The organism is Mycobacterium sp. NGS41, from assembly GCF_059812725.1.
This window is the reverse complement of record NZ_JCALDF010000002.1, coordinates 226,046-329,426: the sequence shown is the minus strand read 5'-3', so window position 1 is coordinate 329,426 and position 103,381 is coordinate 226,046. Positions and strand designations below refer to the sequence as shown.

The 103,381-nt window shown below is 65.1% G+C and carries 103 protein-coding genes, 1 other RNA gene and 2 pseudogenes (1 of these 106 only partly in view); 59 read left to right on the top strand and 47 right to left on the bottom strand.

What is annotated here, in order from left to right; all coding sequences use genetic code 11:
• Positions 1–210 precede the first annotated feature (210 nt).
• Positions 211–1,647 (top strand): SPFH domain-containing protein, encoded by a 1,437-nt coding sequence (locus tag AC5Y21_RS03800; protein ID WP_499909547.1) that lies wholly within the window; start codon positions 211–213, stop codon positions 1,645–1,647.
• 1 nt (position 1,648) lies between these two features.
• Here AC5Y21_RS03800 and AC5Y21_RS03795 read toward each other — a convergent pair whose 3' ends face one another.
• The gene (locus AC5Y21_RS03795) at positions 1,649–2,455 is read right to left on the bottom strand and encodes an enoyl-CoA hydratase-related protein (protein WP_499909545.1); all 807 of its coding nucleotides are present in this window, start codon (positions 2,453–2,455) and stop codon (positions 1,649–1,651) included.
• A 289-nt stretch (positions 2,456–2,744) separates the two neighbouring features.
• Between AC5Y21_RS03795 and AC5Y21_RS03790 the strand changes: the two genes are divergently transcribed.
• Complete coding sequence (locus tag AC5Y21_RS03790; RefSeq protein WP_499909543.1) at positions 2,745–3,506, top strand: M15 family metallopeptidase; 762 nt, start codon at positions 2,745–2,747, stop codon at positions 3,504–3,506.
• A 13-nt stretch (positions 3,507–3,519) separates the two neighbouring features.
• Here the strand turns inward: AC5Y21_RS03790 and AC5Y21_RS03785 are convergent, their stop codons facing one another.
• The gene (locus tag AC5Y21_RS03785; protein ID WP_499909595.1) at positions 3,520–5,055 is read right to left on the bottom strand and encodes a serine hydrolase domain-containing protein; all 1,536 of its coding nucleotides are present in this window, start codon (positions 5,053–5,055) and stop codon (positions 3,520–3,522) included.
• A gap of 308 nt (positions 5,056–5,363) precedes the next feature.
• On the opposite strand from AC5Y21_RS03785, the gene AC5Y21_RS03780 reads away from it, so the two are divergent.
• Positions 5,364–6,227 carry a phytanoyl-CoA dioxygenase family protein gene (locus tag AC5Y21_RS03780; RefSeq protein ID WP_499909541.1) on the top strand — a complete coding sequence of 288 codons (864 nt, stop codon included), beginning with the start codon at positions 5,364–5,366 and terminating at the stop codon, positions 6,225–6,227.
• Positions 6,228–6,251: 24 nt separating this feature from the next.
• On the opposite strand, the gene AC5Y21_RS03775 is transcribed toward AC5Y21_RS03780, so the two are convergent.
• A complete protein-coding gene (locus AC5Y21_RS03775) occupies positions 6,252–10,367 on the bottom strand; it encodes a serine/threonine-protein kinase (protein WP_499909539.1) in 4,116 nt (1,371 codons plus the stop codon).
• A 571-nt stretch (positions 10,368–10,938) separates the two neighbouring features.
• On the opposite strand from AC5Y21_RS03775, the gene AC5Y21_RS03770 reads away from it, so the two are divergent.
• On the top strand, positions 10,939–11,394 hold the full coding sequence (locus tag AC5Y21_RS03770; protein WP_499909593.1) for a DUF1942 domain-containing protein: 456 nt from the start codon (positions 10,939–10,941) through the stop codon (positions 11,392–11,394).
• 45 nt (positions 11,395–11,439) lie between these two features.
• Here AC5Y21_RS03770 and AC5Y21_RS03765 read toward each other — a convergent pair whose 3' ends face one another.
• A complete protein-coding gene (locus tag AC5Y21_RS03765) occupies positions 11,440–12,432 on the bottom strand; it encodes a nitrilase-related carbon-nitrogen hydrolase (RefSeq protein ID WP_499909537.1) in 993 nt (330 codons plus the stop codon).
• Positions 12,433–12,731: 299 nt separating this feature from the next.
• Here AC5Y21_RS03765 and AC5Y21_RS03760 point away from each other — a divergent pair.
• A pseudogene (locus AC5Y21_RS03760) lies at positions 12,732–12,818 on the top strand (DUF1942 domain-containing protein); the annotation flags it as partial.
• Between the two features lie 34 nt (positions 12,819–12,852).
• On the opposite strand, the gene AC5Y21_RS03755 reads toward AC5Y21_RS03760, so the two are convergent.
• The 3 genes from AC5Y21_RS03755 to AC5Y21_RS03745 are packed head-to-tail and all read right to left on the bottom strand — an operon-like array spanning position 12,853 to position 15,472.
• Positions 12,853–13,584, bottom strand: coding sequence for an SDR family NAD(P)-dependent oxidoreductase (locus tag AC5Y21_RS03755; RefSeq protein ID WP_499909534.1), 732 nt, complete (start codon positions 13,582–13,584; stop codon positions 12,853–12,855).
• Entirely contained in the window at positions 13,581–14,021 is a 441-nt protein-coding gene (locus AC5Y21_RS03750) for a VOC family protein (protein ID WP_499909532.1), read from the bottom strand. Before AC5Y21_RS03750 ends, AC5Y21_RS03755 begins: the two co-directional genes overlap by 4 nt.
• On the bottom strand, positions 14,015–15,472 hold the full coding sequence (locus tag AC5Y21_RS03745; RefSeq protein ID WP_499909530.1) for a flavin-containing monooxygenase: 1,458 nt from the start codon (positions 15,470–15,472) through the stop codon (positions 14,015–14,017). The genes AC5Y21_RS03750 and AC5Y21_RS03745 overlap by 7 nt, the downstream gene beginning before the upstream one ends.
• Before the next feature lie 449 nt (positions 15,473–15,921).
• Here AC5Y21_RS03745 and AC5Y21_RS03740 point away from each other — a divergent pair, with 449 nt between their 5' ends.
• Complete coding sequence (locus tag AC5Y21_RS03740; RefSeq protein ID WP_499909528.1) at positions 15,922–16,497, top strand: TetR/AcrR family transcriptional regulator; 576 nt, start codon at positions 15,922–15,924, stop codon at positions 16,495–16,497.
• Positions 16,498–16,526: 29 nt separating this feature from the next.
• On the opposite strand, the gene AC5Y21_RS03735 is transcribed toward AC5Y21_RS03740, so the two are convergent.
• Positions 16,527–17,186 (bottom strand): TetR/AcrR family transcriptional regulator, encoded by a 660-nt coding sequence (locus tag AC5Y21_RS03735; RefSeq protein ID WP_499909526.1) that lies wholly within the window; start codon positions 17,184–17,186, stop codon positions 16,527–16,529.
• 101 nt (positions 17,187–17,287) lie between these two features.
• On the opposite strand from AC5Y21_RS03735, the gene AC5Y21_RS03730 reads away from it, so the two are divergent.
• Positions 17,288–18,517, top strand: a complete 1,230-nt coding sequence (locus tag AC5Y21_RS03730; RefSeq protein WP_499909524.1) for an oxygenase MpaB family protein — start codon at positions 17,288–17,290, stop codon at positions 18,515–18,517.
• A 60-nt stretch (positions 18,518–18,577) separates the two neighbouring features.
• On the opposite strand, the gene AC5Y21_RS03725 is transcribed toward AC5Y21_RS03730, so the two are convergent.
• Positions 18,578–18,922 (bottom strand): hypothetical protein, encoded by a 345-nt coding sequence (locus AC5Y21_RS03725; RefSeq protein WP_499909522.1) that lies wholly within the window; start codon positions 18,920–18,922, stop codon positions 18,578–18,580.
• A gap of 165 nt (positions 18,923–19,087) precedes the next feature.
• Positions 19,088–19,885 (bottom strand): enoyl-CoA hydratase/isomerase family protein, encoded by a 798-nt coding sequence (locus AC5Y21_RS03720; protein ID WP_499909520.1) that lies wholly within the window; start codon positions 19,883–19,885, stop codon positions 19,088–19,090.
• 92 nt (positions 19,886–19,977) lie between these two features.
• Here AC5Y21_RS03720 and AC5Y21_RS03715 point away from each other — a divergent pair, with 92 nt between their 5' ends.
• Positions 19,978–20,898 carry a winged helix-turn-helix transcriptional regulator gene (locus AC5Y21_RS03715; protein ID WP_499909518.1) on the top strand — a complete coding sequence of 307 codons (921 nt, stop codon included), beginning with the start codon at positions 19,978–19,980 and terminating at the stop codon, positions 20,896–20,898.
• Between the two features lie 114 nt (positions 20,899–21,012).
• On the opposite strand, the gene AC5Y21_RS03710 is transcribed toward AC5Y21_RS03715, so the two are convergent.
• From AC5Y21_RS03710 to ssrA, 3 genes are all read right to left on the bottom strand, one after another.
• Positions 21,013–21,816, bottom strand: coding sequence for a crotonase/enoyl-CoA hydratase family protein (locus AC5Y21_RS03710; protein WP_499909516.1), 804 nt, complete (start codon positions 21,814–21,816; stop codon positions 21,013–21,015).
• 132 nt (positions 21,817–21,948) lie between these two features.
• Positions 21,949–22,719 (bottom strand): esterase, encoded by a 771-nt coding sequence (locus AC5Y21_RS03705; protein WP_499909514.1) that lies wholly within the window; start codon positions 22,717–22,719, stop codon positions 21,949–21,951.
• A 147-nt stretch (positions 22,720–22,866) separates the two neighbouring features.
• Positions 22,867–23,234: a transfer-messenger RNA gene (gene ssrA, locus AC5Y21_RS03700) on the bottom strand.
• A gap of 130 nt (positions 23,235–23,364) precedes the next feature.
• Between ssrA and AC5Y21_RS03695 the strand changes: the two genes are divergently transcribed.
• Both AC5Y21_RS03695 and AC5Y21_RS03690 read left to right on the top strand, forming a co-directional pair.
• Positions 23,365–24,033 carry a hypothetical protein gene (locus AC5Y21_RS03695; protein WP_499909512.1) on the top strand — a complete coding sequence of 223 codons (669 nt, stop codon included), beginning with the start codon at positions 23,365–23,367 and terminating at the stop codon, positions 24,031–24,033.
• A complete protein-coding gene (locus AC5Y21_RS03690; protein WP_499909510.1) occupies positions 24,030–25,214 on the top strand; it encodes a PrsW family intramembrane metalloprotease in 1,185 nt (394 codons plus the stop codon). The genes AC5Y21_RS03695 and AC5Y21_RS03690 overlap by 4 nt, the downstream gene beginning before the upstream one ends.
• Before the next feature lie 4 nt (positions 25,215–25,218).
• Here AC5Y21_RS03690 and AC5Y21_RS03685 read toward each other — a convergent pair whose 3' ends face one another.
• Genes AC5Y21_RS03685 through prfB form a run of 8 tightly spaced genes read right to left on the bottom strand, consistent with a single transcriptional unit; the run spans position 25,219 to position 31,629 of the window.
• Positions 25,219–26,064, bottom strand: coding sequence for a maleylpyruvate isomerase family mycothiol-dependent enzyme (locus AC5Y21_RS03685; protein WP_499909508.1), 846 nt, complete (start codon positions 26,062–26,064; stop codon positions 25,219–25,221).
• A 40-nt stretch (positions 26,065–26,104) separates the two neighbouring features.
• The gene (locus tag AC5Y21_RS03680) at positions 26,105–26,950 is read right to left on the bottom strand and encodes an EamA family transporter (protein WP_499909591.1); all 846 of its coding nucleotides are present in this window, start codon (positions 26,948–26,950) and stop codon (positions 26,105–26,107) included.
• Positions 26,947–27,438 (bottom strand): SsrA-binding protein SmpB, encoded by a 492-nt coding sequence (gene smpB / locus AC5Y21_RS03675; protein WP_499909506.1) that lies wholly within the window; start codon positions 27,436–27,438, stop codon positions 26,947–26,949. The genes AC5Y21_RS03680 and smpB overlap by 4 nt, the downstream gene beginning before the upstream one ends.
• Positions 27,439–27,442: 4 nt before the next feature.
• The gene (gene ftsX, locus AC5Y21_RS03670; protein WP_499909504.1) at positions 27,443–28,342 is read right to left on the bottom strand and encodes a permease-like cell division protein FtsX; all 900 of its coding nucleotides are present in this window, start codon (positions 28,340–28,342) and stop codon (positions 27,443–27,445) included.
• Positions 28,343–29,032: a cell division ATP-binding protein FtsE gene (gene ftsE, locus AC5Y21_RS03665; RefSeq protein ID WP_499909589.1), complete on the bottom strand. Its 690-nt coding sequence runs from the start codon at positions 29,030–29,032 to the stop codon at positions 28,343–28,345.
• A 44-nt stretch (positions 29,033–29,076) separates the two neighbouring features.
• Entirely contained in the window at positions 29,077–29,541 is a 465-nt protein-coding gene (locus AC5Y21_RS03660) for an Rv3103c family proline-rich protein (RefSeq protein WP_499909502.1), read from the bottom strand.
• A gap of 2 nt (positions 29,542–29,543) precedes the next feature.
• The gene (locus tag AC5Y21_RS03655; RefSeq protein WP_499909500.1) at positions 29,544–30,521 is read right to left on the bottom strand and encodes a mechanosensitive ion channel family protein; all 978 of its coding nucleotides are present in this window, start codon (positions 30,519–30,521) and stop codon (positions 29,544–29,546) included.
• Entirely contained in the window at positions 30,511–31,629 is a 1,119-nt protein-coding gene (gene prfB, locus AC5Y21_RS03650) for a peptide chain release factor 2 (RefSeq protein ID WP_499909498.1), read from the bottom strand. The genes AC5Y21_RS03655 and prfB overlap by 11 nt, the downstream gene beginning before the upstream one ends.
• Positions 31,630–31,781: 152 nt before the next feature.
• Between prfB and AC5Y21_RS03645 the strand changes: the two genes are divergently transcribed.
• Positions 31,782–33,143: an FAD-dependent oxidoreductase gene (locus AC5Y21_RS03645; protein WP_499909496.1), complete on the top strand. Its 1,362-nt coding sequence runs from the start codon at positions 31,782–31,784 to the stop codon at positions 33,141–33,143.
• A gap of 163 nt (positions 33,144–33,306) precedes the next feature.
• Here the strand turns inward: AC5Y21_RS03645 and AC5Y21_RS03640 are convergent, their stop codons facing one another.
• A complete protein-coding gene (locus tag AC5Y21_RS03640; protein ID WP_499909494.1) occupies positions 33,307–34,899 on the bottom strand; it encodes an FAD-binding oxidoreductase in 1,593 nt (530 codons plus the stop codon).
• A 9-nt stretch (positions 34,900–34,908) separates the two neighbouring features.
• Complete coding sequence (locus tag AC5Y21_RS03635) at positions 34,909–35,109, bottom strand: hypothetical protein (protein ID WP_499909492.1); 201 nt, start codon at positions 35,107–35,109, stop codon at positions 34,909–34,911.
• 335 nt (positions 35,110–35,444) lie between these two features.
• On the opposite strand from AC5Y21_RS03635, the gene AC5Y21_RS03630 reads away from it, so the two are divergent.
• A complete protein-coding gene (locus tag AC5Y21_RS03630) occupies positions 35,445–36,416 on the top strand; it encodes an Acg family FMN-binding oxidoreductase (RefSeq protein WP_499909587.1) in 972 nt (323 codons plus the stop codon).
• Positions 36,417–36,420: 4 nt separating this feature from the next.
• Positions 36,421–36,852: a pyridoxamine 5'-phosphate oxidase family protein gene (locus AC5Y21_RS03625; protein ID WP_499909490.1), complete on the top strand. Its 432-nt coding sequence runs from the start codon at positions 36,421–36,423 to the stop codon at positions 36,850–36,852.
• Positions 36,853–36,857: 5 nt separating this feature from the next.
• Here the strand turns inward: AC5Y21_RS03625 and AC5Y21_RS03620 are convergent, their stop codons facing one another.
• Together AC5Y21_RS03620 and AC5Y21_RS03615 are read right to left on the bottom strand one after the other, a co-directional pair.
• Positions 36,858–37,274, bottom strand: coding sequence for a group III truncated hemoglobin (locus AC5Y21_RS03620; RefSeq protein ID WP_499909488.1), 417 nt, complete (start codon positions 37,272–37,274; stop codon positions 36,858–36,860).
• A gap of 2 nt (positions 37,275–37,276) precedes the next feature.
• Positions 37,277–38,668 carry a WS/DGAT/MGAT family O-acyltransferase gene (locus AC5Y21_RS03615; protein WP_499909486.1) on the bottom strand — a complete coding sequence of 464 codons (1,392 nt, stop codon included), beginning with the start codon at positions 38,666–38,668 and terminating at the stop codon, positions 37,277–37,279.
• A gap of 204 nt (positions 38,669–38,872) precedes the next feature.
• On the opposite strand from AC5Y21_RS03615, the gene AC5Y21_RS03610 reads away from it, so the two are divergent.
• Positions 38,873–39,892 (top strand): Acg family FMN-binding oxidoreductase, encoded by a 1,020-nt coding sequence (locus tag AC5Y21_RS03610; protein WP_499909484.1) that lies wholly within the window; start codon positions 38,873–38,875, stop codon positions 39,890–39,892.
• Here the strand turns inward: AC5Y21_RS03610 and AC5Y21_RS03605 are convergent.
• The 3 genes from AC5Y21_RS03605 to AC5Y21_RS03595 are packed head-to-tail and all read right to left on the bottom strand — an operon-like array spanning position 39,872 to position 43,076.
• Entirely contained in the window at positions 39,872–41,608 is a 1,737-nt protein-coding gene (locus AC5Y21_RS03605; RefSeq protein ID WP_499909482.1) for a GAF domain-containing sensor histidine kinase, read from the bottom strand. The two genes, AC5Y21_RS03610 and AC5Y21_RS03605, sit on opposite strands and share 21 nt — an antisense overlap.
• A complete protein-coding gene (gene dosR / locus AC5Y21_RS03600; RefSeq protein ID WP_499909480.1) occupies positions 41,601–42,248 on the bottom strand; it encodes a hypoxia response regulator transcription factor DosR/DevR in 648 nt (215 codons plus the stop codon). The genes AC5Y21_RS03605 and dosR overlap by 8 nt, the downstream gene beginning before the upstream one ends.
• 21 nt (positions 42,249–42,269) lie before the next feature.
• Positions 42,270–43,076 (bottom strand): universal stress protein, encoded by an 807-nt coding sequence (locus tag AC5Y21_RS03595; protein WP_499909478.1) that lies wholly within the window; start codon positions 43,074–43,076, stop codon positions 42,270–42,272.
• Between the two features lie 335 nt (positions 43,077–43,411).
• Here AC5Y21_RS03595 and AC5Y21_RS03590 point away from each other — a divergent pair, with 335 nt between their 5' ends.
• Genes AC5Y21_RS03590 through AC5Y21_RS03580 form a run of 3 tightly spaced genes read left to right on the top strand, consistent with a single transcriptional unit; the run spans position 43,412 to position 47,085 of the window.
• Entirely contained in the window at positions 43,412–45,655 is a 2,244-nt protein-coding gene (locus tag AC5Y21_RS03590) for a nitric-oxide reductase large subunit (protein WP_499909585.1), read from the top strand.
• Positions 45,656–45,658: 3 nt separating this feature from the next.
• Positions 45,659–46,297 carry a hypothetical protein gene (locus AC5Y21_RS03585; RefSeq protein WP_499909476.1) on the top strand — a complete coding sequence of 213 codons (639 nt, stop codon included), beginning with the start codon at positions 45,659–45,661 and terminating at the stop codon, positions 46,295–46,297.
• A gap of 53 nt (positions 46,298–46,350) precedes the next feature.
• Positions 46,351–47,085 carry a slipin family protein gene (locus AC5Y21_RS03580; RefSeq protein ID WP_499909474.1) on the top strand — a complete coding sequence of 245 codons (735 nt, stop codon included), beginning with the start codon at positions 46,351–46,353 and terminating at the stop codon, positions 47,083–47,085.
• Between the two features lies 1 nt (position 47,086).
• Here the strand turns inward: AC5Y21_RS03580 and AC5Y21_RS03575 are convergent, their stop codons facing one another.
• Entirely contained in the window at positions 47,087–47,440 is a 354-nt protein-coding gene (locus AC5Y21_RS03575; protein WP_499909583.1) for a hypothetical protein, read from the bottom strand.
• Positions 47,441–47,488: 48 nt separating this feature from the next.
• On the opposite strand from AC5Y21_RS03575, the gene hisN reads away from it, so the two are divergent.
• From hisN to AC5Y21_RS03550, 5 genes are all read left to right on the top strand, one after another.
• Positions 47,489–48,277, top strand: coding sequence for a histidinol-phosphatase (gene hisN / locus AC5Y21_RS03570; RefSeq protein WP_499909472.1), 789 nt, complete (start codon positions 47,489–47,491; stop codon positions 48,275–48,277).
• Positions 48,278–48,358: 81 nt separating this feature from the next.
• A complete protein-coding gene (locus AC5Y21_RS03565; RefSeq protein ID WP_499909470.1) occupies positions 48,359–49,783 on the top strand; it encodes an acyl-CoA dehydrogenase family protein in 1,425 nt (474 codons plus the stop codon).
• 37 nt (positions 49,784–49,820) lie between these two features.
• Complete coding sequence (locus AC5Y21_RS03560; protein WP_499909468.1) at positions 49,821–51,023, top strand: acyl-CoA dehydrogenase family protein; 1,203 nt, start codon at positions 49,821–49,823, stop codon at positions 51,021–51,023.
• A gap of 122 nt (positions 51,024–51,145) precedes the next feature.
• Positions 51,146–51,352 (top strand): CopG family transcriptional regulator, encoded by a 207-nt coding sequence (locus AC5Y21_RS03555; protein WP_499909466.1) that lies wholly within the window; start codon positions 51,146–51,148, stop codon positions 51,350–51,352.
• Entirely contained in the window at positions 51,349–51,732 is a 384-nt protein-coding gene (locus AC5Y21_RS03550) for a type II toxin-antitoxin system death-on-curing family toxin (protein ID WP_499909464.1), read from the top strand. Before AC5Y21_RS03555 ends, AC5Y21_RS03550 begins: the two co-directional genes overlap by 4 nt.
• Before the next feature lie 51 nt (positions 51,733–51,783).
• Here AC5Y21_RS03550 and dmpG read toward each other — a convergent pair whose 3' ends face one another.
• Genes dmpG through AC5Y21_RS03530 form a run of 4 tightly spaced genes read right to left on the bottom strand, consistent with a single transcriptional unit; the run spans position 51,784 to position 55,212 of the window.
• Positions 51,784–52,812: a 4-hydroxy-2-oxovalerate aldolase gene (gene dmpG / locus AC5Y21_RS03545; protein WP_499909462.1), complete on the bottom strand. Its 1,029-nt coding sequence runs from the start codon at positions 52,810–52,812 to the stop codon at positions 51,784–51,786.
• Complete coding sequence (locus AC5Y21_RS03540; RefSeq protein WP_499909460.1) at positions 52,809–53,783, bottom strand: acetaldehyde dehydrogenase (acetylating); 975 nt, start codon at positions 53,781–53,783, stop codon at positions 52,809–52,811. The genes dmpG and AC5Y21_RS03540 overlap by 4 nt, the downstream gene beginning before the upstream one ends.
• An 8-nt stretch (positions 53,784–53,791) precedes the next feature.
• Positions 53,792–54,574: a 2-keto-4-pentenoate hydratase gene (locus AC5Y21_RS03535; protein ID WP_499909581.1), complete on the bottom strand. Its 783-nt coding sequence runs from the start codon at positions 54,572–54,574 to the stop codon at positions 53,792–53,794.
• Positions 54,574–55,212 carry a TetR/AcrR family transcriptional regulator gene (locus AC5Y21_RS03530; protein ID WP_499909458.1) on the bottom strand — a complete coding sequence of 213 codons (639 nt, stop codon included), beginning with the start codon at positions 55,210–55,212 and terminating at the stop codon, positions 54,574–54,576. The genes AC5Y21_RS03535 and AC5Y21_RS03530 overlap by 1 nt, the downstream gene beginning before the upstream one ends.
• A 102-nt stretch (positions 55,213–55,314) precedes the next feature.
• Between AC5Y21_RS03530 and AC5Y21_RS03525 the strand changes: the two genes are divergently transcribed.
• Genes AC5Y21_RS03525 through AC5Y21_RS03510 form a run of 4 tightly spaced genes read left to right on the top strand, consistent with a single transcriptional unit; the run spans position 55,315 to position 59,846 of the window.
• Positions 55,315–56,910, top strand: a complete 1,596-nt coding sequence (locus tag AC5Y21_RS03525; protein WP_499909456.1) for a bifunctional 3-(3-hydroxy-phenyl)propionate/3-hydroxycinnamic acid hydroxylase — start codon at positions 55,315–55,317, stop codon at positions 56,908–56,910.
• A complete protein-coding gene (locus AC5Y21_RS03520) occupies positions 56,907–57,779 on the top strand; it encodes an alpha/beta fold hydrolase (protein ID WP_499909454.1) in 873 nt (290 codons plus the stop codon). The genes AC5Y21_RS03525 and AC5Y21_RS03520 overlap by 4 nt, the downstream gene beginning before the upstream one ends.
• A complete protein-coding gene (locus AC5Y21_RS03515) occupies positions 57,776–58,801 on the top strand; it encodes a VOC family protein (RefSeq protein ID WP_499909452.1) in 1,026 nt (341 codons plus the stop codon). The genes AC5Y21_RS03520 and AC5Y21_RS03515 overlap by 4 nt, the downstream gene beginning before the upstream one ends.
• A gap of 13 nt (positions 58,802–58,814) precedes the next feature.
• Positions 58,815–59,846, top strand: coding sequence for an amidohydrolase family protein (locus AC5Y21_RS03510; protein ID WP_499909450.1), 1,032 nt, complete (start codon positions 58,815–58,817; stop codon positions 59,844–59,846).
• On the opposite strand, the gene AC5Y21_RS03505 is transcribed toward AC5Y21_RS03510, so the two are convergent.
• From AC5Y21_RS03505 to AC5Y21_RS03495, 3 genes are read right to left on the bottom strand one after another with little or no spacing between them, the layout of a single operon-like run.
• Positions 59,847–60,230: a type II toxin-antitoxin system VapC family toxin gene (locus tag AC5Y21_RS03505; RefSeq protein ID WP_499909448.1), complete on the bottom strand. Its 384-nt coding sequence runs from the start codon at positions 60,228–60,230 to the stop codon at positions 59,847–59,849.
• Entirely contained in the window at positions 60,227–60,457 is a 231-nt protein-coding gene (locus AC5Y21_RS03500; protein ID WP_499909446.1) for a type II toxin-antitoxin system Phd/YefM family antitoxin, read from the bottom strand. Before AC5Y21_RS03500 ends, AC5Y21_RS03505 begins: the two co-directional genes overlap by 4 nt.
• Before the next feature lie 52 nt (positions 60,458–60,509).
• Entirely contained in the window at positions 60,510–61,367 is an 858-nt protein-coding gene (locus AC5Y21_RS03495) for an oxidoreductase (RefSeq protein WP_499909444.1), read from the bottom strand.
• Positions 61,368–61,389: 22 nt separating this feature from the next.
• Here AC5Y21_RS03495 and AC5Y21_RS03490 point away from each other — a divergent pair.
• From AC5Y21_RS03490 to nuoN, 28 genes and pseudogenes are all read left to right on the top strand, one after another.
• A pseudogene (locus AC5Y21_RS03490) lies at positions 61,390–62,387 on the top strand (acrylyl-CoA reductase family protein).
• Positions 62,388–62,408: 21 nt separating this feature from the next.
• Entirely contained in the window at positions 62,409–63,386 is a 978-nt protein-coding gene (locus tag AC5Y21_RS03485; RefSeq protein ID WP_499909442.1) for an NADPH:quinone oxidoreductase family protein, read from the top strand.
• A 9-nt stretch (positions 63,387–63,395) separates the two neighbouring features.
• Positions 63,396–64,292 (top strand): alpha/beta hydrolase fold domain-containing protein, encoded by an 897-nt coding sequence (locus tag AC5Y21_RS03480; RefSeq protein ID WP_499909440.1) that lies wholly within the window; start codon positions 63,396–63,398, stop codon positions 64,290–64,292.
• Between the two features lie 129 nt (positions 64,293–64,421).
• Complete coding sequence (locus tag AC5Y21_RS03475) at positions 64,422–65,549, top strand: homogentisate 1,2-dioxygenase (RefSeq protein ID WP_499909438.1); 1,128 nt, start codon at positions 64,422–64,424, stop codon at positions 65,547–65,549.
• A 20-nt stretch (positions 65,550–65,569) separates the two neighbouring features.
• Positions 65,570–66,745, top strand: a complete 1,176-nt coding sequence (locus AC5Y21_RS03470; RefSeq protein ID WP_499909436.1) for an alpha/beta hydrolase — start codon at positions 65,570–65,572, stop codon at positions 66,743–66,745.
• The gene (locus AC5Y21_RS03465) at positions 66,742–67,959 is read left to right on the top strand and encodes a CaiB/BaiF CoA transferase family protein (RefSeq protein ID WP_499909434.1); all 1,218 of its coding nucleotides are present in this window, start codon (positions 66,742–66,744) and stop codon (positions 67,957–67,959) included. Before AC5Y21_RS03470 ends, AC5Y21_RS03465 begins: the two co-directional genes overlap by 4 nt.
• Positions 67,956–68,864: a hydroxymethylglutaryl-CoA lyase gene (locus AC5Y21_RS03460; RefSeq protein WP_499909432.1), complete on the top strand. Its 909-nt coding sequence runs from the start codon at positions 67,956–67,958 to the stop codon at positions 68,862–68,864. The genes AC5Y21_RS03465 and AC5Y21_RS03460 overlap by 4 nt, the downstream gene beginning before the upstream one ends.
• 7 nt (positions 68,865–68,871) lie before the next feature.
• On the top strand, positions 68,872–69,507 hold the full coding sequence (locus AC5Y21_RS03455; protein WP_499909579.1) for a TetR/AcrR family transcriptional regulator: 636 nt from the start codon (positions 68,872–68,874) through the stop codon (positions 69,505–69,507).
• Between the two features lie 40 nt (positions 69,508–69,547).
• Positions 69,548–70,795, top strand: a complete 1,248-nt coding sequence (locus AC5Y21_RS03450; RefSeq protein WP_499909430.1) for an acyl-CoA dehydrogenase family protein — start codon at positions 69,548–69,550, stop codon at positions 70,793–70,795.
• Positions 70,792–71,769 carry a phosphotransferase family protein gene (locus AC5Y21_RS03445; protein ID WP_499909428.1) on the top strand — a complete coding sequence of 326 codons (978 nt, stop codon included), beginning with the start codon at positions 70,792–70,794 and terminating at the stop codon, positions 71,767–71,769. Before AC5Y21_RS03450 ends, AC5Y21_RS03445 begins: the two co-directional genes overlap by 4 nt.
• Positions 71,766–72,104: a DUF6285 domain-containing protein gene (locus AC5Y21_RS03440; protein WP_499909426.1), complete on the top strand. Its 339-nt coding sequence runs from the start codon at positions 71,766–71,768 to the stop codon at positions 72,102–72,104. Before AC5Y21_RS03445 ends, AC5Y21_RS03440 begins: the two co-directional genes overlap by 4 nt.
• A 36-nt stretch (positions 72,105–72,140) precedes the next feature.
• Positions 72,141–72,563 carry a nuclear transport factor 2 family protein gene (locus AC5Y21_RS03435; RefSeq protein ID WP_499909424.1) on the top strand — a complete coding sequence of 141 codons (423 nt, stop codon included), beginning with the start codon at positions 72,141–72,143 and terminating at the stop codon, positions 72,561–72,563.
• Between the two features lie 37 nt (positions 72,564–72,600).
• Positions 72,601–73,137: a YceI family protein gene (locus AC5Y21_RS03430; RefSeq protein ID WP_499909422.1), complete on the top strand. Its 537-nt coding sequence runs from the start codon at positions 72,601–72,603 to the stop codon at positions 73,135–73,137.
• Positions 73,138–73,167: 30 nt separating this feature from the next.
• Entirely contained in the window at positions 73,168–73,569 is a 402-nt protein-coding gene (locus tag AC5Y21_RS03425; protein WP_499909420.1) for an Rv3143 family two-component system response regulator, read from the top strand.
• Positions 73,570–73,796: 227 nt separating this feature from the next.
• Complete coding sequence (locus AC5Y21_RS03420) at positions 73,797–74,183, top strand: NADH-quinone oxidoreductase subunit A (protein ID WP_499909418.1); 387 nt, start codon at positions 73,797–73,799, stop codon at positions 74,181–74,183.
• 8 nt (positions 74,184–74,191) lie between these two features.
• Entirely contained in the window at positions 74,192–74,746 is a 555-nt protein-coding gene (locus AC5Y21_RS03415) for a NuoB/complex I 20 kDa subunit family protein (RefSeq protein WP_499909416.1), read from the top strand.
• Positions 74,743–75,456: an NADH-quinone oxidoreductase subunit C gene (locus AC5Y21_RS03410; protein ID WP_499909414.1), complete on the top strand. Its 714-nt coding sequence runs from the start codon at positions 74,743–74,745 to the stop codon at positions 75,454–75,456. The genes AC5Y21_RS03415 and AC5Y21_RS03410 overlap by 4 nt, the downstream gene beginning before the upstream one ends.
• Positions 75,456–76,772, top strand: a complete 1,317-nt coding sequence (nuoD, locus tag AC5Y21_RS03405) for an NADH dehydrogenase (quinone) subunit D (protein ID WP_499909412.1) — start codon at positions 75,456–75,458, stop codon at positions 76,770–76,772. The genes AC5Y21_RS03410 and nuoD overlap by 1 nt, the downstream gene beginning before the upstream one ends.
• Positions 76,769–77,527 carry an NADH-quinone oxidoreductase subunit NuoE gene (nuoE, locus tag AC5Y21_RS03400; RefSeq protein WP_499909410.1) on the top strand — a complete coding sequence of 253 codons (759 nt, stop codon included), beginning with the start codon at positions 76,769–76,771 and terminating at the stop codon, positions 77,525–77,527. The genes nuoD and nuoE overlap by 4 nt, the downstream gene beginning before the upstream one ends.
• On the top strand, positions 77,524–78,852 hold the full coding sequence (nuoF, locus tag AC5Y21_RS03395; protein WP_499909408.1) for an NADH-quinone oxidoreductase subunit NuoF: 1,329 nt from the start codon (positions 77,524–77,526) through the stop codon (positions 78,850–78,852). Before nuoE ends, nuoF begins: the two co-directional genes overlap by 4 nt.
• 7 nt (positions 78,853–78,859) lie before the next feature.
• On the top strand, positions 78,860–81,286 hold the full coding sequence (locus AC5Y21_RS03390; protein WP_499909406.1) for an NADH-quinone oxidoreductase subunit G: 2,427 nt from the start codon (positions 78,860–78,862) through the stop codon (positions 81,284–81,286).
• Between the two features lie 55 nt (positions 81,287–81,341).
• Positions 81,342–82,601, top strand: coding sequence for an NADH-quinone oxidoreductase subunit NuoH (gene nuoH / locus AC5Y21_RS03385; RefSeq protein ID WP_499909404.1), 1,260 nt, complete (start codon positions 81,342–81,344; stop codon positions 82,599–82,601).
• Positions 82,594–83,151, top strand: coding sequence for an NADH-quinone oxidoreductase subunit NuoI (gene nuoI / locus AC5Y21_RS03380; RefSeq protein ID WP_499909402.1), 558 nt, complete (start codon positions 82,594–82,596; stop codon positions 83,149–83,151). Before nuoH ends, nuoI begins: the two co-directional genes overlap by 8 nt.
• Positions 83,148–83,969 (top strand): NADH-quinone oxidoreductase subunit J, encoded by an 822-nt coding sequence (locus AC5Y21_RS03375; RefSeq protein WP_499909400.1) that lies wholly within the window; start codon positions 83,148–83,150, stop codon positions 83,967–83,969. The genes nuoI and AC5Y21_RS03375 overlap by 4 nt, the downstream gene beginning before the upstream one ends.
• Positions 83,966–84,265, top strand: a complete 300-nt coding sequence (nuoK, locus tag AC5Y21_RS03370) for an NADH-quinone oxidoreductase subunit NuoK (protein ID WP_499909398.1) — start codon at positions 83,966–83,968, stop codon at positions 84,263–84,265. The genes AC5Y21_RS03375 and nuoK overlap by 4 nt, the downstream gene beginning before the upstream one ends.
• A gap of 11 nt (positions 84,266–84,276) precedes the next feature.
• Positions 84,277–86,166: an NADH-quinone oxidoreductase subunit L gene (gene nuoL / locus AC5Y21_RS03365; protein ID WP_499909396.1), complete on the top strand. Its 1,890-nt coding sequence runs from the start codon at positions 84,277–84,279 to the stop codon at positions 86,164–86,166.
• Positions 86,163–87,746 carry an NADH-quinone oxidoreductase subunit M gene (locus AC5Y21_RS03360; protein ID WP_499909394.1) on the top strand — a complete coding sequence of 528 codons (1,584 nt, stop codon included), beginning with the start codon at positions 86,163–86,165 and terminating at the stop codon, positions 87,744–87,746. The genes nuoL and AC5Y21_RS03360 overlap by 4 nt, the downstream gene beginning before the upstream one ends.
• Positions 87,743–89,344, top strand: coding sequence for an NADH-quinone oxidoreductase subunit NuoN (gene nuoN / locus AC5Y21_RS03355; RefSeq protein ID WP_499909392.1), 1,602 nt, complete (start codon positions 87,743–87,745; stop codon positions 89,342–89,344). Before AC5Y21_RS03360 ends, nuoN begins: the two co-directional genes overlap by 4 nt.
• Before the next feature lie 50 nt (positions 89,345–89,394).
• Here the strand turns inward: nuoN and AC5Y21_RS03350 are convergent, their stop codons facing one another.
• The 7 genes from AC5Y21_RS03350 to AC5Y21_RS03320 all read right to left on the bottom strand — a co-directional run bounded on the left by AC5Y21_RS03350 (position 89,395) and on the right by AC5Y21_RS03320 (position 95,197).
• Positions 89,395–89,844: a hypothetical protein gene (locus AC5Y21_RS03350; protein ID WP_499909390.1), complete on the bottom strand. Its 450-nt coding sequence runs from the start codon at positions 89,842–89,844 to the stop codon at positions 89,395–89,397.
• Between the two features lies 1 nt (position 89,845).
• Positions 89,846–91,135, bottom strand: a complete 1,290-nt coding sequence (locus AC5Y21_RS03345) for a DUF58 domain-containing protein (RefSeq protein WP_499909388.1) — start codon at positions 91,133–91,135, stop codon at positions 89,846–89,848.
• A gap of 19 nt (positions 91,136–91,154) precedes the next feature.
• Complete coding sequence (locus AC5Y21_RS03340; protein WP_499909386.1) at positions 91,155–92,123, bottom strand: AAA family ATPase; 969 nt, start codon at positions 92,121–92,123, stop codon at positions 91,155–91,157.
• 19 nt (positions 92,124–92,142) lie between these two features.
• Complete coding sequence (locus AC5Y21_RS03335) at positions 92,143–92,625, bottom strand: hypothetical protein (RefSeq protein ID WP_499909384.1); 483 nt, start codon at positions 92,623–92,625, stop codon at positions 92,143–92,145.
• Positions 92,622–93,530 carry a DUF4129 domain-containing protein gene (locus AC5Y21_RS03330; protein WP_499909577.1) on the bottom strand — a complete coding sequence of 303 codons (909 nt, stop codon included), beginning with the start codon at positions 93,528–93,530 and terminating at the stop codon, positions 92,622–92,624. Before AC5Y21_RS03330 ends, AC5Y21_RS03335 begins: the two co-directional genes overlap by 4 nt.
• Positions 93,531–93,719: 189 nt before the next feature.
• Complete coding sequence (locus AC5Y21_RS03325; RefSeq protein WP_499909382.1) at positions 93,720–94,598, bottom strand: SDR family NAD(P)-dependent oxidoreductase; 879 nt, start codon at positions 94,596–94,598, stop codon at positions 93,720–93,722.
• Positions 94,595–95,197: a TetR/AcrR family transcriptional regulator gene (locus tag AC5Y21_RS03320; protein WP_499909380.1), complete on the bottom strand. Its 603-nt coding sequence runs from the start codon at positions 95,195–95,197 to the stop codon at positions 94,595–94,597. Before AC5Y21_RS03320 ends, AC5Y21_RS03325 begins: the two co-directional genes overlap by 4 nt.
• 44 nt (positions 95,198–95,241) lie before the next feature.
• On the opposite strand from AC5Y21_RS03320, the gene AC5Y21_RS03315 reads away from it, so the two are divergent.
• Together AC5Y21_RS03315 and AC5Y21_RS03310 are read left to right on the top strand one after the other, a co-directional pair.
• A complete protein-coding gene (locus tag AC5Y21_RS03315) occupies positions 95,242–96,378 on the top strand; it encodes a phosphotransferase family protein (RefSeq protein WP_499909378.1) in 1,137 nt (378 codons plus the stop codon).
• Positions 96,378–97,493 (top strand): Rv3169 family protein, encoded by a 1,116-nt coding sequence (locus AC5Y21_RS03310; protein ID WP_499909376.1) that lies wholly within the window; start codon positions 96,378–96,380, stop codon positions 97,491–97,493. Before AC5Y21_RS03315 ends, AC5Y21_RS03310 begins: the two co-directional genes overlap by 1 nt.
• A 43-nt stretch (positions 97,494–97,536) precedes the next feature.
• On the opposite strand, the gene AC5Y21_RS03305 is transcribed toward AC5Y21_RS03310, so the two are convergent.
• Positions 97,537–98,574, bottom strand: coding sequence for a TIGR03617 family F420-dependent LLM class oxidoreductase (locus tag AC5Y21_RS03305; protein WP_499909374.1), 1,038 nt, complete (start codon positions 98,572–98,574; stop codon positions 97,537–97,539).
• A gap of 60 nt (positions 98,575–98,634) precedes the next feature.
• Between AC5Y21_RS03305 and AC5Y21_RS03300 the strand changes: the two genes are divergently transcribed.
• A complete protein-coding gene (locus AC5Y21_RS03300) occupies positions 98,635–99,981 on the top strand; it encodes a flavin monoamine oxidase family protein (RefSeq protein WP_499909372.1) in 1,347 nt (448 codons plus the stop codon).
• 6 nt (positions 99,982–99,987) lie between these two features.
• On the opposite strand, the gene AC5Y21_RS03295 is transcribed toward AC5Y21_RS03300, so the two are convergent.
• From AC5Y21_RS03295 to AC5Y21_RS03285, 3 genes are all read right to left on the bottom strand, one after another.
• On the bottom strand, positions 99,988–100,971 hold the full coding sequence (locus AC5Y21_RS03295; RefSeq protein ID WP_499909370.1) for an alpha/beta fold hydrolase: 984 nt from the start codon (positions 100,969–100,971) through the stop codon (positions 99,988–99,990).
• A gap of 181 nt (positions 100,972–101,152) precedes the next feature.
• Positions 101,153–101,587, bottom strand: a complete 435-nt coding sequence (locus AC5Y21_RS03290; protein ID WP_499909368.1) for an SRPBCC family protein — start codon at positions 101,585–101,587, stop codon at positions 101,153–101,155.
• Between the two features lie 73 nt (positions 101,588–101,660).
• Positions 101,661–102,008, bottom strand: coding sequence for a MerR family transcriptional regulator (locus AC5Y21_RS03285; RefSeq protein ID WP_499909366.1), 348 nt, complete (start codon positions 102,006–102,008; stop codon positions 101,661–101,663).
• Between the two features lie 140 nt (positions 102,009–102,148).
• Between AC5Y21_RS03285 and AC5Y21_RS03280 the strand changes: the two genes are divergently transcribed.
• Positions 102,149–102,598 (top strand): Hsp20/alpha crystallin family protein, encoded by a 450-nt coding sequence (locus AC5Y21_RS03280; RefSeq protein WP_499909364.1) that lies wholly within the window; start codon positions 102,149–102,151, stop codon positions 102,596–102,598.
• Between the two features lie 174 nt (positions 102,599–102,772).
• Positions 102,773–103,381 carry the 5' portion of a PAS and ANTAR domain-containing protein gene (locus tag AC5Y21_RS03275; protein WP_499909362.1) on the top strand. The gene runs 87 nt beyond the window's last position, so 609 of the gene's 696 nt are visible here — the first part of the coding sequence; its start codon is at positions 102,773–102,775; the stop codon falls past the right edge of the window.

Genomic DNA, 103,381 nt, shown 5'->3' with positions numbered 1-103,381 from the left:
AGGGGGGCTTCGAGTCAGCTTCATCCCACACATGGTTGTTGGGATCGGTAGCCGAAACGAACGCAAGAATTTCGCAAATGGCAGGCGATAACTTAGGCCCCCGTCGCTCATCGTCGAGCACTGGTGCGGCCCAACACACCTAGACCGCTTCGCCCGCGACGGCTAAAACGCCGTCGGCGGGGAGGCAATCACAAACAGAAGGAGAACAACATGCTCGGTTACCGAGTGCCGAATCCCGATCAGGCCATGCTGATTTCGGGTGGCAAGCAAAAGACCGAAGGCGCGCAGTTCAAGGTGGTGATCGGGCACGGCGCGTGGGTATTGCCGGGCTTCCGCAAGGTGAGATTTCTAGGACTCGACCTGCACAAGGTGGAGATCGAGGAGACGTGCCGCAGCACCGAAGGAATCCTGCTCAACCTCAAGGCGGTAGTGGCTTTCAAGGTCCAGTCCGACATTCCCGCGGTCAACGCGGCAGCTCAACGCTTTCTCGGTGAGCAGCGAAAGGGCGAGATGGAGGACATGACCCGCAACATCTTCGCCGGGCACCTCCGCTCCATCGTCGGGGCCATGAAGGTTGTCGACATCCACCGCAACCGCGACGCATTGGCTGAGGAGATTCTCAAGCAGTCACAGTTCGAGATGAGCAAACTCGGACTCACGGTGGACTCGCTGCAGATCGAGCACTTCGACGATGCCGGCTCGGGCTACCTCGACAACCTCGCTGCGCCTCACCTTGCCGAAGCTGCCAAGGAGGCTGCCATTGCTGCCGCTCGAGCAGATCAGGAATCAGCCCAGGCCCGGCAAGAAGCCGAGCGCAAGAAGAACGACCAGATCCGCGAGACCCAACTCAAGCAGGCCGCGATCAAAGCCGAGGTGGACAAGGCGAACGCCGAGGCCAACGCGGCAGGCCAGCTGGCCCAGGCCGACGTGGAGCGCCAGGTGCTGGAGCGCCGGCACGCGGTTGCCGACACCAATGCTGCGCTGCGTGAGCGTGAGTTGGTCGGCGAGCAGATCAAGCCCGCAGAGGCCGAAGCTCGGCGGGTGCGTATCGAAGCCGACGCCCAAACCAGTGCAGCCGAGGCGGCCGCCAAACGTGCCGGATTCGAGGCCGAAGCCGCCGCCACTCGCGAGGTCAAGCAGGCCCAGGCTGCGGCGGCCAAGGTCAAACTCGATGCTGAGGCCCAGCGTGACGCCGCATCCTTCAAGGCCGAGGCCACCCGCGCCGAGGGTGAGGCCAAAGCGGCTGCCCGTCGGGCCGAGGGTGAAGCTGAAGCCGCGGCAAAGCAGGCGTACGAACTGGCCGAGGCTGCCGGTGCGCTGAAGAAAGCAGAGGCGCTGGCGGCCAACAACAACGCCCAGATCGAGGCCAAGCGGGTCGAAGTCATGCCTGACATCGCGCGCGAGCTGGCCCAGGGTCTCGGCTTGCAGCACGCCAACCTCAATATCCTCAACGGCGGTTCGGGGCTGGCCGAGTTGATCGGTGCTCTCGGCCCGATTTATCAGATGGTCACGAGCATGTTCGGGCCCAAGCCGCCCGACTTCGCTGACAACGGGAAGCCGGCCAACGGCGCCGACATCTCGCAGGTGTGGCGCGATGTCGAGGACGGCGACAAGGCGTTTCAGCGCGACGGGGTGGCGAGCCAGTGACCTACTTTCCGGTGAATCGGGGATCGCGTTTGGCTGCGAACGCGGCCAAACCTTCCTTCGCATCTTGTGAGGTCATCACCTCGACGACGAAGCGTTGTTCGATCTTTCGGGCGTCAGCATCGTCCAGCCAACCGCTGGCCAGAATGGAAGCCTTCGCGTTTCGAACCGCCAGTGGGCCGTTAGCCGCGACGCGGGTAGCGATTTCACGGGCCTTCGCTAACGAATGCCCTTTCGGCACAACGTGTCCGACCAGCCCGAAGTGGTATGCCTCAGCCGCTGTCAATGGCTCGCCGGTCAAAAGCATCTCCATGGCCTTGGTGTAGGGGATCTGGCGCTTGAGCCGCACCGTGGAACCCGCGCCGGCAATGAGCCCGAACTTGGCTTCGGGCAATCCGAAGACCGCCTGCTCCTCGGCGATGCGAATATCGGTCTGCTGCAGCATTTCACACCCACCGCCCAGGCACGGGCCGTTGACGGCAGCGATGAGCGGTTTGCTCAGGCTGCGGGTTAGCAGCAGTCCGTCGGTGATGATCGTTCCGCGTGACTTCGGCGGAGTCTCGTCGCTGTCTTTAGCGCCCTTGGCGCGCTTCACCATCCACCCATCGGCGAGATCGCCGCCCACACAGTAGGAGTCGCCGGAACCGGTGAGGATGGCAACACGTATGCCGTCGTCGGCATCGATCTCATCCCACGCCTGAGCTATCAACGCGATCATTTCGGGGGTCAGTGCATTCTTGCGGCGTGGGTTGTTCATCGTCAGGACGACGACGTTGCCGTCGCGTTCGAAGGTGAGGTGCTGGTCGCTCATCTGCTACTCCTGACAGTCCTTTTCGGCCATGCCGGACCGCCGAGTCAGGCGGCCACCAAATCCATTCGCTGTTGGACGATTTCATCGTGGTTGACGCGTGCGCCACCGGCAGACGAAATCTATCAAGCCTGGACTAGCCGCGAGCCGCTTTGCTGCGGTCCCTTCTTCCGTAGCCATTGCGAGGAAATCTGTCTGCGGTAGCCTTGGCACCGGATTTTGTCCAGCGAAACCGCTTATCACAGCGGTCTTGTGGGGATGGAGAACATGCGGTGAGGACACATCTCAATTGATGTCCTTCGGGCGGCGGGTTGCCGTGCTGACGGAAGTGCTCGCAGCGGTCGCGCTGCTGGTGCAGTGCACCGCCGCGCCACCGCCACGTGCGGCCACACCCTCACCTTCCGTTACGCCGTCGACGCCGGCCGCGGCGTCGTCATCGGTCACCGCGTCGTCGTCGGTCACCCCGTCGTCGTCGCCTAGTGCGCCGCCGGCACCTGCGGCTGCGACGGTGGAGCCGGTCACCGCCGCCGAACTCGGCACGACCTGGCGGCCGGGTTGCCCCGTCGAGCCGGAGCACCTGCGACGGGTGGACGTGGACTACATCGGTTTCGACGGCCAGACCCACCGCGGCGAACTGGTCGTGCACGAGGAGCTGGTGCGGGATGTCATCGCAATCTTCGAGCAGCTTTACCGACTGCACTATCCCGTTGACAAGATCCGCACAGTCGAGCATTATTCGGACGCCGATGACGAGTTATCCATGGAGGACAACAACACTTCGGCGTTCAACTGCCGATACATTCCAGGAACCGACGAATGGTCTCCACACGCTTACGGCCGGGCTATCGACATCAATACGCTGCTCAACCCGTGCCTGTACGCCAGCGGATATTTCGAACCGCGGAACGCGGCGCCCTATCTGGACCGCAGCCGCACCGACCCAGGACTCTTACACAATGACGACCCGGCCGTGCGCGTCTTCACGGACCGTGGCTGGCAGTGGGGTGGCTATTGGGCGGTTTCCACCGACTACCAACATTTCGAGCGGCCCTGAGCATGCGCCGAATCTAAAGGCCCAGGGCACGGGCTGCGGCCGTCGCGACCTTGCCTCGTATATCCGAGATCGGTGGACTTCCTCGCGTGTGAATCGAATTCGTGAGCATTACTAGGTAGCTATCTGAGTCTGGGTCCAGCCAAATCGAGGTTCCGGTAAAGCCCGTGTGACCAAAGCTGCCGACGGGAAAGACCATTCCTCGCGGCATGGAGAGAGGCGTATCGATATCCCAGCCAAAGCCGCGAAGGTTTTGCCCCGCGATCGCCGGATAGTGCGGAGCGAGCAGCGTATCCGGTTTGTTCGGTCGCTTTGCGATGGCGTCTCGAGCGGCAGCGTTCGCTGCTTGAAGTTGCTGAGCTGAGTGGCCCGGCTGCTGGGGAGCCGTCATCAACTCAAGCGTGGCTTGCGTCAGCGGGAAATCGCTCGGACGGCCCGCAAGCCGGTCGAGCAAGGCCTGCGCAAAGACGCCGACGTCGTGTGCCGTTGAGAACAAACCAGCATGCCCGGCCACTCCACCCATGCGCCGCGCCGTCGTGTCGTGCACGGTGCCCCGAAGCAGGCGATCAAGATCGGGATTCTTGCCCGGATCGGCCCTGCCCTCTTCGTCACGAGCTGTCGGTGCGATGCGCGACAACAGACCGGTGCGCCACGTACCTGCAGGACAAGCCGCCGGCACGCCGTCTTTGGGCGCGGGAGCCCACGCGATCGCCACTCCCCTGACCGTGTGCGGGCCACATGCTTTCGCAGGGGGAAGGTAGCGGGTCTCTTCCATGCCCAGCGGCGCGAATATGTGTTGCTGAACATAAACGTCTAGAGCCTCGCCGCTGATTTTTTCGACCATTGCCCCGAGCAGAATGAAGTTGATGTCCGAGTAGCGGAAAACCTCACCAGGGCCCGATTCCAGCGGCGTCGTGAGCGCACGACGAAGACCTTCTTCTTTATCGGCTCCGTCGAGTCCCCACGGGTCTTTGAGTTCTACATCTCCGGTCTCGCCTGAAGTATGCGTAAGCAACATGCGAAGGGTCACCGAGGCACGGCGTGGATCGTTCTCCGTGTTGAAGTCGGGCAGATAGCCCTGCACAGGATCGTCGAACTGAACCTGGCCTTGTTCGTAAAGCTGCATGACGGCAGTCGCCGTTGCGAGGCTCTTGGTCAACGACGCCAAGTCGAAGATCGTGTCCTCGGTCATCGGCTCCGCAGGTGCAGGCGATCCGTCAAGCCCGGGTTCGCCGGCAAGCTTGCGCGAGCCGTAAGCCTGACGGAAGGAGACCTTGCCTCCGTGCCCGATCACCACCACAGCCCCTGGCAGCCTGTTTGCCGCAATCGCATCGTTGATCAGCTTGGAGACGGTAGCGAACTCAGGTGCGGTAACCGGCTCGGGCAGCTTCGAGGGTATTGCGGACTCCGTTGTGGGAGCCGCAGGTGGCGTCTGCGTGGTCTGTCCCCTTTCGATCGCTGGTGAGGTGTGGTCCGCGTGTTCTGCATAGCCACGCGAGCAAGCCGTCACGAGTGCAAGAAAGGCGGTTCCGGCGGCAATGCCTGTTCGCATCGGCTTACCCAAGGCAAACCTGCCAAGAGAGCCTGCCAAGAGAGCCGTTGTCGTTCACGTGATTTCCCGCCGCCGCGTTTCACGGAATTCCACAGGTATTCGTCCCGCCATGATGCTGGGTCCGGCGGGGGGCTTGTCAAGCACGAGCAAGCGCATGGCGCCACTTTCTGGCCGCCGTGTCCGGCGCGATTCGCATGTGGAAATGAGTCGAACTGAGCTTAGTGTGGTCAGAAGAAGACGATCCCACGAACCGTCGCTATGCGGTTACCAATGCTATTGATGTGGCAACGGGATAAGGACGGGTACCAATGAACATCGACGAGGAGTCCGTCACCACGCTGGAGGATCTCCGAGGCGATCTGGCGGGTCGGTACAAGTGGGCGCCAAGCGGCGGAAGCTCGGTCGACAGCGGGACTGTCGAGGCCGATATGGCGGCTCTCGACCGCGACGGCTACGTCATTTGGGAGAACCTGCTCAGTACCGAGCAGTGCCGGCAAATCCGTGAGGTCGTGCGCCCGTGGCTGGGCCACACCGGACGCAACACCTTCGAAGGCCGGCGCACCCAACGCATCTACAGCGTGCTGAGCAGGACGCGAGTGTGCGACCGGCTCGTCGACCATCCAAGGGTGCTGGCGGTGCTCGATCAATTGCTGATGCCCAATTACCTGCTTTCGGCCTTGCAGGCCATCAACATTCAGCCCGGAGAGACCGCGCAGCTGCCGCACCACGACGACGGGTTCTACCCGATTCCGCGTCCACGGGCGCCGTTGGCGGCGGCGACGATCTGGGCGATCGACGACTTCATTGAGGACAACGGCGCGACGGTGGTCATACCCGGCAGCCACCGCTGGGGCAAACGTCGGCCAGGCGCAGACGATCAAGCGATACCCGTGGTTATGCCGGCCGGCTCGTGCGTCTTCTTCGTGGGCACCCTGTGGCATGGCGGAGGCGCTAACACCACCACTGAGGAGCGCCTGGCCGTCACCGCCCAATACTGCCAACCGTGGCTGCGACCTATGGAGGCCTTCACCCTGTCGATCTCGCGTGACATCGCTCGAACGGTCTCCGACGACATTCGCCGGATGCTCGGCTACAGCATCCACCCGCCGTTCGTCGGCGCGGTCGACGGTCTGCACCCGCTGCGGCTGCTGGACCCCGGACAGGACTTGTAGCACTTTCTCAGTGGAGCTGAGCCGTCAACGACGACGCCACGACGCCGTCGACCGGAGAATGAGCCTGTTCCAGGTGGAGTTTCGGGACATTTTCGTCGAGATGGAAAGTATTCGGCTCGCGCCTGCCGCCGCGACGCGGACAGCCCACGAATCGACCATCGCCATGTGTCCCAGCCAACCAACCGACGTGGCCATCGCGCGGTATTGCTGCAGGAGCTGCCGGTGGGCGGCCTCGTCGCCGCGGGCGCCGGCCAGCAGCGCGCGTAGCCGCGTCAGCCAGATCGTGCGCAGCACCAACCCGTCGTCAAGCGGCGCGCTTGCTAACCGCTCGATCGCGGTCTCGGCTTCCTGCAGATCGGCCTTGCCGCCGCGAGCCAGCAGCGCCTCCACGAACACGGCGGTGGCCATGATGAACCAGCTGAGTTGACCTGCCTCGAACAGCTCGTCCACGGCCGCCCGCAATGCCGGGACGGCACCATCGAGGTCTCCACGCCTGGCCTGCTCCCATGCGGTATAGGTCTCGACGATCGGCAGCTCGGACAAGGTGAAGTGCCCGTGCAGGCACATGTCGCGCAGTTGGGCCAGCACATCGAGGCCGCGCTCACGGTCTGTCGCGGAGTCGCTGTGCATCAGCGCCAACCCCATCGCCAATCGGGCGTTGCCCAGCGCGAAATCGTCACCGGATCGTTCGGCGATCTGCAGCGCCTCATCGATCAGGTCCAGCGTGGCCTCGTTGACCAGCAGCGCCCCCGCGCATATCCCTATTCCGTAGGAGGCGATCACAATGGCGTACGTCGTCGGGTCCGTCTCGCGGGCCATGGGGACGGTGACCGCGAGGTCGGCCAGCCACTCGGATTTTGGGTGGCCCAGAACCCCTCGACTGAAAAAGCGCGTCTGATGCGCCATCGCCAACGGTGACCCGAGGATGAAGTTGCCTTTGGTGGGATCGCCGTCGGCCAACTCGATGACAGATTGCGACCAGCGCAGCACGTCGGCCCATTCCCCGGTCTCCATCTTGACGAGAACCGCGAAGAACGACAGCCCGATCGTCATGATCGGATCCGCGACCGCCTCGACCAGGGCCATGAGTTCGTCGGCCAGCGCCGACGCCTCCCGCGCTTGGCCATGCAGCCAGTGGTTCGCCACCTGCCCGGCCATGCCCGTCGCCAACGATGCTTTGTCGCCGGCGAGCGAGCTCAGTTCACGCAACTCCTCAAACGGCGCGGAGGAGCTGTCCGCATGGACTCGCCAGGCGGTGCCACATAGCTGGGTGCGCGGCGCGATACGCATCGCGGTGCGCTCCGGATCGTCGGGGGGCAACGCGTCGGCGATCTCGCGTGCGCGCTGCCAACTCAGCCGCGCCGCGGCCATGTCGCGGTGCGTCGACCATGCGCCGGCTCGCATGTGCCAGCCGTACGCGAGCTGCACATCGCCGGCTGCCTCCAGGTTCTCGGCGATCACCGACGCGTTCTTCTCGACCGATCCCGGGTCGCCGGCCTCGATGGCCGCGGCCAGGCGCCGGTGCAGCTTGGCACGCTCTGATTTGAGTTGTGATTCGTAGGCCACCGCCTGGATCAACGGATGCCGGAACGCGTACTCGGCGGGCGGGGTGAAACGCACCTGATCAATCAATTCCGCGTCGACCAGCGCCTCGAGGGCCGGATCGATTCCCAGGCTGGTCAGCAGATCCGGACTGAACTGTGATCCGATCACCGCTGCCGCGCTCAGCGTCTGTTTGGCCGCCGGTTCGAGACGGTCGATGCGCGCACCGATCACCGCCTCCACGGTGGCCGGCACGTGGACCTTGGCCACATCGGTGTGGCACCGGTAGCTACCGCGCTCGCCCTCCAGCACACCGCGTTCGGCAAGCTCGCGGACCATTTCCTCGGCGAAAAACGGGTTACCGGCGGTCGTTTCGGTGATCAGTGCCGCTACCGCGCCCACCGTGGGATCCGCGCCCAACAGCTCACCCACCAATGCTGAGACGTCCGCATCATCCAGTGGGTCCAGCGCCACCGTCTGCGCACCGGGCACCTGGGCGAGCACCCCGTGGTAGTGGGGGCGGTAGGTGATCAGCGCCATCGACGGTGTCTTCGGGATCACCTTCAAGAATTCGGCCAGCATGGATTCGCTGACCGCGTCGATCCAATGCACGTCTTCGAGGATGTAGAGCCTCGGCTCGGTACGCGCCAACGTCACCGCGTTGATCAGCGCGGTCAACCGGCGTCCCCGCGCGGCCGGGTCGATGGGCGGCAACGTCGCATCCGGGTCGCGGATGCCCAGCAGGTCATCCAGCAACACCAAATCCTGCGGGTCGACGCCGTCGGGAACCTGGCCGCGCACCCGCGCCCGCGCAGCCTCGCCGTCCAGATCGCTGATCCCCGCGATCGTTCGCAGCAGCCGCGCCACCACATGAAACGAGATGTCACCGGCATGAGACTCGCAACAGGTCGAGAACACTTCGACACCACGACGGCGCGCGATCGCCGCGGTCTCGTGAACCAGCCGACTCTTGCCGATGCCCGGCGGTCCCCCGATACACGCGACACCCCCGTGACCACCGGCCAATCGATCCAACATGCCTGTGACGACGGTCATTTCCCATTGGCGCCCCACCAACGTGGAGTCGAAACGAGCGGCCCCGCCCGCCTGCGCCGCTACCCCCAGCAGGCGACGCGCCGGCATCGGTGCGTGAGCGCCGTCGATCTGCACCAGCTGCGGCTTACCCAGCACTACGGCGTTTTCGACCAGTCGGGCGCTCGACGCGCTGAGCATGACCCCGCCGGGCGCCGCCACGGACTCCATGCGCTGCGCGATACCGGCCTGCTCTCCGACCAAACCCAGGGGCGAACCGACCCCACCCGCGATGACCCGGCCCGAATTGAGGCCGATGCGCAATCGCAGGTCCCCGCCGTCGCGGCGTTCGACCTCGTCAGCCAGCCCCCTGGCCTCCTGCTGGATTCCCAGGGCCGCCAAACAGGCGCGAAGCGCATGATCCTCCAACGCCGCCGGCGCGCCGAACACCGCCAAAATCCCTCCGCCGGTGGACTTCTCGACCATCCCGCCATAGCGCTGCACTACCACCGCGCAGCGGTTGACCAGGTCGGTCATCATCTCGTGAAACCGCTCCACACCGACGGCCGCGGCCAGATCGGTCGAATCGACCACACTGGCGGACAGCACCGTCACCTGCTTGAGCTCAGCAGTTGGTTTGATCGCTGTGGATGCGGGCGCGGCTGCCCGTCGCTTCTCAGTGCTTGTCGCGTCGGCCGGGTCCTCGATCCACGTCGGCGCGTGTGCTGGCCTGGCTTGTGCCGTGGTAAGCGCCCCACTGAGCGCTCGGCGGGCGGCGACGGCCAGCTGGCTGGCGGACTGGTAGCGCTGCCCGGGATCCTTGGCCATGCCGCGCGCGACCACGTCATCGAACCCGCGCGGGATTTCGGGGTCGAAAATGCTGGGTTTCGGGGGGTCTTTGGTGAGGTGCGCAGCGACCTGCTCCTCGATGCTGTTCCCCGGATAGGGCAGTTGCGCGGTCAGGCATTCATACAGGACACACGCCAACGAGTACACATCGGCGCGCGCGTCGCAGGTGCCGGTGCCATAGCGTTCGGGCGCCATGTATGACCATGTGCCCACCGTCAGGCCGGTACCTGTCAGCCTGGCAGCCGACGCGTCGTGGGCGATGCCGAAATCGATCAGATACACGAAATCCTGAGCGGTCACCAGCGCGTTCGACGGTTTGACATCGCGGTGCACCAAGTTCGCTTCATGCGCGGCATCCAGCGCCGCGGCCAGTTGCTCGATCACCACTACAGCGCGCTCCGTGGCCATCGGCCCGTCGCGAGTGAGCAGTGTTTGCAGGTCGGTGCCTTTGATGACCGGCATCACCAGATACAACTGGTCGTCGATTTCGCCGGCCTCGTGGATCGGGATGATGTGCGGCTCGGTCAATTTCGCCGCCGTGTAGGCCTCGCGACGGAACCTTTCGGCGTAGCCAGGCTTCGTGATGAGTTCGGGCGACAACAACTTGATCGCCACGTCGCGTTGCATCACGGTGTCGTGGGCCTTATAGACCTTGCCCATGCCGCCGCGGCCGATCAGCTCGATCAGCCGGTAGCGGCCCAACACCACCTCATCCATGGGCCACCCTTCCCAAGGTATGCAGGTGCCGTTGATGCTACCAACGCCGTCCTAACGCTTGTGTTTGCTCTGGTTTCCGTCGTGTCGGCGTCAGTTTGTGATGGAAGCGAATAGGGCCACCTAAGCCCTGACAGAAAATTGCGCACTTCTAGGTGACCACCCATCTCGCCAGATCAGCTGGGCCGTCACAAACTAACTCACTCGGGCTGTCGATAGAAAAAAGAAACTTGCCAGAGCGTGTGGCACCGACCAGTAAATTGCCAATGGGGCTTCCGGGACGAACCATACGTCGAAATCGCGCTGTACTGGCGAAACGTTGAAAGCAATTGCGAGAAACTCCGTGAAACGACGCCGGGTGATCTGCGGATATCGAGAGTGTTGACGGCATCAACAGCCACGCCACATGCCATTGATCGGACGCCGAGCAATCATCAACAAACAAAAACAGCTAGTCAACCCCCCATGACGGCGTGAGGTTTGAAACCAGCGAGTTTGGATACGCAGCAGAAGTGGTCGAGCAAGTAGCTACCACTTTTAAATCACAGGAACAGAGCGGAAGGAGTTCCACGTGATGTTCTCCAAGGTCGCCATGAAGGCGACAGCAGCTGCGGCTGGCATCGCGATGGCAGGGGTCCTGACGGCGACACCGGCGCTCGCCGACCCGCAAGTCGTAGCGTTCGGCCAATCGGCAGAGATTCCCAGCACGGGTGGGACCATCGACTACACCGTGGGCAGCCTACAACCCAGCGGCCACAACGATGGCATCTGGTTTTCCGAAGTGACGGCCAGGTCCGTAGCCGGCACCCCGACCCCGGTCATCGCCGACTTCAACGCGCGTGCGGTTAACAGTTCGACCTACGCGGTGATGAAGGGCAACGAGGTGGACGGCCTGCCCAACCAGCCGATCGCGCAGGGCAACCAAGCAACCGGGAGGCTTTACTTCGACGTTCGAGGTGGCACAGCACCCGACAGCGTTGTCTACCGGGATGCCGCCGGCGCCGACAAGGTCGTCTGGAAAGCTAGCTAGCCCAAACTGAATCTGCTACGTAGCCCTTGAACTGGGTTGCCGCGGTCACTGGCGCGGATACTCGCTCGCGAACTCCCGGGGTTGCTCGGCTGCCCGGGAGTCATCGTGCTCGGTGACGACAGTGGGCATCGGACGTTCGTTCACCGAGAGCTGGAAGATGTCAGGCCTGGCGTAATGCCCGACGACGTCGAGGTCGTATTTGCCTTCCGCGATCTGGCCGAGGTCGAGATCGGCTCGAACGATCGCTTCGCCTGAGAGCGCGGGTCCGGCGAGGATTTGGCCGAGGGGCGAAACGATCACGGACGCGCCGCGGCAGAGCACGCCGTCCGATTCGTGGTCGCCTTCGATTGGGTAATCCTCGGGATAATCGTCACGGCGCACGAACTGGTTGGCCGAGAGCACGAAGCAGCGACCCTCGCAGGCGATGTGCTGCATTGAGGCGATCCAGCTATCGCGGGGATCGGCGGTCGGGGCGCAATAGATCTGGATTCCTTTCGCGTACATCGCCGTCCGCAGCAGAGGCATGTAATTCTCCCAGCAGATCACGGCGCCGAGCCGGCCGATTGGCGTGTCGAACACCGGCATCGTGGAACCATCGCCGCTGCCCCAGACCATTCTCTCGGCCGCGGTTGGCACGAGCTTGCGATGCTTACCCGTGTACTCGCCGGAGCGCGAGAAGAACAGCACGGTGCAGTACAACGTGCCGCGGTCGCGCTCTATGACACCGATCACGAGCTGGACGGCGTTTTCGCCGGCGATGGCTGCGAGTCGGTCGACGGCTGGGCCGGGGACGTCGATCGACGATTCCCAATAGCGGCGGAACCAGGCCCGCCCTTCTGGTGTTCGCGATCCCATGGTTGCGCCGAACGTCAGCCCACGCGGATAGCACGACACAAACGCTTCCGGGAAGAGCACGAGATCCGCTCCACCCGCAGCACTCTCGGCCGTCAGGCGTTCAACCTTCGCCAGCGTCGCCTTGAGGTCAAACGCCACAGGCGCAGCTTGTACGACGGCAGCTCGCACGATCCTGGGTGCCATACCGCCACCCATGGACCCCGTCATCGCGTCTCCCGGTATTTATCGCTCGGAGCGCGAACGGCGCCCTCGATCAGGGAAGTTTGACGCTCGCGAGCGAGCGCCGCAAGTGGCCTCTCAGTCAGCACCGCTTGCAAGATCGCGAACCTCAATCGGCGCTGGTGCGCAAGGAAGAAGGGCCGGACAGAATCGTGCAATTTAATTGCTTCCTCCCACCTTGGCCCAAGACGGCGCGTTCGTGCAACGTTTCCGGCGAGAAGCAGAAGCAGCGGCGCAGGTGAATGAGCAACACGTCATTCCCATCCATAGTGACGGCCAGGTCCGTAGCCGGATCCCCGACCCCAGTGATCGCCGACTTCAACGCGCGTGCGGTTAACAGTTCGACCTTCTTTTCGCCGCCAACGCGGAGCGTGTCTACCGCTGTTAGCGCTTCTGCGTCATAACGCGGCGCATTTGCCCGTAGGCGTCGATGGGGCTGTGCAGCGCCAAACCGCCGTCGACAAACAGCGTCTGCCCAGTGACCCACGACATTTCGAGAACCGCAACGATGGCTTCGGCGATGTCGTCGGCCTCGCCGAGACGGCCGAGCGCGGTTCTTTCGGTGAGTCCGTCGACCCATCCGGGTAGCTTCTCGGGTTCGGCCAGCATCGGCGTGCGGGTCACACCCGGTCCGACAGCATTGACGCGGATATTGTGCGGACCCCACTCCGCCGCGGCGACCCGCACCAACATGTCGATCCCGGCCTTGGAAACGCAGTAGGCGCCCATGTCGCGGTCGCAGATCGTCCCGCTGATGCTGGAGACGGCGACCATCGACCCGCCCGATCCGTGGTCGACCATCACCTGCGCGACGGCGCGCATGGTCAGCCAGGTTCCTGTCAAGTTGATGTCGATGACCCGACGCCAGTCCGCGGGCGTTTGGTCGAGCAGTAGGCCCGATGCGCCGATTCCTGCGCATGCGACGAGTCGGCTGGGTACTCCATGCTCGGTGACCGTGCGTTCGATCGCGTCTGACACCGAATCGGGATCGCTGATGTCACAAGCGACGTCACTGCCCTTGACGTCCCACACCACGATGGGGTGGCCCGCGGCGCGAAGGCGGTCCACCACGGCGCGACCGATACCGGATCCGCCACCGGTGACGACGACGGTCACTGCGGTGGTCCGATCAGCTCGACGCGGACGCCATCGGGCGCGGTGATCACCGCCATCGCTACCTTCTTCCCATCGGGCGCAGGCATGTCGATCTGCCGTACGCCTTCATCGAAGCCGAGGTCTGCCAGCCTAGCCAGTGTGGTGTCGACCTCGCGCTGCAATGACAACAGGAAAAACCCGAACGCCGGAACGTCGATCGGCGGCGGCCCGGTCTCGACGTGTTGCAGCACAACCAGTTCCACGATGCCCGTGTCGGGGGTATCGGGATCGCCGAGGAAGATCGACCGGAGCTGATCAGCGGCCGCCCCGAACAACGTCGGCCAATCTCCGGTGAAGGTGTGGTCGAACAATTCGACGAAGCCCAGACCGTCGCGCCAGAATCGCAACGAGGCCCCGACATCGGCGGTCACTATCGCCGTGTGGTGGATTCCTAGCATGAAATCGGCTCCTTCCAGTCAAACTCGTCGAGTCCCACGCGAGCGAGCATCTCAGCGAACGTCGTTCCGCTGAAGGGAAACTGGGTAACGACCTTTCCGTTGGGATGACGGTAATAGCTGTTGCAGTTCGCCAGCCATACGGTGCCCTTCATTGCCTGTTGGATCTCGACGTTGTACCGGTCGTGAATCTCGCGTTTGATGTCGATGGCTCGCACCCGGGCCGCGGTCTTCTCATCAAGGATGCGACGGACGAACTCGGCCTGGGCCTCCAGGATGTAGATGATCGAGGTGACGCCATTCGTGTTGGGTCCGTACAAGGTGAACAGATTGGGATAACCCGGAACGACGGTGCCCAGGTAGGCCTCAGCGCCACAACGCCAGTCATCCCGCAGTCGCCGTCCACCGCTGCCCTGCACACCAAGGCTCAGTAGGTAGTCGGCGGCACGGAAGCCAGTTCCGTATATGACGGTGTCGACTTCGTGCTGCTTGCCGTCGGCGGTGCGCAGGCCATGTTCGGTGAACTCGACGATCGGCGAAGGCGCCAGTGTCACGTTCGGCCGCAGGAAAGTGGGTAACCAAGCGCGCGATTGCAATGGTCGTTTGCAGCCGACCGGATAGGACGGGGTGAGCTTGGCACGCAGCTCCGGGTCTGGGACTTTGCGAGCAAGATACTCGCGGGCTGTCTTGGTCAGTTCCTTCGTCATATCGGAATCTGCACCGAAGTCAGCGGCCTCGTATGCCTGGTATGCGGCGTCGCGGATCTTGAGCGCCTCTTCGGGATCGCGCTCGAAAAGCTCTTGCTGCTCGGGAGTGAACGGTTCGTCATAGCGTGGGCTGACCCAGATCGGAGTGCGCTGGAACACCGTCAGGTGGGCGGCGTCAGCCGCGATCTCAGGTACGTACTGAATGGCGCTCGCGCCGGTGCCGATCGATGCGATTCGTTCTCCCGCAGTCGGTTTGGTGTGATCCCATTGCGACGAATGAAATGTTCGGCCACGGAATCGGTTGGCGCCGGGGAAGTCAGGAATATAGGGCACGTCAAGCATTCCGACGGCGCTGATCACGACGTCGAAGTTATGGGTAGTGCCGTCGTCTGTGGTGACCGACCAGCGCAACGCTTCGTCATCCCAACACAACTGGCTCACACCCGTGTTGCCGACGAAATGCGCGTGCAATCCGTGCTCTGATGCGACGCGATCCAGATAGGCGAGGATTTCTGGCTGCGGAGCGAACGTCCTACTCCAGCGAGGATTCAACGCGAATGAAAACGAATAGAAGTGAGATGGGACATCGCAAGCCGCGCCAGGATATGTGTTGTGACGCCACGTACCACCGAAGCCGTCGGCGCGATCGAAGATCGTGAACCGGTAGCCGCCGCGGGCGAGGTGCACACCCATCGCGATACCGCCCGGGCCGGCACCGATGACTGCCACGGTCGGCTCGCCGCCCATCAGCCGTCCGTGCCTGGCGAGGAATGCGACGACGTTTCGGCATCGCGTCGCAGCTTGACCGACATGCCGCCTCCCGACGATCTCGTTTGCATGCTCAGCCGGAGCTCTCCGCGCGTCACCGGATTATGCGACACAAACAGACTATATGTAACACCCTGCAGCCCGTTGCGGCCGGGTGCGCCGGGGCGGTCCCGACCCGTTCTCGACGGTCATGTCATCGAGTGCCTCGCGCTGTGTCGGAGCGTGAATGCTCGTATGAAACAGCAGGTCTGAACCCCTCACCGGTCTCAACGACCGTTGTGCCCCAGAACTCCCCCCTGGACAGAGTCATGATAAGCGGCATATTCACTCGATGATCCGTCGGTACGACCACAAATGTAGATTGTCAGATTGCCGGATACCGTAAACTCAGGATTGATACGTCCCGCACGACCCTCAGGGAGGACACCATGCCGCCGGAAAGGCAGCAGCCCTCCCTGCGTAGGCGCATCCTCGATGCGACCATCGTTTTACTCACGCGCAGCGGACGGGAGAAACTCCAGCTGTCCGAAGTGGCAGCAGAGGCAGGGGTCTCCCGTCCAACCGTCTACCGCCACTTCGGATCTAAGAATGGACTCCTGGAAGCGTTAGGGCTCTACGAATTGGACAAGTTCAATGCTGGCGTCGCCGCGGCCACTGCGGGCTTGCGAGGCGCCGAACGGTTGGATACGGCATTGCGGTTCATAGTGGACTATCAGCACTCTTATCCACTGGCAGCGATCGTCATCATCGAGCCCGAATACTCGTTGGAGCAGATGTCCCACGTGCTGCCGATCATGCACAAACGACTTCGCCAGCTGATGCCCGACCGCGGCAGCGATGTGGCCGCTGCCGCCGTGGTCCGAATCGCGGTGTGTCACTACCTTGTTCGTGGTCACGACGATGCGAGTTTTCTTGCCGAACTCCGACATGCGGCAGGACTTGATACCCGCGGACGGCGTGGAGTGACGTCAAACTCCGCAGAGCCCGGACACGCGAAGCGCTAAGCGAGTCGTGCACCGCGCCGGTCACGATGTCAACCTTGGTTCTGGCTGGCCATTCGCGATTCGAGTTGGGTTCCGATATCCGCGGTGGTGAGGATCATCGCGACCATGAACTCGGCCATTTCGTTACGGCTGGCGTCGAGTTCACCACGCCACCATGACGCGGCGACTTCGATCAAGCCATTGACCACGGTGAGGGCTGCCATGCGGTAGCGAGAGTCAGTGGCGACGTGCTCGCCGATGACCAACTGCCCTTGGGTGAGCAGCATTTCGGCTAGCAAAGTGATCAGTTCATTGCGCCGCGCTCTGAGCGTCGGGCTGGATTGCGACTCCTCAAGCAGCCGTCGCCGACGCGGATCTTCGGCGCAGAAGTCGATTCCAACTTCGATGACGGTGCGGATCCTCGACGTGAGCTGCTCGCTTGCGGTGTCGCTCAGCATCGACATCAACTGGTTGACTAGCGTGGCTGCCTGGTCCTCGAAGACCGCCAAGAGCAGTTGATCGCAGTCGGAAAAGCTCTCGTAGAAGTAGCGGTCATTCAGCCCTGCCCGCACACACACGGCGCGCACCCGAAGCGCCGATATGCCTTGCGAGCCGGCGATGTCTAAGGCGGCATCCAGTAGGCGTCGGCGTCGTTCCAGACGCCGCTCGTCGGCAGTCCGCCCTGCGTACCTGCCATTGGATAACTCCATACTCTCTCGCCTCTTGCCAACACTGCGCTTCTGGTGAAGACTATCACCAAACGCGTCTGGTGACACCTATCACCAGACGCCGGGTTCGAAGGAGAACACCGATGACAGCGACGATTCCAACCCGCCATCCCGCCGAACCTCTCGATGTCCCCGTGCTCGGACTGCTGGCGACCGCGCTGGGCGTCCAGAAGCCCTCGGCGGCCCAATGGCAGGCGATGGGCGAAGCCTTAATGATCGGGGATCCGCCGATGGATCAACTGCTCGACTGGATGTATGCGGAAGGGATCAGCGCCACGCGGCCACTGTTCGATCAGGCACGCCTTCACGGAATCACGAGTGTTCCCGATGCACCCGAACCATTGCGCGCCTTCTTCAATCATTGCGAGACGCCGCCGTCGTGGGTCGACCAGAACACACTGCGAATCGGTGAACGTGCCATGCGACTGAGTGGGATCGACGCAATGTACGCCGCTCGTGATGTTCCGTTCCTCAGCGGGTATGCGGTGTCTGCCATCAACCAGACGCTGGTCAGAACCAAGAACGGGCAGAACGGCCAAACCGGCACAGCCCAACGTTTCGCCGAAACCATGCGATGGGCGCTGGACATCATCGACGACCATGGCATGGCGCCGGCCGGGCCGGGATACCGCGCCACCTTGCACGTTCGCCTCATCCACGGGTTTGTTCGCCGTCACATCGGGGGGCTCCCGGAATGGAGTGCTACGCAATGGGGTGTCCCGGTCAACCAACTCGACATGGCCGCAACCATGCTGGGCGCACTCATCACTCCCGTTATCGTGTGCATGCCCATGGGCGTCGTACTCACTCCGAAGGAACTGGAAGCCGTCGCGCACGTTGCTCGATATACGGGCTGGCTCATGGGAATTGACGGACGCTGGCTTTCCAATGGGTTTCGCGACTCCGTTCGCGTCCTTTATCACTGCCTGACCACGCTCTATCAGCCCGACGACAGCACCCGGCGGTTGGCGGCACCCATGGCCGCCGATCCACTGTCGTGGCACTACCCGCGCGCACAGTACCTCCGCCGCCGAATCGCTTGGGCAGCACACCTATCGCTCACCAGTGCCTTCAACGGACCACGGGGAATGCGCCGCCTGGGACTGCCTGCATACATGCCGCCCTGGTATCCACTACTCCGAATTCCGATCAACGCCACCCGCACCGGACTGATCCGCGCTCTACCTGGCGGCATCGACCGCGCCGCACGCATCGGCTATCACCAGCAGAAGGCATTCATGAACACCCTGATCGGGGACACTGGGGACGCTGCAATCGGAACCTCGGCCAACTACTTCGGCCACGCCGCATAACTAGATGAGACCGCCTCAGAACTAAAAGAACTGAGACTTCAGCCCGTCAAGAGCGGTCAGCTAAGAGGACCACCCTCCACCACCGATCCACAGCGGCGGCTCCTGGTCGTTGTACATGCTCTGGGGCCGCCATCGCTGTCTCCGCAAAAGTCGACCGGCGTGGTGCTCGGCCACGTCCTTCAGATACTCGACATCGTCGCTTGTCCACGGGTGCTGGCCGGTCCCGTCCAGCCACCACCTCGGTTGGCCGTCTTGCTCGTAGCGGGTTATCCGGTAACGCCAGGCGACGTGCCTACCCTTGGCGTCAACCTGCCAGTCCAGCAACCGTGGGCGAAGAGCCTCGGGTGTCGACTGGGCAAATTCCCGGGGGTCGGTGATCCGGATCTCGATAAACTCGCGACCCATAAATTAACCCTACCAGCTGTTGGTTCACGAAAGTGCTTCTACCTGCGAAGATGGAGCGTCTGCTCCATCTTCGGGCGGGTGCTTGTCCGGAGCAATCCCCGCCCGCAGAAGTTCGTCTCAGAAACTTGACGGATTGATGTATTGCCGTCGGGGCTTGGTGTTGGGCTAGCGGTCTTGCCAGAAGTTCTTGGAGCGGTGGCGGCGGCCCTCACGTGCGCGCTTGTCCGTGAAATCTTGAATGCCTTGTCTCTCAAGGGGAAACGGCATGATCGGGACCTCGAATGCGAGCGCACCAGAGATGTGGATATCGGCACCGCGGTTGAGGATGAACTTCGTTCGCCGTGTCGTGACCGGATGCTTGGTGAGAATCACCTCGGTCAGCGCAGTGACTTCGCCTTCGAGGTCGTCGGGTGCGCAGGTCCGATTCACCAGGTCGTAGCGTTCGGCGGTCGCCGCGTTGAAAAGTGCGCCCAGCAGGTTCCACTCTTTGGCTTTACGACGACCGGCTACCCGCGCCAACCGCGACGTGCCGCCCCACCCCGGCGTGATGTCCCAGTCGATTTCGGGCATGCCCCATCGCGAACGTTCAGTAGCAATCACGAAGTCGCACACCAGCGTCAGTTCAAGACCGCCGCCGGTGCAGACCCCATCGACAGCGGCGACGGTGATGGGTGTGAGGTCCTCGATGATCTGGACGGTCTCCTGGTACTTGCGCACCTGCCAGTACGGGTCCTCCGGGGTCCAGGTGTTGAACTCGGTGATGTCGTCGCCCGCGCAGAACGTATCGCCGGCACCGCGCAGGATCAGCACCCGGCATTCGCGGTCGTCACGCACCTGGCGCACCGCTCGGTTGAGTTCATCGGAGAGTGCTCGGTCCAGCGCGTTGTGCACCTCAGGCCGGTTCAGCGTGATCGTGGTAACCGATTCGTGCCTGTCGAAGATTAGATTCTTGTAGTCGGTCATGATTTAGGTCCTGTCCGCCGAGAGCGCAGCTTGCATAGCGAGACTCAACCATGGTTAGTCTCGTTATGCAAGCGTTTCGGTAGGATGCATCTGTGCAGAGGGCACAGTTGGAGCGGGACTGCTCGGTATTCCGGGCCGTCGCCGCGGTCGGTGACGCCTGGTCGTGGATGGTGTTGCGGGAGGCGATCTTCGACGACGTATCCCGCTTCGACGAGTTTCAGCAACGACTAGGCATTGCCCGCTCGACACTGACGGCCCGGCTCAACCAACTAGTCACCTCGCGGTTGCTGGAACGTCGGGGCCCCGACTACGTCCTGACACCTAGCGGCGAGGACTTCATCGGCTGCATGCTGACGGCCATGCATTGGGGCGACCGATGGTGCGCCCGGGGAGAGCCGCAAGCTGTCGGGACAACCCATCGCGGCTGTGGCCACCTAATGCAGGCACAAATGGCGTGTACGCACTGCGAAAAACCCGTACTTGCGCGCGATGTGATGTTCGATCGCGCGCCCGACCCGGTACGTCGTCTCGACGGGTCATTGCGCCGCAACCGGATGCCCGGCCTCGATCTGCTCGAACGTAACCGCCCATGCTCGATCGCCCGGACCCTACAGGTCATCGGCGATCTGTGGAGCGCGCTAATCATCCAAGAGTGCTTTTTCGGCACCGACCGCTTCGATGACTTCCAGCAGCGACTCTCGATCGCGTCGAACATCCTGTCCCAGCGGCTATCCCGGCTGACCGCACTGGGAGTGCTGGCCCGGACCATCAGTGTCGGCGCCCGCCACACCTACCAGCTCACCGAAAAGGGTCTCGATCTCTATCCAGTCCCCCTGGCCATGCTCACATGGGGAGACCGGTGGCTCGCTGGTGGTGACGCTCCGGTCAAGCTGACCCACGAAATCTGCGGACGGCGACTGCACGCCGTGGTGACCTGCTCCCACTGCGCCTGTCCGATTTCTCGCGCCGATGTCGAAACCACGGGAACACGTCACCAGTCAACTGCGAAATGACATCGATTGTGATTCAAGAGAATTGACCTCGGTCGACACTGACTTCTTCGTTTCCCGCATTGCGATGCGAGCGTGGGAGCCGTTCAAGCGCTCTGGGATCCGAAGATCATCCCGCTAAGCGGGGTCAGCGAAGACCGGCCGCTCCCCAGACATTCCAGCGGTCACCGCAGCGATCTGGTTCGGCGTGCCGATCAGCCCGGTTTGCAGAACTGATTCGAGCGCAAGAGCAGCCGCGGGGTCGTTGCTGATCCGGGTTTCGTTGTACAGGCGCTTGGCGGCACGGATGGCATCCGGCGACTTCAGTGCGATCTCGCCCGCGAGCGCCAGCGCCGCTGACAGCGGATCCGCGGCCGTCCGAGTGATCAAGCCGAGCTCGGAACCCTCGCTGCCGGAAACGATGCGGCCAGTGAACGTCAACTCTTTCGCGACGTCGATCGGCAGCAGTCTCGGCAGTGTCTGCGTGATGCCCATGTCGGGAACGAGTCCCCACTTGATCTCCATGACGCTCAGCTTCGCGTCCGGCGCGGCGATCCGGATGTCTGCGCCGAGCGCGATCTGCAAACCGCCGCCGAAGCAGTTGCCGTAAATCGCGGCGATGACTGGCACCGGTACCAATGACCAGTCATAGCTCACGCGCTGGGCGAGGTTCGCCGGGCGGTCCTCGTCTCGAGTCAACAGAACGCCCGTGCCACGTTCGCCGCCCATGAAACTTGCGACGTCCAAACCAGAGCAGAAGCTCTTGCCCTCACCGTGCAGAACGACTGCGCGGACCGATGTATCCCCTGCCAGCTGCTCCGCGGCATCCACCAAGGCTTCGAACATTGCTTGGTCGAGCGCGTTGTGCTTGTCGGCGCGCACCATCGTTGCCGTTGCCACGCCGTTGTCGGCGATCCGCACACGGACTCTGTCTTCGCTCATGAAGTAGCAATCTATCGCGCGGTGATCTGCTCGAATGTTCTGGCAGCGCCAAGCAACCTGGCATCTACTTCCGTCTCCCCTCGCGAAGCGGCGGAGGTGGTCTTCGGTTTTACCCGCTTAGGTGTGGGACTTTTACGCGAGCATTGGGTCGATTGCCGACCGGGGAACCAGGACCTGCAACGCCCCGAATGAGTCGGGCAGCAGCACTCCTTGGTCGAAGAAGAAGATCACTCCGTCGTTGACTACCGCGAAATTCTGGTAGTTGGCTGGGTTGTTCAGCGCCGGTTGTGCGATCGGCAATGACGCCGCGGGAGTCGGCGTGGCAGCAGCCGGCTGTCCCGGTTGTGCAGGCGGCGGCTGCGGGGCCAGTTGCTTCTGCAGCTCGGCCTGCACGATCGGCGCGACCGTCTTCAGGGGATCATCCACCCGCCACAACGGCGTATGTTCTTTGTCGTCCGACGCGGCCGTATAGGTGATGGCTTTGCGATAGGTCTGGTCCCAGTTGAACGCCTTGAACGTCGTCTGCGGATGCGCGCCGCCGACGTTTTGGAAGACCTTGAACACCACGGCCTGCGTGCCGCGCGGGGGAATCGCCGAGTTGTATTCCGTCGGCTTTATGGTCAGCTCATACGGTGTACCACGGGGCGCGCCCGACTTGGCGACGTTGAGGAACCCGTCGCGCGTTTGGGAGATGTAGTCCGCGACCGACTTCTGGTCGGGATAATCCAGCGGAATGCTGATGTCGACCCGGTACGCGGGATCGGAGAGCTGGATCTCACACGTCTTACCGGTATTGCCACCCTTGAGGTCGGCGCAGTAATCCTTCGGTGCGGCCACCGCGACACCGATTGAGCCGACGATGGCGGCTGCCGCAACGAGCACGGCCACTTTGACGATTCGCATGTCCAAATCCCTCCGAGCGACTGCGGCACGGCGCCGCGCACGCGAGATTAGCGTGCATCGTTCCTGTGAAGCGCGCCAGGCGGAGATACCCGGACATCAATCCAACTCGTGCGACTGCTTCAAAACATGCTCTAAACTGCGGAAATATGGTGGAGCTGCCGGGAATCGAACCCGGGTCCTACGGCATTCCCTCAAGGCTTCTCCGTGCGCAGTTCGCTATGCCTCTGCTCGGATCTCCTGGTCCCACGAACTAGCCAGGATGACGATCCCAGTCGCTGTGATTGTCCCGATGAGTCCCGCGACCGAACTCATCGGTGGATCCCTCTAGCTGATGCCGGGGTCCGGGTCGAGGGCGTTCCCGGTCCGACAGACTAGCTGTCGCTTAGGCAGCGAGAGCGTAGTCGCGCTGATGTGAATCGGCGCTTATATGGTTGCAACGACGCTTACGGTGGTCTCTTGCCTGCACCGGCACGCTTCCCTTGATTCGATGCGCGAAGTCGAAACCGTTCAGCCCCGTGCATCCCCGCCGATTTTCGGCAGGACAATTCATGGTACGCCGTTACCAACAAGCGGCAACGCAATAAATTTCCCGATCAGATCACGAAAGCTCGACGCCAGCCGCAGCGGGCAGGAGGATTGGTCAGCATGCCGGATTCCGAAGGCGCGATTCACCCCGCGAGCGAAGCGTCGCGGCTGGAACCCGACGGCTGGGTGCCGCCTGACGTGCGGTTCTTCGGCTTGGACCGCCGCACCATCGCGCCGACGCTGGCGGTGTTCGCGCTGGCCATCGTGATGTCGGCGGTGTTGCCTCTCGTCAACGCGGCGGTGCCCTATCACGACATTGTCCGAGCGGGCGACGTGATCCAGCTCGAAGGCGACGTGACGTTCGTGCCGGAGGCCGGCTGGGGTATCACGTCCGGCATCCGCGCCGGGGATGCGCCATTGTCCGGCGCGTACCCTGCGACCGCGGTCGTCGAACACGGAGCGCTGCGATTCCGGGTTCACACGGGACCGTTCGACGGGGACGCGCACAAACTGCTCGACCAGATCGAAGCGACCTCCGAGGCGCTCAACCGTGGTCGCGGCGTCCGCGTAACCTCCGCCCAGAAGACCATCGTTACCGATCACGGTCGCCAGGGTGCGGTAGCGCGCGTCACCGGACCACACGCCGGTGGCGTCCTCGTCGCCTTCGTCTTCGATGGTCGCGGAGTGGAAGCCGTGGCCACTGGACCGACGGACATCGGCGCGGAGGAGGCAGCCGGGGTAATCCGGATGATCCGCAGTATCAGCGGCCCCGGGGAGCCGAAGCGGTGACGACGACGCTCGACGACCTCGATCGCGACCGCGACGACGCACTCGACCTCTCCGGCTGGGGTCGGCGGTTCAGCTTCTACCAGCCACGCAACCTCGCCTTCTGGGGATATCTGATCCTGGTCGGCATCGGTGTCTTGACCTTCTTCGCCATCCTGGCCAGCCAGTTCGACGCCTACGGCCCGGCCATCGGTTTGGCGGTGACGTCCTTCGGCATCTACGCGGCGCTGTTCTGGTGGTTCACCCAACACATCGACCATTACGCAAAGCTGCCCGTCAAGCTCATGGTCGCCGCGTTTCTCTGGGGCGGCTTCGCAGCCACCGGGACAATGGCGGCCAATGCCAACAGCGCGATCCTGGCGCTCTATGCGAAGGTCTTCGGCCAGGTCTGGGCGCTGAACTGGGGCGCTGGACTGGTAGCCCCGTTCACCGAGGAATGGGCCAAGGGAGCGGGGCTACTGCTGCTCATCGCGCTGGCGCCACGGCAGGTGCGCACCGCATTCGACGGGCTCATCCTGGGCGCGTTCATCGGTCTGGGATTCCAGATCATCGAGGACATCCTCTATGCGATGACGTCTGCGGGCACCCAGTTCGGTGCCAATCAAATCGGGGCGTCCATCGGCACCATCGTGATCCGAATGGTCAGCGGGGTTGCCGCGCACATCCTCTACAGCGCGGTCTTCTGCGCTGGTGTGGTCTATCTCCTCGGCCGGCCCGCCGAACCCCGCAAGGTCGGGCGGGGTCTGTTGCTGATCGTGACGCCGATGCTGTTGCACGGGGCGTGGGACTCGGTGGCCACCGTTGCGGGCGCGCACGCGCTGCTGCTGATAGGACTGCTCGTCGCGGTGGTCGTCGTAGCGCTCGTCATCGGCGTGGGCGTTTACCGGTTGACAGCGAAGCGGGAACGGGAATTCGTACGCGCCGTCATGGCGCCGGAAGCGGCCCGCAACATGATCACCGTCGCCGAACTCGACGCGGTGGCTGGTAACCGCAAGGCCCGCAAGGCTTTCCGCAAGACCGGCCGCAGCCGTCGGGAACGCAGGCAGGCCCGCTACGTCCTCAACGCCGTGTACAGCCTCGCCGACGAACTCGCGGCCGCGCGCGGCGCGGAAACGGACCGGGTGCGGTTTGCCCGGATCGAAGTCGGCAGAATCCGGGCCGGAATCCCGCCTCCCCCGCGCTGAGAGCTCAGATCACGAAGTTCAGCCGCTCGACGATCTGGGCGGCGACGTCCTGATCGCCCCCGAGTTCGACGTCCTGGCTGCGGGCCGGGCACATCGGGCGGCCGCCCGCGAGCCGGGTGAATTGCAGCGCATCGAGCCGGATGGTCGCCGTCGGGTCCTGCCCGCCGAAGTCTTCGACCACCTGGGCACGGCCATCGACGCTGACGCGAATACTGCGCGCCAGCGGACCGGTCAGGTCGAACAGGACACGGGAGCTCTCGGGAGCTTTGGCGAGTTTGCCAACGACGAAGCCCATGGTGCCCGCGATCTCGTCGAGGGACAGCCGTGACGCGGGTCCTTCGAGCTCGGCATCGGATGACGGCCGCTGCAAACCCACCCGGATGTCTTGCTCATGCATCCAGCAGTCGAAGACCCGGATCCGCATGAACCGCCCGTAGCTTTCCGGGCCCGCCGGCGTCATCGTCGGCGCGTTCCAGTCGTCGTCGGACATCGCCCGAAGAGCGTTGCGGCGGCGCTTGGCCACCGAGCGGAACCGCTCCAGCACGTCGGCGCCCGACTCGCCGCTGAGATGGCGCACCCAGCACTCGTTCATCGCTCCGATGTCGTTGCGCACGTGCTCCAGCGACTTGACATCCACGTCTGGTTGGGGCGGGGCGATACCGGTCAGAAACGACTCTGTCCCGATGATGTGGGACACCACCGCCTTCACGTCCCAGGCGGGTAACGCGCTCGGCACCTGCCAGTCCGGCTCTGGCAGGCCGTTCAGCAGCGCATCGATGTCGTCCCAAACGGTGAAGAGGCCAGACAGCACGTCGGACTTGTCAAGTTTGGTGAGGGGTCGGTCGGCCATGGTCGGATAGTAGGCCTCCGGCATCCCCGCGTCACAGCCTTTAGCCTGCGGCGATCAACGCCACCGATCCCATGGCCAGCAGCATGCCGAACCCCTGCCAGCGGGTCACCCGCTCGCGTAGCACCACCATCGCCAGCACGACGGTCGCCGCGGGATACAGCGAGATGAGGATGCTGGCCAACGAGAGCAGCCAGGTGTGCAGCGCAAGCAGCATCGTCACGTTGGCGACGATGTCCAGCAGCGCGGCGGCCAACGCCAGCTTCAACGGCTTCCCGCGCGGCAGTCGCAGGTTACGGCTCATCGCGGCCATCGCGATCACCACCACCGTGGCCGACATCCGGGCAAACACCAGCGGCCAGAGCCGGCACGCGTGCGGGGCCTGATGCAGGAACACCAAGTCCAGCCCGAACGCCGCGCCCGCCACGATCGTCAGCAAAGCCACTTTCGTGGTGAACCTATACGGCGTGTCGGCGCTTTCGGACGCCTCACGGCTGACGAGCAGCACCGCGACGATCGCCAGCACGACGCCCACCGACGCCGCCGGCCCAGGACGCTCACCGAGTGCGACGCCGACCGCGACGGGGACTGCCCCATTGAGCACTGCCGCCAGCGGGGAGACCACCGAGATCGGGCCGGTACCCAGCGCCGCGAAGAACGCCCACATGCCGAACGCCTGGCTGACGCCGTACAGGCAACCCCAGAAGACCGCGCCGGACTGAATCGGCCCGCCGGCGAAGATGGCCATTGCGCCCAGCAGCACCATCTCGAGCGGGTAAGCCGCCAGCATCACGCGCAGCGCGGCGACGCGGCGGGAGGCCACACCGCCCACGAAATCGCTGACGCCGTAAGTCACGGCCGACAGCTGCGCGTATGCGGCGCCTATCAGTTCATGCCCTTGGCTCGGCGACCCATTTCCCGGACCACCTCGCGCTGGGCGTCGCGGCGTGCCATGTCCTGGCGTTTGTCGTACGCTCGCTTGCCGCGCGCCAGCGCGAGCTCGACTTTGACTTTCCCTTCCGAGAAATACAGAGACAAAGGCACCAGCGCGAGGTTACCATCGCGAATCTTGCCGATCAGGGTGTCGATCTGGCGTCGGTGCAACAGCAATTTGCGGCTACGACGGGGATCGTGGTTGGTCCAGCTACCGTGCTGATACTCCGGAATGTGCAGGTTGCGCAGCCAAACTTCGCCGTCGTCGACCGTCGCGAACGCGTCGGCCAGCGAAGCCTGCCCCTCCCGCAGGCTCTTCACCTCGGTGCCCTGCAACGCCACCCCGGCCTCGAATAGCTCGACGATCGCGTAGTTGTGCCGGGCCTTGCGATTGGTGGCAATGATCTGTTTGCCATCGCGCTTGCCGGACGGGGTCTTGGCCACGGCCTTACCGCCGCAGGTATATGCGCAATGTCACATACGCCGTGAGCCCGGACATCGCCACGCCCAGGAGTAGGAGCCACGGAGCGACGTAGTAGAAGATGTCGGCGTAGTCGACCTTCGCGATCAGACCGGCTTGATAGAACTGGCTCAGCGCGCTGTCCAGGAACCACGCCCGCACCACGACCAGCCCGAGGATGGCGATACCCACGCCGAGAAGGGCCGCCAGCACCGCCTCCACCAGGAAGGGCAACTGGGTGTACCAGCGGCTGGCACCCACCAGGCGCATGATCCCGATCTCCGTTCGCCGGGTGTAGGCCGCGACCTGGACCATGTTGGCTATCAACAAGATGGCCCCGATGGCCTGGACCAGAGCGACGGCGAACGCGACATTGCTCAGGCCGTTCAGGATGGCGAACAACCGATCGATCAGGTCTTTCTGGTTGAGGATGCTGCGAACTCCGGGTTGGCCACGCAAGGCGTCATCGAAATCCGCGTGCTGCTCGGGGTTATACAGCTTGACGATGAACGAGGCCGGGAACGCATCTTTGGTAGCCACTTCTTTGTACGCCGGCATTTTGCGCATGGCGTCTTCGTAGGTCTGCTGCTGGTTGATGAAACGCACGGACTTGACGTCGTTTTTGCGGGCTTCGATCTTTTCGCGCACCGCCTTGCACGGGTCGCTGCTGCAGTCCGGGTCGTTGGCAGAGATGTCTTCGCTGAGGAACACCTGCGACTCGACCCGATCAAGGTAGATCTGCCGCGATTGATCCGCCAGCCGGACGACCAGCAGGCCGCCACCGACCAAGCCGACCGAGATCGCGGTGGTCAGAATCATCGCGACGGTCATGGTGACGTTGCGACGAAGGCCGGTCAGAACCTCGTTGAGCAGGAAGCCGAAGCGCACTTAACGATCCATTCCGTATACGCCACGCTGTTCGTCACGAATCAGCCTGCCCAGTGAGAGTTCGACCACACGCTGCCGCATCGAGTCGACGATGTGGTGGTCGTGGGTGGCCATCACCACCGTCGTTCCGGTGCGATTGATCCGCTCCAGCAAGTCCATGATGTCCTTGCTGGTATCCGGGTCGAGGTTGCCGGTGGGTTCGTCGGCCAACAGCACCAGCGGACGGTTGACGAATGCCCGTGCGATCGCAACCCGCTGTTGCTCGCCACCCGACAGCTCGTCCGGCAACCGGTTCGCTTTGCCGGACAGGCCGACCGTCTCCAGCACGTCGGGCACCACCCGGTTGATCGTGTCGGCGCGTTTGCCGATCACCTCAAGCGCGAAGGCGACGTTGTCGAACACCGTCTTTTGCTGCAGCAACCGGAAGTCCTGGAACACGCAGCCGATCACCTGACGCAGCTTCGGTATGTGCCGGCCGCGCAGCTTGTTCACATGAAACTTCGACACCCGCACATCGCCGGTCGTGGGTACCTCCGCGGCCAGCAGGAGCCGCATGAACGTCGACTTGCCCGAGCCCGACGGGCCGATCAGGAAGACGAACTCACCCTTGTCGATCTTGACGTTGACATCATCCAGCGCCGGACGCGCCGAGGATTTGTACTGCTTGCTGACATGGTCCAGCGTGATCATCACGGCTCGCCAGTGTAGCGGTGATTTTCGCTGAGTCGCGACGGTCAGCTGGCCGGCGGCGCCGTGGTGGGCGTCGGACCGGGGCCGGGCTGAGGTAGCTGCGAGGGCGATGTGGTCGGTAATGGGGTCGTGGTGGGCGTCGTGCTCGAGGGACAAAGCTGCGGCAACAGGCAAGGCAATTGGAACGGTGACGAGGTGGTCGGCGTGGTAGTCGTCGGGCTCGGTGTCGGTGTCTCCGTGGTGGTCGGTGTCGGTGTGTAAGTGACGGTGCGAGGCGGCGCCGACGGCTGCGGAACCGGAACAAACACCGTTTGCGTGGTCTGGTTCTTACCGGGCGGTTTGTCAGGATTTTCAGAGCGGTAGGTGCTGTACACCCACCACACCGCCAGGAACGCGACGATCAACGCCAGGGTTGAAGTGCGGATCCGGCCGCCGAACATGTAGCCAGGCCAGTGCCGATCCGACTCGTCGTCGCTGTTCTTCTCCAGGATCTTGAACGTGAACTTCACCACTAGCGCACCGGACCCGACGTCTTCTCGTCGGTAGCCTCGGCGGCCTCGGCGGCGGGCACCGCGGGATCCTCAACGAGGCCCACGGTCGCGTCGGCCGCGGTCACGATGCCGACGCGGGCGAGTGCCCTGATGACCAGGACGCGCAGCTGGCGGCCGGCCTCGAACTGCTTGCCGGGCAACGTGCGAGCCACCAGACGCAGAGTGACGGTGTCGACTTCGATACTTTCCACGCCCATCACGGTGGGCTCGTCCAGCAGCAGCTCACCCAACACCGGGTTATCCAAAGCACGCTCACATTCCTGGTGCAGGACCTCGTTGACCTGGTTGAGGTCGGAACTGGTCGACACCGGAATGTCCACCACCGCGCGCGCCCAATCCTTGGACAGGTTCACCGCCTTGACGATCTGGCCATTCGGAATGGTCAACACCTCGCCGTTCGGTGAACGCAGCCGGGTAACCCGCAACGTCACGTTCTCGACGGTGCCGCTGGCTTCCGTTGCGGAAACGATGGTGAGGGTGACCAGGTCGCCGAAGCCATACTGCTTCTCGACGATAATGAAAAAGCCGGACAGCAGGTCTCTGACCAGCTGCTGAGCACCGAAACCCAGCGCCGCACCCAGCACGGTGGCCGGCGCGACCAGACCGTGAACGGAAAAATTCAGCACGTCGCTGATCTGCATGAGCGCCCAGATGCCGATGATCACCACCGACACCCACTGGATCACCGACGCGACCGCCTGGCGGTGCTTGGTCGCCTCGGAGCGCACCAGCGCGTCGCTCTCGGTGAAACCGACGTCAAGCTGCCGGGTCACCTGCTGAGCCACCCACGTGACGAAACGAGCCGCCAGCACCGCCGCAATGAGCAGCATGACGATCCGCAGTCCCCGATTGATGATCCACTCGCCGATGTCGCTGCGCCAGAAGTCGTGCCAGCGAGCCGTCGCCGATACAGCAAGCACAGTGGTGTTAGTCGTCATCTTTTCGATTGCGCCACCGGATTCCCGCTTCCAGGAATCCGTCGATGTCTCCGTCCAGGACGGCGGCCGGATTGCCCACCTCGTATTCGGTTCGCAGATCCTTGACCATCTGGTAGGGATGCAATACGTAGGAGCGCATCTGGTTGCCCCAGGAGCTGCCGCCTTCTCCTTTCAACGCGTCCAGCTCGGCACGTTCTTCTAAACGCTTGCGCTCCAACAGTTTTGCTTGAAGCACTCGCATTGCGGAAACCTTGTTCTGCAGTTGCGACTTTTCGTTCTGACAAGTCACGACGATACCCGTTGGGATATGGGTCAACCGCACCGCGGAGTCGGTGGTGTTCACCGACTGACCACCCGGCCCGCTGGAGCGGTACACGTCCACCCGCACATCGCCTTCCGGTATGTCGATGTGATCGGTGGTTTCCACCACCGGCAGCACCTCGACTTCGGCGAACGACGTCTGCCGCCGGCTCTGGTTGTCGAACGGGCTGATCCGGACCAACCGGTGGGTGCCCTGTTCGACCGACAAGTTGCCGTAGGCGAACGGCGCATGCACGGCGAAGGTGGCGCTTTTGATGCCGGCTTCTTCCGCATAGGAGGTGTCGAACACCTCGACCGGGTACTTGTGTTGTTCGGCCCAGCGGATATACATGCGCATCAACATCTCGGCCCAGTCGGCGGCGTCCACGCCGCCGGCACCCGAACGGATATTGATCAGCGCCTCACGTTCGTCGTACTCACCCGAGAGCAGGGTGCGCACCTCGGCGGCTTCGATCTCGGCGTGCAGCGCCTTGAGCTCAGCGTCGGCCTCGGCCAGCGCCTGCGCACCGGACGGGCCTTCACCCTCCTCTGCTGCGAGCTCGTAGAGCACCGGCAGGTCGTCAAGACGTTGCCGCAACTCCTCGATCCGGCGCAGCTCACCCTGGGTGTGGGATAACTCACTCGTCACCTTTTGCGCCCGAGCCTGGTCGTCCCACAATTTGGGATCGGAAGCCTCCACTTCAAGCTTCTCGATGCGCGCGCGCAGACCGTCCACGTCAAGCACCCGCTCCACCGTGGTCAGGGTGGAGTCGAGGGCGGCGATGTCGGCTTGACGGTCGGGTTCCACAGCCGACCACGTTACCGGCGCCCCTGTTCACGCCGCGACCAGCGGCACAGCGTTTAGCATCAAGTGGCAATCGTGTGCACCGCGCGACTGCGACGCCCAGCCCCCGCTCAGCCCCATGGCGTCGCAGCCGGACACAAACAGAAGGTTGACTCATGCGTCCATATCACGTCGCGATCGTTGGATCGGGGCCGTCGGGATTCTTTGCTGCGGCATCGTTGCTGAAGGCCGCCGACGCGTCCGATGAGATCGACGTCGCCGTCGACATGCTGGAGATGCTGCCGACGCCCTGGGGCCTGGTGCGCTCCGGCGTCGCGCCCGACCATCCCAAGATCAAGTCGATCAGCAAACAGTTCGAAAAGACTGCCACCGATCCCCGCTTCCGGTTCTTCGGCAACGTCGTCGTCGGCGAGCACGTCGAGTCCGCCGAACTCGCCGATCACTACGACGCCGTCGTCTATGCCGTGGGAGCACAGTCCGATCGCGCGCTGAACATTCCCGGTGAGGATCTGCCCGGCAGCATCGCCGCCGTCGACTTCGTGGGCTGGTACAACGCACACCCGAACTTCGAGCAGATGGCGCCGGACCTGTCGGGCGCCCGTGCCGTTGTGATCGGCAACGGCAACGTCGCACTCGACGTGGCGCGCATCCTGATCACCGACCCGGAAGTCTTGGCGGGTACCGACATCGCCGATCACGCGCTGGAATCGCTGCGGCCGCGCGGTGTGGAAGAAGTGGTGATCATCGGCCGGCGCGGGCCGCTACAAACCGCGTTCACCACGCTGGAGTTGCGCGAGCTCGCGGACCTCGAAGGCGTCGACGTGGTGGTCGATCCGGCGCAGCTGGAGGGCATTACCGACGAAGACGCGGCCGCGGTGGGCAAGGTCTGCAAGCAGAACATTGCCGCGCTACGCGGCTACGCGGATCGCGAACCACGCCCCGGGAATCGACGGATGGTGTTCCGGTTCTTAACCTCTCCGATCGAGATCAAAGGCGAGGGCAAGGTGGAAAGCATCGTGCTCGGCCGCAACGAACTGGTCACCGACGACAGCGGGCGGGTCTCGGCGAGAGACACCGGCGAGCGCGAAGAGCTGCCGGTTCAGCTGGTCGTGCGGTCGGTGGGCTATCGCGGCGTGCCCACCCCCGGGCTGCCGTTCGACGACAAGAACGCGACCATTCCCAACACCGCCGGCCGCGTGGAGGGCAGCCGCAACGAATACGTCGTCGGGTGGATCAAGCGCGGGCCCACCGGTGTGATCGGGACCAACAAGAAGGACTCCCAGGACACCGTCGATACGTTGCTGGCCGATCTGGCCGGGGCGAACGGCCTGGCGGACTTCCCCGACGACCACGCCGACAAGCTGGTTGACTGGCTGGCCGCACGCCAGCCGAAACTGATCACGTCGGCTCATTGGGATCTCATCGACCGCTTTGAGCGGGCCGCCGGAGAACCGCAGGGCCGTCCGCGGGTCAAGCTGCCGAACCTGGCCGAGCTGCTGCGGATCGGCCACAGCTGATCACCTTCGCGGTCGCAAGCGCGGCGGAGCCGGGCGCAGCGGGCCGCGACAATCTACTGATCGGCGGTCGCAAGCGCGGCGGAGCCGGGCGCAGCGGGCCGCGACAATCTACTGATCGGCGGTCGCAAGCGCGGCGGAGCCGGGCGCAGCGGGCCGCGACCATTCACGGATCGAGAAGTACTCCTGGGTTGAGGATGCCGGCCGGGTCGAGCGCGGACTTGGCCGCCCGCAGGGCCGCAGCGAACGGGTCCGGGCGCTGCCGGTCATACCATGGCCGGTGGTCGCGACCGACCGCGTGGTGGTGAGTGATGGTGCCGCCGTTTGTGCTGATCGCCTCGGACACAGCGGCTTTGATTTCGTCCCACTGCGCCTCGAGTGAGCCCCAGCGTCCCGCGGCATAGATGCCGTAGTACGGCGCCGGGCCGTCAGGGTAGACGTGGGTGAACCGGCATGTCACCACCCCGGCTCCACAGACCCGCTCGATCGCGGTGCGGGCGGCTTCGCTCACCGCGGCGTGCAGTGCGTCGAATCCGTACCAGGTGCAGGCGGTTTCGAATGTCTCAGCGATGACGCCGCGCCGGGCGAGCGCGTCCCGTTGGTAGGGCATCCGCAGAAATGCCGAGCGCCAGGTCTTAGCGGCATCGGTCGCATCGTCTGCTGTTGTATCCCTTGAGGTTTCGCGGCCCCGCCGCGCGATGACAGTGCCGCGGTAGCCGGCCGCGATCTCGATGGCCCGGTCCAGCCACGGGTCAATCGGGTGGTCGGCCGACTCGAAAGCGAGCACCAGCAGCCCCCCGCCGACCGTCGTGCCCGCGTTCAGAAACGCCTCGGCGGGGTCCAGTAGCCGGCAGTTCGCCGGGTACAGCCCGGCCTGCGCAATCGTGCGGGTCGCGGCCACTGCGGCGGTCCAGTCGTCGAACGACACCGAGGCCGTGACTTGCCAGCGGGGCCGGTCTTGCAACCGCATCCAGGCCTCGGTGATGATGCCGAGCGCACCCTCGGAGCCGAGGAACAACCGGTCCGAAGACGGCCCCGCACCGGATCCGGGCAGTCGCCTTGATTCGCTGACTCCGGACGGAGTGACGACTCGCAACGATTCGGTCAGGTCGTCGATATGGGTGTACAGCGTGGCGAAGTGCCCGCCGGCGCGGGTGGCCAGCCACCCACCGAGGCTGGAGAAACCGAAGGACTGCGGAAAGTGCCGCAGCGTCAGGTCATGTGGGCGCAGCTGTTGCTCGATCCACGGCCCGAGCGCTCCGGCCTGAATGCGCGCGGCGCGGCTGACCTGGTCCACCTCCAGCACTGAGCTCATGACGGAGACGTCCACCGTGACCGCCGGCCCGTCGAAGCGCGGCTCGACACCGCCGACCACCGAACTGCCACCGCCGTAAGGAATCGCGGGAATCCCCTCGCGCGTGCACCAATCCAGCACGTCGACCACGTCCTGTTCGCGGCGCGGCCTGATGATCAGGTCGGGAACGCGGTCGAGGCGGCCCTCCAGGTTGCGCGCGACGTCACGAAACGCCTTGCCGCGCGCATGCCCGGCCCGGTCCACGGCGTCGGCCGAGCACAGGCTGGCCAGCGACGGCGGCGGGGCGATCCGCGGCGCTGCCAACCCGAGCTCGTCCGGGTTCGGGGGAGGGTGGTCGGTCAGGTCATGGCCGGGCAACAACGCGGCGACCCGTGCCTCCATCGCCCGCGTCTCCTGCTCGGACAGCGCGTCCTCGACTGTGCCCCAACCCCACCACGAACGCATGCCGGCAGGTCAGTGTTTGACGACGACGAATGCCCCGCCGGCGACCAGCAGCACCAGGGCCAAGGCGATACCCCAACCGGCGCCCGCGAAAATCCAGGTGACGGCCACCAGCGCGATTAGCGGCGACGCCGCGAACAGCACCAGCCCGGGGTGCTGTCGTATCACTTCGAGCGCACTTGTCGCCCGAACTCGATCAATTTCCTTGCCCATAGGTCTCAGAATGCCAGACAAAGCGACTGTCGCCATTTTTTGTTTGTGGGTAGCTGCCCATGGTAGAGGCTGGCGATCTCGTCCCACCTGCCACTCGGCTACCAGAAAGCGGGCCATGGTGCGGTCTTCAATGCGATATCGCGGGTGATATCACGTTGCGGAACCACGTGGCCGAGCCTCGTAGGGACAGAGGTGGCTGATGTGCCTGATGTTTATCCAGTCGCGTCGTCCACAAGACACTGAAACCGCAGTGTCACAAGTGATCTAGCTGAGATGACCAATGGCCCTATTGACCCCCATCAAGTCCTTCTAGCGTCGATCTTGTGGACATCGAGGTGCTCAAGGACGCAGTCCGACTGGCCTGCCGTGCGCCGTCGGTGCACAATAGCCAGCCCTGGCATTGGGTGGTCGAAAACGACGTTGTTGATTTGTTCGTCGATCACCACCAAACCGTCCCGGCCACAGACCATTCCGGCCGGGAGGCGATCCTCAGCTGCGGCGCCGTACTCGATCACTTTCGTATCGCGATGACGGCTGCGCATTGGCGAGCGTCTATCACGCGTTTCCCCAACCCGAATAACCCTTCGCATTTGGCCACAGTCGAATTCAGCCGACTGGACCATGTCACGGCCGCGCAGCGAAACCGTGCCGAGGCGATCCTGCACCGGCGAACGGATCGGCTCCCGTTCGACTCCGCCACCTACTGGCAACTCTTCGAACCTGTGCTACGAAGCGCAGTCGACGAGGGCGAGGTGATGCTCGACGTCCTCGACGACTACCAGCGGCCACGATTGGTGGAGGCATCAGAGCTAAGCGCGGCCCTTCGGCGCGACGATTCGTCCTATCACGCCGAACTGCAGTGGTGGACTTCGTCATTCGCTTTGGCACAAGGCGTGCCGCCGAGTGCGCTGGCATCGGACACCGAACGGCTCAGGGTCGACGTGAGGCGGGATTTCCCGATCCGGGGCCACCAGGATCGTCGCCCCGAGATCGTCGCAGACCAGTCGAAACTCCTTGTGTTGTCCACGCCTGAGGACACCCGGCTCGACGTGCTGCGGTGCGGCGAAGCACTGTCGACGGTGTTACTCGAATGCACCATGGCCGGCATGGCGACCTGCCCGTTGACCCATCTGATCGAATCGAGTGACAGTCGCGATATCGTGCGGGGCCTGATCGGCCGACGCGGCGAACCACAGGCCGTGATCCGGGTGGGCGTTACACCGCCGATGGAAGATCTTCCCGCCCCGACACCGCGGCGGCCATTGGACAGTGTGCTAGAGATTCGCTATACGCCCGAGAAAGGTTGAGTACATGGCCGACGAACCGGTTAACGTCCTGTCCGAAGACGAGAGTTGGCGCAGGTTGGGCGGCGCCGCGCTGGGCCGACTGGTTACCCAATTTGCCGGTGAGCCCGAGATCTTTCCGGTCAACTATGTCGTGCAACACCGGACCGTGCTGTTTCGAACCGCGGAGGGCACCAAATTGTTTTCCGCCGTGGCGAACAGCAGCGTGCTCTTCGAAGCCGACGACCACAACGCCGCCGAAGGCTGGAGTGTGATCGTCAGGGGGCGGGCAAAGCTGCTGCGTACCGACAGCGAGATTCAGGAAGCCGAGCGCGCGCAGTTGTTCCCGTGGACCGCCATGCCCAAGATTCACTACGTGCGGGTAACTCCGTCCGAGATCACCGGCCGCCACTTCAAGTTCGGTCCGGAGCCAGACCCCAACGCAAGCTTTGCCTCTTAAGCGCTTCAGCGCGCGAGCAGCGCGTCGAGTTCGCGCGCATCGACACCCGTGAGCCGGCGATGCATCGCCCAGGCGATCCTGGTGGCCTGGACTTTGGCGCGCTCGGCAGCCGGTCCGCGATACATCTCGTCGACCGTGTCGCGCCAGATCGTCAGCCAACGGACAAAGTGTTCGCCAGACAACGTAGTCCGGTCGTGCACAACCCGGTGGGCGACTAGCGCGCTGCCCCGGTAGCGGCCGGCGCGGAACAACACCGTCTCCCAGAAGTCGCACATCGTCGGAATATGCGCACCCAGGCCCTTGGCGCGCAGGTCGGCGAACGGCTCGGCGAGGACTTCATCACCGAATACTCGCCCGTAAAAGCGCCACAGCAGCGCCTCGACATCCCCGCGGTCGACGAGATCCTTCGCTGGTGCAGTCATCGTCACACAACGAGGGACAGTGGTCCGCGACTGCGAGAGGCGTTGCGCCGCTTGCTGATCGCCACCAGACGCGCTATTGCGGCCTCGATCCCCCGGGCCAGCTGGTCGGCGTCGGCCACTACGTCGTAGTCGGCGAGAATGCCAAAGAACAAGTCGTCGGCGTAGCTGAGCATGGCAACGCCGGTGCGCAGGTGCATCGCGAGCGGCGGGACCGGGAACACCCCAAGCACCCGCCTACCCATCACCCGCAGCGGACGACGCGGACCCGGCACGTTCGTCGCAACGGTCACGACACCGCGCTGGGGTAGCCGCATCAACAACCCCGCCGCCCAGGCGCTGAACGCGAACGGGATGCGATTCGCCAGAGACACGAACACATTTCCGGCCTGACGCTGGCCGCCGGCCTTCGTTCTATCCAACCGGGCGTGCACGATCCGCAGCCGCTGCACCGCGTTCTCCTCGTCGACCGGCAGGTTCGGCAACATCACCGATACCCGGTTGTCGGTCTCGCCTAATGCATCGGCCGATCGCATCGACACCGGCACCAGTGTGCGCAGCGAATCGGGTAGCGGCCGCTCGCCCCGTTCGATCAGAACGTTGCGGTAGCTCTCGGTAATCGCTGCCAGCGCAACATCATTGATCGTCACACCGAACGTTTGACAGACCTTTCCAATGTCGGCCAGCGCAACCCGTGCCCCACTGTAGCGACGCATGTCGCTCAACGGGCCGTTCAGCGGCGAGGCGGCAGGGCTCAGCAGCCCGGCAGCTATCTCTCCGGCACCCTGGGCCGCGCGCACGACACCTGCCGCGATCACGGCCGGCGCCTTCCATATCCGACCCAGCACGCCGAGCGGATCGAACGGGGGCTGTACCGGCTCCCGGGCGGCTCGGATGTGGTGCGCATAGCTGTCGCCGATGCCCCCAACGTCAGGGTCGCACAGCCCGGCAAGCATGTGGGAGGCCGCGATTCCGTCCGCCATGCAATGGTGGACCTTGGTCAGCATCGCCCACCGATCATCGGTGAGCCCCTCGATGATCCAGAGCTCCCACAGCGGTCGATTCCGGTCCAGACGCCGTGCCATCACGTCGGCGATCACCCCGTACAGCTCACCGTCGTCGCCGGGATGCGGCAACGCAACCCGCCGCACATGCCGAGCGATATCGAAGTCGGGATCGTCCACCCATTCGGGAGCACTCAGGTCGAACGGGCGCAGCCGCAACCGCTGGCCGAACCGGGGGCAGGCCCGTATCCGTTCAGCGAACACCGACACCAGGGCACCCTGTTCGGGGGCCGGGCCTTCGATGACCGCCAGACCACCGATGGCCAGACTGACCCGCCGATCGGCGTCTTCGGCCTTGAGAAACCCTGCGTCAAGTGTCGTCAGCTGATTCATGATTCGCGACCTTCCTGAGGTTTAGCCACGGTTTATCTGAAACCTGCAGTACCACTATCCCGCTGGCAGCGGCCGGTCGGGCAGGGCCAAAAGTCCTTCGTTGCCGAGGGCTTCGTGCTCTGCCCCGGCCGGCGCAACCAGACGATTCTTGATGTCATGACTACAGTTGTCGAAAGGGAGATTTGTCGGAGCAGGGAGGCAGCCATGAACGCCCGATTCCCCGACACCGAGACCCTCCGGACGGTCCTCACGCTGGCCACCCGGGCGCCCTCCATCTACAACACACAACCGTGGCTGTGGCGGGTGAACACCGCGAGTCTGGACCTGTACTCCCAACCGGACATGCAGTTGCGCAGCACCGACCCGGACGGGCGTGACTTGATCGTCAGTTGTGGTATCGCGCTGCATCACTGCGTCGTCGCGTTGGCGTCGATGGGCTGGCAACCCAGGGTGAATCGCCTCCCCGATCCCGACGACCCTCGGCACCTGGCCACCATCGAGGTCCAGCCGGGCATTCCGGATCAGGCCGACATCGCGCTGGCGGCGGCCATCCCCCGGCGCCGCACCGACCGGCGCGCCTACAGTTCCTGGCCGGTGGCAAAAGGTGACATCGCCCAGATGGCCGCCCGAGCGGCTCGAAGCGGCGTCATGCTGCGTCAGGTCGACGCCCTGGACAAGATGAGAGTTATTGCGACGCAAGCTGTCTGGAACCACGCGGCCAATGACGAGTACATGCGCGAACTGACCATGTGGAGTGGGCGATACGGCTCGGTCGCCGGGGTGCCGGCCCGCAACACGCCACCCCCGGATGCCAGCGCGCCGATCCCTGGCCGTCTGTTCGCCGGCCCCGGTCTGGCCCAGCCGGCGGGCATCTCACCCGCCGACGACAACGCCGCGATCCTGGCGCTGGGCACCGAGACAGACGACCGGCTAGCCCGGCTGCGTGCCGGCGAGGCGACCAGCGTGGTCTTGTTGACCGCGACGGCAATGGGATTGGCGTGCTGCCCGATCACCGAGCCGCTGGAGATCGGCGAAACGCGCGACGCGGTACGCACCGACGTCTTCGGTTCCGGCGGCTATCCGCAGATGCTGCTCCGAGTGGGGTGGGCCCCGATCAATGCCGATCCGTTGCCGGCGACGCCGCGGCGCAGGCTTTTTCGCGTCGTCGAGTGGCCTGCGGAAAGCAAGCATGACCCCGAAGGGCTACTGGACCAGCGGAGCTGACCATCGCAACATCGTTCCGCCTGTGGCAGGGACGTTTTCGACGGTGAATTCACCACCCACCTGCTCCGCACGCCGCTGCAGATTCGTCAGGCCGCTTCCGGTGATTTCGGCGGGCATCCCACGACCGTTGTCACTCACCTCGACGCACAAGTCGTCTTCGACACTGACCCGAACCGTCAGCTTGGTGGCCTGCGCATGGCGCACAGCGTTGCTCACAGCTTCACGCACCACGGCCTCGGCATGATCGGCCAAGGTGCTGTCGACAACTGACAGCGGGCCGACGTACTGCACGGTGGTGCGCAACCCCGAGCCGGCGAATTGCGCAACCGCCTCGTCGATTCGTTGTCGCAGCCGGGTGATGCCCTGCGACGCTCCGTGCAGGTCGAAGATGGTGGTCCGGATTTCCTGAATGACGGCCTGCAAGTCGTCGATGGCTTCCGAGAGTCGCTGCTGCACAAGGGTTTCTCGTGTCCGCGGCACGGTGCCCTGCAACGAAAGGCCGACGGCGAAGAGCCGCTGGATGACATGATCATGAAGGTCACGCGCGATGCGGTCGCGGTCGGTGAGTACGTCGAGCTCGCGCATCCGGCGCTGCGAGGTGGCCAGCTGCCAGGCCAATGCGGCCTGATCGGCGAATGCGGCCATCATCTCGAGTTGCTCGTCGCTGAACGAGCCGGACCGGCCCTGGCCCAGCACCACCACCACACCGGCGACGGTGTCGGCGGCGCGCAGCGGCAGCAACAGCGCGGGTCCCAGGTCGCCCGGGTCCTCCGCGCCGTCCAGATCGATCCGGTCGACTCGTCGTGGAGTGCTGTTGACGAACACCTCCCCGAGTGAGGTGCCGCTCACCGGAATAGTTCGCCCGACAGCGGAATCCACAGCACTGCCCACTGTTTCGATGACAAGCAGCTCCAGCACGTCGGCCGCCGGGGTGTCGCCGTCGACCGGAATGGCGACCAGAGCCGCGTCCGCCCCGGTAAGCTTCCGCGCCTTCTCGGCCACCAGGGGGAACACGGTCGCGGGTTCAGTCCCGGACAGCAACTCGGTGGCGATGTCACGGGTGGCCTCGATCCACGACTGGCGGGCCTTGGCCTGCTGGTAGAGCCGAGCATTCGTGATCGCGATACCCGCGGCCGCGGCCAGCGCCTGGACCAGTACCTCGTCGTCGTCGCTGAACGGTTGCCCGTTGGTCTTGTCGGTCAGGTAAAGAGTGCCGAACGATTCGTCGCGCACCCGCACCGGCACTCCGAGGAAAGTCCGCATCGGCGGATGATTCTCCGGGAAGCCAACCGAGGCGGGATGCAGCGAAACATCATCCATCCGTAGCGGTTTGGGTTCGTCGATGAGCAATCCGATGACGCCGCGGCCTTCGGGAAGAGTGCCGATTTGCCGGACGGTTTCCTCGTCGATGCCCTCATAGACGAAGTGCTGTACTCGGTTGTCGCGACCGTGGACCTCCAGGGCTCCGTAGCGGGCGTCGACCAGGTTGGTAGCCGAATGCACGATCGAGCGCAAGGTGGCGTCGAGGTCCAGGCCCGACGTGACCACCAGCATTGCTTCCAGCAGCCCATCCAGCCGGTCGCGGCCCTCGACGATCTGGCCGACGCGGTCCTGCACCTCGGCCAACAACTCGCGAAGGCGTAGTTGGGACAGCGTGTCCCGCAGCGGCCGCATCCCGGTACCGCCTTGCTCGGTCATGCCCGGCACGTCATCCATCGCCCGGCCGCGAGCGCTTCAATTCCGCCGCGAACACCGCGGCTTGCGTTCGGCGCTCCATGCCCAGCTTGGCCAGCAATCGGGACACGTAGTTCTTCACGGTCTTTTCGGCCAAAAACATCCGGTCGGCGATCTGCTTGTTGGTCAGCCCTTCGCTGAGCAGGCTCAGCAGCGTCCGCTGCTGATCGGTCAGGCCGGACAACGGGTCCTGCTTTTCGGTGGCTCCCCGCAGTTTCGCCATCAGCGCGGCCGCGGCGCGATTGTCCAGCAGGGATCGCCCGGCGCCCACCTCTTTGACGGCCTGCGCCAATTCCATTCCCTTGATGTCCTTGACGACGTATCCGCTGGCGCCGGCCAGGATCGCGTCCAGCATCGCCTCATCGGACGTGTACGACGTCAGGATCAGACAGCGCAGATCCGGCATACGCGACAAGAGATCTCGGCACAGCTCGATGCCGTTGCCGTCGGGCAGCCGCACATCGAGCACCGCCACGTCCGGACACGCCGCAGGAATCCTGGCCATCGCCTCGGCAACCGAGCCCGCTTCACCGACCACATCGAGGTCCGGGTCAGCGCCCAGCAAGTCAATCAGCCCGCGCCGCACCACCTCGTGATCGTCGACCAAGAAGACCTTTACCAAGGCGCGTACTCCTTACCGTCCTTACAAGTTGCCGCAACGTACGGTCAGCATCGAGCAACCCGCGCTGTACGCACCGCACAGGTCCCTGATGGTGTGGGCGTCGGTAACGAGTAGCCGGCCAGAATCCGCCTGGCGGCCCAGGTAGTCGCAGAAAGTCGCTTGAACGACGGTCGGCTCGACCCGCACGTCGGGGTACAACCGCGTCCAGCGGGCCAGTCGGCGATTCAGTTGCGTTTGTGCCAAACGGTTTCCGTCAGCCGCGTCGTCCGGTACCTCGGCGACGTGTGCGGAGATCACGTGCAGGGGAGCGCCCCGCAGCCTCGCCTCCTCGAACGCGTGTCGCAGCACCATCCCATTGTCCACTTCGGCGACGACCTGACGGACCTGGGGGCTGGACGAGGTACCGGGCGGCCGATGAATCACCGCAACCGGGCACAGCGCCGCACCGGCCAGGAATGCCGCGACGGTGCCTTCACCACGGCAAGCGTGATTGAGCCCGATAGAACCGACACAGACCATCGCCGCCGCTCTGGACTCCTGCATCAATTTGGTGAGCGGCCTGCCCCACAGCACCTCGGTCTCGATCTTGACCGGGGTTCCGGTGGCGTCGACCGCCCGGTAGGCCTCGTACAGCGCCGCACGCGCGATGGTGTGCCGGCCGTCGTAACTGCCGTCTCCCGACGCCTGCAGCGGATCGATGACGTAGACCAGCCGCAACGGGATGTCTCGGCTCACCGCCTCCTCGACGGCCCACACCGCCGCATGGATTGCCGCCCGTGATCCGTCGACACCGACGACGACTGCCGGAGCTGACTGAATGCTGCTCATGTCGTTCTCCTCTGCTGAGCGGGGCCTCTATTCATCCCTTGGTTAACTAAAACGTTATTGGCCCGGATCACCCCTCCCCCAGAGGCATTGGTCCCCAAATGAAGGACTTTGGTCCCTACAAAAATCCCCGAAAACTCCGAAAATTGTGGAACCTGGTATTGCGACCGCCGTGAAAAATCAATTGGATATGTGTGTGACGTCCTGCGATACAGCCCATCGCCCAGACAGGAGATCTCGGAGTGACTGCTCAACAGATTTCGTCGTCGCCAAGTTCCCGTGAACCGTCTTCGCAACCCCTGATTGGAAAAGGTTGGATCCAGGCCGTCGCCCTGGTGATGATCTTCGGCTTCCTGGTGATGGGCATTCTGGCCTACCGCACCTATACAGCGTCGATGCCCATGCCGGACAAGGTAGTCAGCGAATCGGGCCAGCAATTGTTCACCGGCGACGACATCACCAAAGGCCAAGAGCTCTACCAGGCCCGCGGATTGATGCAGTACGGGTCGGTGCTGGGTCACGGGGCCTATCTGGGCCCCGACTACACCGCCGAATACCTGCGCATGGCGACCGACGACGTGGCCGGTCAATTCCGCGCGCAGGGTGTGACGGAGCCACACGAGCGGGTGGTCACCGAATTCCGGGCCAATCGCTACCACGCCGACACCAAGACGCTGGTGTTCACCGACCGCCAGGCCGCGGCATTCGACCGAATCCAAAACCAATACGCGGCCTATTTCGGCGAAAACTCCACTAAATACGGGCTGCTGCCACAGCTGATCACCGACAAAACTCAGATCCGGCAGCTGACGGCGTTCTTCGCTTGGACAGCGTGGGCGGCCGCGGCCGAGCGGCCAGGCCACAAGTACACCTACACCAACAACTGGCCCGCCGAATCCCGAGTCGACAACGGTCCGACCGCCGCGGTGATCGTGTGGTCGGCGCTGTCACTGATCGCCTTGCTGGGCGGCATCGGAATCATGTTCGCCGTCTACGGACGCTGGAGCCAAAAGGTCGGCTGGCACAGCGCTGAGTCATCCACGCTGTCGTTCCGCCAGCCGGGCGAGGTGGGTCTGACGCCGGCGCAGCGGGCCTGCATCTGGTTCTTCGCGATCGTTTCGCTGCTGTTCCTGGCGCAGACGATGCTGGGCGCGGCGGCGGAGCACTATCGGGCCGACCTGTCGACCTTCTTCGGCATCGACCTGGCCCGCGTGCTGCCGTACAACCTGGCCCGCACCTGGCACCTGCAGCTGGCGCTGTTCTGGACCGCGGCAGCGTTTCTGGCCGGCGGCATCTTCCTGGTGCCGTTCATCGCCCGCCGCGAACCGAAACGTCAAGGGCTGCTGGCATACATACTGCTGGGCGCGGTCGCGCTGGTGGTGTTCGGCTCGCTGATCTGCGAAGCGCTCTCCATCTATGGCGTAATTCCCGCGGGCGGGCTGCTCTCCCAGCAGTGGGAGTACCTCGACCTGCCGCGACTGTGGCAAATCCTGCTGATAATCGGCATGTTCGTGTGGATCGCGATCATCTGGCGCGGCATGCGCGCCCGCCTCAAAGGCGAGTCGAAGATGAACCTGCCCTGGCTGTTCTTCTTCTCCGGCCTGGCGATTCCGGTGTTCTACACGGTCGGGATGCTGGCACCCAGCGACAGCCACTACACCGTCGCGGACTTCTGGCGGTTCTGGGTGGTGCACCTTTGGGTCGAGGACTTCCTCGAACTTTTCACCACCGTGATGGTGGCCTACATGTTCGTGCTGCTGGGCGTGGTGCGTGAGCGAATCGCTTTGGGCGTGATCTTCCTCGACGTCATCCTGTATTCGGCGGGCGGCGTCATCGGCACCATGCACCACCTCTACTTCTCCGGTACCCCGGTCGAGCACATGGCATTAGGCGCGTTCTTCTCGGCGGCCGAGGTGATCCCGCTGACGTTCCTGACGGTCGAAGCGTGGGCGTTCCTGCAGCTGGGCGCGCGCCAGCAGTCCGGCGACGCCAACCCGTTCCCGCATCGCTGGGCAGTTATGTTCCTCGTTGCGGTGGGTTTCTGGAACTTCCTGGGAGCGGGCATCTTCGGGTTCCTGATCAACCTGCCGGTGGTGTCCTACTACCAAATCGGGACCGCGCTGACGGCCAACCACGGGCATGCGGCGATGATGGGCGTGTATGGCATGCTCGCCGTCGGCCTGGCCATGTTCGCCTTCCGCTATGTGATCCCGGCCGCGAAGTGGCCCGACAAGCTGGCGCGAGTCTCGTTCTGGTGCATGAATATCGGCCTCGCGTGGATGGTGTTCGCCACGCTGCTGCCGTTGGGTGTGCTGCAGCTGTATCACTCGGTCAACGACGGCTACTTCGAGGCGCGGTCGCTGGGCTACATCACCAAGCCAGGCAATGCCGTCATCGAATGGCTGCGGATGCCCGGGGATCTGATCCTCATCGTCGGTGGTGTGCTGCCGTTCGTCTGGATCGCCTGGACCGCACTGCGCAACTTCCGGTCGGGCACGACGGTGGACGAATTGCCGGAGCATCCGCTCTACACCGAGGCGGCCGCCGAGGCCGACGAGGCCCAGGCTACGGCGAAGGACTGAACGATGGCGCCACCGGCCGCATCGGTTTGGCTGATCGCCGGGTACTCGCTGGTCCTGCTGGCCTTCGGGTGGAGTTTCGACGCAATGGCTCGGCGGGCCTCGGCGCACGCGGCACGATGGCGCACAGGTCAATTCGTGTACCGGCCCGATCACGACGCCTGGGTATGTCCCCAGGATCACTGGCTGTGGCCCACCTCGTTCGACCCGAAGCACCGCGTGATGCGATATCGGGCGCTGCCGGTGGTGTGCAACAGCTGTCCGGTCAAATCGCGTTGCACCACATCGGATCACGGCCGCGAAATCAGCCGCGAAATCGATCCCTGGCCGCATTCGGATGCCGGACGGTTCCATCGCGGGATCGCCTGCTGCGTTGCGGCGCTGGGTGTTGTGTTGCCGCTGGCGACATTGTTCTCCAGCCATTCGGCCGGCGATGTGCTGGTGCTGGCGGGCACCGTGCTGGTCGTCGTGCTACTCGGAGTGCCGCTGGCACGCCATCTGTGGAACACTCCGTCCAACGCACCGGACCACCTGCCGCATCGAACCGCGCTGGAGGACCAGGTGGCCGCCGCGATCGACCAATACTCCACCCGATGGGGCGGCTGGGAAGACAAGGAGGGCAAGACATCACTACCGGAGCAGTAATCGGCGTCTTGGAGGTTGGGGCCGCAGGGATCGCGGTGTTGACCGTGTTCGCGATGTTTTCAATGACCGTCCTTCGCGAGTATGAGCGCGGGGTGGTGTTCCGGATGGGCCACGTCCGCCGGCTGTACCAGCCGGGGCTGCGTTTCCTGATTCCACTGGTAGACAAGCTGATTCGGGTCGATCAGCGATTGGTGACACTGACCATCCCGCCGCAGGAGCTGATCACCCGGGACAATGTCCCGGCCCGCGTCAACGCGGTCGTGATGTTCACGGTGGTGGATCCGCTGAAAGCGATTTTGGCGGTGGAGAACTACGCGGTGGCGACGTCGCAGATCGCCCAGACGACGCTGCGCTCGCTATTGGGCCGCGCCGACCTCGACACCCTGTTGGCACACCGCGAAGACCTCAACAGCGATCTGCGCACCATCATCGAGAAGATGACCGAGGCGTGGGGCGTGCAGGTTCGGGTGGTGGAAATCAAGGACGTCGAAATTCCCGAGTCGATGCAGCGCGCAATGGCCCGCGAGGCCGAAGCCGAACGCGAACGGCGCGCGAAAGTCATCAACGCGCGCGGTGAACTACAGGCCTCAGAGGAGCTGCGGGAAGCCGCCGAGACTCTGTCCAAAAGCCCGGCTTCGCTGCAATTGCGGTATCTGCAAACGCTATTGGAGCTGGGGGCAGACCATAACTCGACGGTGGTATTCCCGCTCCCGGTCGACATCATCACGCCGTTTCTGCGGCACCCAGAGCTGTTGCAGAGCGTCGCAGACAGCTTCGAAGGTCGCTAAGTCAGCCCATGGGTCCAAAAGGTTCGGGCCGCTCAGGTGGCTCGGGCGGTGCGAACATCCAGTTGTCGGGGTTCTTCAGGGAATACACCACCGGCATCAATTGGCCGATGGTCGGCCACTGTTCCACGTCGACGACCATGCGCTGATACACCGCGTGCTCGTCGACGGTGGGTCCGTTGATGACACCCGCGATAGTGACGTACTGCTCGCCGCTGACATCCGGCCGCGGGCTCACACCGGTGAGCAGCAGGGTGCCGGCTGCCGTCTCACCGCGCGCGCGGCGGTGAATGAACCGCGGGGCAAGAAACGACACCAGGATCGTGGCCAACACCAACAGAACAGCGAATTCCCACAACACCCGATAATCGTAGGACCTCGAAATATCCGTGGTAGGACTGCTGGCATGAGTTGCACCGATCTGGAGCTGGCGCTGATGCTCGCCGACCGCGCAGACATGCTGACCACGGCCCGCTTCGGCGCACTCGACCTGCACGTCGACACCAAACCAGATCTGACGCCGGTGACCGATGCCGATCGAGCGGTCGAGTCCGAGTTGCGCGAGACGCTCGCGCGGGACCGGCCCGACGACAGCGTCGTGGGCGAAGAGTTCGGTGGGACAACCACTTTCACCGGACGGCAGTGGGTCATCGACCCGATTGACGGCACCAAGAACTTCGTGCGCGGGGTGCCGGTGTGGGCCACTCTGATCGCGTTGCTGCACGACGGCGTCGCGTCGGTGGGCGTCGTGAGCGCACCCGCCCTGCAGCGCCGGTGGTGGGCGGCGCGCGGTCAGGGCGCATTCGCAGCCGTGAGCGGTGCGCAGCCGCGCCGGCTGTCGGTGTCCTCGGTGGCGGAGCTGGGTTCGGCGAGCCTGTCGTTCTCCAGTTTGTCGGGCTGGGCACAGCATGGTTTGCGCGACCGCTTCGTCGACTTGACCGATGCGGTGTGGCGGGTGCGCGCCTACGGCGACTTCCTGTCCTACTGCCTGGTGGCCGAAGGCGCCGTCGACATCGCGGCCGAACCGGAGGTGTCGCTGTGGGACCTGGCGGCCCTGGACGTCCTGGTGCGTGAGGCCGGCGGCCAGTTCACCGCCCTGGACGGCACCCCGGGCCCGCACGGCGGAAGCGCCGTGGCGACCAACGGCCTACTACAGGAACACGTGCTGAGCAGGCTTCACGCCCCGACCGTGTGAATTAATTAACAGGGCACTAGCTATCTTACTCCGGAGTAAGATACGGTTATTCGCATCGCCCCAACGACCGAGGCTGCTGACATGACCGACACGCTTCCTGCTTCAAATCCGCCCAGTTCAAAAGGCCCATCGGGCAGATCCCGCTCACGACTGCGGCGGCGCGGCCGCACGACCGGTGTCGGGCTGCAACCGCACAAGCGGACCGGGATCGACGTGTCACTGGCACTGCTGACGCCGCTGCTCGGCCAGGAGTTCCTGGACAAATACCATCTGCGCGATCCACTCAACCGGTCGCTGAGCTACGGCGTGAACAAGATGTTCTCCGCCATGGGCGCCACCACCCGTCAGTTCAAGCGGGTACAGAACCTGCGCGGCGCACCGACCCGGCTGAAGTCCAGCGGCAAGGACTACTTCGACCTCACGCCCGATGACGACCAGAAGCTGATCGCCGAGACCGTCAACGAATTTGCCGCGGAGATATTGCGGCCGGCGGCGCACGACGCCGACAACGCCGCGGCCTACCCGGCCGATCTAATCGCCAAAGCCGCCGAGCTGGGCATCACCGCAGTCAACATCCCCGAGGATTTCGAAGGCATCGCAGCACACCGCTCCAGCGTCACCAACGTGCTGGTGGCCGAGGCGCTGGCGTACGGCGATATGGGTCTGGCGCTGCCGATCCTGGCCCCCGGCGGTGTGGCATCCGCGCTCACCCACTGGGGCAGCGCCGACCAGCAGGCCACCTATCTCCAAGAGTTTGCCGGCGACAATGTCCCGCAAGCCTGCGTGGCCATCGCCGAACCGCATCCGTTGTTCGACCCAACCCGGCTCAAGACAACCGCGATGCGAACACCGAGCGGATACCGGCTCGACGGGGTGAAGTCGCTGGTTCCGGCGGCGGCCGAGGCCGAGCTGTTCATCGTCGCCGCGCAGCTGAACGGCAAGCCGGCGCTGTTCATCGTCGAGTCGTCCAGCAAGGGCCTGACCGTAAGGGCGGACCCGAGCATGGGAGTCCGCGCCGCGGCGTTGGGTCAGGTTGAGCTCAACGGGGTTTCGGTGCCGCTGAACGCCCGCCTGGGTGAGGATGAGGCCACCGACACCGACTATTCCGACGCGATCGCGCTGTCTCGGCTGGGTTGGGCCGCACTCGCGGTCGGCACGTCGCACGCGGTGCTCGACTACGTCATCCCCTACGTCAAAGAACGCCAGGCTTTCGGCGAACCGATCGCGCATCGTCAAGCGGTGGCATTCATGTGTGCCAACATCGCTATCGAGCTCGACGGGCTGCGGCTGATCACCTGGCGGGGTGCGTCGCGGGCCGAGCAGGGCCTGCCGTTCGCCCGCGAAGCGGCGCTGGCCAAGCGGCTCGGCTCAGACAAGGGCATGCAGATCGGCCTGGACGGCGTGCAGTTGCTCGGCGGCCACGGCTTCACCAAGGAGCACCCGGTCGAACGCTGGTACCGCGACCTGCGGGCCATCGGCGTTGCCGAGGGCGTCGTTCTCATCTAACTCTGCAAGACCCGGCCACCTCATCGAAAGATCAATCATGGCAATCAATCTGGAGCTACCGCGCAAGTTGCAAGCGGTGATCGTCAAGACCCATCAGGGCGTCGCAGAGATGGTGCGCCCCATTGCCCGCAAATACGACCTGAGAGAGCACGCCTATCCGGTCGAACTCGACACCCTGATCAGCCTGTTCGAAGGAGCCTCCGAGTCGTTCAGCTTCGCCGGCGCCGATGCGCTGCGCGACAGCGAGGACAAAGGGGATAACCACAACGGCGCCAACATGGCCGCGCTGGTGCAGACGATGGAGGCCAGCTGGGGCGACGTGGCGATGATGCTGTCCATCCCCTATCAGGGACTGGGCAACGCGGCCATTTCCGCCGTCGCCACCGACGAGCAACTGGAGCGGCTGGGCAAGGTGTGGGCTGCGATGGCGATCACCGAACCGGGATTCGGGTCGGACTCGGCGGCGGTCACCACGACGGCCAGGCTGGACGGCGACGAATACGTCATCAACGGCGAAAAGATCTTTGTCACAGCCGGTTCGCGTGCCACCCACATCGTGGTGTGGGCGACGCTGGACAAGTCGAAGGGCCGTGCTGCGATCAAGTCGTTCATCGTGCCGCGTGAGCATCCCGGTGTCACTGTCGAGCGGCTAGAGCACAAGCTCGGCATCAAGGGTTCCGACACCGCGGTGATTCGTTTCGACAACGCCCGCATCCCAAAGGACAACCTGCTGGGCAACCCCGAAATCGAGGTCGGCAAGGGGTTTTCCGGCGTAATGGAGACCTTCGACAACACCCGGCCGATCGTTGCCGCGATGGCCGTCGGGATTGGCCGTGCCGCGCTGGAGGAAATCCGCAAAATCCTCACCAATGCGGGGGTGGAGATCTGTTACGACCGACCGTCCCACGCGCAGAGCGCGGCCGCGGCCGAGTTCTTGCAAATGGAGGCCGACTGGGAAGCCAGCTACTTACTGTCGCTGCGTGCGGCATGGCAGGCCGACAACAACATCCCCAACTCCAAAGAAGCCTCGATGAGCAAGGCCAAGGCCGGCCGGATGGCCAGCGATGTCACTCTGAAGGCCGTCGAATTGGCCGGCACCACAGGCTATTCCGAGCAATCCCTGCTGGAGAAGTGGGGTCGCGACTCCAAGATCCTGGACATCTTCGAGGGCACTCAGCAGATCCAGCAGCTGGTGGTCGCGCGCCGATTGCTGGGCCTCTCCTCCTCCGAGCTCAAGTAGCGCGAGAGTTCCCGCGAGAGTTCCCTCGCGAGCAGACGCAAAAGCCCCCGATTTCATTGAAATTCGGGGGCTTTTGCGTCTTCTCGCGCGGACTGCTGGTATCAATCCGGTATCATGCCCTCATGGGAATGACGCTGCGAACCAGTGCTGAGCAGACGGAAGCCCTGCGCCGGCAGGCCGCCGCCGAGGGCCGTTCGATGCAGGCCGTCGCGCTATCGGCAATCGACGAATACATCGCACGGCGGACGCACAAGGCCAAGGTCGCCACCGCGTTGCAGCACGTGGTGCGCGAAGAGGCAGCGGTTCTGCATCGTCTCAAGGACGCATGACCGAATATCTGGACCTGGACGACCTGCTCGATATCGCACGAGCGGCCGTCGGCGCGGACGTCGCGGTCGGCGATTACGGCTTGCTTGAATCAGCTCTGGCGCGCCCGAAGGCGTCGGTGTTCGGCCGAGATGCCTACCCAGACGTGCATCTGAAAGCGGCGGCGCTGATGCACTCCCTGGCGCGAAACCACGCGCTGGTGGACGGAAACAAGCGGACGGCGTGGACAGCCTGCCTGACGTTCCTCGCCATCAACGACCACCGGATCAGCGCCTCCGAGGACGACCGCTTCGAATTCGTCGTCCAGGTCGCCACCGGCGCCCTGCCCGATCTCGACAAGATCGCCGAGCAACTACGCGCCTGGAGCTACCAGAAGCGCTGAGGCCAAGTTCCCGCGCGAGTTCCCGCGCGAGCAGACGCAAAAGCCCCGATTTCATGGAAATTCGGGGGCTTTTGCGTCTGCTCGCGCCGTCAAGTCGAGGGCGATATCGACCAGCATGTCTTCCTGGCCACCAACCATGCCGCGGCGGCCCGCCTCTTCGAGCACGGCGCGCGCGTCGATGCCGTAACGTTCGGCGGCCGCCTCGGCGTGCCGCAGGAAGCTGGAGTAGACCCCGGCGTAACCCAGCGTCAACGTCTCCCGGTCGACGCGAACCGGGCGGTGCTGCAATGGACGGACGATGTCGTCGGCGGCGTCTTCGAGTGCGTGCAGGTCGCACCCGTGGTTCCAGCCCAGCTTTTCGGCGGCGGCGACGAACACCTCCAGGGGCGCGTTGCCGGCGCCGGCACCCATACCGGCCAGTGAGGCGTCCACACGGTGGGCGCCGTGCTCGACGGCGACGATGGAGTTCGCCACGCCCAGGGACAGGTTGTGATGGGCATGGATGCCGATTTCCGTTGTGGGCAAGAGCGTTTGACACAGCGCGTCGACATGGTCGGCGACGTCTCGCATCGTCATGGCGCCGCCGGAGTCGACGACGTAGACACATGTCGCCCCGAAGCCTTCCATGAGTTTGGCCTGCTCGGCCAGCGCGGGCGGAGCGGCCAGGTGGCTCATCATCAAAAAGCCCACAGCATCCATGCCTAGGTCACGGGCGGCGGCCAGCTGTGGGGCCGAGATATCGGCCTCGGTGCAGTGGGTGCCCACCCGGACCACGCTGGCGCCTGCATGGTGCGCATCCACCAGATTGCGAACGCTGCCGACGCCCGGCAGCAGCAGGGTGGCGACTTTGGCACGGGTGACAACGCCCGCGACGGCTTCTATCCATTCCAGGTCGGTGTGGGCGCCGAAGCCGTAGACGCAGCTGGAACCGCCTAGTCCGTCGCCGTGTGCGACTTCGATGGAGTCCACCCCGGCCTCGTCTAGCGCCGTGGCGATGGCGGTGGCTTGCTCGATGGTGTATTGGTGTCGCACGGCGTGCATGCCGTCGCGCAGCGTGACGTCGCTGATGTAGAGACTCATACTGCGGCTCCGGCGATTTCGGCGTCATGGGCGGCGATCCGTTCGGCGGTGGCTTGAGCCGCCGCGGTCATGATGTCGAGGTGGCCCGCATATGCGGGTAGGTAGTGCGCGCCGCCCCCGACTTCGAGCAGCACGGTCACCCGGGTGCCGACGAACTTGCCCGTTTCTGGGATGTGCAAGGGTCGCTGCGCGGTGAAGGTTTCGAATTGAACCTGTTGCTTGAGCCGATAGCCGGGCACGTAGGTCCTGACCTTGTCGACCATGTCCAGCACGTCTGCCTGGATGCGCTGATGGTCGGCGTCGCCGTCGACCAGGCAGTACACCGTGTTGCGCATCAGCACAGGGGGGTCGGCGGGATTGAGGATCATCACCGCCTTGCCGCGTTGCGCGCCGCCGACGATTTGCAGTGCGGCCGCAGTGGTTTCGGTGAATTTGTCGATGCTTGCCCGCGTCCCCGGGTCGGCGCACTTCGACGAGATAGACGACACGATCTCGGCATAGGAGACAATCCCGCTCCGCGCCACCGCGGCGACGATCGGCACGGTGGCCTGCCCACCGCCGGTGACGATGTTCAGGTTCGGCGCGTCGAGGTGGTCGTCGAGATTGACCACCGGCACACAGAACTGCCCGATCGCGGCGCGTGTGAGGTCCAGCACTCGGACTCCGGTGTCGGCCAGCTTGGCCCAGTTCGCGTGGTGGGCCTCAGCTTCAACAGCTTCACTGGATTCAGTGGCGTCGAAAACCAGTTTGATGTCGGCGAATTGAGGCATGGCCAGCAGGCCGTCGACACCACGGGCGGTGGTGGACACCCCACTATGAATGGCGCGGCGAAGACCATCGGATTCCGGACCGAAGTCCACCACGGCGGCGACCGTCAAAGGCCCCTCGCTGCTCAGGATCTTGATCATCAGATCCGTGCCGAGGTTACCCGAGCCCATGATCGCCACCGGCCAACGATGTTGTGCAGTCACGGTTTCCCCTAGGCAAAACCGAGCGACACGGTGCCTAGGCCACTGATGGTCGCGGTCGCATCATCGCCGGCCTTGACGAACGCGGCCGTGGTGAGCGAGCCGGACATGACGAACCGGCCGGGCGGTAGCTCGCTACCGAACGGAGCCAACGCGTTGGCCAGCCACGCTACCGCCGCAGCCGGGTCACCCAGCGCCGCCGAGCCCAGGCCGGAGTCGATCTCAGATCCGTTCAGCCACAACGATGCCTGCGCGCCCGCCAAGTCGATACCGTCGCTGTACGACACCCAGTCACCGAGCAAGACGGCTCCGGAACTGGCGTTGTCGGCGACGGTGTCGGGCAGGGTCAGTCGCCAGTCGGCGATGCGGCTGTCGACGATCTCGAGGGCGACGGCGACCGCTTCGGTCGCGGCGCGCACGTCGTCGACCGTGACCCCCGGCCCACGCAGTGGCCGACATAGCAGGAAGGCGACCTCGGGTTCGACCCGCGGCGCGCAGAACCGGGCCGCCGGAACAGTTGCCCCGTCCAGCACCATGTCGTCGAGGATGTAGCCGAAGTCGGGCTCGTCGACGCCAAGCAGTTTCTGCATTGATCGGGCGGTGAGCCCGACCTTGTGACCGACCAGGCTCCGGCCGTCGCCCAGCCGGCGGGACAGGTTGGCCTGCTGGATGGCGTAGGCATCGGTCACGCCGAGTCCCGGATAGCGCTCGGTGAGCGGATCGATTGGCGCCCTGGCGATCTGGGCTGCGTGCAAAAGCCCGGCGGCCTCGGCGACCTGGGCGACGCTCAGCATCACCGTGTTGTCCGTTCACCGATGAACCGGCGGGCCATGTCGTAGATCGCGCGTCCGTGTAACGCGAACAGGGCGACGAGATCGACCGCGTCGCCGCCGATCTCCTTGGCGATGAACAGGCCGTCGGCGCCGGCCATCGCATACGTCGCAAGTTGGTTGGCCTCGGAATCGGTCAAGCCGGGCGTGAACTCGCGGAAGTTCGCCATCAGTTGGCCGAATGCCTGCGCGCGAACTTGGAGGAACATCGTGCGGGCGCGCGGCTCTGTGGGGCGACGTTCCAGTGCCAGCATCAACCCGAGCCGGATGAAGTCCGGGGCATCCAACAGCGCCTTGGCAATCTGAGTCACCAGACCCAGGAACCGCTCCTCACCCGTGCCACTTTCCGGGACTCCCCATGCCGACTCCCAGGCGCCGAAACTGCGCTCGATGACCGCGGCAATCAGGTCATCCTTGTCCTTGAAGTGCCAATAGATGGAGCTGGCCGGCAGCCCGCATTTGGCACTCACCAGCGCGATGCTGGTGCCCTCGTACCCGCGTTCGGCCGCAATTTCGGTGGCCGCATCCAGGATCCGAGTACGCGACAACTCCCCGTCGGCCCGCGCGCGCCGGGGACGTTTTGGCTCCTTGCCCTTTGCCATCGAACCTCCTCCTGAATTAGGTCTTGACTCTGTAGCGATCACTACATTACCGTAATGATCGCTACAGAACAAGCTCGGGATCGGATGGGGAGATGAGCAGCAATGACCGAGACCGCAATCTATGACGTGGCCGTGATCGGCTACGGGCCCACCGGCGCGACCGCGGCAAACCTGCTGGGCCAGCTCGGGTTGAAAGTTGTTGTCATCGAGCGTGATCCGGATATCTACAGCCGGGCCCGGGCGATCTCGACCGATGAGGAGGTCATGCGCATCTGGCAGTCGGTCGGGCTGGCAGAGCGACTGCAGCAGGACATGCTGCCGGACCGGCCGATCGCATTCGTCGACGCCGACGGCATGCCCTTCCTCGACTTCAAGATCACCTCGCGCGGGAGTGGGCATCCGCCGCAGCAGTTCCTGTACCAGCCGGCGGTGGATCAAGTGCTCCGCGAAGGGGTGGCCCGATTTCCGAATGTCGAGGTGCTACTCGAGCACGAATGCCTGCGGGTAGTGACGAAGAACGACGTGGTCGAGTTGATGCTGGCCGACCTGCGCACCGATACGTTTAAGCGGTTGCACGCCTGCTACGTGGTCGCCGCCGACGGCGGCTCGTCTCCGACCAGGGGGCAGCTGGGCGTCGGCTACTCGGGACGTACGTACGCCGAACGCTGGGTCGTCATCGACACCAAGGTCATCCGGCAGTGGGACGCGCACGACCGATTGCGGTTCCACTGCAACCCGACCCGTCCTACCGTCGACTGCCCGACCCCGCTCGGTCACCACCGCTGGGAATACCCTGCGCGTCCGGGCGAGGACGATCGGAAACTGGTTTCCGATGAAGAGGTTTGGAAGATCCTCACCGCCCAGGGCATCACCGAGGAAGACGTGAAGATCTTGCGCGCCGTGGTCTACTGCCACCATGTCCGCGTCGCCGACCGCTGGCGGGTCGGACGCGTTTTCCTCGCCGGCGACGCCGCACACGCGATGCCGCCGTGGATCGGTCAAGGCATGTCGGCGGGTGTGCGCGATGCGGCCAACTTGTGCTGGAAGCTGGCCGCCGTGCTGCGCGGACAGGCGCCTGACTCGCTGCTGGACTCCTATCAGACCGAACGCAAGCCGCACGTCACCGAGGTAACCCGGCGCGCGGTGTTCGTCGGCCGGATCATTACCGAACGCAACAAAGTCGTTGCCGCCCTTCGCAACCGCCTCGGCCGCTTCCTTACCCGCCTGCCCGCCCTCATGCCGTTGCTGCAGCAGCGGATGTGGATTCCGCCGGCGCGCTACTCGGACGGCTTCCTGGCGACCGGTCACCGGGCGGTCGGCTGGCAGATCCCGCAACCGTGGGTGCTGGATGCCGGCGGGACCACCATGCACCTCGATGACGTTCTCGGCAACCAATGGACGCTGCTGTACACCAGGGAGGCCCCATCGGGTTTCTCGGCCTGGGCACAGCTCGGTATACCTGCACTGAGATTGTCCGGACCGGAATCTCCTGCGCAGCAGGGCGTGATCCGCGACCTGGGCGGCACCCTCATGCGTTGGCTGGCGCAGCAGGATGCGGCCGCCGTGGTGCTACGTCCGGACGGATTCGTCTACGCGGCAGCCAAACCCGGACAAGCCCTGCCGCCACCCCCGGCGGGATACGTCACCGCCGCCGACGAATTCAGAACCAACCCCACCAAGATCGGAGCCATCGCATGACCACCACCGCACTGGACGAACGCACCGTCACGGTCGCGGGCAGACCAATCTTCTTCGCCGAAACCGGCAGCGGCCCAGCGGTGGTGCTGCTGCACGGCGGCGGCCCCGGGGCTTCGGGGGTGTCCAACTATTCGCGCAACATCGACGCGCTGGCCCAGCGGTTCCGGGTGATCGTTCCCGACATGCCCGGATATGGTCGCTCCGACAAGACGATTGACCAGTCCGATCCGTTCGGCTACCTGGCCGACACGATCCGCGGACTACTCGACGAACTCGGCATCGGCTCCGCGCATGTGGTCGGCAACTCCTACGGTGGCGCGGCGGCGCTGCGGCTGGCGCTCGACGCGCCGGACCGGGTGGGCAAACTGGTGCTCATGGGCCCCGGCGGCATCGGAACCACCAGATGCGCACCGACCGCGGGGTTGAAGAGCCTGCTGTCCTACTACACGGGCGACGGACCCAGCCGCGAGAAGCTGGAAACCTTCATCCGCACTTATCTGGTCTACGACGGCGCTTCGGTCCCCGGCGAGCTGATCGACTTGCGTTATGCGGCGTCAATCGAGGCAGAGGTGGTGGCTAACCCGCCGCTGCGCCGCCCGTCAGGACCGCTGGCCCTGCGCACCCTGTGGCGCATGGACCTCACCCGCGACAAGCGGCTCAAGTACCTGGCCGCGCCGACTCTGATCCTGTGGGGGCGCGACGACAAGGTCAACCGGCCCGTCGGTGGCCCGATGCTGCTCAACTCGATGCCAAACGCCGAGTTGGTCATGACCTCACACACCGGTCATTGGATGCAGTGGGAACGCGCCGAGCTGTTCAACCAGATCGTCTCCGAATTCCTCTCCGGCAGTTCTGGTTTCACATCATGACGGCACGGGCAAAGTCGGTGTTCGGCAACGTCGAGCTCGGCTACATCGTCATCGAAACCAAGAAGTTCGCCGATTGGCGCCGGTTCGGCCAGCACGCCATCGGAATGCATGTCGATGAGACTTCACTGGGCTCGGGGCCCGACATCATGCGATTTCGCCTCGACGACAACGAATGCCGCTTCCTGCTGCGCCGCGGCTCGGCCGAAGACGTGACAGCGCTGGGCTGGCATCTCAAGAGCCACGAAACGTTCGACGAAATCATCGATCGCGTCAGACGCCATGGCGTGCCCCTGGCCGAGGGGACGGCAGAGGAAGCCGCATTGCGCGGGGTGGAGCGAGTGGCCCGCTTCCCGGGGCCTAACGGGCTTGCACAGGAGATTTTCACCGCGCCCCGCGAAAGTGCCACACCGCCGGACATGGCGGTGCGCGGCGGCTTCGTCACCTCTGAAGGGGGAATCGGCCATGTCGCCATCACGTCGAAGAAACCGCAGCAGGTGCGCGGCTACTACGGCACCGTGTTCGACGCCCGGCTCAGCGACTACATCGACGAGACCATCGGCGGCCTGAAATTCAAGATCCGCTTCCTACGGGTCAACCAGCGTCACCACTCAGTGGCGATCGCGGCGGTAAACCGGTTGCCGATCAACCCAATCCGCACCCGGGTGCAGCATCTCAATGTCCAGGTCGCCGAACTCGACGATATGGTTGCTTCCTATCAGCGCGTCAAAGAACTCGGGTTTCATCTGGCGCTCGGCGTCGGTCAACACACCAACGACCGCGAACTGTCCTACTACGCGATGACGCCTTCGGGATTCGAATGGGAAGTCGGCTGGAATCCGATCGTCGTCGACGAAAGCACCTGGGAGCCCACGACTCATCAGGGAATCAGCATCTGGGGTCACACCCGCGATGACGAGCGGATCATCGACAAGCTGGGTCAGTTCAAGACCGCGGGACAATCACTACTACACCGCGAGAACATAATCCCCGCGCTGGCCGGCGCCGGTATCCCCGACGACTAGACGGGAGGCGATCATGCTACGGATCGACACACATCACCACATGATTCCGCCTACCTACCGAAAAGCTCTGCAGAAAGCCGGAATCGACGAATCCGGTGGACGCGCGCTGCCCGACTGGAGTCCGGAGGCGTCACTGCGGACAATGGCCGAGCTGGACGTCAGCACCGCCATCCTGTCGGTTTCCACTCCCGGCACCGCCTTCCTACCGAACACCGTCGATGCCGCCGCGTTGGCGCGGGATCTCAACGACTACGGCGCCGAACTGGCCGCAGCACAACCTGACCGCTTCGGCTTTTTCGCTACCGTGCCGATGCCCCACATCGACGAATCCGTTGCGGAAACAGCTCGCGCGCTCGATGGGCTCAAGGCCGATGGCGTCGTACTGCTGGCTAACAACGCCGGCGTCTACCTGGGCCAGGACGGGCAGGACGCGCTGTTCGAGGTCCTTAACGAACGCAGCGTGGTGGTCTTCATCCATCCCGCCGAATTGGCCGGGCCGGCCGTGCCCGACGTCGCGCCCTTCGCAGCCGACTTCCTGCTTGACACCACTCGCGCGGCATACCTGTTGGTCCGCAACGGGATACGGCAGCGGTACCCGAATATCAAGTTCATCCTCAGCCACGCCGGTGGTTTCGTCCCCTACGCCAGCCACCGGATGGCCTTGGCGATCACCGCGGACACGGGTCGCAGCCCGGCCGATTTGATCGACGACTTCTCCAGTTTCTATTTCGATACCGCGCTGTCCTCGAGCGCTGCGGCGCTGCCGACGCTGCTGGCCTTCGCCAAGCCGGGGCACATCACGTTCGGCTCGGACTGGCCGTTCGCGCCCGTCGCCGCCGGAAAGCTGTTCGCGGCGGGGCTGGAAAACTACCCCGGCCTGGACACGGACGCACGCAACGCCATCGACCGCACCAATGCGCTCTCCTTGTTCCCGCGGTTCGGCACTGCGCCACAACCGATTCCGCTGCCGGTCGGCCAACGGGTCCGCCACACATTGAGCCGCGGCGCTATGCGGGTCGTCGCTCGGCTGATGAACCCCACCTGATCAGAGCCTGGCGTCGACAGCGTCGGGCAGCGCCGTCAACAGCTTTGCGTCGGCCGTGAGCAGCGTTAGTCGTTCTACGGTCGTCTGGGCGACCAGAATTGCGTCAAAGGGATCTTTGTGGGGCAGTGCGGTGAGGTCAGAAGCCAGCGTGTGGCGACGGGTGACGGGCAGGTCCCGCAGGGCGGATCGCTCAATCGCGTCGTCCAGGTCATCGGGCAGCGCAATCTTGCCGATACCCGCCTTGATGGCGAGTTCCCACATGCTCGCGGCGGAGACGTAGGCGGCGAAGCTTGACGAGATCCGATTCCGCGCCTCGATGCCCAATCGGGGGTTGTTGTCGAGCAGCCAAAGTACGACATGGGTGTCAAGCAACAGGCCGCTCATTCGATGCCGAACAAGGTGTTGAGATCGCTGTCGCTGTCGTCGAAATGATCAGCGTCATAGCGGAGACGGCCAGCTAAGACGCCGAAGACGATGTCGGTGCGTGTGTGCGGGACGAGGTCGGCGACCGGCTTGCCGGCGCGCGCGATCGTGATCGTCTCACCGGCCTCGACACGGGCAAGTAAGTGCGAAAGGTGGGTTTTCGCGTCGTGGATGTTGACGGTCGGCATAGACCCAGTCTATTGGACTTAGTCTAGTCGGACTAGATGCGTAAGCGATCGGTTACGCAGCTATAGCCGTCAACTGGTTGCGGGTGTCGTCATCGAGTTCGATATCGGCGACGGCCAGGTTTTCCTCGAGGTGCCGCACCGACGAAGTGCCCGGGATCAGCAGCACGTTGGGGGCCACGCTCAGTGTCCACGCCAATGCGATCTGGGCCGGTGTATGACCCAGGCGTGCGGCGGCGCTCCGCACCACTTCGTGGCCCAGCACCGGATTAGGCTGCGAAAAGCCTGCTCCCAGCGGGAAGAACGGAACAAACGCAATCCCTCGCGCGCGGCATTCGTCCAGCACATCCGCCGAGGACCGGAAGACGAGGTTGAAAGCGTTTTGGACACAGGCGATGTCGGTGCGCTCCAGGGCGCGCACGAGGTGCTCCACCTTGACGTCGCTCAGCCCGATCCCGCCGATCAGCCCCTCATCGCGGGCAGCGATCATGACCGAAAGTTGGTCGTCGAAAAGCTGATCCGGCCCTTCGCTCGCCATCCGCCGCAAGTTGACCACGGCCAATTGGTCGACACCAAGAGTGCGCAAGTTGGTTTCGATATCGCGGCGCAATTGGTCGGGCTCGGACTCCGCCAGCCACCCGCCGGTCTCGTCGCGTCGCCCGCCGACCTTACTTACCAGAACCAAGTTCTCCGGATATGGGTACAGCGCCTCCCGGATGAGTTCGTTGGCGACATTCGGGCCGTAGAACTGGGCGGTGTCGATGTGGTCGACGCCGAGTTCGACCGCCCGCCGCAACACCGTCAGCGCCTCGTCGCGGTCCCGTGGTGGGCCGAACGCGTTCGGGCCTGGCAGTTGCATTGCCCCGAACCCGGTCCGCCTGACCGAACAGCGACCAAGTGGAAAGGAATCCATCAAGTGAGATTAGCGTCGCATCATGGACACGTTTCAAGCGCTAGTCGCGCGCCAAGACGGAGATCGGATCACCGCGTCGATCGAGACCCTGAAAGGGTCTGACCTACCGCCGGGCGACGTGACGGTCCGGGTGCTGTATTCGAGCGTCAACTTCAAAGACGCCCTGGCTTTGACCCCCGGTGGCGGCGTGGTGCGGAACTATCCCGTCGTGCCGGGCATCGACCTGACCGGTGAAGTCGTCGAGTCACATTCGCCCGACTTCAGCGTCGGCGACACGGTTCTAGCGCACGGCTATCAGATCGGCACCGGCCATCATGGCGGGTACGCCGAGTATGCGCGGCTGCCCGCCGATCAGGTGGTGGCACTCGGTTCCTTGAGCGCCTACGACGGTGCCGCGATCGGGACCGCCGGCTTCACCGCCGCGATGAGCGTGCAGGCGCTCGTCGACTGGGGCGTGGCGCCAGATGGCGGGCCCGTCGTGGTCACCGGCGCCACCGGCGGCGTCGGCTCCGTCAGCGTGGACTTGCTGGCGTCCGCCGGCTACCAGGTGATCGCGTCGACCGGCAAAGCCGATGCTACCGAGCGGCTGAAAAGCCTTGGCGCTGCCGATGTATCGGCCGGTTGCCCGCTGATCCCGACGCCAGGCCGCGGCCATTGGCCAAAACGCGTTGGGCGGCGGGAGTGGACTGCGTGGGCGGGGCCACGCTGGCCGATGTGCTCAGCGCCGTCGACTATGGCGGCGCGGTGGCGGCCAGCGGACTGACCGGCGGCGCCGCCCTGCACACCACGGTGATGCCATTCATCCTGCGCGGCATCGCATTGCTGGGGATGGATTCCGTCCAGTTGCCTATCGGTCCGCGCCGCGAGCTCTGGGCACGTCTGGGTGACTCGATGCGGCCACGTCATCTGAACACGATCACCACAGATGTCGATGTCAAAGACGTCCTCGAAGTGCTCGACCAGGTGCGAGCCGGAGCGTTTTCCGGCCGGGCGGTGGTGCGGGTCGCGGGCGGGTTCTGAACCGGCAGTACCCTGTCCGGCATGCGCGCAGCACAGGTGACTCGGCTTGATGGTCCGGATGCAATCGAGGTGGCGGAGGTCGACGAACCCACCGACCCCGACCTTCAAGGCGTAGTCGTGGAGGTGCACGCGGCCGGCGTGGCGTTCCCGGACGCACTGCTCACCCGCGGCCTCTACCAGTACAAACCGAATCCACCGTTCGTGCTTGGAGCCGAGATCGCCGGCGTGGTCCGGTCAGCGCCGGACGACAGCGGTCGGCGTGCGGGCGACCGGGTAGTCGGCCTGACCATGCTCACCGGCGGCATGGCTGAGGTCGCCGTGTTGTCCCCTGACCGCGTGTTCAAGCTGCCGGACAACGTCAGCTTCGAAGCCGGGGCCGGCGTGTTGTTCAACGATCTAACGGTGTACTTCGCGCTGACCGTGCGCGGCCGACTGCAGGAGGGCGAGACCGTGCTGGTGCACGGGGCGGCCGGCGGCATCGGAACGTCGGCGCTGCGACTTGCGCCGGTGCTGGGGGCGTCGCGCACCATCGCCGTGGTCAGCACCGAGGAGAAGGGGCAGATCGCGACGGCGGCTGGCGCGACCGACGTGGTATTGGCCGACGGGTTCAAGGACGCGGTGAAGGAGTTGACGAACGGTCGCGGCGTCGACATCGTCGTCGACCCGGTGGGCGGCGATCGGTTCACCGACTCGCTACGGTCGCTCGCGCCGGGCGGACGCCTGCTGGTGGTCGGCTTCACCGGAGGTGAGATCCCCACCGTGAAGGTAAACCGATTGCTACTCAACAACATTGATGTGGTCGGTGTCGGATGGGGTGCCTGGTCGGCTACGCACCCCGACGCGCTGGCCGAGCAATGGGGCGGACTCGAGGACCTGCTCACCTCGGGCAAGTTGTCGCCTCCGGACCCGGTGGTCTACCCGCTGGATGAGGCCGCGGCCGCCGTCGCTTCATTGGAAAACCGCGGAGCCAAAGGCAAAGTCGTAGTACGCGTGCGCTGATCAACAGCGATGTCGTCGTGGCAGATGCACGGCCTGGCCGCCTACATGCGGCTCAGGCGCCGGCCACGGTATGCCACCGCCACGGCCGCGGCCACCCTGCTGGGTCGTCCCAAACAGGCGCCCGATCCCCCGAAACAACTGACGCGCCGCTATCGCATCTCGCACCGGACCATGGCCGATTTCGGGGTCTATACCGTCGCCGTCGACCGTAACCTGCCGACCGTAACCGGCAGCATCATCTATGTGCACGGCGGCGCCTATGTGAACGAAATCCAGTCCCAGCACTGGAAACTGGTCGCCGACATAGCGGACGCAACCGGGCGATCCATCCACGTCCCCCTCTACGGCCTGGCTCCGCAACACCACGCCGCACAGGCGATCGACTTCCTGATGGCCGTGCTGACCGACGCCCAGGGCCCGGTGTATCTGGCCGGTGATTCCTCCGGAGGTGGGCTCGCGCTGGCAGCCATCCAAAGCTGGACCGCCAGCGGCGGCGCTGTGCCGGTGGGACTGACGCTGATCAGCCCCTGGCTGGACATCGGGTTGACCAACCCCGCCATCCCGGCCATTGAGCGCCACGACCCGTGGCTGACGGTAGCCGGACTGCGAGAATGCGGAAAGTCTTGGACCGCAGGCTTATCCCTCGACGATCCGCGCGTCAGCCCGATTAACGGCGACCTGGGGCAGTTGCCTCCGATCGACCTGTACATCGGCGACCGCGACATCTTTCTTCCCGACTGCCGCCGACTGCGCGCCACCCTGCCACCCGGACGACTCTCCTACCACGAGCAGCCCGGCGGCATCCATGTCTACCCGCTGCTGCCTACACCCGAAGCGCGCTCGGCCCGACCCACCCTGCTCGCCCATATCGCCGAAACTCTGGACGGGACAAGCACAAGCTCCTGACACGCTGTGCGGCGTTACGGGTGATCCTTTATCGCGTGGCGCAATGTCACGACGAAGGCCTTGTGCCGAGCGAAAACAAAAAGTAATGTCACTTTCAGTTCTGCCTCGCCGAGAAGCCCGGAGTGTCACATGGAATCCTTCATCCACCTGCGAAAAGGCAAGACACCGCGGCGACTGCACGCCGACCTCGACGGCCTCAAGGACGACGAGCTGGGCAGGGGCGGATTCACCGGCCGCACCGCCAACATCTACCGCCGCCACGACCCCACCGCCTACCGGGCGGTCGGCCCGCTGCGTCCGGTCGACGTGCTGTCCAGCGAACTCAAGCCCAGCGACGCCACCGAGGCCGACGGCAGGCCGCTGCTGATGTTCAGCAATCCGGATTGCCGCATACTGCTGAGCCGGCGCGGTGAACCGATGCCGTTCTACACCCGGCACGTCGACGGCGACCTGCTGTGCTTCGTCCACCGCGGCGCCGGGCTGCTGGAAACCGAGTTCGGGCCGCTGCGCTACCGCGAGGGCGACTGGGTCTACATCCCGAAGGCCTGCACGTGGCGCCAAGTGCCCGATCCCGAAACCAAAGAGCCGACCACGTTGCTCATGATCGAGGCCACCGACGAGTTCCGGGTGCCGCCGCCCGGCTCGTTGGGCCGGCACTTCCCGTTCGATCCGTCGCAGGCCTCCATCCCCGACCCGGCCCCGTCCGACGCCGATCCGCGACCGGCCGGGAGCGACGAGTACGAGGTGCGGCTCATCCACCGGGATGTTCAAGGCGGTTCCGCCACTACGCTTTACTACCAACACAATCCGATTGACGTCGAGGGCTGGCGCGGCGATAACTTCGCGTTCACCTTCAACATCGCCGACTACAACGTCGTTACCTCCGACAGCGTCCACCTGCCGCCGACAGTGCACCTGTTCATGCAGGCCACCGGCGTCTACGTGATGAACTTCTTGCCTAAACCCGCCGAAGGCGTTCACGGCACCGAACGCACTCCCTGGTATCACCGCAACGTCGACTACGACGAGATCGCGTTCTTCCACGGCGGTTCGCTGTACGGCATACCGATGCCGCCGGGCCTGATTTCCCATGCGCCACAAGGGGTTCACCACGGCGCACCGGAGAAGGCACGGGAACGGGCGCGCCGCAAGTTCGACGAGTTTTCGCGCGTCGACTGGCAAGTGATCGCCGTCGACACCCGGCGGCGACTGACGCCGTCCGCCGAAGTGCTGGCCCACGACCTGGGACAGCACTGATCATGGGAAGCAGACAAGCTGTGAAACACGAATACGACCGAATCCCCTACCTTGTTGCCTTCCAGAACAATTCCGGCGTCCGCGACGTCTATGGCGGACTGGCCGAGATCACCGTACTGGAGAGCTATCTGCTCAAGCCGAAAGACCGACCGTCGGACACCGTGCTGGTGTTCATGCACCCGATCGGTGGCGGCGCCTACCTGCCGATGATCAACGCCCTGGCCCGGGCCGGCCACCACGTCATCTACTGCAACAGCCGGTTCCGCGGTACCGATTCGGCGCTGCTGATGGAAAAGGTCGTCGAGGATCTCGGCGAATGCATCAAAGACGCCAAGAAGCGGCTGGGCTACCAGAAGGTCGTGCTGGCCGGGTGGAGTGGCGGCGGCTCGCTGTCGGTGTTCTATCAGCAGCAGGCCCAGCACGCGACGATCACCTCCAGCCCGTCCGGCGACGGCCCCGACCTGACCGCACTGGAGCTGCTCCCGGCCGACGGCATCATGCTGCTGGCCGCTCACATCAGCCGGCACGGCACGCTGACCGAATGGCTGGACGCCTCGATCCTCGACGAATCCGACCCGACCAAGCGCGATCCGGAGCTGGATCTGTACAACCCGGACAACCCCAACCAGCCGCCCTACACCGAGGAATTCCTGACCCGCTACCGGCAAGCCCAGATCGACCGCAACCGCCGCATCACGGCGTGGGTCTGGGAAAAGCTCGCTGAGTTGAAGGCCGGCGGACGCCCCGATGACGAATTCTGCTTCGTCGTGCACGGCACCATGGCCGACCCGCGCTGGCTGGATCCCTCCGTCGATGCGAACGAACGAGCGCCGGGCACTTGCTATCTGGGCGATCCACAAGTGGTGAACATGAGCCCGGTCGGCCTGGCCCGGTTCTCGACGCTGCGCGGCTGGTTGTCCCAATGGAGCCACGACGAGGCCCGGGGCGACGGCGTGGCCTGCGGACGCGACATCGCGGTTCCCGCGTTGGTGATCGGCAACCTCGCCGACGACGCATGCACGCCCAGCCACACCCGGCGGCTGTTCGACGCGATCGGCCATCCCGACAAGGAGATGCACGAAATCCCGGGCGCTACACACTATTACGCGGGCCATGACCAGCGCGACAAGTTGCGCCACGCCGTCGACATTGTGACCGACTGGCTGGTCCGCCATGATTTCGCGAGCGCCGGATGACGGGTTCAGCCGTTCCGGCCGGCCCGCTGGACGGCATCCGCGTACTCGAGCTCGGCACCTTGATCGCGGGCCCGTTCGCCGGGAGGCTGCTCGGCGACATGGGCGCCGACGTCATCAAGGTGGAACCCCCCGGCGCCCCGGATCCGTTGCGCACCTGGGGTCAAGCCGCACTCGATGGGCATCACGTGTTCTGGACGGTGCACGCACGCAACAAGAGAGCGGTCACGCTGGACCTGCGCCGGCCACGCGGCCGGGAGCTGTTTCTCGAGCTCGTCGAGAAATCCGACATCGTGGTGGAGAACTTCCGTCCCGGCACGCTGGAGAAGTGGAACCTGGGCTACGACGTGCTCAGCCAACGCAACCCGGCCATCATCCTGGTTCGGGTATCCGGCTACGGCCAGACCGGACCTGAGGCACACAAGGCCGGCTACGCCTCGGTGGCCGAGGCCGCCAGTGGGCTGCGACACCTCAACGGTTTTCCCGGCGGGCCGCCGCCCCGTCTGGCGCTGTCGCTGGGCGACAGCCTGGCCGGTATGTTCGGCGCCCAGGGCGCGCTGGCCGCGCTGTATCGCCGCAGCGTCACCGGACACGGCCAGGTGGTCGACGTCGCGCTGACCGAATCCTGTTTGGCCGTGCAGGAATCCACCATTCCCGACTACGACGTGGGCGGGGTGGTGCGCGGGCCGTCGGGTACTCGGTTGGAGGGCATCGCGCCGTCCAACATCTACCGCAGCGCGGACGGCTCCTGGGTGGTGATCGCGGCTAATCAGGACACTGTGTTCGCCCGCTTGTGCACGGCGATGGGACGTCCCGAGCTGGCCACCGACGACCGGTTCGCCACGCACGGCGCCCGGGGCCGCAACCAGGACGAGCTCGACAAGATCATCGGCGCGTGGGCCGCTGAGCGGCAGCCCGGCGAGATCATCGAAACACTCAGCGCCGCAGGCGTGATCGCAGGGCCGATCAATACGGTCGCCGAGGTGGTCAACGACCCGCAGCTGCGGGCGCGCGGCATGCTGCTCGAACACTACGACGAACGCATCGGGCGCAACGTCTTGGGGCCGGGGATCGTGCCGACGCTCTCCGAGTCCCCGGGCGCTGTCCGCAACGCCGGCCCCGCGCATCCGGGGCAGCACAACGACGACGTCTACATCGGGCTGCTGGGCAAGGCTCCCGAGGAGCTCGCAGAGTTGCGCGCCGATGAGGTGCTATGACCCACCCGCTTCCTACCCATGTCGATATTCGCGAGGTGTCGCTGCGCGACGGCTTGCAGATCGAAAAGCCAATCCCGTTGTCGGCCAAGCTGGAATTGCTGGCCGCAGTGGCCGCCACCGGTGTACGCGAGGTGGAGGCCACCGCGTTCGTCTCGCCGTCGAAGGTGCCGTCGATGGCCGACGCGGCCGAACTCGCCGCCGAGCTACGCCACTACCCCGACATCGAGTTTTCCGCGCTGGTCGCCAGTCCCAACGGCGCCAAGCGGGCCATTGCCGCCGGGCTGCGCTCGATTGAGTACGTGGTGGCCGCAGACGACACGTTCAGCAAGGCCAATGTCGGACGCACCAGCGCGGAGGCCACCAGCCAGATCAGCGAGATCGTCGCCATCGCGCACGGCGGCGACGTCGCCGTCGAGGTCATTGTCGCCACCGCGTGGGACTCACCGTTCGAAGGGCCCACCCCACCACAGCGAGTCCTCGACATCGCCGCGGTTGCTCGCGACCAGGGCGTCGACCGGTTCTCCATCGCCGACACCATCGGCACCACCACCCCGCGACGGGTGAGTTCGCTGATCTCCCAACTGCGTCCGGTAATCGGCGACATGCCGCTGGGCGGACATTTCCACAACACCCGCGGAGCCGGGCTGGCCAGCGCCTTCGCCGCGGTGACCGCCGGCGTCACACGACTGGACGCATCCGTCGGCGGGCTGGGCGGCTGCCCGTTTGCCCCCGGCGCCACCGGCAACATCGCCACCGAGGATCTGGTGTACCTGCTGCGAGACAGCGACATCGATGTCGACGTCGACCTGAACGCGGCGATCACCGCGGCAGAAGTCGCGAAATCGGTTGTCGGCCATGAACTACCGAGCGCGCTGCTACGCGCCGGTGACCGGATCCGGGGTTGACGCGGACATGTCACCGCAAGCAGCGCCTGCGCTCACTGCGAAGGGCCAGCGAACACGAGAGGCGATCGAGCAGGCGGCCCGGAAATTGTTCGCCGAGCGCGGTTTTCACGGCACCACACTGGCCGACATCACCTCGGCCGCCGGCAGGTCGTCGGCGGTGTTCTACCGGTATTTCGCCGACAAGGAAGACCTGCTGGCCGCCCTGGCGGAGTCCTTTCTGCACGACGTGGTCTCGTCGGCACGGCTGTCTGTTCAGCTGCCACAGTCACCGGAGGACAGCGAATTCTTCGACTCGGTGGTGACCGGGTACTGGACCATCTTCAAGCAGAACATCGGCATCATGATGGCAATCGCCCAGCTAGGCGCCACCCAGCAACGATTTGCCGCGCTGCAGAACGAATTCCGGCGCTTCGGAATGGATATCGTCGCCGCATCCGTGCTGCACGCCCAGCAACAGGGCTACGGACACGACCTGAATCCGCAACACACGGCCGCCGCCATTGCGTTGTTGTTCGAACAGTTCACCAGTGTTTTCGGGGTGGTGCCGCCGGCCGATGCGGCCGGTCTGGGCCTTCGGATCAGCGATCAGGACGCCATCGCTACGCTGTCGACGATATGGAAGAAGACGCTCTACGGAGGTTAGTGCAGGTTACGCTGTTAGCGTAGACAGAAAGGCGTTTGCCATGGATTTCACTCTGCCAGAACATCTTCCGTCGCTACTTGCGGAGATGGACGCCTTCATCGAGCGTGATATCGCGCCGCTGCAGGCCGAGAACATGCAGTACTTCGACCATCGCCGGGAATTCGCCCGCACCGACGTGAACAATGACGGGATACCGACGCGGGAGTGGGAGGACCTGCTCGCCGAGATGCGCCGACGCGCCGACAAGGCGGGCTGGCTGCGCTACGGGCTGCCGGCGTCCCTGGGTGGCCGGGACGGCACCAACGTGGACATGGCAGTGATCCGGGAACATTTGGCGCACAAGGGCCTTGGTCTGCACAACGACCTGCAGAACGAATCGTCGATCGTCGGGAACTTTCCCCAAGTGATCATGATGGAGCGGTTCGGTACCGATACTCAGCGCCGCGATTGGTCGGAGGCTTTGATCACCGGGGAGCGTTCGATGGCGTTCGGCCTCACCGAACCGTCACACGGCTCCGACGCGACCTGGCTGGAAACGCACGCCGGACGCGACGGGGAAGACTGGGTGATCAACGGCTCCAAACGCTTCAACACCGGCGTGCACCGCGCGACGCACGACTTGATCTTCGCCCGTACCTCCGGTGAGCCGGGGCAGGCCCGGGGGATCACCGCGTTTCTGGTGCCCACCGACACGCCGGGGTTCACGGTTCCCTATTACTGGTGGACGTTCAACATGCCCACCGATCACGGCGAGGTCGAGTTGACCGACGTGCGGGTGCCCGCCGACGCGGTACTCGGTGAGGTGGACCGCGGCCTGGAGGTCGCCCAGACCTTCCTGCACGAGAACCGGATTCGGCAGGCGGCCAGCAGCCTGGGCGCGGCGCAATACTGCATCGACCGCGCCGCCGAATACGCCGGGAAACGCAAAGTGTTCGGCAAGCCGCTGTCGGTGAACCAAGCGGTGCAGTGGCCGCTGGCCGAACTGCAGACCGAGGCTCAAATGGTGCGGCTGCTGGTCTACTACGCGGCCTGGCACTTGGACCGTGACCACCACATGGAGGTCTCCGACAAAGTGTCTATGGCCAACTACCGCGCCAACCGGCTGGTCTGCGATGCCGCCGATCGAGCGATGCAGATCTGTGGCGGCCTGGGTTACAGCCGCCATGAGCCGTTCGAGCACATCTACCGACACCACCGCCGCTACCGGATCACCGAGGGCGCGGAGGAAATTCAGATTCGCCGGGTGGCGCAGCGGCTGTTCAAGTTCGGCCGGGAGTCTGCCAAGTGACATCAGCCCAAGAGCTGGCGGCCGCACTGCCCACGGTGTTGGCGCCGGCGCTTGGCGCGTCCACGACCATCGACAACCTGCATCAGCTGACCGGTGGTGCCAGCCGAACCACCTGGGCATTCGAGGCCGGCACAGGCGATGCACGCCGGTCGCTGATCCTGCGCACCGGACCGCCCGACGACCTGCACGCCAGCATGGAACTCGAAGCTCGCGCCCAGGCCGCCGCCAAGGCGACCGGCACGCCCGTCCCGCACATCCTGGTCGCCGACAATTCGACCGCCGCACTTGGCAATCCGTTTCTGATCTGCGACGAGGTCAAGGGCGAGACGATCGTTCGTCGCATTCATCGCCGCCTCGACGATCAGGGACGCGCGAACCTGCTCCGGCAGTGCGCCCAGGCGCTGGCCGCCATTCACCGCGCGAGCGCAGAGGATTTGGGCCTGGCCTACGAAGACCAGCTAGGACAATGGCGCGAGCGGCTCGATGCAATGGGCGACACCACCGCCACCTTCGAATTGGGGTTTCGCTGGCTAGCCGGCCATCAACCGCCGCCATCGAAGCGAGTGCTGGTGCACGGCGACTTTCGGATGGGCAATCTGATCGTGGACGGATCCCGGCTGGCCGCGGTCCTGGATTGGGAGCTGGTCCACGTCGGCGAGGCATACGAAGACCTGGCCTGGTTCTGCATCCGGGCGTGGCGGTTCGGCGCTCCGGTCACCCAGGGTGCCGGGGGTCTGGGCAGCATCGAGAGCTTCCTTCGGGCGTACGAGCAGGCTGGCGGCGAGGCCGTCGATCGTGCGGCGTTTCGCTGGTGGCTGGCACTGGCCACGCTGCGCTGGGGCGTCATCTGCCGTTTCCAGGCGGAGCGGCATCTGAGCGGGCTGGCGCGGTCGGTGGAGTTGGCGACCATCGGCCGCCGGGTCTGTGAGACCGAGTGGGACCTGCTCGACCTGCTGGAAGAGGTGGTCAGGTGAACAGCAGTCACGGCCGCCCGACAGCCGCCGAGCTCGTCGGAGCAGTCGCCGAATTCCTCGAAGCCGACGTCCGCGAGGCGACCGACGGACAGGTGAACTTCCACGCCAGGGTGGCCGCCAACGCGTTACGCATCGTCGAGCGCGAGCTGCTCGACACGGGTGAACCGGCCACCCGCGCGGCGCTCGAACGCCTGGGCTTCGACGACGAGGCCCAGCTTGCCGCCGCCATCCGGGCCGGGCAACTGGACGACGACCTTCCGGACGTGTACGCCTGCTTGCGGACGATCGTGCGACATCGATTGTCGGTTGCCCACCCGGGATACGCGCAGGGGTAAGCGGCCGGATACTGATCGGCAGGAAGGAGCGAGCACATGGCGGGTATCTCCAAGGTCGAGGCGGACACGGTCGACGAATTGGCCAACCGTCTGTTCACCGCCATCGAGAACGGTGACCGGTCAACGGTGGATCAGCTGTGGGACGACGACATCGCGGTGTGGCGAGTTGGCAAAGGCCCGGACCCCGCCAAAACAGATGACAAGGGCCGCGCGCTACGGGTCATCGACTGGTTCATCGGCGTCACCAGCCAGCGCCGCTACCAGATCCTCGATCGCGTGCTATTCGACGACGGATCCGTCCGCGGCTTCGTCCAGCAGCACATCCTGCACGCCACCGGCAATGCCGGAGAAGCGATCTCGTTGCGCGTGTGCATCGTGATCAAGGTAGGCACAAACGGCCTGATCAGCCGCATCGACGAGTACTTCGACCCAGCCGGCCTGGCTCCGCTGCTGGACTAGTCGCACAGAGAAAACACGAGGTGACTTGGAGACGACTATGACGACTCTGGAAACACTGCTGAGTGACCCCGACACGACCGGTGTCTGGAACCTTGCTCCGGACCGGTCAACCATCGGTTTCAAGATCAAGAACATGTGGGGGCTGGTGCCGGTCAAGGGCAAGTTCACCGAGTTCAGCGGTGACGGGCAACTGACCGCCAAGGGCGCGGTCTTCGGCCGCGTCGACATCCGCGTCGCGTCCCTGCACACCGGCATCGGCCGCCGCGACCGCCATTTGCTCTCCGCCGACTTCTTCGATGCCGAGCGCTTCCCCGAGATCAGCGTCGTCGTCACCGGTCTGGAACCGACCGCCGGCAAGACCGCTGACCTGCGGACGAGCTTCACGATCAAGGGGGTCACCGCCGAGGTGCCGTTTCCCGTCGCCGTCACCGAACTCGGCGACGGCTCGATCCGGATCTCCGGGAAAGCCGCGATCGATCGATTCCAGTTCGGCGTGGACTGGGACAAGGGCGGGATGGTCGGCGCGGAGGCGACGGTAACGGCGGAAGCCATCTTCGTGCGGGCGCCCCGGTAGGCCGGGCAACGCCCCAGTAGCATCTGCACCGTGCCCGCCTCCACCGACGCATTGCGGATCCTCGTCTACAGCAACAACGTCCACACCCGCGAACGCGTGATGCAGGCACTGGGCAAACACCTGCACCCGGAGCTACCCGAGCTGAGCTACGTCGAAGTCGCGACCGGCCCGATGGTGGTACGCACGATGGACGAGGGCGGCATCGACCTGGTCATCCTGGACGGCGAGGCCACGCCGACCGGCGGCATGGGCATCGCCAAACAGCTCAAAGACGAACTCGAGACATGTCCGCCGATTCTGGTGCTCACCGGACGGCCCGACGACGCCTGGCTGGCCACCTGGTCACGAGCCGAGGCGGCGGTGCCCCATCCGATCGACCCGATCGTGCTGGGCCGGACGGTGCTCGGACTGCTACGCGCTCCGGCGCACTAGTCGAGGTAACGGGATTCGCGAGCGTAACCGCACTGCGAAGTCCCGAGCCCGACGGGATGGCAGCCGCACCAAGGCCCACCCCGGGCACGTGCTCCGACGGTCGCGACGCTATGTTGAAGGTCACTGTGACGGCACCCAGACCCGGTACGTCACAGCAGCCCGGAACACCGCCTGGCCGCTGCTAAGTGGCTTAGCAGGCGGCCCCGTACGACGGATCATGGAGCGAGTTGAACGTCTACATACCCATCCTGGTGCTGGGGGCGATTGCCACCGCCTTTGCCGTGGGCTCGGTTGCGATCGCGAGCCTGGTCGGCCCGTCGCGGTACAACCGGTCCAAGCTGTCGGCCTACGAATGCGGGATCGAGCCGACGGGACCTTCCGGCCCCTTGGCAGCCGGCCCGCATGCGACAGCGGGACAGCGGTTCCCGGTGAAGTACTACCTGACCGCGATGCTCTTTATCGTCTTCGACATCGAAATCGTGTTCCTCTACCCCTGGGCCGTCAGCTTCGATGCGCTGGGGACGTTCGCACTGGTCGAAATGGTGATATTCATGCTCACGGTTTTCGTGGCCTACGCATACGTGTGGCGCCGCGGGGGCCTGACGTGGGATTGAGGTAAGACGTGGGCCTGGAAGAACAGCTGCCCGGTGGCATCCTGCTGTCAACTGTCGAGAAGGTGGCGGGCTATGTCCGCAAAAACTCGCTGTGGCCGGCGACCTTCGGGTTGGCCTGCTGCGCGATCGAGATGATGGCGACCGCCGGACCGCGCTTTGATCTTGCCCGGTTCGGAATGGAGCGGTTCTCCGCGACACCCCGGCAGGCCGACCTGATGATCGTCGCGGGGCGCGTCAGCCAGAAGATGGCGCCGGTCTTGCGTCAGATCTACGACCAGATGGCCGAGCCGAAGTGGGTCCTGTCCATGGGCGTGTGCGCCTCGTCGGGCGGGATGTTCAACAACTACGCGATCGTGCAGGGCGTGGACCATGTCGTGCCGGTGGACATCTACCTGCCCGGCTGCCCTCCGCGACCCGAGATGTTGTTGTACGCAATCCTCAAGCTGCACGAGAAGATTCAGGAAATGCCGTTGGGGGTCAACCGCGAGCAGGCCATCGCCGAGGCCGAGCAGGCTGCGCTGTCCGCCAAACCCACCATCGAGATGCACGGATTGCTGCGATGAGCTCGCCGGACCAGGACCCTCAGGAGGCGACCACCCGCGGCTCGTCCACCCAAGAGGTAGTCGACGTTCGCCTCGGCATGTTCGGCGTCAAAGGCACCGGCGACACCTCCGGGTACGGACGGCTGGTGCGCGAAGTCGCCCTCCCGGGCAGCAGCCCGCGGCCGTACGGCGGCTATTTCGACGACATCGCAGACCGGCTGGCCGAGGCGCTTCAGGGCGTCGACGTCGAATTCGACGACGCCATCGAGAAAGTCGTGGTCGACCGCGACGAACTGACCTTGCACGTCCGCCGCGAGATGCTGCCTCAGGTCGCGCGCCGGCTGCGCGACGAGCCGGAATTGCGCTTCGAACTGTGTCTGGGCGTCAGCGGGGTGCATTACCCGCACGAAACCGACCGCGAACTGCACGCCGTCTACCCGCTGCAGTCGATCACCCACAACCGTCGTCTCCGGCTGGAAGTGGCTGCGCCGGACAGTGATCCGCACATCCCGTCGCTGTTCGACATCTACCCGACCAGCGACTGGCACGAGCGCGAGACCTACGACTTCTTCGGGATCATCTTCGATGGCCATCCGTCGCTGACCCGCATCGAGATGCCCGACGACTGGCACGGCCACCCGCAACGCAAGGACTACCCACTAGGCGGAATTCCAGTGGAATACAAGGGCGCCCAGATACCCCCGCCCGACGAGCGGAGGGGCTATAACTGATGACCGAGACCACAGGAATGACCGAACCTGATACCGTCCTGGTCGCCGGCGGGCAGGACTGGAACGAGATCGTCGAGGCTGCCCGCCAAGCCGATCCCGGTGAACGCATCGTCGTCAACATGGGTCCCCAGCACCCGTCCACCCACGGTGTGCTGCGGCTTATCCTCGAGATCGAAGGTGAGACGGTCACCGAGGTCCGATGCGGAATCGGCTACCTGCACACCGGAATCGAGAAAAACCTCGAGTACCGCTACTGGACTCAGGGCGTCACCTTCGTGACCCGGATGGATTATCTGTCACCGTTTTTCAACGAAACCGCGTTCTGCCTGGGTGTAGAGAAGCTGCTCGGCATCACCGACGAAATACCCGAGCGCGTCAACGTGATCCGGGTATTGATGATGGAGCTCAACCGGATCTCGTCGCACCTGGTCGCATTGGCAACCGGCGGTATGGAACTGGGCGCGATGACGGCGATGTTCATCGGCTTCCGGGGGCGCGAGTACATCCTCAACATCTTTGAACTGATCACCGGGCTGCGGATGAACCACGGCTATATCCGGCCCGGCGGCGTGGCCCAGGATCTGCCGCCCGACGCGGCCAGCAAGATCGCGGACTACCTCGAGCCGTTGCGGCAATCACTGCGCGACATGGGAAACCTGCTCAACGAAAACGCCATCTGGAAGGCGCGCACCGAGGGTGTCGGCTATCTGGACCTGGCCGGCTGCATGGCACTGGGCATCACCGGCCCGATCCTGCGGTCCACCGGGTTGCCACACGACCTGCGCAAGAGCGAACCCTACTGCGGCTATGAGAACTACGAGTTCGACGTCATCACCGATGACAGTTGTGATGCTTACGGGCGCTACATCATTCGCGTCAAAGAGATGTGGGAGTCGGTGAAGATCATCGAGCAGTGTCTGGACAAGTTGCGGCCGGGCCCCACCATGATCGAAGACCGCAAGATCGCGTGGCCCGCCGACCTGAAGGTGGGCCCCGACGGCATGGGCAACTCCCCGGAGCACATCGCCAAGATCATGGGCAGCTCGATGGAGGCGTTGATCCACCACTTCAAGCTGGTGACCGAGGGCATTCGCGTTCCGCCGGGCCAGGTTTACGTGGCAGTCGAGTCGCCGCGCGGCGAGCTCGGCGTACACATGGTCAGCGACGGCGGTACCCGTCCCTACCGGGTGCACTACCGGGATCCTTCCTTCACCAACCTGCAGGCGGTCGCCGCGATGTGCGAGGGCGGGATGGTCGCCGATCTGATCACCGCGGTCGCCAGCATCGACCCGGTGATGGGCGGGGTGGACCGATGACCGGACCGCAGGGCCAGCCGGTGTTCATCCGGCTCGGACCGCCGCCCGACGAGCCCAACCAGTTCGTGGTCGAGGGTGCTCCCCAGTCGTATCCGCCGGACGTGCAGGCGCGGCTGGAGGTGGACGCCAAGGAGATCATCGGCCGCTACCCCAGCAAGCGCTCGGCGTTGTTGCCGCTGCTGCATCTGGTCCAGGCCGAGGACTCTTACCTGACGCCCGCCGGATTGGAGTTCTGCGGTGAGCAATTGGGACTGACCGGCGCCGAAGTGTCGGCAGTGGCGAGCTTTTACACCATGTATCGCCGCGGCCCCACCGGCGACTATCTGGTCGGTGTCTGCACCAACACGCTGTGCGCCGTCATGGGTGGCGACGCCATCTTCGACGCCCTCAAGGACCATCTCGGCATCGGCAACGACGAGACGACCGACGACGGGACCGTCACGCTGCAACACGTCGAATGCAATGCGGCCTGTGACTACGCGCCGGTGGTGATGGTCAACTGGGAGTTCTTCGACAACCAGACACCGGACTCCGCGCGCGAACTCGTCGACTCGCTGCGCTCCGGAGAACCGAAGGAGCCGACCCGCGGCGCCCCGTTGTGCGCGTTCCGCGAGACATCGCGCATCCTGGCCGGTTTACCCGACCCGCGGCCCGACCAGGGCCAGGGCGGTCCGGGCGCGGCCACCTTGGCCGGCCTGCGGGTGGCGCAGGAAAACGGCATGGAAGCACCTCCCGGGCCGGGGGGTCAGTCATGAGTACCTCGCAGGCAACTCCGTTGACCCCGGTGATCAGCCGCTACTGGGACGACCCCGAGTCGTGGAGCCTGGCGACCTATCAGCGCCATGACGGCTACAAAGCCCTGGAGAAGGCGCTGGCGATGGAGCCCGACGCGGTGATGGGAACCGTGAAGGACTCGGGGCTGCGGGGGCGCGGCGGCGCAGGGTTCTCGACCGGCACGAAGTGGTCCTTCATCCCGCAAGGCGACACCGGCGCGGCCGCCAAGCCGCACTACCTGGTGGTCAACGCCGACGAGTCGGAACCCGGTACGTGCAAAGACATTCCGCTGATGCTGGCGACGCCGCACGTGCTCATCGAGGGCGTCATCATCGCCTCTTACGCGATCCGCGCGAACCACGCCTTCATCTACGTGCGCGGTGAAGTGCTGCCGGTGCTGCGCCGCCTGCAGAACGCGGTGGCCGAGGCCTATCAGGCCGGCTTCCTGGGCAGCAATATCAACGGTTCCGGATTCGATTTGGAGCTGGTGGTGCACGCCGGCGCGGGCGCCTACATCTGCGGCGAGGAAACCGCGCTGCTCGACTCGCTGGAGGGGCGGCGCGGCCAGCCGCGGCTGCGGCCGCCGTTTCCCGCCGTCGCCGGCCTTTACGGCTGCCCCACGGTGATCAACAACGTCGAGACGATCGCCAGCGTCCCGGCGATCATTCTCAACGGCGTGGACTGGTTCCGGTTGATGGGGAGCGAGAAATCGCCTGGCTTCACGCTGTATTCGCTGTCCGGACACGTCACCCGCCCGGGACAGTACGAGGCACCGCTGGGTATCACGTTGCGTGAGCTGCTCGACTACGCCGGCGGGGTGCGCGCTGGGCACCGGCTCAAGTTCTGGACACCGGGCGGGTCGTCGACGCCGCTACTCACCGACGAGCATCTCGACGTACCGCTGGACTACGAAGGTGTGGGTGCGGCCGGTTCGATGTTGGGCACCAAGGCGCTGGAGATCTTCGACGAGACCACCTGTGTGGTGCGCGCGGTGCGCCGCTGGACCGAGTTTTACAAACACGAGTCGTGCGGCAAATGCACACCGTGCCGGGAAGGCACCTTCTGGTTGGACAAGATCTACGAGCGGCTGGAAACCGGCAAGGGCACTTACGAAGACATCGACAAGCTGGTGGACATCTCCGATGCCATCTTGGGGAAGGCGTTCTGCGCGTTGGGCGACGGCGCTGCCAGCCCGGTGATTTCGTCGGTCAAGCTCTTCCGCGACGAGTACATCGCCCACGTGGAAAGAGGCGGTTGCCCGTTCGACCCCCGCGACTCCATGCTCACGTTGGACGGAAAGGCGTGACACTTCCATGACCACCACTTCTGGTGCGGCCGAGGCCCAAACCGGCGACGGGGTGAGCGAGCCGGAGATGGTGACGCTGACCATCGACGACGTCGAAATCAGCGTTCCCAAGGGGACTTTGGTGATCCGCGCGGCCGAGCTGATGGGCATCCAGATTCCGCGGTTCTGCGATCATCCACTGCTCGATCCGGTCGGCGCATGCCGACAGTGCCTGGTCGAGGTCGAGGGGCAACGCAAGCCGCTGGCGTCGTGCACCACCGTCGCCACCGACGACATGGTCGTGCGTACGCAGCTCACCTCGGAGGCCGCCGACAACGCCCAGCACGGCGTGATGGAGCTGCTGCTGATCAACCATCCGCTGGACTGCCCGATGTGCGACAAGGGCGGCGAATGCCCGCTGCAGAACCAGGCAATGTCCAACGGCCGCGCGGATTCTCGCTTCACCGACGTCAAGCGCACCTTCGCCAAGCCGATCAACATCTCCTCGCAGGTGCTGCTGGACCGCGAGCGCTGCATCCTGTGCGCCCGCTGCACCCGCTTCTCGGAACAGATCGCCGGAGACCCGTTCATCGACATGCTGGAGCGCGGCGCCCTGCAGCAGGTCGGCATCTATGCCAACGAACCGTTCGACTCGTACTTCTCCGGTAACACCGTGCAGATCTGCCCGGTCGGCGCGCTGACCGGCACCGCCTACCGGTTCCGGGCCCGCCCGTTCGACCTCGTCTCCAGCCCCAGCGTGTGCGAGCACTGCGCGTCCGGTTGCGCGCAGCGTACCGATCACCGCCGCGGCAAGGTGCTGCGCCGGCTCGCCGGCGACGACCCCGAAGTCAACGAGGAGTGGAACTGCGACAAGGGCCGGTGGGCCTTCACCTACGCGACCCAGCCCGACGTGCTCACCACTCCCCTGATCCGCGACGCGGACGGCACGCTGCAACCCGCGTCGTGGTCGCACGCCATGGTGACGGCGGTTCAGGGGCTCGAGGCCGCGCGCGGCCGCACGGGTGTGCTGGTCGGTGGCCGGGCGACCTGGGAGGACGCCTACGCGTACGCCAAATTCGCCCGAATCGCGCTGGACACCAACGACATCGACTTCCGCGCCCGCCCGCACTCGGCCGAGGAAGCCGAGTTCCTGGCGGCCCACATCGCCGGCCGGCCGGTGACGGTCAGCTACAGCGACCTGGAATCGGCACCGGTGGTGCTGCTGGTCGGCTTCGAGCCGGAAGAGGAATCGCCGATCGTGTTTCTGCGGCTGCGCAAGGCCGCGCGCAAAAACAAGGTTCCGGTGTACGCGGTCGCCCCGTTCGCGACGCGCGCGCTGCACAAGATGTCCGGCCGGTTGCTCAAAACCGTTCCCGGCGAGGAGCCGTCGGTGCTGGACGGGCTGGCCACCGGTGAAGTGGGCGACCTGCTGTCCACGCCCAATGCGGTCATCATGGTCGGCGAACGCCTGGCCACGGTGCCGGGCGGATTGTCCGCGGCGGCGCGCCTTGCCGAGACCACCGGCGCGCGGCTGGCGTGGGTGCCGCGGCGCGCCGGCGAGCGTGGCGCACTAGAGGCCGGGGCGCTTCCCACACTGCTGCCGGGTGGCCGTCCCGTGACCGACGACGCTGCCCGCGCGCAGGTCAGCGCCGCATGGCACGTCGCCGAATTGCCTTCCGCGGCCGGACGTGACGCGGACGGCATCCTGGCCGCTGCCACCCACGGCAGCCTGGGCGCGCTGCTGGTCGGCGGCGTGGAACCCGCCGACTTCGCCGATCCGGACGCGGTGCTGGCCGCGCTGGACGCGACGGACTTCGTGGTCAGCCTGGAGCTGCGCCACAGTGCCGTGACCGAACGCGCCGACGTGGTGTTTCCGGTCGCGTCGACGGCGCAGAAGGCCGGCACCTTCGTCAACTGGGAGGGCCGCTACCGCGGGTTCGCACCCGCGCTGCACGGCACCAGCCAGGGAGCCCGCCAGTCGGACCACCGGGTGCTCGACGCGCTGGCCGACGAAATGGGCGTCTTCTTGGGATTATCCAGCGCCGAGATGGCCCACCTGGAGCTCTCCGCGTTGGGAGCCTGGGACGGCGAATACGCCGCGAGCCCGCAGGTCGCCGCCCACGACTCGGCCCAACCCGAATCCGGCGAGGCGGTGTTGACCGGCTGGCGTCAGCTGCTTGACGCCGGGGGGCTGCAGGACGGCGAGCCGCATCTGGCCGGTACGGCGCGCGCACCGATCGTGCGTTTGTCGGCCGATACCGCGGCCGAGATCGGCGCCGCCGAGGGCGATGAAGTCACGGTCAGCACGCCACGTGGCTCGATCACCTTGCCGCTGACCATCACCGACATGCCCGATCGGGTGGTGTGGCTGCCGCTGAACTCCCCGGGTTCGGCCGTGCACCGGCAACTGGGCGTAACACTCGGCAGCGTCGTGAAAATCGGGGTGAACAAGTGAACATGCACCGCGGCGGCGACGATGCAGAGCGAAGCGATGGGGAGGAGCGGCGCGCATGACGGCGTTCGGGCACGACACCTGGTGGCTGGTGCTGGGCAAGTCGCTGGCCATATTCGTCTTCTTGATGTTGACGGTGCTGGTGGCAATCCTGGCCGAACGCAAGCTGCTGGGTCGGATGCAACTGCGGCCCGGGCCTAACCGCGTAGGCCCGAAAGGCGCCCTGCAGAGCCTGGCCGACGGCATCAAACTGGCGCTGAAGGAGAGCATTACCCCCAACGGGATCGATAAGTTCGTATATTTTGCGGCACCGGTCATTTCGGTGATTCCCGCATTCACCGCCTTCGCGTTCATCCCGTTCGGTCCCGAGGTGTCGGTGTTCGGTCACCGCACCCCGTTGCAGCTGACCGACCTGCCCGTCGCGGTGCTGCTCATCCTCGGGCTGTCGGCGATCGGGGTGTACGGCATCGTGCTGGGCGGCTGGGCGTCGGGTTCCACCTACCCGCTGCTGGGCGGGGTGCGGTCCACCGCACAGGTCATTTCCTACGAAGTGGCGATGGGGCTGTCGTTCGCGACGGTGTTCCTGTTCGCCGGCAGCATGTCGACATCGAAGATCGTGACCGCGCAGAACGGCGTGTGGTACGTCTTCCTGCTGCTGCCGTCGTTCGTGGTGTACCTGGTCTCCATGGTGGGTGAAACCAACCGGGCGCCATTCGATTTGCCCGAAGCCGAGGGTGAACTGGTCGCGGGTTTCCACACCGAGTACTCGTCGCTGAAGTTCGCGATGTTCATGCTGGCCGAATACGTCAACATGACGACGGTTTCGGCGTTGGCCGCGACGATGTTCCTCGGCGGTTGGCACGCTCCCTGGCCGCTGAACATGTGGGCGGGAGCCAACACCGGCTGGTGGCCGCTGCTCTGGTTCGTCGCCAAGGTGTGGACCTTCATGTTCATGTACTTCCTGCTGCGGGCCACGCTGCCGCGGCTGCGCTATGACCAGTTCATGGCGCTGGGCTGGAAGCTGCTGATCCCGGTCTCGCTGGTGTGGGTGATGATCGCGGCGGTCATTCGCACGCTGCGCAATCAGGGCTACCAGCATTGGACCCTGCTGCTGGTGATCAGCAGCGTCGTTGTCGCCACCGCGCTGGTGTTCTCGCTGCGCAGGCCGTTCAGCGTACCCAGCCCGCGCGCCCAGGCGCGGGCGCTGGCCAAGCAGCGTCGTGAAGAAACCGAAAGTGCCGGCACCGCAACGTCATTCCCGACACCGCCGCTGCCGACGCAGAAAGCCGACGCGAGCAAGGAGACAGTACGTGCCTAGGTTCTTGGACGCGATCGCAGGATTCGGCGTGACGTTCGGCTCGATGTTCAAAAAGACCGTCACCGAGGAGTACCCCGAGAAGCCCGGCCCGGTCGCACCGCGCTACCACGGCCGCCACCAACTCAACCGGTACGCCGACGGCCTGGAGAAATGCATCGGCTGCGAGCTGTGCGCCTGGGCCTGCCCGGCCGACGCGATCTACGTCGAGGGCGCCGATAACACCGAAGAGCAACGATTTTCGCCAGGCGAACGCTACGGGCGGGTGTACCAGATCAACTATCTGCGCTGCATCGGCTGCGGCCTGTGCATCGAGGCCTGCCCGACCCGGGCGCTGACAATGACCAACGACTACGAGATGGCCGACGACAACCGCGCCGACCTGATCTACGAGAAGGACCGGCTGCTGGCCCCGCTGCTGCCGGAGATGACCGCGCCGCCGCATCCCAGAGCGCCCGACGCCACCGACAAGGACTACTACCAGGGCAACGTGACCGCAAACGGCTTGCGCGAGACGCAAAGCGCCGCACCCCAAGCCGGAGACGCTCAGTGATCGCGACACTTGCGACGGACGTCATCGTGCGCACTTCCACCGGTGAAGCGGTGGCGTTCTGGGTGCTGGGGTCGATGGCGCTGATCGGCGCGATCGGCGTGGTGCTGTCGGTCAACGCCGTCTACTCGGCGATGCTCCTGGCGATGACGATGATCGTCCTGGCCGTGTTCTACATGATCCAGGACGCACTGTTTCTGGGCGTCGTTCAAGTCGTGGTCTACACCGGCGCGGTCATGATGCTGTTCTTGTTCGTGCTGATGCTGATCGGTGTGGATTCCGCGGAGTCACTGAAGGAAACGCTGCGCGGCCAGCGAATCGCCGGGGTGGTGACCGGGGTCGGGTTCGGCATTCTGCTCATCGGCGCCATCGGCAACGTGGCAACCGGCGGCTTCGTCGGACTGACCACCGCCAATGCCAACGGCAACGTCGAAGGCCTGGCGGCGCTGATCTTTTCGCGTTACCTGTGGGCGTTCGAGTTGACCAGCGCGCTGTTGATCACCGCCGCGGTGGGCGCGATGGTGCTGGCCCATCGGGAACGTTTCGAGCGCCGCAAGACCCAGCGCGAACTCTCCCAGGAGCGGTTCCGTCCCGGCCGGCGCGCCACGCCGCTGCCCAGCCCCGGTGTCTACGCGCGCCAGAACGCGGTCGACGTGGCCGCGCTGCTCCCCGACGGCTCCTACTCGGAGCTGTCCGTCTCGAAAATCCTGCGGACCCGCGGCGCGGACGGCGCGGAACTGCAAACGCCTGCGTCTCCCGGCGCCGAAGCCGAAGCCGGCTCCGAGCCGGACCCCCAGCCCGTCCAAGGCGGTTTGTCATGAACCCGGCCAACTACCTCTACCTTTCGGCGCTGTTGTTCACCATCGGGGCCGCCGGTGTGCTGTTGCGCCGCAATGCCATCGTGATGTTCATGTGCATCGAGCTGATGCTCAACGCCGTCAACCTGGCGTTCGTCACCTTCGCCCGAATGCACGGGCACCTGGACGGCCAGATGATCGCCTTTTTCACGATGGTGGTAGCCGCCTGCGAGGTCGTCGTCGGCCTGGCCATCATCATGACGATTTTCCGTACCCGTAAATCGGCGTCCGTCGACGACGCGAATCTACTCAAAGGCTGAAGAACGCCAAGATGACTCACTACACCTGGCTGCTTGTGGTACTGCCGCTGGCAGGTGCCGCGATCCTGCTGTTCGGCGGCAGACGCACCGACGCGTGGGGCCATTGGCTGGGCTGCGCCGCGGCGCTGGCGCCGTTCGGGGTCGGCGTGAGCCTGCTCGCCGACATGCTCGGCTCAGACGAAGCGCACCGCGTCATCCACCAAGTTGTGTTCAGCTGGATTCCCGTCGCCCAACTGCAGGTCGACTTCGGCCTGCAGATCGACCAGTTGTCAATGTGTTTCGTGCTATTGATCACCGGCGTGGGATCGCTGATTCACATCTATTCGGTCGCCTACATGGCCGACGATCCGGACCGCCGCCGGTTTTTCGGCTATCTCAACCTGTTTTTGGCCTCGATGGTTCTGCTCGTGGTCGCCGACAACTATGTGCTGCTCTACGTCGGCTGGGAAGGCGTCGGCCTGGCCTCCTACCTGCTGATCGGTTTCTGGTACCACAAGCCCTCGGCGGCCACCGCGGCCAAGAAGGCATTCGTGATGAACCGGGTCGGCGACGCCGGCCTCGCTCTGGGCATGTTCCTAATGTTCAGCACCTTCGGCACCCTGTCGTATGCCGGGGTGTTCGCCGGCGCAAAGGGCGCAAGTCAGGGCGCGCTGACGGTGATGGGTCTGCTGTTGCTGCTGGGCGCCTGCGCCAAGTCCGCGCAGGTGCCGCTGCAGGCGTGGTTGGGTGACGCGATGGAGGGCCCCACCCCGGTGTCGGCTTTGATCCACGCCGCCACGATGGTGACCGCGGGTGTGTACCTGATCGTGCGGTCCAACCCCTTGTACAACCTGGCTCCCGACGCGCAACTGGGGGTGGTCGTCGTCGGCGCCGTCACGTTGCTGTTCGGGGCGTTCATCGGCTGCGCGAAGGACGACATCAAGCGCGCGTTGGCCGCGTCCACCATGAGCCAGATCGGCTACATGGTGCTGGCCGCCGGCCTGGGCCCGGCCGGCTATGCGTTTGCGATCATGCATCTGCTCACGCACGGGTTCTTCAAGGCCGGCCTGTTCCTCGGCTCCGGTGCGGTGATCCACGCGATGGACGAAGAGCAGGACATGCGCCGCTACGGCGGCCTGCGGACCGCTCTGCCGGTCACCTTCGTCACGTTCGGGCTGGGCTATCTGGCGATCATCGGTGTGTGGCCGTTCGCGGGCTTCTGGTCCAAGGACGCGATCATCGAGGCGGCGCTGGGCGCCGGCGGCACCCGCGGTTATGTGCTCGGCGGGGCAGCGCTGCTGGGTGCGGGCATCACCGCGTTCTACATGACGCGGGTGATGCTGATGACCTTCTTCGGCGAAAAACGTTGGGCCCCGGGCCTGCATCCACATGAGGCGCCGAGACTGATGACGTGGCCGATGATCCTGCTGGCCGTCGGCTCGGTGTTCTCCGGTGGGCTGTTCGCCATCGGGGGCACTTTGAAGCACTGGCTCGAGCCGGTCGTCGGAGCCCATGAGGAAGCCGCCCATGCCTTCCCGGCCTGGGTCACCACAGTGGTGGCGCTGGCCGTCGTCGCCGTGGGAATCGCGGTGGCCTACCGGATGTACGGCGGCAAGGTGGAAATCCCCCGGGTTGCCCCCGTCGGAGTATCGGTGCTTACCACGGCCGCACGCGCCGACCTGTACGGCGATGCCTTCAACGAGGAGGTGTTCATGCGCCCTGGTGGGCAGCTGACCAACGCGCTGGTCGCGGTCGACAACGCGGGTGTGGACGGCTCGGTCAACGGGCTGGCCGCACTGGTGAGCCTGACGTCGAACGGCCTGCGGCGGATGCAAACCGGCTTCGCGCGCAACTACGCGTTGTCGATGCTGGCCGGCGCGGCCCTGGTGGTCGCTCTCCTCCTGGCGGTGAAGCTGTGGTGAGCGGCAACATACCGTGGCTCACGGTGCTGTGGCTGGTGCCGCTGGCCGGTTCGGTGCTGATCATCCTGCTGCCCCCGGCGTTGCGGGAGTTCGCCAAGTGGACCGGTCTGTTCGTCAGCGGCCTGACCCTGGCGGTCGCGATCGTCATCACGGTCGGGTTCGATTCCAGCGGGGGCGCGGCCTACCAGTTCGTCGAAAGCCACCGCTGGATACCGGCGTTCGGCGCCGGCTATACCCTCGGCGTGGACGGCATCGCGGTGGTGTTGGTGATACTGACCGCGGTCCTGATGCCACTGTTGCTGGTGGCCGGCTGGAACGACGGCGGCGACCGGAACCCCCGGGGTGTGCACGCCTACATCGCCCTGGCGCTGGCCATCGAGTCGATGGTGCTGGTCTCGGTGGTCGCGCTGGACGTGTTGCTGTTCTACGTGTTCTTCGAGGCCATGCTCGTCCCGATGTATTTCCTGATCGGCGGCTTCGGTCAAGGCCGCGGGCGCTCCCGCGCTGCGGTGAAGTTCTTGCTGTACAACCTGTTCGGCGGGTTGATCATGCTGGCCGCGGTGATCGGGCTGTATGTGGTGACCTCGCAGCATGGCTCCGGCACATTCGACTTCCGTCAGATCGTGACCGGCTTCGCATGGGGCTATTACCGCGCCGACCCCGCGGTCATCAAGGCGCTGTTCCTGGGCTTCATGTTCGCCTTCGCCATCAAGGCACCGCTGTGGCCATTCCACCGCTGGCTGCCCGATGCAGCCGTCGAGTCCACACCGGCCACCGCGGTGCTGATGATGGCGGTGATGGACAAGGTCGGCACGTTCGGCATGCTGCGCTACTGTCTGCAGTTGTTCCCTGGCGCGTCAACGTATTTCCGTCCGTTGATCATCACGCTGGCCATCATCGGGGTGATCTACGGCGCGGTCGTCGCGATCGGCCAGGCCGACATGATGCGGCTGATCGCCTACACATCGATCTCGCACTTCGGCTTCATCATCGCGGGCATCTTCGTGATGACCAGCCAGGGGCAGAGCGGGTCGACGCTGTACATGCTCAACCACGGGCTGTCCACGGCGGCGGTGTTCCTGATCGCAGGCTTCCTGATTTCGCGGCACGGCAGCAGAACGATCTCCGACTACGGCGGGGTGCAAAAGGTGGCGCCGATCCTGGCCGGCACGTTCCTCGTCTCGGCCATGGCCACGCTGTCGCTGCCCGGCTTGGCCCCGTTCATCAGTGAATTCCTGGTCCTGCTGGGAACTTTCAACCGTTACTGGCTGGCGGCGGCATTCGGGGTCACCGCGTTGGTGCTGTCCGCCATCTACATGCTGTGGCTCTACCAGCGCACGATGACCGGGCCGGTGGCCAAAGGCAACGAACACATCCGTGATCTGGTCGGGCGCGAGATGGTCGTCGTGGCACCGCTGATCGCGATGCTGCTGGTGCTCGGGGTCTACCCCAAACCGGTGCTGGACATCATCAACCCCGCGGTCGAGAACACCATGGCCACCACCGGCCAGCATGATCCCGCGCCGCGCGTGCCACCGGGGCAGGCCGCACCCCGCACAGCCGAAGGACCGCACCGATGACCCTTCCCTCCCCCAGCGTCGAGTACTTCCTGCTGTGCCCCATGCTCATCGTCTTTTCGGTCGCTGTGGTCGGCGTGCTGGTGGAAGCGTTCCTGCCGCGACGGGCCCGGTACCTCGCGCAGGTCACGCTAGCCCTGGGCGGTTTGATCGCGGCGTTCGTCGCCGTCGTCGTGGTGGCCAGGTCGCTCGGGGCGTCCGGTCGTGCGGCCGTGCTGGGTGCGGTGGCCGTGGACCGACCGACTTTGTTCCTGCAGGGCACGATCCTGCTCGTCGCGGTGATGGCGGTCATCTTCATGGCCGAGCGCAACGCCCGCGCGGCAGCGCAAACCGCCGCGGCGCAAACCAAAGTGGCTGTGGCGGCGGGGCGTTCGGGCGGACTGGACTCTTTTACTCCGCAAGCGTCCGCGGTTCCCGGCGGCGAAGCCGAACGCGAGGCGGAGCGGGCCGGAGCGGCGCAGACGGAGCTCTTCCCGCTGGCCATGCTGTCGGTCGGCGGCATGATGGTGTTCCCCGCGTCCAACGACCTGTTGACGATGTTCGTTGCGCTGGAAGTTCTCTCGCTGCCGCTGTACCTGATGTGCGGACTAGCCCGGCACCGCCGCCTGCTGTCACAGGAAGCGGCGATGAAGTACTTCCTGCTCGGTGCGTTCTCGTCGGCCTTCTTCCTCTACGGCGTGGCGCTGCTGTACGGCGCGACTGGCACCCTGACCCTGCCCCTGATCCGCAAAGCGCTTGCGGCGCATGGCGACACCTCGCTGGCCCTGGTCGGTGTCGCGCTACTGTCGGTCGGCCTGCTGTTCAAGGTCGGCGCGGTGCCATTCCACTCCTGGATTCCCGACGTCTACCAAGGTGCGCCCACCCCGATCACCGGGTTCATGGCCGCGGCCACCAAAACCGCGGCGTTCGGTGCCCTGCTGCGGGTGGTCTATGTCGCGCTGCCGCCGCTGCATGACCAGTGGCGGCCGGTGCTGTGGGCGATTTCGATCCTCACCATGGCGGTAGGCACCGTCACCGCGGTGAACCAGACCGATGTCAAGCGGATGCTGGCCTATTCGTCGGTCGCCCACGTTGGTTTCATCCTCACCGGCGTGATCGCCGACAACCCGGCAGGACTTTCGTCGACGTTGTTTTATCTGGTCGCCTACAGCTTCAGCACGGTGGGCGCGTTCGCCATCGTCGGCTTGATCCGCAACGTCGACGGTGTCGAAGACGCCGACCTGTCCCACTGGGCCGGGCTCGGACAGCGTTCCCCCATTGTGGGCGTGATGCTTTCGATGTTCTTGCTGGCCTTCGCCGGTATTCCGCTGACCAGTGGATTCGTCAGCAAGTTCGCCGTGTTCAAGGCCGCGGCCGAGGGTGGCGCCGTGCCGCTGGTGGTCATCGGTGTGGTCTCCAGTGGAGTGGCCGCGTACTTCTACGTGCGGGTGATCGTGCTGATGTTCTTCACCGACGGATCCGACAAGACGCCGCAGGTGTACGCCCCGGGCATCTTGAGCAAGGTAGCGATCGCGGTATGTGCGGTAGTCACAGTGCTTTTGGGTATCATCCCGCAGCCGCTGCTCGACCTGGCCAACCAGGCCGCGCAGATGCTGCACTGAATCGACGGCCGCGGCTTCACCTGCCTGGCGCGAGCAGACGCGCGCTCAGCTCAGCCAAGAAACGGCCGCGTGGCCAACACGTAGACAGCCAGCACCGCCAGCGGAGCCACCAACGGCAACCATGGCAACTGCAGGGGGAACGACGTCGCCGCCCAGCCTGCGATGGTAAAGCCCAGGGCCGCAACGGCTGTCGGTCCACTGCCCAGGAGGGCGCCGACGGGCGCGCCGACGGCATACCGGCACAGCAGGTAAGCCGTGGCGCAAAGTCCGGACATTGCGGCAATGTGCGGCAACGGGTTGGACAGCACGATGGTGCACACAGTCAGGAGCACGGCAAGCGTTGCGGCCGGACGGAAAGCCAGTCCGACAACCGCCGCGATCAGCGCTGCCGCTCCCGCGGCGAACGCCAGTCCGTGGGATCCGAGCGCGGCCAAACTCACCATCAGGAGCCCGAATACCGCTGCGAGAGCACGGGCTCCAGGTTGCGCGATGGTTGTCACGTCAGCGCCTCCGGATCCGGCGACGACGGTCGGGCAACGCACCCATTGACTGCTCCAGCGTTTCGTCCCCATGCCACGCGACCACGTCGACTCCGACGGTGGCCATGTCGCGATACATCGAAGAGCGCTGCAACGCCCACATCCGGACCACCAGCGGGTCCTGCTCACCCTCGAAGGGCGAGCTGTCCAGAACGTCGACGGCCACCACGACATGGCCGCGCTTGCGCAGGTCGATCAAGCCCAGTGCGAATTCGGTGTCCAGCAGTGTGGAGAACGCGATGACGATCGCCCCGGCGGGAACGGCCGCGCGGGGCGCCAGTGTCCCCGTTGTGCTTTCGAACCGGTCTCCGGCGTCGAGCACGGTATCGAGGATCCGATAGAACTGACGCTGCCCGATGTCGGCCCCAAGCCATCTCGGGCGGTTGCCGCCCAGCGCGACGATGCCGGTGCGGTCGCCGTTTCGCAGCGCGGTTTGCACCACCTGAGCGGCGCCCCGCACGATACGTTCGGTTGCCTCGGTCGCCGGGCCCGGCGGCTGCTGATACGTGTCGATCAGCACCACCACGTCAGCCGCGCGGTCGGTCAATCGCTGCGTCACGTGTAACCGGCCACGCCGCGCGCTCACCGGCCAGTTCACCGCGCGCAGCTGGTCGCCGGGGACGTACAGGCGAATGTCGGCGTACTCGACACCCGGGCCGATGTAGCGGGTGAGATGGGCGCCCAAACGGTCCAACAGCTCGGTTCGCGGGATCGCCGTCGACTGTGGCGGCGTCAAGGGAAACACGATGATGTGGGCGGCGGCGACGGTCCCCGTCCCCGTCAATAACCCGCCGCGCGCGACGATGTCCACCCGCGCCGTGATGGGGTACCGGCCCCAGCGTTGCGCCACTGCCGTAACCGATTTCGAGGCTGAGCCGGGGAGACCGGCCTGCTGGGTCACCTCCAGCTGCATTCCCTCGACGGCCGAGACGGTAATGCCGACCCCCGAGGCCGCCGACGCCGCCGACGCTGAGCCGGCTTCGTCTTTTGCCAGGGTGGCCCACACTGTCAGGCGCGCCTGCTCGGTTTCGAAGAGTCGCTGTGAGTCAGGCTCCGCGGACACGCGGATCTTCGGCACCGGGCGCTGCCAGCTGATCGAGCACAACACACCCAGCAGCGGCGCCGCGAACGCGATCAACTGCCAGCGGGCGCCGACTACCGCTGCGGCCAAGGTGAATCCGGCGCAGGTGGCGATTGCCCCCGTCAGTTGTGATGCGCGCCAGCGTAACTCGACCTCTTGGCTTTCGCTCACACCGAACTCATCCGGTGTCTCACTTCGTACGCGGAACGGGAAGGCGCCGCAAGAGTTCCGCAACGACGTCGGCGCCCTGAATCTTTCGCACCCACATCTCGGGGCGCAAGGTGATCCGGTGTGCCACCGCCGCGGTGGCGAGCGCCTTCACGTCTTCGGGGATCACATAGTCGCGGCCCAGCAGCAGGGCGCGGGCACGGGCAAGTTGAACGAGGTCGAGTTCGGCTCGGGGGCTGGCTCCCACCGCCACCTGCGGATGATGACGGGTCGCGGCGGCCAGCGACACCACATAGTGCAAGACGTCCTCGTGCACGGTCACCTGCTCGACCGATTCACGCATCGCCAGCAGATCGTGGGCATCCACGACTTGATTCACCGTCGCCTCGGCCGAGCCGCGTTCGAGGCGACGGCGCAGCATCGCGGTTTCGTCGCTCTCCGAGAGGTATTGCAGTTCCAGCCGCATCGCGAACCGGTCCAGTTGTGCCTCCGGCAACGGGTAAGTCCCCTCGTACTCGATCGGGTTGTCGGTGGCCAGAACGATGAACGGCATTGGCAGCTTGTGGGTTTGGCCGTCAATGCTTACCTGGCCCTCGGCCATCGCCTCCAGCAACGCCGCCTGGGTCTTGGGCGGCGTGCGGTTGATCTCGTCGGCGAGCAGCAGGTTGGTGAAAATCGGCCCGGCGCGGAATTCGAAACGGCCCGACTGCATGTCGTAGATGGTTGAGCCGAGCAGGTCAGCGGGCAACAGATCGGGAGTGAACTGCACACGGGTGAATTGCAGCCCCAACGCGGAAGCGAAGGACCGCGCGATCAACGTCTTGCCGAGGCCGGGCAGATCTTCGATCAATACGTGACCGCGCGCGAGCACCGCGATGAGGATGAGTGTGAGGGCGGAGCGCTTACCCACTACGGCACGTTCGATTTCGTCGAGGACCGCCTCGCAGTGGGAAGTGGTCTTACTCGCCGCCCAGGCGGCCGGCATAGTCATATCCGGGTGGCGCCTCCCATCACACTTGCCCCAACTTTTGCAGGATTTCTTCGAGCGCAGCACGGCCGGGGCCCGGCGTGCGGTCCCCGGTACGCGTGACGTTGTTCGGATTGACCCATTCCCACAATTCCGCGCCGAACAGCATTCGGCCGGTGGCATGGAACGCCGTCGGGTCCTTGGCTTGCCCATGGCCGGTGGCGATCTCGAAGCGCCGGGCCAGCATCGGTCGCAGATGCCGGTCCCAGTCCGCCCTGGTCGACTCCGACCACCGGATCGTCGTCTCGGTGGTGGACAGCCAGCGGCGCAACCCATCCCCCAGATCGTCAGCGTCACCCTCGGCCTCGGCTCCGGCTTCGTGTCCCACCAGCCGGCGGACATTGAGCAGCACCAAGGCCACTGCGACGCCGGCCCCCGCCAGCACGAACCGACGGTCCTGCAATATCAGCGCCAGCAACTCGATCCCGACAATCAGGCAAACCCCCAGCGCGATAAGCCTATTCATATGTCGCTCCGGATACCGGTGCGCGGACCGAGCTCATCGAGGACCAGCCGAAGCACCCGCACCGCCACCTCGCGGTGGTCCTCGTTCATCACGTGCGGGCTGAACCGCGCCTCGGCGAACAGGTTCACCAGCTGCACGGCGTTATCGATATGCAGCGCATGGTGTTCGACAGCGCGGGCCAACACCTCGGTGGCGGTGTCGAACTCCTGCGGGACGGCATCGGGCACATTCGCGAGCTCACGTTCCATCGCCGCATAGCAGGCGATGATCGCCTCTCGTGGTTCGCGGCTGGGGTCGGCAATCTCGGCAAGCCCGACTTCGGCCGCCCGCACCAGCGATTGCGAATCCGGCGGCGGAGGCGGTGGTTTGACGTGGTCGTCGACGATGGTCACCGGTGTGACCGCACGCCAGCGTCGTCGCGACAGGACGACCGCTCCGGCGACGATGATCAGCATCGTCGGAATCGCGCCGGCGAGCAGGATTTTGAACATGTCGCCCGAGCCGTTGGCCGGGTTTTGCGGCGCCGGCGGCGGCGCTGTGCGGGTCGCCGGCGGCGACGCGGTCGGATCCGCCGTAGGGACCGAGGAACTGACGTCGTGCGGCGCGGACAGCTGGGCCAGCAGCATCGCGATCAACAGCCAGGCGGCGATCACAGCGAATCCGATCAGCAGCACGCGCCAATTCGTCCGTCCCCGGCCGCCGCCCAGCATTTCGGACAGATCGCGCGTGTGGGGCGCCACCGCCTGCGGGTCGCGCAACCGCGCAATGACCGCCATCGCCACCAACACCAGCGTCACGCTCAGTGCCGCAACGATGATCATCAGCGCCGCACGGTTGCCGATCAGGTCATGTGTCGAACGGCCACGGGCCGGAAGGTACCCCCGCAAGGCAGCAGCAACAAGCATCAACAGCACTATCAGGGCAATAACGCGCGCCGTCGGCTTCTCAATCACGGGGTTGCCAATATCGGCTCGCGCGCGAGGATGCTGCGCAGGGCCACTGTTGGCTTGCAGTCGCGCCGGCGCCGCACCGAGGCAGTCGTGCGCCCCATAGCCGAAGGCTAGCGGCGCTGGCCCACCCGGGTCTAGTGGGTACTAATGCGGCGTGAACGGCCGGAAGCTGCCGTCGAGGACCTGGTGATGGCCAATGGTGCGTCCGGTCACCTGGCCGGGATCGACCAGCACCAGTTCCACGGCTGCCTTTGCGAACTCCTCTGCCGTGGCGGTGTCGGCGAACTCGCGTGCGTAGTAGGACAGGCCCGGCGTCATGATCGGTTTTGACGGCGACAGCGCATTCACCGCGATGTTGTGGTCGGCGAGATCGAACGCCGCGCACTGGGTGAGATGCTCGAGCGCGGCCTTGGAGCCGCCATACCCCGGCAGCACACCGGCGCTGCGGTCGGGATAGGGCCCATCGCCGGGCATGCGCGATGCGACCGAGGTGATGTTGATGATCGACCCCCCACCCGCGGCGATCATGTCGGGGCAGACGAGTTGCATCAGTTCATAGGTCGCGAACACGCCGATGTCGAAATGGCGACGGTATGCGGCCAACGGCGTGCTGACGAACCCCGGCCAGCCGGGCTTGCCGCCAGCCGGCCCGGATGGCTTGGCCGGCTTGGCGCGCGGCTCCGTGCCGCGCGATGGACGACCGGGCGCGGTGAACGCAGCGTTGTTGACCAGAATCGTGATGGGACCCAAGGCATCTCGGGCCGCTGTGACCAAACCGGCGACGTCGTCGCGGTCGGTCAGATCGGCCCGCACCGCCACCGCGCGCCCGCCCGCCGCCTCGACGTCCGCGACAGTCTGCCCGATGGTGCCGGGCAACCGGTCGTCCCACACCTGTTCGGTGCGACCCACGACGGCCACCGCCGCGCCGTCGGCCGCCAGTGCCAGTGCGATCGCCCGGCCCAATCCACGGCTGCCACCGGTGACGATCGCGGTCCGGCCCGCCAGCCGAGGCGGCGCCGTCACCGGGTGACCCCGTGCACGAGGATGGCGCTGGCCTGCTCCACCCACGCGTCATCGAGTTTTTCGTCCGGGCGCAGCAGCATCCGCAGCATCGTGGCTCCCCCAATCAACTCGATCAACCGGTCCGGGTCCACATCGGGATGCGCCTCGCCGCGGTCGACGGCCTCGCGCAGCCGCACCCGCACCGCGGTGAACAGGCCGGCGAAGCGTGCCATTACCCGGGCGTTGAGCTCGGCATCGGCCGTCATGTCGGCCACCAGCCCCGGCAATGCGGCTCGCACCACCGGGGTGGTGAACACGTCGCGGGTGGCCTCGATCATCATCCGGATGTCCGCACCGATGTCGCCCGCCGGAGCCTCCAGCGCGGTGGGCGCTACCGGAAAAGCCGCCTCGTGCACCAACTCGGCCTTGCTCGACCATCGCCGGTACAGCGCCGATTTCGTGGTTCCGGCGCGTTCGGCGACGGCGGCGAGGCTCAGGTTCGAATAGCCGATTTGTACAAGCAGTTCCGCGGTCGCCGCCAATATGGCCGAATCGATGCGCGGATCACGCGGCCGCCCGGCGCCGGGGGCCTTGTCAAGGGAGGACGGGTCTGCTTTCATAACGCTACCTACCGTATCGTAATTACCTCGCGAAGGAAGCACCTGTGGCCAACGAACCGGCGGTCGAAGATGTCGGCCGCATGCAACGCTCGAGCCGGGACACCACCACCGTCCCGCGCCTGATGTCGCGATGGCTGTCGACGGTGCTTCCCGGTGGCGTGACACCCGACGTCACGGTGGAGAGCGGGGTGGACTCGACAGGAATGTCGTCGGAGACCATCATTCTGACCGCCCGCTGGGAACAGGACGGCCAGCCGGTAGAGCAAAAACTGGTGGCCCGGGTGGCGCCCACGACCGAAGACGTGCCGGTCTTCCCCACCTATCGCCTCGACCACCAATTCGAAGTCATCCGACAGGTCGGCGAGCTGACCGACGTCCCGGTCCCCCGGGTGCGCTGGATGGAGCCGACCGGGGAAGTGCTGGGAGCACCGTTCTTCCTGATGGACTACGTCGACGGCGTGGTGCCGCCCGACGTCATGCCATACACGTTCGGTGGCAACTGGTTCGCCGACGCGCCCGTCGAGCAACAGCGCAAGCTGCAGGACGCCTCCGTCGGAATCCTGGCCACGTTGCATTCAATCGCGGGTGCGGAGAAGACATTTGGCTTCCTCACCGAGGGCCTGCCCGGCGACACCGCGCTGCGCCGTCACTTCGGCTGGGTGCGGTCCTGGTATGACTTCGCGGTGCCCGACATCGGCCGGTCACCATTGGTGGAGCGGAGTTTGCAATGGCTGCAAGACAATTGGCCGAACGAAGCCGCCACTCGAGAGCCGGTGCTGCTGTGGGGTGACGCGCGGGTGGGCAACGTCTTGTACCGCGACTTCGCGCCGGTCGCGGTGCTGGACTGGGAAATGGTGACACTGGGTCCGCGCGAGCTCGATGTTGCCTGGATGATCTATGCGCACAAGGTCTTTGAGGAACTTGCCGGCCTGGCCACACTGCCGGGCCTGCCGGGCGTGATGCGCGAAGAAGATGTCCGCGCCACCTATCAGCGACTCACCGGTGTGGAACTCGATGACCTGAACTGGTTTTACGTGTATTCGGGCGTCATGTGGGCGTGTGTTTTCATGCGAACCAGCGCCCGACGAGTGCACTTCGGTGAACTCGAAAAACCGGATGATGTCGAGTCGCTGTTCTATCACGCGTCTTTGATGAAACGCCTTATCGGAGAGGATCAGTAATGTTAGGCCCACTTGACGAGTACCCGGTACATCAGGTTCCCCAGCCGATCGCCTGGCCCGGTTCGTCGGACCGCAACTTCTACGACCGCTCCTACTTCAACGCCCACGACCGCACCGGGGACATCTTCGTGATCAGCGGCATCGGGTACTACCCCAACCTCGGCGTGAAGGACGCGTTCTTTCTGGTCCGCCGGGGAGACACCCAGACCGCGGTGCATCTTTCCGACGCCATCGACCAGGACCGGCTGAACCAGAACGTCAACGGCTACCGCGTCGAGGTCATCGAGCCATTGCACAAGGTGCGGATCGTTCTCGACGAAACCGAGGGCATCGCGGCCGATCTCACCTGGACAGGCCTGTTCGACGTGGTCCAGGAACAGCCGCACCTGATGCGGTCGGGCAACCGGGTGACGCTCGACGCGCAGCGGTTCGCCCAGCTCGGCAGCTGGAGCGGCCGGATCGTCGTCGACGGCGAGGAGATCGCCGTCGACCCCGCGACCTGGATCGGCAGCCGCGACCGGTCCTGGGGCATCCGGCCGATCGGCGAGCCCGAACCGGCGGGCCGGCCCGCGGACCCGCCGTTCGAGGGCATGTGGTGGCTGTACGTGCCGATCGCGTTCGACGACTTCGCCATTGTGCTGATCATCCAGGAGGAGCCCAACGGGTTCCGCTCACTCAACGACTGCACCCGCGTCTGGCGCGACGGGCGCGTCGAGCAGCTGGGCTGGCCGCGGGTCAAGATCCACTACCGCTCGGGCACCCGTATCCCGACCGGCGCGAGCATCGACGCAACCACCCCCGACGGCACACCGGTCCACTTCGACGTGGAGTCCAAGCTATCCGTGCCGATCCACGTCGGCGGCGGCTACGGCGGCGACTCGGACTGGCTGCACGGGATGTGGAAGGGCGAAAAGTTCGTCGAGCGGCTGACCTACGACATGACCGACCCGGCGATCATCGCCCGGTCCGGCTTCGGCGTCATCGACCACGTCGGCCGGGCGGTATGCCGTGACGGCGACGGAGATGCGGTGGAGGGCTGGGGCCTTTACGAGCACGGCGCGCTGGGCCGCCACGACCCGTCCGGCTTCGCCGACTGGTTGACGGTCGCACCCTGACAAGGGCACGAAAAGGCTTGGCATAACCGCACATTCGACGCGGTCACCGGAGCTCGCCGATAATCGCGGCGAGCGTGGACAACCCGATAGGCGCGGCCTGGTATAGGCACACCGTGTCGGAGACACCGTCGACGCGGTCGCGGATGTACGCCGCGATTTCTGCGGGCGTGCCGCAGGCCGCGAGGGTGTGCATGATCTCGTCGGAGATCAGAGCGCCCATCTCCTGCCAGCGGCCCTGCTTGGACATCGCGTTGAGCTCGGGCTGCAAATCCTCCCAGCCGTGTGCCGCCAGCACCGGCCGGTACGCCGGGGTGGACCCGTAAAACGCCAGCAATCGCCGGGTGCCGGCGGCGGCTCGTTCCTGTTCCTCGCTGGTGTCGCCGGCCGACACGATGATCTCGGGAATGACGGCGAAGTCCTCCGGCCGACGGCCGCCGGCCTGCAACCCCGCGCGCACCGCGGGCATCGTGGAATCCCGCAGGAACCGCTTGGACCCGAACGGCATCACGAGCAGACCATCGGCATGCTCGGCGGTCGCCCGGGTCAGCTTCGGCCCGAGGGCACCGACATAGATCGGCGGCGGACCGTAGGGGTTGGGGCCGGGGTTGAACGTCGGTGTCATCAGCGTGTGCCGGTAGTAGTCGCCGCGAAAGCGCAAGGGGCCACCGATGTTCCAGGCCTCGAAAATCGCGCGCAACGCCGCGATCAGTTCGGTCATGCGAGCGACCGGGTTGTCGAACTGAGCTCCGAACCGCTTCTCAATCTGCGGGCGGATCTGGGTACCGAGGCCCAGAAAGAACCGCCCACCGCTCAGCAGCTGGTGGTCGTTGGCCTGATGGGCCAGATGTATCGGGTTACGCGGAAACGCGATCGCCACATTCGTCATCAGGTCCAGACCGCCCACGGTGGCCGCCAGCGTCAGCGGCGCGAACACGTCGTGCGGCCCTTCGAAGGTGGCAACACCGCTGGCACCGGCGTCGCGCAGTTCCCGCGCGCGCTCGGCCGCATCGGTGAGCCCGTATAAAGCGGTGAAGACTTTAACGCGCCCAAGGCTACGCGATGCCCCGGCACCGCCAGTCAATCGCCGCCCCAACCTGATTAATGGCCACACCAACCGGCGAAATGCGGTTCACTATAGGGCGTGACAAACCCGCCGTGGATTGTCGATGTTGTCGTAGTGGGCGCCGGCTTCGCCGGACTAGCCGCGGCCCGCGACCTGAAACAGCAAGGCTACGACGTACTGGTCTTGGAGGGTCGCGACCGCGTCGGCGGACGCTCGTTCACCGGCAGCGTCGCTGGCTTACCCGTCGATATGGGCGCCTCGTTCGTTGGACCGACCCAAGACGCCGTCCTGGCGCTGGCGGCCGATCTGCAGGTCATGACCACCCCGACCTACCACCACGGCAAGAACCTGATCCATTGGCAGGGCTGGGCGCGCCCGTACCACGGCAGCATCCCCAATCTTTCGCTGGCCGGGTTGCTCGACATCGGCCGATTGCGTTGGCAATTCGAACGAATCTCCCGAGCCGTTCCCAGTGCCGCTCCCTGGGATGCGCGACGTGCCCGCGAGCTGGACGAGCTCTCGCTCGCGGGGTGGTTGCGTTCGGTACGCGCCACCGCGTCGTCGCGCTCCCTGATGGCCATCATGGCTCGGGTGACCTGGGGGTGTGAACTCGACGAAGTGTCGATGCTGCACGCCGCCCGCTACGCGCATGCGGCCGGCGGCCTGGATCGGCTACTCGACGTCGAAAACGGTGCCCAGCAGGACCGTTTCCCGGGCGGCACGCAGCAGATCGCCGAGGCGGCGGCGGCCGAACTCGGGACAGCCGTGGTGCTCAACGCCCCGGTCCGACGCATCGACCGGCACGGTGCGGGCGTGACGATCACCTCCGAACGGGGCCAGGCCGAAGCCGGATTTGTCATTGTCGCGATCCCGCCGGCGCACCGCATGTCCATCGAGTTCACTCCCCCGCTGCCCGCGGAGTACGAGCAGCTCGCCACGCACTGGCCGCAGGGCCGGCTCAGCAAGGTCTACGCCGCCTATCCGACACCGTTCTGGCGGGCCGACGGCTTCTCCGGCATGGCGCTGTCCGACGAAGGCCCAGTGTTCATCACCTTCGACGTCAGTCCGCATGCCGACGGGCCGGGCATCCTGATGGGGTTCGCCGATGCCCGCGCCTTCGACTCGCTTCCCGGCGAGCAGCGCCGCCGCGACTCGCTGCGCTGCTTCGCGACGCTGTTCGGCGACGACGCGCTCAAACCTCTGGACTACGTGGATCACCGTTGGGGCGCTGAGGAATTCGCGCCAGGCGGCCCGACTGCCGCGGTCCCTCCGGGATCTTGGACACGATATGGGCAGTGGTTACGCGCGCCGGTCGGGCCGATTCATTGGGCCGGCACCGAGACCGCAGAGGAATGGACCGGCTACCTCGACGGCGCCGTCAGGTCCGGCCAACGGGCGGCCGCTGAGGTCTCTGAACTCTTGTGAGGGCTGCTAGGAGCTGATCCGCCGGACGTGCGGGTGGCCGGTCACCGATTCGGCCAGTCCCCTCAGTTGTCGATTCACCTCGTGGTGCTGTTCCAGCATCGAGCAGTGGCCACCGGGCAGTTCGACCAGGCCGACGACGTTGGGTGCGGTGCGCGCGATCCTGCGGGACTGGCTGATCGGGGTCAGCCGGTCGCGTTCGCTGCCGATGACCAGGGTCGGCACCGTCAGTCCGTCCAGGCTGAGGTACCGCTGACCCAGCGACTCGACGAGCATCCTGGCGCAGCCGCCACGGCCCGCCGGCGGCGTCTGTGCGAAGAGCTCGTAGATCAGCCTCGCGGCGCTCGGCTCCGCGTCGGCCGCGACCGCCAGCATGGCCACCAGATAGCGGCTGGGGAACTGGGCCAGACCCGGGATCGGGAACCCGCCGAATACACTCACCAAGCCCCGTCCGGCCAGGATCCTGGCCGGCGATAACTCCCGCGGAACCGACAAGAAGCGCACGTTGCGCAACAGATCGCCGGTGGTGGTGTTGATCAGCGCGACGGCGTCCGCGCGCCTGCGGACCTTGTCGCGGTAGCGCTCGGACCAGGCGGCGATGGTGATACCGCCCATCGAGTGCCCGGCCAGCACCGCCCGCTCGCCCGGGGCCAACGTCGTCTCAAGCACCGAATCCAGATCGGACGCAAGAAGATCGAGGCTGTAGCCGCCACGCTTCGGGATGCCACTTCGTCCGTGGCCGCGATGGTCGAACGCGATCACCCGGTAGTCGGCGGAAAGATCGGCGATCTGGTAGGCCCAGGCCCGGATCGCGCAGGTGATGCCGTGGGTCAGCACAATCGGGTAGCCGTCGGGTGGGCCGAACACCTCGGTGTGCAGCGAGGTGCCGTCGGTTGCGCGGACGGTCAACATGTGACTGGGGGTTAGCGCGTCGGGCAACCGGACTTTGGTGCGGAGTTGCCTGCCGCCCTGAACTGATCGTCGAGCATCCATCGTCGCCCCCCTTGAACACGGCCCCGTTGCCCGTTCTTCGGATGTTCGCGAGTTTAACCCCAAATCAACGAGGAACTCTGAGAATCGCCAAAGACGGCGGTGAGGATTCCGGCACGGCCGTGCAACATGCCAACGTTGGTCGGGGAGGGTCCGCCGGTACCCCTTATAGCCGAATCGGTCGCTAGTGCTCCAGCGCCTTTGCGCAGGCGTTGAGGAGGGCCAGGAAGTTCGAGCGGAGCACTGGGCGGGTGAGCGCCTCCAGCAGCTTGCCTCCGGCCCATACCGGATGGGTGTAGTTGGTCAGCCAGTCGACGTGCGTGCCGTCGCCGGAGGCGGTGAACGTCAGGGTGCCGCCGTCGTGATTGAAGGGTGGAAACGAGCGCACGATGAGGTATGTGTAGCTGCGTGGCCGATCGTAGGCCGTGATGTCTTCCCGGAACCAGGTGCCGACCGCGGTGACTTCGCGGACTGCGCCGGCCCCGAGCGGCGGCGAGTCCTTGGCGAAGCCGGCCTTGAGCACCAGCGGAGCGGCAGTCAGATTGGCCGGGTCGGCCAGCCAGTCGAAGACCTGTTCCACAGGTGCTGCGATGTTGCGCTCCACGTGAATCTCGACCATGACTCTCCTGCCCGGAAGTGACGACCTTCGTCACGCACATGCTATGCGCTGTCGCCTTTTTGCGCCTCTTGCGCTACTTGGGTTTTCGGCGCGGCTTGGACCGGTCCGGCTTTGCCGTGTCGCGCAAGATGCGGTTGGTGGATCGCAAGTCGGCGTTGTCATCTTCCAGGTCGAGGATGCGGGCAATGCCGGCCAGGTTGATTCCCGCATCGACCAGGGCGCTGATCCGTTGCAGCCGGGCCAAGTCGTCGGCGCTGTATCGGCGGGTTCCCCCATCGCTTCGAGAGGGTGCGAGCAGTCCATAACGTTCGTACAGGCGCAGCGACTGCACCGGGACCCCGGAAAGCTCGGCGGCCACCGAGATGCCGTACACCCCGCGGTCGGGTGCCGGACCACCGCTGGCGTCAAGACGGTCGGTCATCGGTTGTCCCCTTGGTCGCTTACAAAAAACCTATGTACCACACTTGCGCTGAAGTGTCGACAGTGGTATATGAAATCTATGTCAGTAGACATAGGTAATAGCTGGCCCGAGACAGCAGATTGGAGTGAGAGGTGACCGCAATGCTGATGCGTACCGACCCGTTCCGTGAGCTGGACCGCTTCGCCCAACACGTGCTGGGCACGGCCGCGCGTCCGGCAGTGATGCCGATGGACGCCTGGCGCCAAGGCGAAGAGTTCGTCGTCGAATTCGACCTGCCCGGAATCGATGCCGACACGCTGGACATCGATATCGAGCGCAACGTGGTGACCGTGCGCGCCGAACGCCCCGGTGTCGATCCCAACCGGGAAATGCTGGCAACCGAACGACCGCGCGGGGTGTTCAGCCGCCAGCTGGTGCTCGGTGAAAACCTCGACACCGACAGGATCGATGCCTCCTATAACGAAGGCGTCCTGAGATTGACGATTCCGGTGGCCGAAAAGGCGAAGCCGCGCAAGATCTCCGTCGGCCGCGGCAATGGGCACAAGGCGATCGACGACAGCGCCCCGCAGCGCGAGGTCATAGACGCCTGATCACTCGGATGGGCAACGCGGCGACCGCAATTGGCGTGACACCCGCGGTCGCCGCTGCCCACCGGTATCGCGCTGCAGAAGCCCATCGGTAAGCAAACATCCGCCATATCGACCATCCAGCGTCATGCGTTCCTGACGGTCCAATCAACCGAACCCGAGGAGGCAAGGTCCGCAATGAGCTGGGATCTCGACGGCCAGGCGGCCGATGTCGAACAAGCGCTGGCCGGCGGCGCGCCGCAGCGAGTCGGCTGGTTCCGGTTCCACTTCGCCGATCAGCGGTGGGAATGGTCCGAGCAGGTGCAGCGGATGCATGGTTACGAGCCCGGCCGCGTCACCCCGACCACCGAGCTGGTACTCGCCCACAAGCATCCGGACGACCGCGGTCAGATCGCGGCCACTATCGACGAAATCCTGCACACGCAACACGCTTTCAGCACGCGGCACCGCATCATCGACACCAGCGGAAAAGTGCACCATGTGGTGGTGGTCGGTGACCGGCTCTACGACGACACCGGTGAGGTGACCGGGACACACGGTTTCTACATCGATCTCTCTCCGCTGCCCACACAGGCGCAGGAGGATCTCGTCACGGCGAAACTGACCGAGATCGCCGAGCGCCGAGCCAGTATCGAGCAGGCCAAGGGCATGTTGATGCTGATCTACGGCATCGACGACGACGCCGCGTTCAACCTGCTCAAATGGTTGTCCCAGGAAGGCAACGTGAAGCTGCGGCCGCTGGCCGAGCAGATCGCCCAAGACTGGCGCGCGGTCGGCGCCGACGTC

Coding starts and splice junctions, on each gene's coding strand:
- AC5Y21_RS03800 (WP_499909547.1), top strand. CDS start 211: ATGCTCGGTTACCGAGTGCCGAATCCCGATCAGGCCATGCTGATTTCG.
- AC5Y21_RS03795 (WP_499909545.1), bottom strand. CDS start 2,455: ATGAGCGACCAGCACCTCACCTTCGAACGCGACGGCAACGTCGTCGTC.
- AC5Y21_RS03790 (WP_499909543.1), top strand. CDS start 2,745: ATGTCCTTCGGGCGGCGGGTTGCCGTGCTGACGGAAGTGCTCGCAGCG.
- AC5Y21_RS03785 (WP_499909595.1), bottom strand. CDS start 5,055: ATGCGAACAGGCATTGCCGCCGGAACCGCCTTTCTTGCACTCGTGACG.
- AC5Y21_RS03780 (WP_499909541.1), top strand. CDS start 5,364: ATGAACATCGACGAGGAGTCCGTCACCACGCTGGAGGATCTCCGAGGC.
- AC5Y21_RS03775 (WP_499909539.1), bottom strand. CDS start 10,367: ATGGATGAGGTGGTGTTGGGCCGCTACCGGCTGATCGAGCTGATCGGC.
- AC5Y21_RS03770 (WP_499909593.1), top strand. CDS start 10,939: ATGTTCTCCAAGGTCGCCATGAAGGCGACAGCAGCTGCGGCTGGCATC.
- AC5Y21_RS03765 (WP_499909537.1), bottom strand. CDS start 12,432: ATGGCACCCAGGATCGTGCGAGCTGCCGTCGTACAAGCTGCGCCTGTG.
- AC5Y21_RS03750 (WP_499909532.1), bottom strand. CDS start 14,021: ATGCTAGGAATCCACCACACGGCGATAGTGACCGCCGATGTCGGGGCC.
- AC5Y21_RS03745 (WP_499909530.1), bottom strand. CDS start 15,472: ATGGGCGGCGAGCCGACCGTGGCAGTCATCGGTGCCGGCCCGGGCGGT.
- AC5Y21_RS03740 (WP_499909528.1), top strand. CDS start 15,922: ATGCCGCCGGAAAGGCAGCAGCCCTCCCTGCGTAGGCGCATCCTCGAT.
- AC5Y21_RS03735 (WP_499909526.1), bottom strand. CDS start 17,186: ATGGAGTTATCCAATGGCAGGTACGCAGGGCGGACTGCCGACGAGCGG.
- AC5Y21_RS03730 (WP_499909524.1), top strand. CDS start 17,288: ATGACAGCGACGATTCCAACCCGCCATCCCGCCGAACCTCTCGATGTC.
- AC5Y21_RS03725 (WP_499909522.1), bottom strand. CDS start 18,922: ATGGGTCGCGAGTTTATCGAGATCCGGATCACCGACCCCCGGGAATTT.
- AC5Y21_RS03720 (WP_499909520.1), bottom strand. CDS start 19,885: ATGACCGACTACAAGAATCTAATCTTCGACAGGCACGAATCGGTTACC.
- AC5Y21_RS03710 (WP_499909516.1), bottom strand. CDS start 21,816: ATGAGCGAAGACAGAGTCCGTGTGCGGATCGCCGACAACGGCGTGGCA.
- AC5Y21_RS03705 (WP_499909514.1), bottom strand. CDS start 22,719: ATGCGAATCGTCAAAGTGGCCGTGCTCGTTGCGGCAGCCGCCATCGTC.
- AC5Y21_RS03695 (WP_499909512.1), top strand. CDS start 23,365: ATGCCGGATTCCGAAGGCGCGATTCACCCCGCGAGCGAAGCGTCGCGG.
- AC5Y21_RS03685 (WP_499909508.1), bottom strand. CDS start 26,064: ATGGCCGACCGACCCCTCACCAAACTTGACAAGTCCGACGTGCTGTCT.
- ftsE (WP_499909589.1), bottom strand. CDS start 29,032: ATGATCACGCTGGACCATGTCAGCAAGCAGTACAAATCCTCGGCGCGT.
- AC5Y21_RS03655 (WP_499909500.1), bottom strand. CDS start 30,521: ATGACGACTAACACCACTGTGCTTGCTGTATCGGCGACGGCTCGCTGG.
- AC5Y21_RS03645 (WP_499909496.1), top strand. CDS start 31,782: ATGCGTCCATATCACGTCGCGATCGTTGGATCGGGGCCGTCGGGATTC.
- AC5Y21_RS03640 (WP_499909494.1), bottom strand. CDS start 34,899: ATGCGTTCGTGGTGGGGTTGGGGCACAGTCGAGGACGCGCTGTCCGAG.
- AC5Y21_RS03635 (WP_499909492.1), bottom strand. CDS start 35,109: ATGGGCAAGGAAATTGATCGAGTTCGGGCGACAAGTGCGCTCGAAGTG.
- AC5Y21_RS03625 (WP_499909490.1), top strand. CDS start 36,421: ATGGCCGACGAACCGGTTAACGTCCTGTCCGAAGACGAGAGTTGGCGC.
- AC5Y21_RS03620 (WP_499909488.1), bottom strand. CDS start 37,274: ATGACTGCACCAGCGAAGGATCTCGTCGACCGCGGGGATGTCGAGGCG.
- AC5Y21_RS03615 (WP_499909486.1), bottom strand. CDS start 38,668: ATGAATCAGCTGACGACACTTGACGCAGGGTTTCTCAAGGCCGAAGAC.
- AC5Y21_RS03610 (WP_499909484.1), top strand. CDS start 38,873: ATGAACGCCCGATTCCCCGACACCGAGACCCTCCGGACGGTCCTCACG.
- AC5Y21_RS03605 (WP_499909482.1), bottom strand. CDS start 41,608: ATGGATGACGTGCCGGGCATGACCGAGCAAGGCGGTACCGGGATGCGG.
- AC5Y21_RS03595 (WP_499909478.1), bottom strand. CDS start 43,076: ATGAGCAGCATTCAGTCAGCTCCGGCAGTCGTCGTCGGTGTCGACGGA.
- AC5Y21_RS03590 (WP_499909585.1), top strand. CDS start 43,412: ATGATCTTCGGCTTCCTGGTGATGGGCATTCTGGCCTACCGCACCTAT.
- AC5Y21_RS03585 (WP_499909476.1), top strand. CDS start 45,659: ATGGCGCCACCGGCCGCATCGGTTTGGCTGATCGCCGGGTACTCGCTG.
- AC5Y21_RS03580 (WP_499909474.1), top strand. CDS start 46,351: ATGTTTTCAATGACCGTCCTTCGCGAGTATGAGCGCGGGGTGGTGTTC.
- hisN (WP_499909472.1), top strand. CDS start 47,489: ATGAGTTGCACCGATCTGGAGCTGGCGCTGATGCTCGCCGACCGCGCA.
- AC5Y21_RS03565 (WP_499909470.1), top strand. CDS start 48,359: ATGACCGACACGCTTCCTGCTTCAAATCCGCCCAGTTCAAAAGGCCCA.
- AC5Y21_RS03560 (WP_499909468.1), top strand. CDS start 49,821: ATGGCAATCAATCTGGAGCTACCGCGCAAGTTGCAAGCGGTGATCGTC.
- AC5Y21_RS03555 (WP_499909466.1), top strand. CDS start 51,146: ATGGGAATGACGCTGCGAACCAGTGCTGAGCAGACGGAAGCCCTGCGC.
- AC5Y21_RS03550 (WP_499909464.1), top strand. CDS start 51,349: ATGACCGAATATCTGGACCTGGACGACCTGCTCGATATCGCACGAGCG.
- dmpG (WP_499909462.1), bottom strand. CDS start 52,812: ATGAGTCTCTACATCAGCGACGTCACGCTGCGCGACGGCATGCACGCC.
- AC5Y21_RS03535 (WP_499909581.1), bottom strand. CDS start 54,574: ATGCTGAGCGTCGCCCAGGTCGCCGAGGCCGCCGGGCTTTTGCACGCA.
- AC5Y21_RS03530 (WP_499909458.1), bottom strand. CDS start 55,212: ATGGCAAAGGGCAAGGAGCCAAAACGTCCCCGGCGCGCGCGGGCCGAC.
- AC5Y21_RS03525 (WP_499909456.1), top strand. CDS start 55,315: ATGACCGAGACCGCAATCTATGACGTGGCCGTGATCGGCTACGGGCCC.
- AC5Y21_RS03520 (WP_499909454.1), top strand. CDS start 56,907: ATGACCACCACCGCACTGGACGAACGCACCGTCACGGTCGCGGGCAGA.
- AC5Y21_RS03515 (WP_499909452.1), top strand. CDS start 57,776: ATGACGGCACGGGCAAAGTCGGTGTTCGGCAACGTCGAGCTCGGCTAC.
- AC5Y21_RS03510 (WP_499909450.1), top strand. CDS start 58,815: ATGCTACGGATCGACACACATCACCACATGATTCCGCCTACCTACCGA.
- AC5Y21_RS03505 (WP_499909448.1), bottom strand. CDS start 60,230: ATGAGCGGCCTGTTGCTTGACACCCATGTCGTACTTTGGCTGCTCGAC.
- AC5Y21_RS03500 (WP_499909446.1), bottom strand. CDS start 60,457: ATGCCGACCGTCAACATCCACGACGCGAAAACCCACCTTTCGCACTTA.
- AC5Y21_RS03495 (WP_499909444.1), bottom strand. CDS start 61,367: ATGGATTCCTTTCCACTTGGTCGCTGTTCGGTCAGGCGGACCGGGTTC.
- AC5Y21_RS03485 (WP_499909442.1), top strand. CDS start 62,409: ATGCGCGCAGCACAGGTGACTCGGCTTGATGGTCCGGATGCAATCGAG.
- AC5Y21_RS03480 (WP_499909440.1), top strand. CDS start 63,396: ATGTCGTCGTGGCAGATGCACGGCCTGGCCGCCTACATGCGGCTCAGG.
- AC5Y21_RS03475 (WP_499909438.1), top strand. CDS start 64,422: ATGGAATCCTTCATCCACCTGCGAAAAGGCAAGACACCGCGGCGACTG.
- AC5Y21_RS03465 (WP_499909434.1), top strand. CDS start 66,742: ATGACGGGTTCAGCCGTTCCGGCCGGCCCGCTGGACGGCATCCGCGTA.
- AC5Y21_RS03460 (WP_499909432.1), top strand. CDS start 67,956: ATGACCCACCCGCTTCCTACCCATGTCGATATTCGCGAGGTGTCGCTG.
- AC5Y21_RS03455 (WP_499909579.1), top strand. CDS start 68,872: ATGTCACCGCAAGCAGCGCCTGCGCTCACTGCGAAGGGCCAGCGAACA.
- AC5Y21_RS03450 (WP_499909430.1), top strand. CDS start 69,548: ATGGATTTCACTCTGCCAGAACATCTTCCGTCGCTACTTGCGGAGATG.
- AC5Y21_RS03435 (WP_499909424.1), top strand. CDS start 72,141: ATGGCGGGTATCTCCAAGGTCGAGGCGGACACGGTCGACGAATTGGCC.
- AC5Y21_RS03430 (WP_499909422.1), top strand. CDS start 72,601: ATGACGACTCTGGAAACACTGCTGAGTGACCCCGACACGACCGGTGTC.
- AC5Y21_RS03410 (WP_499909414.1), top strand. CDS start 74,743: ATGAGCTCGCCGGACCAGGACCCTCAGGAGGCGACCACCCGCGGCTCG.
- nuoD (WP_499909412.1), top strand. CDS start 75,456: ATGACCGAGACCACAGGAATGACCGAACCTGATACCGTCCTGGTCGCC.
- nuoE (WP_499909410.1), top strand. CDS start 76,769: ATGACCGGACCGCAGGGCCAGCCGGTGTTCATCCGGCTCGGACCGCCG.
- nuoF (WP_499909408.1), top strand. CDS start 77,524: ATGAGTACCTCGCAGGCAACTCCGTTGACCCCGGTGATCAGCCGCTAC.
- AC5Y21_RS03390 (WP_499909406.1), top strand. CDS start 78,860: ATGACCACCACTTCTGGTGCGGCCGAGGCCCAAACCGGCGACGGGGTG.
- nuoH (WP_499909404.1), top strand. CDS start 81,342: ATGACGGCGTTCGGGCACGACACCTGGTGGCTGGTGCTGGGCAAGTCG.
- nuoK (WP_499909398.1), top strand. CDS start 83,966: ATGAACCCGGCCAACTACCTCTACCTTTCGGCGCTGTTGTTCACCATC.
- nuoL (WP_499909396.1), top strand. CDS start 84,277: ATGACTCACTACACCTGGCTGCTTGTGGTACTGCCGCTGGCAGGTGCC.
- nuoN (WP_499909392.1), top strand. CDS start 87,743: ATGACCCTTCCCTCCCCCAGCGTCGAGTACTTCCTGCTGTGCCCCATG.
- AC5Y21_RS03340 (WP_499909386.1), bottom strand. CDS start 92,123: ATGACTATGCCGGCCGCCTGGGCGGCGAGTAAGACCACTTCCCACTGC.
- AC5Y21_RS03335 (WP_499909384.1), bottom strand. CDS start 92,625: ATGAATAGGCTTATCGCGCTGGGGGTTTGCCTGATTGTCGGGATCGAG.
- AC5Y21_RS03330 (WP_499909577.1), bottom strand. CDS start 93,530: ATGCTTGTTGCTGCTGCCTTGCGGGGGTACCTTCCGGCCCGTGGCCGT.
- AC5Y21_RS03320 (WP_499909380.1), bottom strand. CDS start 95,197: ATGAAAGCAGACCCGTCCTCCCTTGACAAGGCCCCCGGCGCCGGGCGG.
- AC5Y21_RS03310 (WP_499909376.1), top strand. CDS start 96,378: ATGTTAGGCCCACTTGACGAGTACCCGGTACATCAGGTTCCCCAGCCG.
- AC5Y21_RS03295 (WP_499909370.1), bottom strand. CDS start 100,971: ATGGATGCTCGACGATCAGTTCAGGGCGGCAGGCAACTCCGCACCAAA.
- AC5Y21_RS03290 (WP_499909368.1), bottom strand. CDS start 101,587: ATGGTCGAGATTCACGTGGAGCGCAACATCGCAGCACCTGTGGAACAG.
- AC5Y21_RS03285 (WP_499909366.1), bottom strand. CDS start 102,008: ATGACCGACCGTCTTGACGCCAGCGGTGGTCCGGCACCCGACCGCGGG.
- AC5Y21_RS03280 (WP_499909364.1), top strand. CDS start 102,149: ATGCTGATGCGTACCGACCCGTTCCGTGAGCTGGACCGCTTCGCCCAA.